Source organism: Phocaeicola plebeius (assembly GCF_003437535.1).
Classification (GTDB): Bacteria; Bacteroidota; Bacteroidia; order Bacteroidales; family Bacteroidaceae; genus Phocaeicola; species Phocaeicola plebeius_A.
In genome coordinates this window covers 1-115,343 of sequence record NZ_QSQT01000010.1, presented here as the reverse complement: position 1 = coordinate 115,343, position 115,343 = coordinate 1, and the positions used below count along the sequence as shown (strand labels likewise).

The following is a 115,343-nucleotide window of genomic DNA, read 5'->3' as shown; positions in this document are numbered from 1 at the left end:
CGCGTGCGGAATGGGAAAACACCGTCCTGAACGAGGGCGACAGTCTGGTCATCATCAAAGCAGCTTGTGGAGGATAAGACCATGGACATGAATCATTTCAAGCTGCAGTTCATCACACATTTCACCGACACGTATTCGTATCTCGACTCGGCCCGGATGGCCCTCGAAGGGGGATGCCGCTGGGTACAGTTGCGCATGAAGCATGCCTCGGACGAGGAGACGGAAGCGGTGGCCCTGGAGGTACAGAAACTGTGCCGCACGTACGGAGCCACTTTCCTCATCGACGACCGGGTGGAACTGGTGCGCAAGCTGAAGGCCGACGGAGTGCACCTGGGCAAGAACGACATGCCGATAGCCGAAGCACGGAAAATCCTCGGAAAGGATTTCCTCATCGGAGGTACGGCCAACACGTTCGATGACGTACGGGCACACTATGAAGCCGGAGCCGACTACATCGGTTGCGGACCGTTCCGCTTCACCACCACAAAAGAAAAGCTCAGCCCCATCCTCGGACTGGAAGGCTACCGTTCCATCGTACAGCAGATGAAGGCGGAAGGCATCCACCTGCCCATCGTAGCCATCGGCGGCATCACCCTGGAAGACATCCCTGCCATTATGCAGACCGGCGTGACGGGCATCGCCCTGAGCGGCACCATCCTGCGGGCAGCGAATCCGGTGGAAGAGACGAAGAAAATCGTAAGTCAATTAAAAATGAATAATGAATAACGAGAAACGAAAAATTTGTGGATGTGTTCATTTTTAGACAGAAGAACAAAAGAAACATATTTTTCAAATCCTCTGATTTTCAAGATTTCATCACAAACTCCAACTCACCTTTGCCGGTAAAGAAATTCCTACTTTACCACAAAGAATAACGAGTAAAGGAACCCAAAAAAGAACGAAGCTCCGAAGCGATTTCGCCCCAAAGGAAGCCCCAAAACAAAAAAAACGGATCAAAGAATAAAGAAGCAAAAACTCCCCACAGCGATTTCGCCAAAGGCGAAGAGCGACAGCCCCCAAAAAATCCCGTCCTCAGTTTCGGATCGAAAAGCGGAGAAGCAGAGCACGGCGAAAAGAAGCGCAGGCTGTTTGAGCAAAGCGAGTTCCTGCGCTTCCGACGAGCGAAACTTCGCAGCCGGTCCGAAACTGCAGACGGCGGTTTTTCTTTTTGTTACCTTTTTCTTTTTGCCGCCAAAAAGAAAAAGTAAGAGCAAGCAATAAACAAAATAGATAAAACAATGGAAAAACTAATCATTGCGGGAAAAGAATTCGAATCCCGCCTATTCTTAGGAACAGGAAAATTCAACTCCAACCAACTCATGGAAGAAGCCATTCTGGCTTCCGGCACAGAAATGGTGACCGTAGCCATGAAACGTATCGAACTTGACAACAAGGAAGACGACATGCTGAAACATATCATCCACCCCCATATCCAGTTGCTCCCGAATACCTCGGGCGTGCGCACCGCAGAAGAAGCCGTGTTCGCCGCACAGATGGCCCGCGAAGCCTTCGGCACCAACTGGCTGAAACTGGAAATCCATCCCGACCCGCGCTACCTGTTGCCGGATTCTACCGAGACCCTGAAGGCTACGGAAGAACTGGTGAAACTGGGATTCGTGGTATTGCCTTACTGCCAGGCCGACCCGACCCTGTGCAAGCGTCTGGAAGAAGCCGGAGCGGCTACCGTAATGCCGCTGGCTGCCCCCATCGGTACGAACAAGGGATTGCAGACACGCGACTTCCTGCGCATCATCATCGAGCAGAGCAACGTGCCGGTGGTAGTGGATGCCGGTATCGGTGCACCGAGCCATGCGGCTGAAGCCATGGAAATGGGTGCCGCTGCCTGCCTGGTAAATACCGCCATCGCTGTAGCTGGAAATCCGGTGGAAATGGCCGTAGCCTTCAAGGAAGCTGTCATTGCCGGACGCCGCGCCTACGAAGCCGGACTGGGTATTCAGGCCGATAACCTCGTGGCATCTGCCTCCTCTCCCCTCACTTCTTTCTTGAATGAATAAATCCTGATTTTCTCAACCGGTAGGGACTGTTCCCTACCCGCAAACAAACCCCGATTTATATGGAAAAAGAAAAAGACCAAAAAGCATACGCCCATGCAGAGAAAGCCTACATGCAGGGCACCCTTTTCCCCTTTGTAAAGGTAGGCATGCAGAAAGTGAACCTCACCCCGACGGTGACCGTAGTAGACGGCAAGAAGGTAATGACACCTAATGCACCGGTGTACGTGTACGACACGAGCGGTCCGTTCAGCGACCCGAACATTGAAATCGACCTGAAGAAAGGACTGCCGCGCATGCGTGAGAGCTGGATTACCTCACGCGGCGATGTGGAACAGTTGCCGTCCATCACTTCGGAATATGGCAAGATGCGCCGTGACGACCACTCGCTCGATCACCTGCGCTTTGAACACATCGCCCTGCCTTACCGTGCCAAGGAAGGCCACTGCTGTACGCAGATGTACTACGCCAAACAGGGCATCGTGACACCGGAAATGGAGTACGTAGCCATCCGTGAGAACATGAACTGCAAGGAACTGGGCATCGACACCTACATCACACCGGAATTCGTGCGCGACGAGATTGCTGCCGGACGTGCCGTACTGCCTGCCAACATCAACCACCCGGAATCGGAACCGATGGTTATCGGCCGCAACTTCCTGGTGAAAATCAATACCAACATCGGCAACTCGGCCACTACTTCAAGCATCGACGAGGAAGTGGACAAGGCGGTGTGGAGCTGCAAATGGGGCGGCGACACGCTGATGGACCTGTCGACGGGTGCCAACATCCACGAAACTCGTGAATGGATTGTGCGCAACTGTCCGGTGCCGGTGGGTACCGTGCCCATCTATCAGGCACTGGAGAAGGTAAACGGCAAGGTGGAAGACCTGACCTGGGAAATCTACCGCGACACCCTTATCGAGCAGTGCGAGCAGGGAGTGGACTACTTCACCATCCATGCCGGTATCCGTCGTCACAACGTACACCTGGCCGACAAGCGTCTGTGCGGTATCGTGAGCCGTGGCGGAAGTATCATGAGCAAGTGGTGCCTTATCCACGACCAGGAATCCTTCCTCTACGAGCACTTTGACGACATCTGCGACATTCTGGCTCAGTACGACGTGGCCGTATCATTGGGCGACGGATTGCGTCCGGGCTGTATCGCCGATGCCAACGACGAGGCTCAGTTTGCCGAACTCGACACGATGGGCGAGCTCGTACTCCGTGCCTGGGAAAAGAACGTGCAGGCCTTTATCGAAGGTCCGGGACACGTGCCCTTGCACAAGATTCGTGAGAACATGGAGCGTCAGATCAGCCACTGCCACAACGCGCCGTTCTATACCCTCGGCCCGCTGGTAACCGACATTGCTCCGGGTTACGACCACATCACTTCGGCCATCGGTGCCGCACAAATCGGCTGGCTGGGTACGGCCATGCTGTGCTACGTCACTCCGAAGGAACACCTGGGTCTGCCCAACCGCGAAGATGTACGTACGGGTGTGATCACCTACAAGATTGCCGCCCATGCAGCCGACCTGGCCAAAGGTCATCCGGGCGCACAGATCCGCGACAATGCCCTGAGCAAGGCCCGCTACGAGTTCCGCTGGCGCGACCAGTTCCACCTGAGTCTCGACCCCGACCGTGCGCTGGAATACTTCAACGAGGGACGTCACACCGACGGCGAGTACTGCACCATGTGTGGTCCGAACTTCTGTGCGATGAAACTCAGCCGCGACCTGAAAACAATTAATAATGAATAATGCATCAGGCCAGCATCTTTAACTTTTAATTTTTAACTATTAACTATAGAAATGTTTAGTGACGAATTAGAAAAAATAAGCTGGGAGGAGACGACCAAGGCCATCTACTCCAAAACCGAGGCCGACGTGATTCGGGCACTCGGAAAATCACGGTGCGACGTAGACGACTTCATGGCTCTCATCTCGCCGGCTGCCGAAAAATTCCTTGAACCCATGGCACGCCTCAGCAAGAAATATACCGAAGAGCGTTTCGGACGCACCATGTCGATGTTCATCCCGCTCTACATCACAAACTCGTGCACCAACTCGTGCGTGTACTGCGGCTTCCACATCAGCAACCCCATGGCGCGCACCATCCTGACACCCGAAGAAATTGAAAACGAATACAAGGCCATCAAGAAGCTCGGCCCGTTCGAAAACCTGCTGATTGTGACGGGTGAGAATCCGGCCAAGGCGGGTGTGCCCTACATTGCCAAAGCGCTCAACCTGGCCAAGCCGTACTTCTCGAACCTGAAAATCGAGGTGATGCCGCTCAAGACGGAAGAATATGCCGAACTGGTACACCACGGACTGAACGGCGTAATCTGTTTCCAGGAAACATACAACAAGGCCCGCTACAACGTGTACCATCCGCGCGGCATGAAGTCGAAGTTCGAATGGCGTGTCAACGGGTTCGACCGCATGGGGCAGGCCGGCGTACACTCCATCGGCATGGGCGTGCTCATCGGACTGGAGGACTGGCGTACGGACGTGACCATGATGGCTTACCACCTGCGCTACTTGCAGAAGCATTACTGGAAGACGAAATACAGCGTGAACTTCCCGCGCATGCGTCCGGCCGAAAACGAAGGTTTCCAGCCTAACGTCATCATGAGCGACAAGGAGCTGGCACAGGTCACTTTCGCCATGCGTATCTTCGACCACGACGTGGACATCTCCTACTCTACCCGCGAACCGGCCAATATCCGCGACCACATGGCTTCACTGGGTGTGACTACCATGAGTGCCGAGAGCAAGACGGAACCGGGCGGATATTACACCTACCCGCAGGCACTGGAGCAGTTCCATGTAAGCGACGAACGTACAGCCGTAGAAATCGAGAAGGCCCTCAAGGCATTGGGACGCGAACCGGTATGGAAGGACTGGGATGCTTCGTTCGACCACGTGGCACAGTCGCACGCCACTGCCGCTGCGGCCCGCTGAAAAACCCTCCGGAACACTCTCTGAAAAACGCCTTTACGTTTATCGGAAACCCCCGAAGCGTTTCTGCAAAAACGCCCTTACGTTTTCCCTGAAACGCAAGTACGTTTTACTTCAAACACAAGTGCGTTTTGATGGAAACACAAGGACGTTTGTTCAAGACAAGTATAACCCTCTTCAGAAGGCATCCTGAGGCCATTATCCCGACTTTCGGATGCCTTTCTGTCTTTACTCACTTTATTCCCCTTTTAACCTTATGAAACTGACCGAAAAAGAAGCGTCACGCTACAACCGACAGATTCTGCTCGACGAAATCGGCGAGACAGGACAACTCCTGCTGAAGCAGGCCCGCGTACTCATCGTGGGAGTGGGCGGACTGGGGTCGCCCATTGCCCTCTACCTGGCCGGTGCCGGAGTGGGCACCATCGGACTGATTGACGACGATACCGTGAGCGAGACCAACCTCCAGCGGCAGGTGCTCTACAGCGAACCTGAAATCGGACTCTCCAAGGCCGAACAGGCCAAACTGCGCCTGCAGGCCCTCAACTCCGACATCCGCATGGAAGCCTGGAACGAACGGCTCACCCCGCAGAATGCCGAATGCCTCATTGTCAACTACGACATTGTGGTGGACGGCTGCGACAATTTCCGCACGCGCTACCTCATTAACGACACCTGCGTGCGGCTGGACAAGGTGTACGTGTACGGTGCCATCCGCGAGTTCGACGGGCAAGTCTCCGTGTTCAACTACCAGGGCGGTCCCGACTACCGCACCCTCTTCCCCGACGAAGAAGAAATGCTCGCCATGCCCCACCCCTCCAAGGCCGTGCTGGGTGTCACTCCGGGCGTAGTAGGCTGCGTGGAAGCCAGCGAGACGATGAAAGTCATCCTGGGCAGTCCGTACGTGCTGAGCGGAAAACTCTGGCACATCGACCTGCGAAGTCTGGAAAGCTACGTCATTTCGCTGGTATAGCCCCACACGGTTCGCTGAAAATCACGGTTTTCGGTGATGTACAGCTCCTCAGATAGCCTTACTTTTGTATAAACGTAAATTATCCTATTATTCTTATCTTTAGTATGAACAAAAGTAAAGCAACGACAGCCCTGAAATCGCTGCTGGTTTCAGGCTGTGCCCTTTTTGTGTGGGGCATGACACCCGTATTTTTAGCCTCCACCCTTACCTCGTGCGAAAAATTAGAGGATATTTTAGGAGGTGGTGATGATGATGAAGACGACGGAGACGGAAGCAGCTCAGGCAATCTGAACGGAGTGGGTACTACCGACGGAGCGACTCCCTATTTCAACCTGGAAACGACCCGCATCGAATTGCCTGCCGTAAGAGACGGAGAAGGCATACAGGTGAAATGCCAGACCAACATCATGAGCATGCGCTATGTGCTGGAGAAATTCAAGAAATTCAGTGAAGGTGAACTGACCGAGCAGGAGGACTATTCGTTCATCCTGGAAAATCCGGATTATTCGTTCTACGGCGAAGAATACCTGCAGTATTACACCAACTACTCCAGCGAGAAACAGACTGACAACCTGCTGATTTATGCCACCGACAGAGACAGTCTGCTGGCCACCATCCCCATCGAACAGGCAGCTGCTCCCCATATCAGCGTGGCCAAGGCAGATGCAGGCATCAATGAAATCACGCTGACACTGGAAGGACAGAACGGCGCCAATCTCTACTCCACTTACATCTCAACAGACAGCATCCCCTTGTTCGAAGTCATTCAGGATTTGAAAAACGGAGGCTCAGGACTTCCTTTTGAATACCTCTTCGACCTTCAAAGCCAGCCTACCTGTACTTTCTCCGGGCTGACGGAAGCAACCAAATACTACATCTACCTGCAAGGCGGTACGGAACCGGGGCCCTTGTGCGGAGTTTCACTGTACACCGTCACTACTGCCATGCGCGGCAAGGAAGATGCCTTGATACTGGAATATGTGTTGAACAACCTGAACAACCGCACGGTGTATCTTCCGTTTGAAGGACGGGTGAAAGGTGTCATCGACTGGGGCGACGGGGTGACTGAGGTGCTCGACAAGTCATACGTATATTCGGCCGACTTGTCACACGTTTATGCCCAAGGTGCCGAATCGACGGTAGAAGTAGCCTTCAAAGGTACGGTAGAATCTCTGACAACCAACAGCACGACCAAAGGAGAAATCCTCAAGAGTTCACTCATCGGCATCACACAATGGGGTACGCCCGAACTGAAAACACTGAGACTGGAGGATGTTACTGCACTGACCCAGCTGGCTGCCGATACCAAGGGAGCACTGTCTGCCATCACGGACTTCACCTCCTGCTTTGAAGACTGTACGGGACTGACCAACCTCCCCGAAGACCTGTTTGCCATGGCAACCGGTGCCCAAACGTTCGACAGAGCCTTCCAAGGCTGTACGGGACTGACTTCACTTCCGCTCAATCTCTTCGCCCAGAATTCCAGTGCCCGCAACTTTAACGCTACCTTCTCCGGCTGCACAGGATTGCTCTATCTGCCCGAAGACCTCTTTGCAAGCAACAAAGACATCTATGTCATGAACGATGTGTTCAGCGGATGTGAAAACCTGAAAGAGATTCCGGCCGGACTGTTCCGTAACAATACCCGTTTAGGATACATACAATGTGCTTTCTCAGGATGCAGCTCGCTCACCAGTCTGCCCGAAGGACTGTTTGCCAACTGTCCGGGCATACAGAGTGTGTCAGAAATCAACTCCGTCATGGAAGCCTACGGCCTTTTCTCGAATTGCACCTCATTGACAGAAATCCCGGAAGACTTGTTCGCCAATATGACCAAGATTACCAGGTTAGATGGTATATTCAAGGGATGTACCTCCCTCCGCGAGATTCCGGAAAAGCTGTTTGCAAACAACACACAGGTGATTTCCATGTGGGAAGCCTTTGCCGGATGCAAGAGTCTGCAACGCATTCCTACCGGACTGTTCGACTCCATGCGCACCCTGCAAGCTGTCCGTCTCTTGTTCAAAAGCTGCAGTTCGCTCACCGGCGAATCGCCCTATACCCTGATAAACGGAAAAAAAGTGCACTTGTATGAACGCAAGGATTACCCGAATGAATTCCTTGAAATCACCAGTCACACCAGCGCGTTCAACAACTGTACGAACCTGACCGACTATGAATCTATTCCGAGCAACTGGAAATAAACGAGTCCCGATTTTTGCATAATTATCCTTCCCCTGCCAGAGCAAGATAAAAAACAAAGGCCCGGCAGGGATTTTTCATGCCTCAATTTCCGATTCTCTGTTTTTTATGCTAACTAAAGTACACCTTTTCGATATAGCATTAGGCAGATAGATTAATTTTATACCTTAAAGGGTATAATGAAAGAAAAATTCATTATATTTACACCCAAAAGGGTATAATCATGGAACAAACTACACTCTCTAAGTATGTAAAAGACATGCGTAAGCTATACAATCTGACGCAAGTAGAACTATCCGAAAAATCAGGAGTAGGCTTACGTTTTGTCCGTGAACTGGAACAAGGCAAGCAAACTCTCCGGCTGGATAAAGTAAATCAGATATTGAATCTTTTCGGAAACGAAGTCGGTGCAGTCCCCATTTCAAAAGAAGATGAACCATGAAACTTATCCACCTACTTCCCATATTGCTTGTCATCGGACTCTCCTGCCTGACGAGTTGCCAGAAAGAAGAAATTCCGTCTGCCAACAGCGAACGGACACTCTTCATGTACCTGCCGTGGTCCACCAACCTGACGAGTTATTTCTACCAGAATATCGAGGATATGGAAGACGCCATCTCCCGCAGAGGACTAGACAAGGAGCGGGTGATCGTCTTTCTGTCCACCAGTTCCACGGAAGCAGAATTGTTTGAAATCACGGTCAACAACGGTACCTGCACCCGGCAGATACTGAAAGAATATACCCGCCCCGCATTTACGACCGAAGAAGGACTCACGGGCATTCTGAACGACATGGAATCATTTGCTCCCGCCAAAACCTACTCCCTGATTGTGGGCTGCCACGGCATGGGATGGCTGCCCGTCGCCCAAAGCAAGGCACGTGCCACTACGAAACCCCGCTATCACTGGGAGTACTCACACACTCCACTGACCCGCTTTTTCGGGGGACTGACAGCGGAATACCAGACGGAGGTAACCACCCTCGCCGAGAGTCTCTCCAACTGCGGATTGAAAATGGAATACATCCTGTTTGACGACTGCTACATGTCTTCGCTGGAGGTGGCCTACGACCTGCGCCACGTGACCCGTCACCTGATAGCCTGCCCCACGGAAATCATGGTCTACGGTATGCCTTACTCCCACATCGGAGAATACCTGCTGGCCGAGAATCCCGACTACAGCGCCATCTGCCAGACTTTCTATCAATTCTATTCCAGTTACACATACCCCTACGGCACCATTGCGGTGACCGACTGCTCCCGACTGGACGAACTGGCTCTCCTGATGAAAGACATTCATTCCCGCTATTCGCTGGACGACTCACAAACGGCCTCCATTCAGCGTATGGACGGCTATTCTCCCGTAATTTTCTATGATTTCGGCGATTACGTTCGTGCCCTTTGCGGCGACGATGCAGAGCAGCTGACCCAGTTTGAGACTTTGCTGGAACAAGTCGTTCCCTACAAGGCACACACCGAGAAATATTTCACAGCAGCCCGTGGTCCGCTTCCCATAGAACGATATTCCGGCATTACCACCTCCGCACCCAGCACAAACAGCCTGGCAAGTTCCTACTCGCAGACTTCATGGTATCTGGCTACGCATTGACAAACAATTAAATTATATTTTAAGGACAACGATACTATTTCATTAGAAATCACATAAATTTGTATCGTCATATATTTAACACATAAAATATGAAAAACAAAACATGGATTGCATTTGCAAACAGAAAAAGGTGTCATCATGCCGAAGCATTTAAAGAATTAGGTTACATAAGTTGGACTATGCACCGAACTCATTTTAATATTGGGGATATTATATATTTCTTCATGTCTGATGAACGATGTATACGCTTCAAAGGTAAAGTCGTCAAACAAAATTGCAACCGTGAAGATTCTTCTTATTGGATAGAACAAGCACCCAATGACAAAACATATAGAATTCAACTCATAGAAGAATATCATGGAACAGAGCTACAAGAAAAACATCTCTTTACACATGGATTCAAAGGATATCTCCGACACCCTCTTTGTAATAATGAAGAACTTCTAAGTTATATCACATCTAAATTTTAAAAACATGCATAACATTATTTGTTTGGAAAATGAATGGTTATTTAACAGTCAGAAAAAAGATAATCAATTTAACCTTGAAACTAAACACCTTCTAAACTGTTTAAGCAACTTCCACGACTGCAACTTTATTCATCGTTCTGTTTTATCTAAAGAAGATTTAATCTATTACATGAATTTCTTTACGAAAGATAAACGTAGATTCAATAAATATGATATTATTTACTTCGCATGTCATGGATGGAATCACAGTCTATCATTTGAAGGACAAGATGGAAATCTTGATTTAAGTGAACTGGCTGATATTTCCGGTGACTTCTTCACCAATAAAATTGTACATTTCAGTGCATGCCGCACATTGGCTAATGAAGCTGCCGCCCTGGACTTTAAAAAGCAAACAGGAGCAAAGTTAGTTAGTGGATACAAATTATCTGTAGATGCTATGAAATCTGCCATAGCTGATTTAGCTTATTTCAACGATCTTATGCACATAAAGAATGTAGGTATCATGCTAAATGAGGATATCAGCAAATTTTGGAAAACATACAGATCTTTACTTGATGAACTTAAATTCATCACGGTATAAATCAAAATCCTATATAAAAATGCTGATGGAAGACTGAGTTCATTTTTACCTTCCTCCATCAGTCATAAACATTTCTATCATTCTTTCGAGCCATAAAAATAAGCTGCCGTAGCACCTCCGTCTACCAGAAAATCAGAGCCGGTGATAAAGGCCCCCCGGTTGCTCATCAACAGTTCAGCCACATTCGCCACCTCGTCGGCCGTGCCGGGACGATGCGCCGGACACTGGGCAAACATCTTTTTATAGAACTCCCCACGCACCCCGTTGAACTCGTCAAGTGCCAGTGGGGTGACGATAATACCTGGAGAAATGGAATTCAGACGGGCACCTCGTTCACCCCATCTCACTGCCTCCGCCATGACGCGCTTCACGTTGCAACGTTTCGCCAGCTGGTAGGCATGGAGCGTATCGCGGATGTGCGAGGGTTGCAGTACCTCCAGATTCAGCAATTCTTCCGTTGGTGTGCAAGCCAGCTGTGCATCGATTTCAGCACCAAGGGCCGGCAAGCGGTGTCCAGATTGACTGGCTATCGTAACACCCGTTCCACCCTGCCGGATAACTTTCCCAACTTCTTCCAGCAATACCGCCGTACCGTACAAGTCGACTTTCAGAATGGTCTCGACCGAGGCTTGCGAAGGAGACACTCCTGCCGCATTGACCAGCATGGCCATCTCTCCATATTGCTGCGCCGTCTCAATCAGTCCGAGAATGGAGGTGCGCGACGACAAGTCCATCTCCACCGGAAGCACATCAAATCCGGCACGGTTCATCGTATCGGCCACGGCCTGCGCATTCTCCATCCGCTTGTCACCGACCACAATCTTCATTCCATATCCCATCCGCCGAGCTATCGCCATACCGATTTGTCCGGCACCCGTAAGCAACATTACTTCTTTTTTCATCTTGTCTCCTTTTAATATTTCAATTTCTGAAGCCAGTGTTCCACACTCTTCCGTGCCTGTTCAGGCGAGTTCTGTGCCACAGACCCTCTCACGGCCAGCCCTTCCAATAGGGTAGCCCCCTGACAAGCCTGCTGCAACTTGCGCTCTGTCCCCGAAAGCCCGCTTCCTTCGTGCGTGCAGAAAGGGATGACCGTCTTGTTCTTCCAGCCATGCCGCTCAATGAACGTATAGACAGCCATCGGCATATCTCCCCACCAGTTAGGATAGCCAATAAAGATAACGTCATAGTCTTCTACCGCCACATCTCCCTTCACGGCCGGACGAGCCTGGTTGTGAAGCTCTGTTTTTGCCACCTTTATACACTCCGTATAATCTTCCGGATAAGGCCGTACCGGTTCAATATGGAAAAGAGTGCCACCCGTTTTGGCAGCTATCATTTCAGCAAGGATGTGAGTATTTCCCTTTTCAATGTATCCTACTTCATAGTTCTCTCCCGCCCGGGAAAAGAACGCCACAAGAATTTTCTTTGTATTCATAATCTGCTTTTTTTGAGAAGTCTGCGCACACGAAGTGAACTGCCACATGGCCAGCCACATCATGACAAGTATCCTTAATGTATGTTTCATATCCATTGTTTTATTGCAAGGTCCGTTTAAAGAAATCCGTCAGTTTCTGCACTGCCGGACCAACCGCTCCCGGCTTGTCATAAAGGTCGATATGAGAATAACCTGCAACGACAAACACCTCCTTGTCTTTTCCCGGCAAAGCCTGATAAAAACGTGTTGTCTGCCATTCGGAATCAGCCTTATCTCCTACCACCAGCAAGACAGGTTGTGTCAGCAGATAACTGTTTTCGATGGCAGAAAAAGCCATCTTGGTAGCCTGACTCCTGCGCAGGTAGAAGTTATCGGCCCGAGGATGCCAGGCACGGGAAGTACGGTAATACTCATATCCCTCACGGAAAGAAGGGGCCGTTTCTTCGGTCGGTTCAGGACACATATACACCTTCATCAGTTCCGCACCCCGTGCTTCACGGGTACGTTGTGCCGATACGTCTTCCAGCAACTTTATCTGTTCTTCCACCGTACGGCCACGCAACCAGCTTTCCCGGTTGGCTGCACCGATATCGGCCGCACTCACTCCGGCTACGGCACGAATACGACGCTCGGTAGGAGCCGTAGCAATGACATATCCTCCTCCAGCACACAAGCCCAACGCTCCGATACGATGCTCATCCACAAACGGAAGAGTCACCAGGTAATCCACGGCATAGCGAATATCTTCCACACGCTCATAAGGTGCTTCCGACCAATGAGGCGTTCCCCCGCTTTCACCGGCATAAGCCGCATCGAAAGCCAGAGTCACGAAACCGTTCTCCGCCAACCGATACGCATACAGTCCGGCCGATTGTTCCTTCACACTTCCCGCAGGATGAATACAGAGAATAGCCGGATAGCGCTGCGAACCATCGAAGTTCTTTGGCAAGAACAAATTGCCCACCAGCACAATCTGGTTACTGCGTAAAAAAGAGACCTTGCGGACGGTCACCCCGCTGGTCGTATCAACGGGTGTCACCACATATGCTTCTGTCTGCGGTACGCCGGGCAAGCCGTCATGCTGTTCCTGCGCCTGCACTCCCGCAATAGCACAAAGTCCCATCCAGACAAATAAAAAAATCTTTTTCATCTTTACTCCGTTTATATCAGTTAAACCAATGGAGGAACTGCTGCATACACAAAATGCTGTTCCCGTTCGGCAATCCACCAGCGGCCATCCACTTTCACATATTTATCATAATAACGTACGGCATACATCGTCAACCGGTCGTTTCCATCTGCTTCCGTCACAAGCGTTGCAATGGCATAACAGATACCCGTGGCATGCGTATCGTCCACAAAGTCAACTACCTGCTGACCGTTTTGATGAAACGAAGCCTTGGCAGCTCCGAATGCCTTGTATTGTGCAATCATATCTTCCACATTATGGATATCCATAATCTGTTTGTCTCCCATATACACTTTCAACTTCACATCAGGACGAAACAGGTTACGATAGTAATCCTGATTGTTTTTATCCGATTCCGTCGCATAACGGTCCACTAAATCTTTCAAAGCCATACGGCTCTCCATTTCCTGTGTCATAGTTCTATACTATTTATCTGTTAATGTTATGGCAAAAGTAATCCGTACCATTTTATCCGTTGTTATACAAAACACAGAATCCCTGCATGAAAACACGGATTTCAGGAACAACGAAAACCAAAAACCGGAATCCTTTCGTACTTTTGTCGTCAGAAACAGTAGAAACGATGAAAACATCCTTATTAAACATCGAAACCGTTACGGAGTACGACGACATGCTCGGCGTAGAAACTCTGCATCCGCTGGTCAGCGTGATTGATCTTTCACAGGCCAAACCGATGCACCACATGCGGCATACGTTCAGCTTTTACGTGATTTTTCTGAAAGACGAAAAGAACTGCGACCTGATTTACGGCCGCCAGCGATACGATTACCAGAAAGGCTCGGTGGTCTGTCTGGCACCCGGACAAGTGATCGGCATAGAAGATACGGGCGAAACGTTCCAGCCGCAAGGCTATGCGCTGTGCTTTCATCCCGACCTGATTCGCGGCACCAACCTCGGACGCACTATCAAGGAATACACGTTCTTCTCGTATGAAGTAAACGAAGCCTTGCACCTCTCGGAACGGGAACGACATACCTTCATCGACTGCCTGCAGAACATTCAGGAGGAATTGCAACACAGTGTGGACAGGATGAGCAAACGGCTGATTGCCAACCATATCGAGTTGTTGCTCAACTATTGCCTGCGCTTCTACGAAAGACAGTTCATCACCCGCCAGGATGCCCACCGCGACATTCTAACCCGTTTCGAAACATTCCTGGACCAATATTTCACGGGAGACAATGCCGCACAAAAGGGATTGCCCAGTGTGAAACACTGCGCAAGCGAACTTTGCCTGTCAACCAACTATTTTGGCGACCTTATCAAAAAAGAAACAGGCAGAACCGCCCTGGAATATATACAAGACAAAATTATCAGCATCGCCAAAGAACAGCTGCTTCTCCCCTCGGAGTCCATCAGTCAGATAGCCTATCAACTCGGTTTCCAGTACCCGCAGCACTTCACTCGTGTATTCAAGAAAGCCACCGGAATGACTCCAAATGAATACCGGAGCAAAACGGAGTATAAATAATACAATATTTTTCATCCGCCATAAGAAAGAGGAAGCACAGAATTCATTACATTTGCAGAAACCAAACCCGATATTTATGAATCGCAGACTACTATCCGTCACCGTGTTTCTGGCGCTGATGCTGACTTCCCTGCTAGCCGGACGCCATAACTACCACGTGACACGAAACGAAATAACAGCCGACCTGAATCAGGCACTGGCACTGACTTTACTGGAAAAGAAGGAGTCCATTGTGACACAAGATACGATACGGGCATACAAGCAGCTCCGGCGTACTTCGCGCGGACAGGTACTGATTGCCGTGTCCGATGAACGGTTCTGCCGACACCTGAAGAACCGGCGACTGAAGGAAACCTCTTTCCTCACGTTCGACGTGGTGGACAAGGAATATCAGGGCGGTTCGACGGATGAACAGGCCATCTACAGCGATACACTGATGATAAGAAACGAACACGCAGGCGAGACACTGGCCCTGAAAGGCTATACCCGTCTGTCGGCAGCGGCCGTATTCGGCATGTCCGACCAGCGCTTGCCTGCCGGACTGATGGCAGCGGCTATCCTCTGGGCCATCGGCTCGATGCTGTACTTACGGAGAAGAGAGAAAGAGAATCTGGTGCTGCAACCCGTAGAAGGATGCGGACAACCGGCTGAAGATGGTACACAATCTGCCGAAGATTTCGGGGGATTGACGTATTCGGATGCAGACGACCGTTTCTACGGCGCCGACCACACGCCTATCCGCTTCACCCCCATGCAACAGCAACTGATGCGGCTGTTCTGGCAGTCACCTTCCCACTCCATTTCGAAAGAGGAAATCTGTGCGACACTCTGGCCCAAGAAAGACGATGCCAACGATACGCTCTACACCCTTATCCGCCGGTTGAAACCCATTGTGGAGGAGCATACGCAGCTGAAAATCGTGGCCGACAGAGGACGAAACTATTCACTGGAAATCAACGAATTGAAAAGCTGACAGCGAATTGTCAGGCAAATGTCAGCGTCGGTTTTTGACGCCTTCGTGACAGCCTCCTACTTTTGTTCCTGAAATTTACACACAGGAACAAATGAACACACTCAGATTACTTTTCCAGCAGGAGACCGAAAGTCGGCTTCTGCTGACCATCTCCCGATTTCTGGCCAGCATCTTTCTTCTTTTATTGCTGGCCCTCCCCACTCTCGCGCAGGAAGTAGAACCCACCGTGGAACTAGGCGAAGTGGAAGTCAAAGCCGACCGGATTATCCACAAGACCGACGGTCTGCTACTCTACCCCTCCGAACAGCAGAAAGCTTCTTCCCGCTCAGGCTACAGTCTGCTCCAGCAACTCACCTTACCGAATATCCGTGTGGACGAGGTGGGCCACAGCATCTCGGCCATCGACCAGCGGGGAGGCGTACAGATTCGTATCAACGGCATCATTGCAGACAAGGCAGAGATGCTGTCGCTCGACCCGAAAAGCATCCGCAAGATTGACTTCATCGACAACCCCGGCGTGCGCTATGGCGACGGCATTGCCTACGTCATTGACATCACTACCCGACGGGCGGACAACGGATATACTTTAGGAACCTCGCTCACCCAGGCACTGACTACCCGCGACGGCGATTACACGGTGTACGGCAAATGGAACACAGGAAAGAGTGAGCTGTCGCTGAACTACAGCTTCGGCTACCGGGATTTTAAAGGAATACGGACGGAGGAAACCGCATACTATCATCTGAACGACGGCTCCATTTATACCATCCAGCGCAACGACCTCGCTTCGCGCAACCGGAGTCTGAGCAACCAGATGAAACTGACCTACAACCTGGCCGACTCCAGCCGCTACGTGTTTCAGGCTTCACTGAGCGGCGACTTCAGTCACGTGCCGGGCGATTTCAGTCAGAAACAGATTGTAGACGGGGCACAGACATACACCGCCCTCGAACAGCAACAAAGCCAGAGCAGCAGTCCGGTGCTCGACCTCTACTACTTCCAGCAGTTCACCCCCCGGCAGTCGCTTACCCTCAATGCCGTGGGCACATACATCGGCACCCAATCCTCCGACAGTTACGACGAAGGTTCGCCTTACCGTTACAATGTGGACGGACGCACCTACTCCCTGCTGAGCGAAGCCATCTATGAAAACCGGTTGAAGCCCTTTACCCTTTCTGCCGGCCTCAACTACAACCAGAAATACACGAACAATGAATACACGGGCGATGTTTCTTCCGTCACCCCCATGCACCACAACCGCGTGTATCTGTTCTCCGAAATCAAGGGAACGTGGGACAAGCTCCGCTACTCGGCAGGCATCGGAGGCAGCTACCTGCACTACCGTCAGCAAGCCCATTCGTACGATTACTGGAGTTTCTGTCCGAAAGCAGCCCTGAACTACAACTTCACCCACTCCCTGCAACTGAGTTACAATTTCCAGCTGAACGAACGCACCTCACGGGTGGCCATGATCAGCGATGCCGCCATTCGCACCAACCGCATGGAATGGACCGTAGGTAGTCCAGACCTCAAGCCCAACCGGGAGACGTATCACACCCTCCGGCTGTCGTACAACAACACCCGCCTGCAAGCCTATGCGCAAGGCTTCTACAAGAAATGTCCTCACCCCAACATGGCGGTGTACGAACGCACGTCCGACGACCGGTTCATCTATACCCAGCGCAACCAGAAAGAGATTGACGCCCTGCACGCCATGGCCTATGCAAGCTACTGGCTGATGCCGGAAAAGCTCTCCGTCACGGCCTACGGGGGACTGTTCCGCTGCTTCAACTTCGGCCAGGACTACACGCACTGCTACACGTCCTACTTCTTCACAGGGGCCGTCAACGCCTACCTGGGCAACCTCTCCCTCCATGCCTACGCCGACAACGGCTCCCGCTTCCTGGAAGGGGAAACCAAAGGCTACAGCGGAGGCGACATCGCCATGAAGGCCGCCTACAGCTACAAAGACTGGCAGTTTGCCCTTATCTGGCAACAGCCCTTTCAACACAAATACAAAATGTTCGAATCGGAAGTCCTGAACCGGAACCTCCAGAAAACCACTGCCCTCTACAGTCGCGACGCCTGTAACCTCGTCAACCTGACCGTAACGTGGCGACTGACTAAAGGACGCAAGTTCCGCGCTGTCAACCGCTCCATCCAGCTGAAGGACAGTGACACGGGGATTATCCGATGAAAAAAGAAATTCTCAGGTAAGTATTCCGCTTGCCTGAGAATTTTTCAATGAGCTGCACGCTGCAACCACCGGTTACAACCGTTTCCCAACAGTACCCCCAAGAATACGCTCACAAAGATGCGCCAATCATCGGCAAGGCCCATCCATTGTGTGACGAACAGACAGAGACTGCACACTACGGCTGTGACCACCAAGCTCCATAACAACGGTTTCATTTTCATAGGCATTTGTTTTGATTACAAGCGTAAAGATACAAAAACTTACCTAAAAACGACTTTTTGAGAAAGAAATAATTATTTCTGACAGACTTATTTGTCTAAACCACCCCGATAAAATCAAGAAACTTTGGCGGCACGCTCGAAAGTAACCGGAATGGCATACCTCACTTTCTCCGGTTTTCCGCTTTGCCGTCCCGGTTTCCATTTCGGCATCAGCTTTACTACCCGAAGAGCCTCTTCGTCCAATGCCGGATTCACTCCCCGCAGCACCACCGGATGAATAATGTTTCCTTCCTCATCTATCACAAACTGCACGATGACTCGAGGAATTACAACCGTTTCAGGCACAAGCGATTTGTCATAGTTCAGATTCTTCCGAATAAAATCCATCAAGGCCGACATGCCCCCGGGAAACTCCGGCATCTCCTCTACCTCGTCATACGCAATATCCAGATCCTTTTCCTCTGCCACTTCCTGCAAAGGCTTTGAAGAAGGCTCCTTGTCCGAAGCATCCCGTTCTTCCACCTTGTGGCCAATCCGGAATTCCGCCGCAAAATACCAGTCGTGATAATTATCCCCAATATCCATTTTCTTCACCACACGATAGATGCCCGGCGTAAGCATACGGAGTGACGTATACAAACTGGCAGAAAAGGGATAAATCTTATTGGATGGAAGAATACGTTCTTCAAGTGTCCAAACTGTTGCTCTCGGTAAAGACAGCCATTTTTCTCCCTCCTTCCGAAGCACTCGGTACGGCGACCCCATTGAGATGCTCCGCCCGCTCCGGTTTACGATTCTCACCGCCACAGATTCCGTATTCAGCGGATACACCGCCTTCTCCGTGTACATCTTGATGCCGAAAGTATCCGTACACATCGGTTGAGTAAAATAAGTAGCTACATCCTCTTTTCCGTCGTTCACTACGATTGCCGCATAATTCAGCACCTTCTGCCGGAACTCTTTCTGCAATGCCTCCGAGTTCACCATCCACGACATATACAACGTGTCATTGTCCCGAAAAAACGAAGTATTCAAGTTTTCTATGACACGGTCCTTGGGATGTTCCTTCCCATACTGGCTAATTTTGTCAAGCAGTTTCCGATGCTGAGCCTTGGATACGAGTTCAAACTCCGCGTATGCCGTACATGTATTACGGTTGAATGATTTGTAAATGCGATACCTGCCGGGACGGTTCTTGTCCGTATAAAATTGAATAGTCTGCCGGTCTGTAGGATAATCGGGCGTAAACACCCACAATACATCGTTGATTATCGGATTGGTAGGCTGAGGTTCCCATTGCTTTAGTGCTTCATTGTAATATACCAGACTGTACCCTTCTCCACTGTCATATTCCCGGTTCGCACGACTGGTAATGAAGACCTTGACTTTGGAAGTCGCTACAGGATAATAATCATATTCTGTATGCATATAAAGCGAATCCGCAGAAAGAGGACGGCCGACAGGAATATCCCGTACCACCGGTTCCAGCACCATCGCCACCGGTTGAGGCGGAGTGTCTGTAGAAGTTTCCGTATCCGGCTCCTCTGCTGCAAGCGTATCATCCGTTACTTCCGGACTCTGTACTGCTGGAGGAGTCTCCTTTGCCAGAACATCTACCGGTTGTGCCTTACGCTTGCCTGTACAACCAACACACATCACACAGACCACCGCCACAAACAATTGAAAAAATGCATTTGTTTTCATACGCTATTGGGATAATTAATTTGTATTCTGCACAGAAGGTTTAAACGCAACAGGAAAAGCAAACTTTACATTCCGGTTCTTCCCGGCTTGTCTGCCCGGTTTCCATTTCGGCATCAGACTGACGATACGCAAGGCTTCTTCATCCAACGCCGGATTTGTACTCCGCAACACCACAGGGTTAGTGGCATTTCCCTTCTTATCTACTACTATTTGAATGATGACACGCTCCCTCTTTTCAGCCTTGTCATGCCGCAGGTTTTTCCGGATAAACTCCATTAAAGCAGACATACCACCGAGAAACTCCGGCATCTCCTCCACTACCTGATAAACTGTTTGCTCATCTTCCTTTCATTGTATTATCGATTTTTCCGTGAAACAATTGTCCGTTATTTATCTATCCAGAACTCGGCACTTACTGTAATTTCTTCCCTCCCGTCATGGAATGATTGAATAATCCGATATTTTCCGGATGTAATTCTATAGCAACAGACAGGATAACTAAAACAATAATAATCAGGAGCAAAGTTTAACTGCATACCTACATCTCCAAAGCCATACATTCCATTCATCTTTGCACCCATCCACGAACCGTTTTCCCATTTCTGCAATGTCCAGTCACCACCAAAAATCAGCGACTTACGCTTAGGATTCAATAGGATAGCATACACATTCTTCGTATCAAGCGGATAATGGTTCTGTATCATATTCATCCTCACAGTAGTCCCCAGCGTATCACAGTTCAGGCATTGTGCATCGGCAGGCCCAATCTGCATAACCTGTTTTTTTGATGCCGTGCGATTGCATCCCAAACTGCATATTGCCATCATCACCACGAAATAAATATACCAGCTTTTCATACTCCACACATTTTTATTTAACCTCAAAACTGTCTGTCAAAAGAATGCGTTCATCACCTCTACTAAATGATTTCTGAACACGGTATTTCCCTTTTGGAATGCAATATTCATTCAGTTTATAACGGAAGCAATACAGCAAAGGAGCCTTCTCTATCATAAACGCATCACTATTCCATACAATCGTATAGGAGGTATCCTTTTGCTCCGGCGGACACCATTTATCATTTTTCCACAAATAGAAACGCATATCCCGTCCGAACTCCAACAGAATGTCCGTCGGATTGCTTACAAATATATTAATCACGGGCACATTTTCTGTATATACTTCATATTCTGTCCACAGACGGGTTTCTCCGTTATATGCTTCAGGTAAATCTTTTGTATACCAAAGTTGACACTGACGTAATTCGTATGTTACTGTATCTTGAAATGAAGCACAGGTATCAGCAACCACAATGGATGTCATGCTGTCCGCACCTCCGATAACAGCTGTAGAGGTAGCCTCCTGTACAGGCTGTCCAGGCTTATTTACACAGGCCGCCAGCAAAATCAATATAACACATGCAATCTCTTTTCTCATATTCATTCCATTTTAATGAAAACAATTATTCCTTTTATCTATTTCATCAGTATCGGTTTATCACACGGTGTATAGCCGATAACCAGCACATCAGTATCCGGATTAACAGTAGCAGAAGAATTCAGTTTATATTGAACTACAAGTGTATCTTTACCTGCCTTCAATAAAGTAGGGACATTCATCACCTTTCTAAAAGTGTCCAATGCTGCTTTCCGAAACGAACGGTTGCTGCAAGAAATGATTTTCGGTTGCACGACATATCCGTTACTGTCCACTGCATATTCAATGCGTAGCAGACACTCTTTTCCTTTGGCCAGCAACTTTACCGGATATTTGCTTTCCTTATGTAAAGTCTTGATAAACCATTTATAATCACGAAATTCATCTAAAGATTTATCCAGACCAAATATTCCTTTCGGAGCCTCCTTGCGCCATGAAGTGCCAAACTTCTTATCCAGATAATCAAAAACCACCTGATTATAAGCTGTCAGCATATGATTGGGAACACCCAGATAACAGTCCAGTGTTCCATCTTTTTTCAATGGATAAAAAACGTCATAACTCACGCCGTACTTTATCCAGAAAAAGTGTGTGCGGATTTTTTGTTCCTGTTCTTCCGGTATTACCAGGCGCAGCTTGGGATGTCCCTTGAGGATATTTTCTTTCGACAACTCCGGCGAACAGTCATATTTCAAAATATAATCATACCATAAAGGAAGCACCATACGCAGCGTGTCATTATGCTGCGAAGGGAGGGTTACTACCGTATCACAAGGAGCGAGTCCCACATATTCAGCTTTCAGATGATAAGTTCCGGCCTCCAGTCCCGTCATCCGGAAGCAGCCGGTGGAATCTGTCAGCCATCCTTGAAACGGTTGTTCAACCATGCTCAAATTGGAGCCAACAAGCACAGCATGTACCACATCATAAGGAGGACGTTGACGGACGGATTCACCATACACCCGACCCACAATCGTGTATTTTGCAGAATCACCCTTATTATGCGTTATATCTCCCCTCAAAGTTATAGTAAGATTCCGATATTCGCTCGTGTACTTTCCGTTGATGAAGAGCACCTCCCACGGATAAATGGATTTCAGCGTTTCTTTGAGGGCAAGAGCCAGCGGATGATTCCCGTCGTTTATCATTTCCTGCGAAGAACGCAGATAAATGAAACGTACGTCACAGTCTATAAAGTGACCGTCGGCTGTCAACTGGAAATCACTTAGCGAAAAACGAATTCGTTCTCCACGGTATTCAGGAAACCGCTTCCAAGGAAACCGATGCACGATTTCCCCTTGTGCCTTCGTCAGATTCAATCCGGCTCTCCGGTAATTGTGGTAAGTCTGCGTTTCCAGCACTTTACCGCTCCGAACGGTCAGCACCCGTTCTGTTTCCATGTTGCGGTCGAACCCATCATGCACGTATCTCACCACATCTCCTTTCCCGGCCCGAAGTTCCCCACTGAACCAGCGGGCTTGAATTGTCCCCGCCAGACAATAGGCCGCAAAAATCGGCCGCAAGTCTTTCACCTCATACATTCGTGTATATTCTTTCTTGCTGACCTCATCGTAGACATCCGCTTCTACCCGTTGCAGGCAAAGATACCCATCACGCACCTCCCAGAAAGCGGTATAGCCGCTATAATTGCCCGTAGACCGAGTAACATTTTCCGGAAGAAAATCTCCCATCCGCCTGCACAGCAGGGAATCGTATCCTATCGGCTTTGCCATCAAAACCCATTCTTCTCCTTCCAGACGAATCACATCGCCCGATTGCCCTGTGGCTTTAAGCGTCAGCATCACACCACACAGCAGAATAAGCAGCATCATTTTCTTCATACGTATCTGATTGTTAGGTAAATCTAGTTTTTAAAGATACGGAAAAGAAACGGCATTTCAAAGTTGTGGAAAGGATTAGAAAAACGAAGCTCCGTTTTCCGAGAAATATTGGTTTTATTTTTACGTTTCCCAACCCCGAACCGTATGTTTTCAAAAGCAGAAACGTATAGTTCCGCACCGAAGAACATACGGTTCTCTTACGGGAAACATAGAAAACGCCTTGAAGAAACGATTATGTCCTCAAGGCGTTTTCCAATATGTAAAGTTAGCAAGCTATTCGGCGTCTTCCTATTCCGCAAAAGCCGGAACAGGCAAATGCATACCTGCCATTACCACTCCGTTTTCACGGGCATATTGCAGGTAGTATTTGCGGCTTTTTATGGCTCCGGTCTTATCCATGTCATACTGCGCACAGATTTCCGGATGATCTTTCTGCAAGGCAAACCCGTGAAACAAGTCACCAATTACCAGCAGTTTGCCCGCCTTATAAACGGTATGTCCCGGTGTATGTCCTATGGCCTCCATAGGGAGCACATTTCCGGGAAGCGTATCTCCAAAAGCAAAGAGATGCAGACGGTCTTTATAGGCATTCATCGTGGTCTCTACCTGTGCCCTTTTATCAGCCGGCATTTTCATCCAGGCATCATATTCCGCCTTTGAAGCATATACCTCAGCCTTCGGGAAGACAACCTTACCGTCCTTCATCATTCCGCCGATATGGTCGCCATGAAAATGGGTAATAAACAAGCAGTCAATATCTTCAGGCTTTACATTCAACGATTTCAAGCCCTCCATCATCCGGCTATCAGGAGCACCGACACCGGTATCAAAAAGCATCCGCTTGCCATCACATTCAATCAAAAACGTGCTGACGGAAGCTGGTATACCCTCTTGAAGAGAAAGGCTGTTCATCAGCGCATCTGTCGCATCCGGAAAGAGAGTACGCGGCATCAACCGTGAGCTGGCATTGTCACGAATCCATGTCACCTTCATACTGTCCAGCGTCAACGTGGCCAACAAACTATCTTTCTGTAATGTTACCCGAGTACATACGGTCTTTATCGTATCTGCATTCATTTCTTTCTCTGTTTTCTGTTTATTCTGCCCTCCGCAACCAAAAAACAAGAAGGCTGACAACACGACGGCACCCGCCATCACATAATTTTTCATACGTATTTGTTTTGTAGTTTCTTCTTATTGTCCCATCTCTACCTTCACTTCCTGAATGTTACAAAGCTCATCGCTGAAGTTGACACCAATCTTGTAGACCGTACGGCTGTCCTTGGCAAAGGGTGCGGCATAGCCTTTCTCCCGAATCTGAGCCAAAGCTTCGTCCGCGCTGCCGTTCAACTTGAATTCCATGATGTACACATAGTCCTGCGTCTGGAGCACCAGGTCAATCCGACCACGGTTGGTTCGGTATTCCACCTGCACGTAGAAGCCCATCAGCTTGAAGATGATGTAGAGGATATTCTGATAGTGCACTTCGCGGTCGCGTGCCAGTTCGTATGGAATGTCGGCAAACATGGTCTTCAACCGTTCGAAGAAATCATCTACTTTGCCCGCCATTACTTCCTCCACAAAGCACTGAATCTGGTAGGGTGACTTGCTTACGCTCACCGATGCGTAGTTGGGCAGCAGGAACTTGAAGAACCCTTGTTCCACTTCGCGGTTGGGGAAGCCTAACGTGTAGTTCTCGAACATCTTGTTGTAACCCTTGATGGTGAGGTAGCCACTCTGGTAGATAACCGGAATCGGGTCGGTTGAGGCCGTATCAATGCTGTCCAGCACCGGCTGGCTGGTGACGATATGTTCCAGTTCTTCTATCGGATAGTGATGGAGCTTGAGTAGTTCGACGAGGTAGGTCGGTGTTCCAGTCTCAAACCAGTAGCTGCCGAACCGTCGGTTGGCAAAGGTATTCAGCAGGCTGAACGGATTGTACATACCGATGGCATTTTCCGTGAAATGATACCCGTCGTAGTTTGTTTTCAGTTCTGCACAAGCTTCTTCATAGCTCATGCCTGTAGCTGCGGCTAATTCGTGAATATCCTCTTCAAAATAGGTATAAATTTCTTTCTCACTGATACCACAGATTTCGGCATACTGGTCAATCATGGAAATGTCACGCAGGTTGTTCAAATCGCTGAACACGCTGACCTTGCCGAACTTGGTCACTCCCGTGAGCAGAGCAAAGCGGATGCACCCGTCCATGGATTTCAAAGCTCCGTAGAAGGCTTTCAGGGTACCGCGGTATTCGTTCTGCAAGGCTTCATTGCCGATGGCCTGTAGCATGGGCTTGTCATATTCGTCGATGAGAATCACCACGCGGCGGCCTGTCTGCTCGCAGGCACGGCGGATGATCCCCTGAAAACGCCGGGCCACACCGATTTCACTGGAAGATGCTCCATAAAGTACTTCCCAATTCTGTACGTTTTCCTCCAACACGTTGGTCAGTGATTCCGGCGTATCGTATTTCTGCGTATTCAAATCCAGGTGTAGTACCGGATATACCGTCCAGTCCTTCTCCAGTTTCTCCAGTGCCAGTCCCTTGAAAAGCTCTTTCTTTCCCTGTGCGTAGGCTTCAAGGGTTGACAACAGCAGGCTTTTTCCGAAGCGTCGCGGACGGCTCAGAAAATAGTATTTATTTGTATTAAACAATTCATATATCTGTGCAGTTTTGTCCACATACACATAACCATCATGTATCAGACCTTCAAAGTTCTGTACTCCTACCGGATATAGCTTGCTCATAACCACTGGATTTAGATTCTACTGCGAATGTAGTAATTTTCAGCGAACATTCAAACAGACAAAGAATAGGAATCTGAAAATTAGATGGATAATCACTCGTCCTTTACAGTCATAATTACTATCTTTGTATAGAGTCATATTGCGACTTCGATTCAATAACTATTCAGAAAACCGAGCAATGGAAGTACACAGAATAATAAACAACATTTTTAAGGTTCTTCTTAATCTACTGCTCTTCATGATGGCTGGGGTAGCAATCATGAATGTATTTATGAGCAACTGCACGACAGGAGAAATCTGCTATCAGCTACTAATAGCCATTCTATGTATCGCAACGATTTTCTGCAAGAAATACAGATATATCGGTTTGTCCATCATCTTGGTATTGATGTTTATTGCTTATCTTGTCACTAAATAATAACCGTAATGGGAACATTAGGATGCATCCACGACATGATGCGGAGGGACAAAGAAAACAGGGAACTCCGTCAACGCGACCGGGAACGTATGAAGGAAACGCGCCGGCGAATGACCGAATGCCGGCACACGGAGATACCTCCTACACTTTCCGTGGAAAAGCTGGAGAAGATAAAGAAACAGACACAAGAGAAAGAACAAGCGGATCAAAGCCGAGCCTTTAAAATCAAACTGATTCTAGGGTTAGTCATACTTGTCCTTCTGCTGTTATGCGGATTCTTGCTCTGAAGCTTCGTACACGTGTTTTTCAAATCTGCCTAACACAAAAGTTTTTTCAGGCTTTCAGCCGAAGCGTAAAGCAACTACCCTTACCTATCTCGCTTTCCACGGTCAACGTACCGCCATGTGCTTCTACAAAATCGCGTGAGATGGAAAGTCCAAGTCCGCTGCCCTGCACCTTAGTACCCGGCACACGGAAATAATGTTCAAAAATGCTGTTGTGATAGCGCGGGTCAATACCCTTTCCGAAATCGCGTACATACATCTCAATTTCCTTGTTTCCATTCACCTGTCGTGCGCCAATGATAACCCGGCTGTTTTCTGAAGAATAACGAATGGCATTGCTCAGCAAGTTGGTCAGCACCCATGCAATCTTTTCACTGTCTACAAAGAGTTTTCCAATCTTGTCTTCCGGATATTCCACCTCAATCTGAATACCAAACTTCTCTGCCTGCACCCGATTAGCCTTGATAGCATATTCTATCAGTTCAATTGGCTTGGTTATCTTCGGTTTCAGTTGCAGTTTACCGCTTTCCACCTGTGTCATGTTCAGTAATTCACCCGTAATGCTCAGCAAACGTTCGCTGTTTTCCCTGATACTGTTCGAAAGCTCCTCCTGCTCCGGATTCAGATGTCCCACACGTTTGTCTTCCAGCAATTGCAGACTCATCATGATGGCGGAAATCGGTGTTTTCAGTTCATGCGAGATAGTAGAGATAAACGTGGTTTTTGCCGTATCCAGTTCTTGAAACTCTGTGATGTTTTTCAACAGCACCACATTGCCCCTCTTCTCCATTGTCACCCCATCTTTTCCCGGCATCGTGATGTCCATGTACTTCACCTGAAAATAACTTTCCTTATTGTCGGCATAGATTTTCAGCGGCTCCTTCTTCACCTTTCCACCCTCTTCTATCAACCCTCTTACCAGACGGCGCAGCAAGTCGTTGCTCATGGCTATTTCCTGAGCCGACTTCCGGATGACGTTTTCCCGCTTCAGGTTCAGCACATTCAGTGCCTCATGATTGATAAAAAGGATATTCATTTCATTGTCCAGTCCGATAATCGGTTCATTAATGGAGTTGATGATAGTTTCCATGTAGCGTTTGGAAGCCATCAGGTCGGACAAGGTACTGTTATGATACTCGTTCAGTCGTCTGGCCATCCGGTTAAAGTTTTTCGAAACTTCCACCAGTTCTTCGCCTCCTTTCAAATTCAGAGTCACATCGTAATTATGGTTGGCTATTTCCAGAATGCCATCGGCCAGCTGTTTGATTGGCGAGTTAATGGATGCAGGCAACTTGATGAGCATACCGATACCTATCAAGATGCAAATGCCTCCGATTACCGTAATCCATATCAAGGCCCGGTTCAATCCCGGACCGGCAGCCGGGCTATCCGGTTCCGTAGCCGTAAGAATCTGCAGATTAGCCACAGAGAGTGCTACCAGCAGCACAATCATAGATACCAGCACGCCTATCGTAAGCGCGATTTTTGCTTTAATATTCATACCATTCATTTTCATTGAATTTTATGCAATTATAATCAAATCTATTTTCATCTCGGCCAAAGCCTGCAAAAACTTTTTGTATTTCCCTATCTGAAAGATGGTCTGAGGCATTTTAAAGGCAGGATGCCCCATACAGATGGTCGTAATCTGTTTTTCTCTGCAGGTTTCTATGATGGCTTCAGTTATACTCTCCGAAAATACTTGCAGCACGTCTCCCCCCAGTTCCGTCACCAGTTTGAAGTGATTCAGCAGGTAGCGTTGTGAAGCCAGACTGATACGCTCTGTACTCTCACGGGGAGTCTGCACATAAAGTACCGTAAAAGACGTGCTGTAGCGGGAAGCCAGACGGTAAGCCTTGCGGATAATGTGACGCGGAGTATGTTCATTGCTGCTGATACATGCCAGAATACGCTCCCGCCGGGCCGGCTGTGACACTACCGGAAGCACTTCGCTTTCCACTTTTTTCTCCACGCGGAAAGCCACTTCCTTCAAGGCCAGTTCACGAAGTTGCAGAATATTCTCGGTCTTGAAAAAGTGGTGCAGGGCCGTCTGAATTTTCTCCGGACGATATATCTTTCCCGATTTGAGCCGCGCAATCAGCTCCTCGGCCGTGAGGTCAATGTTGACCACCTCATCGGCTTCCTGCAGTACACTGTCGGGCACCCGTTCCTTGACTTCGATGCCGGCAATTTCCTTTACTTCATCGTTCAGGCTCTCAATATGCTGAATGTTAATGGCCGACACCACATTGATGCCCGCATCCAGCAGTTCCATCACATCTTGCCAGCGTTTTTTATTGCGGCATCCTTCCACATTCGTATGGGCCAGTTCATCTACCACAACCAGTTCCGGATGAAGCTGAAGAATCGTCTCCAGATCCATTTCCTCCAGTTCCTTTCCTTTGTAGAAAATCTTCTTGCGAGGAATTACCGGCAATCCTTCCAACTGCGCCTCTGTGCCGGCACGCCCGTGAGTTTCCACATATCCTATCTGTACGTCAATGCCATTGTCCATCATCTCGTGTGCTTCCTGCAACATCCGGTAGGTTTTTCCCACACCGGCTATCATGCCAATGTATACCTTGAATTTACCACGGCGAGAACGACGGATTAAATCCAGAAAATGTGGTACGTTATGCTCTCTTTCTTCCATTTTTCGTCAAACTTTTATACAATATAATTCCCAGCCTCATAACCTGTCTATCAATTATCTTCCCAGAATCCACGATAGAACAACAGCAGAATACCAAAAATCTCCAGACGACCGATAAACATCAGTACTGACAATATCCATTTGGCCGCATCGGGTAAGGCAGCCCATGAGAACACGGGACCAAAAGCACCCAACCCCGGACCTACGTTACCAATAGCCGACACAACCGTACTCATTGCTTCCGTCAGTCCCACTCCAAAGCACATCAGCAGCGTCCAGCCCACAAAAATACAAACCAGATACGTAGCAAAGAAAGTATATACCGTAGCCGATACCTGCGAGGATATTGCTTCTTTATTGACACGCACCGGCAATACGGCACGCGGATGAAGCATCTGCTTGAACTGGTTACGGATGTTCTGGGCAATGATGAGCAAACGCAGGTTCTTGACTCCTCCGCTTGTGGAACCCGTACAACCTCCCGACAGCATGGCAAACAGGAGCAGCATCCAGGTGAATTGAGGCCATAGGTTGTAGTCATCCGTTGCAAACCCGCAAGAGGTATGCGTAGTAGCTACCTGAAACAAGGCTTTGCGGAATGCAGTTTCCAGGTCATAATAATCTGTCACAAACAAGGCTATGGTAATGATTCCCGTCAGTATGCCCACTGATTTGAGGAACCAGTGCAGCTCTCTATCCCTCAACAGGTTTTGATACTTTCCCTTTAGCGCCATATAATACAACGAGAAATTTACACCGGAAAGAATCATGAAAATAGAAATCACATATTCAATAAACGGAGAATGCCAGTAAGACACACTATCCTGCTTGGTAGAGAATCCGCCGGTAGCCGTGGTGGCAAAAGAGTGGCATATTGCATCAAACAGGTTCATCCCTCCACACATCAGCAGAATCGTTTCCACCAGCGTCAGGCCTATATAAATCAGCCACAGATAACGGGCCATAATCTTCGCTTTGGGATGAATCTTGTCATGCGTCACGCCGGTAGCCTCCGAAAGGAAAAGCTGCTGGCTGCTACCACTGAAAAGTGGAAGCAACGCGATGGTAAACAACACAATACCCAGTCCTCCAATCCACTGCGTCAGGCTGCGCCAGAACAGCAACCCATAGGGTAATGACTCGATGTCGTCCAGGATGGTCGCTCCTGTAGTGGTGAAACCAGACATGGTCTCAAAAAAAGCATCTGCCACAGAAGGAATGTATCCGCTAAAGTAAAAAGGCAACATCCCCAATGCCGTAAACAACAGCCACGACACACTGACAATGCAGTACCCGTCGCGGCGACTAATCAGGTTATCGGTTCGTTTGCCCACCAGCACCATACTTCCTCCAAGAGCAATATTGATACCCATGGTTTGTACAAAATAAATATAATCAGGTTCTTCATACAAAAGTGAAACCCCGGCACACAAAGCAAACAGTCCAGCTTCGACCAATACCAGCACTCCCAAAATATAAATAATAAGCCGGGTATTTATCAGTCCCTGTTTCCGGCCTTTGCTACGAGGTACATCGTATTCAAAAATATTATCCATAATCTTTTTTTGTTTTTTCCCTTGAGCAAACAAATGTCATGCCGTGAAATCAGCCATAATCATAACCCTCTAAAAATCAAGAAAATAAATTCGCACAAAGAGAAAATGCTCTCCAAGCAACCTTCTCATTTTGAGAAAAGCCCATCTCATTTCGATAGAGCTCATATCAAAGTCCCCCGAATAAAAATCCCCGACACTCCATGTCCGGAATGTCAAGGATACGAACGGACTCATCCGTTTATTTCACCGTGGGGTTTGCTTCCTCCAAAGCCACATTCAGTTTCAATACATTGACTTTTTCTGTTCCAAACAAGCCGAGGAATGGTTTCTCAACCATCTTGTCGACAAGCGCCTTCACGGTCTCCTCATTCATGCCACGTGCTTCGGCCACGCGCTTCACCTGCACGTATGCACAAGCTGGTGTAATGTGCGGATCTAAGCCGGAACCGCTGGCAGTTACCATCTCGGCCGGCACATCCTTACGATCCAGATAAGGATGATGTACCAAGAAAGAATCTACCCGTGCCTCCACTTCTGCCAGATATGCTTCGTTGGTAGGTCCTTTATTGGAGCCAGCTGACGAATCTGCCTTATAATCGGCAGCCGAAGGGCGCCCCCAGAAATAAATATCCTTGGTAAAGGCCTGGCCCACATTGGCCGCGCCTACTACTTTCCCGTTCAGGGTAATCGTTTCTGCGTTTCCTTTTCCCGGGCCGAAGAACTGCCCGAAAACCCATAGTATCAGCACATAACATACAGAGAAAAGAATACAGAATGCAATGGTAATGCGAATTGATTTTATAAAGTTTTTCATAACTGTCCGTTTTATTAGAAAAATAATCCTACAAATAAGTCAATTAGTTTAATTCCGATGAAAGGCGCGATAAGCCCCCCCACTCCATAAATCAGCAGGTTGCGGCGCAGCAAGGCACTCGCGCCAATCGGTTTATAAGCCACTCCCTTCAGAGCCAGCGGAATCAGAATCGGAATGATGAGGGCGTTGAATATAATGGCAGAAAGGATGGCACTTTCAGGACTGTGCAGCCCCATGATATTCAGTGGAGCCAGCTGTGGAACGGTCACCATGAACAAAGCCGGGATGATGGCAAAATATTTGGCCACGTCGTTGGCGATAGAGAAGGTAGTAAGTGTGCCACGAGTCATCAGCAACTGCTTGCCGATTTCCACAATTTCAATCAGCTTGGTAGGGTCATTGTCCAAATCGACCATGTTGCCGGCTTCTTTGGCAGCCTGCGTGCCGCTGTTCATGGCCACACCCACATTGGCCTGTGCCAGTGCCGGCGCATCGTTCGTGCCGTCGCCCATCATAGCTACCAGCTTACCGGCAGCCTGCTCCTTCTTGATGTAGTTCATCTTGTCTTCCGGTTTGGCCTCAGCAATGAAATCGTCCACTCCGGCTTTTTCGGCAATGTACTTTGCAGTCAGCGGGTTATCACCGGTCACCATTACCGTTTTCACCCCCATCTTGCGCAGGCGTTCGAAGCGTTCTTCAATGCCCGGCTTGATGATGTCCTGCAATTCTATGACACCGGCAATCTGCCCGTTGATACTGACCACCAAAGGGGTTCCGCCATTGCCAGAAATCTTCCGGATGATATCTTCCGTCTCTTCCGGAAATTCATTACCGGCCTCCAGTGCTATGCGACGAATGGCATCGAAGGCACCTTTGCGGATTTCGGTTCCATCTTTCAGGTCGATACCGGAACATTTGGTTTCGGCGGTAAACTGAATCATGCGGGCTCCTTCGGTAGGCAACGTACGCATACGTACTCCCAGTTCACGTCCCAGTTCGATAATGGATTTTCCTTCAGGGGTATCATCGGAAACAGAAGAAAGCAGACAAGCTTCTACGAACGCATGCTTATCCAGACCTGCCACCGGATAGAAGGCAGTAGCCTTACGATTGCCGATGGTGATGGTACCGGTTTTATCGAGCAGCAATGTATCTACGTCGCCGGCCGTTTCTACCGCTTTACCCGACTTGGTGATTACATTGGCACGCAGAGCACGATCCATCCCGGCAATACCGATGGCCGACAGCAACCCTCCGATGGTAGTTGGAATCAGACACACAAATAAAGAAAGGAAAGCAGCAATCGTAATCACGGTGTGAGAATAGTCGGCCATCGGCTTCAGTGTAATGCACACAATCAGGAATACCAGCGTAAATACAGCCAGCAATATGGTCAGGGCTATTTCATTCGGTGTTTTCTGACGGCTTGCTCCTTCTACCAGCGCAATCATCTTGTCCAGAAAACTTTCGCCCGGCTGTGTAGTCACGGTCACTTTGATACGGTCTGACAACACTTTGGTACCTCCGGTAACGGAGCTCTTGTCGCCTCCGGCTTCGCGGATAACCGGAGCAGACTCACCGGTAATGGCACTCTCATCAATGGAAGCCAGTCCCTCGATAATCTCACCGTCTGCCGGAATCACATCGCCCGCCTCACATTCAAAAACATCTCCTTTCTTCAACTGCGAACTGCTCACGGTCTTTACCTTACCGTCGACAATCAGTTTGGCCGGAGTTTCCTCACGGGTTTTTCGCAGACTGTCGGCCTGCGCCTTACCACGAGCTTCGGCTATGGCTTCAGCAAAATTGGCAAACAGCAAAGTGAGAAACAGAATGACAAACACCCAGAGATTGTATACAAATGAACCTTGTGAGGTATGAGTGGCCGAATAGAGTGTAACAACCAGCATGATTAAGGTAGCAACTTCTACCGTAAACATGATGGGATTCTTCACCATGATTCTGGGATTCAGCTTGACGAACGACTGCTTCAAGCTTTCCATGACTTGTTCCCTCTGAAACAGGGAAGTATGATTCTTATTTTTCATATCTTTTTTCTTTCGTTGTTATCGTATCTTCTTCAATGATACGTTTCAGTATTTTTCTCTTATAAACTAAAGTGTTCTGCAATTGTACTCAAGGCATGTGCCGGAAAGAATGACAAGGCGGCTACTATGAAAATCACTGCAAATGTCATGACACCGAAAGTCACGGTATCTGTTTTCAGTGTGCCGGCACTTTCCGGAATGTATGTCTTCTGCGCCAGCAAACCGGCGATGGCTACCTGACCCACAATCGGAATGAAGCGGCTCAGGATAAGCACGATGCCACAAGAGATGTTCCAGAACCAGGTATTGTCGCCCAGACCTTCAAAGCCAGAACCGTTATTAGCTGCCACTGAAGTAAATTCATACAGCATTTCGCTCAGGCCATGGAATCCGGGATTGTTCAGCCATCCCCCTTCGCTTTCCACCCATTCAGGTGCATGTACATACAGGTAAGCAGCCAGTGCCGTACCCACCAGAATCACAAACGGATGAAGAAGGGCCACCATGGAAGCCACTTTCATTTCACGGGCTTCTACCTTATGGCAGAGAAATTCAGGCGTACGCCCTACCATCAGGCCGCTGATGAACACTGCGATGATGATAAAGGTGAAATAGTTCATCCAACCTACGCCTACCCCGCCAAACCACGTGTTAATCTGCATATTCAGCATTTCAATCATACCGGAAACCGGCATGGTAGAATCATGCATGCCATTTACCGATCCGTTGGAAGTCACCGTGGTAGCCACACTCCACAAACCGGTGGCTCCGGCTCCCAGACGTACTTCCTTGCCCTCCATGGCTCCGTTATCCTGTGCAATACCCATGGCATCCATGCGCGGATTTCCTTTCATCTCTGCAGGCACGTTAACACATACCCCGATGAGGAATGCGGCCAGCATGACACAATAAATACTGTATCCCAGTCTCCTGCGCTTCACATAGAAGCCAAAGGCAAATACCATGGCCATCGGCAGAATCAGGATAGAGCAACATTCCACCATATTAGAAAGATATGTAGGGTTTTCCAGCGGATGCGAAGAGTTCACCCCATAATATCCGCCTCCGTTCGTACCCAGCTGCTTAATAGGAATGATAGCGGCAGCAGGCCCCTGCGACACATGCTGTGTAACCCCTTCGAGCGTCGTTATCTCCATCTTTCCGTCGAATCCCATCGGAGTGCCTTGCGTTATCAGTATAAAGCCCACTACCAGTGAAAGCGGCAGCAAGATACGTGTACAGCTCAGCACAAGGTAATTCCAGAAGTTTCCGATAGTTTTGGTCGTCTTTTCACCCAGCGCTTTCATAATGCCTGCCATGGCCGCCATACCGGTGGCAGCTGTAATAAACTGAAAAAGCATAATGACAAACAACTGCGTGAAATAAGTCAGGTTGCTTTCTCCGCTATAATGCTGCTCGTTACAGTTCACCATGAAAGAGATGCAGGTGTTGAAAGCCTGATGCACCGTCTGTCCGCCATTTCCATCTGGATTAAGCGGAAGACTGCCCTGAATCACCAGCAGTATCATACCCCAGATAAACCAGAACAGGTTCACCACCAGCAAAGCTTTCAAGAACTGCTTCCAGTTCATTTCTTCTTGCGGATGGATACCTGAGAATCGGAAAATCAGGTTTTCTACCGGCTGCATGAAATCCGACCAGACTTTTTCACCCTTATACACTCTCGCCATATATTTTCCAAGCGGATAGCTTAGCACTATCATCAGAACAATTTGCGCTACAACACCTAAAATTTCTGTATTCATAATACCCAGAATTAATCAATATCTACTTTATCAGAATTTCTCCGGCTTCACAAGCACATACATCAAATAGCCGAACATGATGACACTCACAATAAATAATGCGGTATACATAAAAGTTTCTCCTTTCAAATTCGTTCAAACCAGTCAATACATTTATAAAACAACCAGAAGCAGGCGAGGCCGCCTAACAAACAGATTAAAAATCCCACTGTAAATAGTTCCATAGTTTTTTCTTTTTTTCGATAAACAATCAGTTAAATTCACGGCATACGTAGGGCAAATGGTATGCCACAATTTAAAGGAGATTCATAATCAACTGATAATCTAATTGTTATAAAAATAGTAAAAGAAAAAGGCACAAAAAAAGCCTTCTCAAATTGAGAAGGCTCACTATTATTTTGAAATATCAAAATGATAAAAACATTCCTATACGGAAATATGATAAGCTTCTATTTTACGGTAAAGCGTGGCCAGGCCGATTTTCAGCAGACGCGCCGCTTCTGTTTTGTTTCCCCTGGTATATTGCAGCACTTTCGTGATATGTTTCTGTTCAATCACTGCCAATTCAAACTCTTCCTTACCCTGCTCTTCGTCCATTCCGGCACATTGCAAGTCAATCGGCAAGTCCTGCACGGTCACTTCTTCATCGCAGACAATGGCACTGCGCTCCATCACGTTCTTCAGTTCGCGGATATTCCCCCGCCACTCAGCTCCTTTCAGTATGTCCACCACCTCGGAAGTCATCCCCTTGATTTCTTTCTTCAACTTTGTAGAGAAGCGTTTCAGGAAAGTCTCTGCCAGCATTTCAATATCTTCTTTCCGCTCACGCAACGGAGGCAGATGAATCTGGAACACCGACAAGCGGAAATAAAGGTCCTCACGAAAATGCCCGTTCTCAATTTCCTTTTTCAAATCGCGGTTAGTGGCCGAGATGATACGTACATCCACCTTCGTTGGCTTGGTATCTCCCACCTTAATATATTCTCCGGTTTCGAGCACACGCAGCAAACGCGCTTGCAGGTCGAAGGCCATTTCACCGATTTCATCCAGAAAAACCGTACCGTGATTTGCCACTTCAAACAGGCCGGGCTTGTCTTTCATGGCTCCGGTAAAGGCTCCGGCCTTGTAACCAAAGAGCTCACTCTCCAGCAAGTCTTTGCTGAAAGCCGAACAGTTGATGGCCATAATAGGATACTGACTGCGAGGGCTCGCGTAATGGATAGCGTGGGAGAACACTTCCTTTCCGGTACCGGTTTCACCCGTGAGCAGCACCGGCACATCCGTATCGGCCACTTTCCGGGCCAGCGCAACCGCCTGCTTCAGTCCGTTGGAACTTCCGATAATCGAATCAAACGAATAGGATACGGGAGGAGCGACCTTTCCTTTCTTTTTTTCTACCTCATCCACCGCACGACTGATTGTCGGAATAATCTTGCGGTTGTCATCTCCCTTAGTTATGTAATCAAATGCCCCGTTCTTAATGGCCTGCACCCCATCCGGAATATTGCCGTGAGCGGTAAGCAGAATCACCTCCGCTTCCGGACGATGTTTTTTTATCTCCCGAATGAAATCGACTCCGTTTCCATCGGGGAGAAACACGTCACAAAGCACCACATCAAACGGTTGTGCTTTCAGCAGTTTCAATGCACTCTGGCAGTCACTCGCTTTCCACACCTTGTAGCCTTCCAGCTCAATCATGCGCGCCAGCAGGTTGCGGATGGGATCTTCATCATCAATCACTAAAATCTGGATCATATCAGTACAAATAAATCAGGAGGAGCCGAAAAATAAGCCCTCACCTATTAAATTATTGCAAAAATACGAAAATATCGACATCCGGTCCAAACATTCACGTTTTAGAGTGATAGATGTCCGAACTTTTGCAGAAGTAAGCCGTAATTTGTTGAATGATAAAAAATGAGACATACATTTTTTAAATAGCCCATAAATCATTAATTATCAAATACATAAAAAGCATTTATAATCTCTTTTCAAGATACCTTGACGTTTTAAGCAGAACACCGAAGCGTTTTGCATGAAACACCAAGGCATTTCAGATAAAACGCTCCGGCATTTCACTTAAAATGTCAAAGCGCTTCAGTCCCCTCAAAAATAAATATTCACAGGCATTAGGAATATTACAAAGACGTTACTAACTTTGCGCCACAATTTGTGTAACCGCATGAAGTTAATATTGATAACAACCCCTACTTATTTTGTAGAGGAAGACAAGATCATTACTACTCTGTTCGACGAGGGACTGGACATACTCCATCTGCGTAAACCCGACACGGCTCCGGTTTATGCGGAGCGTCTGCTAACCCTCATTCCCGAGAAATACCACAAGCGTATTGTCGTACACGACCATTTTTATTTAAAAGAAGAATACAAACTTAAGGGCATTCACCTGAGCCATCGCAATCCGCTGATTCCGGATAATTATACCGGACACGTAAGTGCATCCTGCCATACCTTCGACGAGGTGATGGCCGACAAGAAAATGTGCGACTACGTATTCCTCAGCCCGATATTCGACAGCATTTCCAAAGAAGGCTATGCATCGGCCTTCACATCGGAATCCATCCGTGAAGCTGCCGAGAAAGGCATAATCGACAAACGGGTCATTGCCCTGGGAGGTGTAGACGAAAACAACCTGCTTCAGGTGAAGGATTTCGGCTTCGGGGGAGCCGCTATCTTAGGAGGACTGTGGAACAAGTTTGACCCCGCTTCAGACTACAATTATCAAGAACTTATCGCTCATTTCAGAAAATTGAAGCGACTGGCCGACTGAGTCATTCGCTAAAATTCTGCCGGAAACGTTTGTCCGGCTTAAAGAAATGGCGTACTTTTGCAGAAAATAAGGCAATATTATCTATTTTTACAATGAGCGCAACATCACCTTTTAAGGTATTCTCTGGTACAAACTCGAGATACCTTGCAGAAAAAATCTGTAACAGCCTGGGCTGTGAACTTGGTAACATGAACATTACTCATTTCGCAGACGGCGAATTTGCAGTTTCCTATGAAGAATCAATCCGTGGACAGCATGTATTCCTGGTACAGTCCACTTTCCCTAACTCAGACAACCTGATGGAACTCCTCCTGATGATTGACGCTGCCAAGCGTGCATCAGCCAAGAGTATCATTGCCGTAGTTCCTTACTTCGGATGGGCTCGTCAGGACCGCAAGGACAAACCGCGTGTGTCTATCGGTGCGAAACTGGTAGCCGACTTGCTGAGCGTAGCAGGTATCGACCGTCTGATTACCATGGACCTTCACGCTGACCAGATTCAGGGATTCTTTGATATTCCGGTTGACCACTTGTATGCGTCTACCATCTTCGCTCCTTACATCCAGTCACTGAACCTGGAAGACCTGGTTATCGCTACTCCTGACGTGGGTGGTTCAAAACGTGCCAGCACATACGCTAAATACCTGGATGTGCCTTTGGTATTGTGCCACAAGACACGCGAAAAAGCAAACGTAGTAGCTTCCATGCAGATTATCGGTGACGTAAAAGACAAGAACGTAATTCTGATTGACGACATGGTGGATACAGCTGGTACCATCACCAAGGCTGCCGACATCATGAAAGAAGCAGGTGCACGCTCTGTACGCGCTATCGCTTCTCACTGTGTAATGTCTGGCCTGGCTTCTGAACGTGTACAGAACTCTCAGCTGGAAGAAATTGTATTCACTGACAGTATTCCTTACTCACAGCGCTGCGCTAAGGTAAAACAGTTGTCTATCGCCGACATGTTTGCTGAAACTATCCGCCGCGTGATGTCGAACGAATCTATCAGTTCACAGTACGTAATCTAAAAAACAGTACCGGGCATTTTCCGTAAAGGAAGGGTCCCGTCACCATAAAGGATTTGCAGTCCGGTTTCTCATCGGCTTGCAAATCCTTTTCCTTTGTCCTATTCATTCATCACTTGATTCCCGTTTACCCATGAAAATTCTCTGGCTCGACCTGAACAGCTCGTACGCTCACGCCTCACTGGCCCTTCCGGCCTTGCACGCACAAGTCATGCACGACCCGTCCCTGGAATGGGGAGTGGTGTCGGCTACTATCAACGAAAATCCGGGCATGACAGCCGGAGAAGTCGTACGTCAGGCACCGGATATTCTGGCAGCTACCTGCTGGCTGTTCAACCACGAAGTGCTCATGCACGTCATCAGTCGGGTGAAAGCCATGCTGCCCCGTTGCGTGGTGGCACTGGGCGGTCCGGAGTTTCTGGGACACAACGAAGACTTCCTGCGCACCAACCGCTTTGTAGACTGCGTATTCCGGGGAGAAGGTGAAGAGACTTTTCCGCAATGGCTCGCCTGCTGGCAGCAACCGAAGGAATGGACCCGTATCACGGGACTCTGCTTTCTGGATGCGGAAGGACAATACCATGACAACGGCCTTTCACGTGTAATGGCTTTCGACAAGCTGGTGAATCCCGAACAAAGTCCGTTCTTCAACTGGAGCAAGCCGTTCGTGCAACTGGAAACTACCCGCGGCTGTTTCAACACCTGCGCATTCTGTGTGAGCGGAGGAGAAAAGCCAGTCCGTACGCTTTCCGTCGAGGCTATCCGCGAACGTGTCCGATTGATTCACGAGAAAGGCATCCGTAACATCCGGGTACTCGACCGTACATTCAACTACCAGAGCCACCGGGCCAAAGCCCTGTTCGACCTCTTCCGTGAGTTCCCCGACATGCGTTTCCACCTGGAAATCCATCCGGCTTTGCTTTCAGAAGAACTGAAAAAGGAACTGGCTTCCATGCCTAAGGGACTGCTTCACCTGGAAGCAGGTATCCAAAGCCTGCACGAAGAAGTGCTTACCGTCAGCCGGAGAGCCGGCAAACTGGCCGATGCACTGGAGGGTCTGCGTTACCTCTGCGCACTGGACAACATGGAAACGCACGCCGATTTGATTGCAGGACTGCCGCTGTATCACCTTTCACAGATTTTCGACGACGTACGCACGCTGGCCGAATACCGTGCGGGAGAAATCCAGCTGGAATCTCTGAAACTGCTGCCGGGTACGGAGATGCGGCGCCGGGCCGAAGAGCTTGGCATCTGCTATTCTCCCCTTCCCCCTTACGAAGTGCTCCAGACCCGTGAAATCACCCCCGACGAATTACAGACAGCCCGCCAGCTATCGCGTCTGCTCGACGGATTCTACAACGCACCGGCCTGGCAGGAAATCACCCGCCGTCTGATTGTGGAAGAGCCCGGCTTTCTGACACGTTTCCTGGATCACCTGATTCAAATCGGGATCATCGACCAGCCCATGGGACTGGAGCGACGGGGTATCCTGCTCTACCATTTCTGCAAGGAGCACTACCCTCATTTCCTGACCGCCATGAGCCGGGCATGGATTGAAGCCGGCATGTCACTCAAGAAGGAGCCGGCCGAACGGGTACGCACAAAGCACGTCACTCCGCCCGAAGCGTGGACGGTGTGCACGGGTACGTACCGCGACAACCTCCGCCTGTGCAAGCTTCCTGCTTCCGAAGAAGGCCGCTGCTACTGGTACGGCTTCGAAACCGAAAGCCAGCAACTCCGCCCCGTATTTGCTGCTGTAAGTCAGGAATAAGCCTCCCGTTCCATCAAACAAGCACCATCATCTTTCATCCAGCCAGTACTGCCAAGGGAGTACTGCAGTACTTTCAGGGAAGTACTCAAGTACTGCCTAAGAAGTACTGAAGTACTGACAGGGAAGTACTGGAACCTGCTCTTTCCTCCCTGAAAAGCACTCCGCAAGAGGGGGAAAATCGCTTCGGAACATTAGGAAAATTGGCGGGCAAATTATAACTTTGCCTGAATTTTCAACTAGACTATGTATATATTCCGATCGATTCACGAAATTATCAATACCATTGCGGCGGCCAGGGGACTGCTCACGGAAATGTTCGAGAAACGAAAGATGCTGAGTTTCCGCTATTCCGACGCACTGGCACTGCTCAAGGACGATGAAAACCGGTTGAAACTGCTCATAGAGAAAGAAGTCATCCGCCAGAACGGCAACTTCGTGGAACTGGATGCCCGCTTCCTCGACTTTTTCGAACTGCTCCTCGAAGCGAACGAGGAAATCAACACGGCCATCATCGACGAGAACATTGCCTTCCTGCACGAACTGATGGACTACTACGAGAAGGAGCAGATTGCCTCGCGCAAGGAGAGCTATGTGCGCAACATCAAGATTACCTTCCAGAAGATTGCGCGTACCACCATCCGCAACATCATGAACCTGCAGAGCAGCATCGACAATGCGTTCAAGCACGAACCGACTTACCAGATAAAGATTGCCAAGCTGGAGAACCTGGACAAGAAGCGGATTCACATCCAGCAGCTGATTGATACCACCGAAAACCTCATCCTGCACGAGGAACGGCGGTTTTTCCAGCAGGCTACCGACGAGGAACTGAACCGCATCCTGCTGGAACTGCGTAGCGAACTCCAGCTCTCGGCCCACAGCCTCATCCGTGCCCAGCAGGACATCATCAACTACCTGAACCAGATTAAGAGCCAGGTGATTCTGGTAGAGAAAATCCGGAAGGTGAAGTACCTGCAAGACCAGTTTGAGCTGCGTTCGCGAAGCAACCTCTCGGAAGTGCTTGAAAGAGAACATTCCGTACTGGTGGAAGGCAACGTGCCGTCTTCGTTCAAGCTGTCACTGCCCTACCTGAGTACCGACGAGGCACGTCCTGTCATCCTGAAAGTGCTGCGCAACCTACAGTACCGCGAGATTATCCGCAGCAACGAGGCGGGCGCCTTCAGCGAGGAGGACATGGAATCGCAGGCCATGTACCAGGAGGTCATCGACCTGGAAGAAACCCTGAGCGACTACATACAGGCGCAGGCACAGGCCCGCTGGAACGATGCGTCGGCTCCGGAAGAAGACCTCTTCCACTACCTGATGCACTACACCTTCGCCCGCGAAGTGGACGAGCAGGAACGCACCACCTTGTTCTGCCAGATGGTGTCGCTCTACGAAAACCGTCTCCGTATCAGCGAGGAATTCGGCCTGTATCACCAGTACGAATATGCCAAGGTGTATCCGGCTAACTCGTAACCCACTCATCCCTATACATTTGACTTATGGAACTGAACATACATATACCTGACAATACTGCGGCCTTGTTCGACTGCCTCCAGAAGGGACAGTTCATCAGTTCGAACAGCTGCAACGAAGCCGTGCGCGACATGTACGACCAGATAGACGACCACTTCGAAGCGCTCTCGGTCTACTTCGCCCAAATCGGCTACACCCTGGAACGGGGCAACGAATACTTTTACTTTTCGCGCGTGGAACCGCGTACCACACTGGAACAGAAAATCATGCGTGCCTACTACTGGATTGACGTGCTCGACCTGTTCAAGACCTACGACGAGACTTTCGGCGCAGGATTCCGCTTCCAGCCCGAACAGATTCTGGTGGAGGCCAACATCAACGTGATGCTGCAAAACAAGCTCGACGGGCTGCGCAAGCATTTCTCCGACAAGGACGTGCGCAAGGACGTGCTCGACAACCTGATTCGCCAGCTCACCAAGGAATCTTTCCTGGAACTGGAGAACGAGAAGACCAACACCTACAAGGTGATGAGTTCCTGGCACTACCTGGAACGCCTGATTGAAAGTATCCAAATTTACGACGACACTGAAACGGAAGACAATGAGAAACCTGAATAGAATCATCTTTATCAACAGCGCCAACATTCCCTATGCCGACGACATTTACCTGGACGGGAATGTGCACTTCATCGGCACGCAGGGAGTGGGAAAAAGTACCGTATTGCGCGCCATCCTGTTTTTCTACAACGCCGACACCCAGAAGCTGGGTATCCCCGTAGAGAAGCAGAGCTACACGGAATATTACTTCCCCTACTCCAACTCCTACATCATCTACGAGGTAACCACCGAACAGGGAGCGTTCTGCATCCTGAGCTTCAAGTCGATGGGCCGCGTGTGCTACCGTTTCATCGACTCGCCCTACCGCATGGAATTCTTTGTCGACGAGAACCGCACGGCCTACAGCGGAAACGACCGTATCCGTGCCGCCCTCGACCAGTACGGAGTGGACTACTCACGCATCATCTATACCTACGACGAATACCGTAACATTCTCTACGGCAACGGGGCAGGTCCCGAAATGAGCCGCTACTCGCTCATGGAGAGCAAGCAGTACCAGAATATTCCGCGTACCATACAGAATGTGCTCCTCAACTCAAAACTCGATGCGGAGTTCATCAAGAAGACCATCATCTCGTCCATCAACGAAGACGAGACCGCCATCGACCTGAACACCTACAAGGAGCACCTGAAGAACTTCGAAACCCGCCTACGCGACATCGAAGAGTTCCAGAAACGCGAAACACAGAAACAGGCCAAGGAAATCACCTCCCTCTCGGCACAGGTATCACGCCAGCAGACCGCTCTCGTGCAGGGTTGCCGCGAACTGGCCGCCACCTACCGCCTTACCGAAAGCCAGTTGCCCAAGGCCGAGGAACAGAAGCACCAGGCTGAGAAGGCACGTACCGCCCTCCTCGCCCGCCGTCAGGAGTTGCAGGAACAGTCGCGCCAGCGATGCGACAAGATGCAGGAGGCACTGGCCATCCTGAACAATGAGTTGCAAAAGGCACAGCAGAAGGAAAAGGAATATGCCCGCCGCCAGATAGAAGAAATCATGGAGCGTTCGGCCCGCAAGGAGGAGTGGAAGAACAAGCAGCAGGGATTGCAGGAAGAGCAGCGCATCCTTACCTCGCACTACACGGAAATCTCTACCAAGTACAAGTCGCTCATCCAGAGCCTCGACGAACAGTGGAACCGCATCCATGAGGCCAAAATCAAGCAGCTAGAGGGACTGAACAACACGTTCAATGCCCGCATCGAAGAAGCCCGCCGTCAGCACGAAGCGGCTACCGAAGCGCTTTACCAGGAATACGAACAGCTCTCGCAGCAACTGCATCCGGAACGCAGCAGCAAGCAGAACGAACTGACCGCCCTCGACTACCAGATGCAGCTGTGCCGCAAGGAGACTTTCTTCGAAGCCGAGCAGGAGGAGCTGAAACACCGCATCCAGTCGTACACCGGTCTGCACATGAGCAAGAAGAACCGCATCAACAACGCCCAGCTCATCATCAAGGAACTCACGCTGAAGTGGGAAGAAGAGTTGCAGAAGGGACTGAAGGAGAAAGACGAGGCACTGATGCAGTTGCAAGCCGAGCACTTGCAACTCCGCCCGCGTATGGACGAACTGGAGACCTTCCTGAAAAACAGCAAGAGCACCCTGCAAGGCTGGCTCAAAGAGCACAAGAAAGGATGGGAAGAAAACATCGGTAAGCTGTGCGACGAGTCCATCCTCTGGCAGACCAACCTCTCGCCGAAGATTGTAGACGAGGGTACGTCGTTCTACGGCATCTCCATCTCCCTGCAAGACATCGAGCGCCACATCCGCTCCATCGACGACTATCAGGCGGAACATGACAAGGGCATCAAGCGACTGGCGGAAATTCAGGCTGAAACCCTCCGTCTGCAACAGGAGAAAGAGGCCCTGGAAGAGCAGTTGAAAGCCAAATACCAGCCGCGCATCAAGGAACAGAAAGACGTGATAGCCGTGCAGGAATACGAGCTGGAGAAACTGGAACAGCAGTACCAGAAGGATATGCTCGACCTGGACGACTGGAAGAAGAAGGCGGAAGCCGAACGTACTGCCAAACTCCGGAAACTGGAAGAGGAAAAGCAACGCATCGCCGCAGAACTGAAGGAAATTGACGGCAAACTGAACAACCTGAACCGCAAAAAGAGCGAGAAGCTGAACCAGCTGAAGCAGGAATGGAACCGAGTGCAGCAGGACATCGCGCACGAGAAGGATACACAGGCCGGCAGCATCCGCCTGGAGGATAAGGAAGAACAGCAGCGCATCGCCACGGAGAAAGCCGAATACGAGCGCCAGATGAAGCAGGAACTGCACTCGCAGGGGGCCGACACCGAACGTCTGCAACAGATTAGCAGTCAGTTGCGCGATATCGACCGGGAACTGCAGTTCATCAAGGAGCACGCCACCCTGCTCATCGAGTACCAGAAGGACAAGCGCGACCTCATCGACCACATTCCGGAATGGAAGCGTGAACAGGAGGAACAGAAACGCCAGCTCAGCCAGGAAAAGGACAACCTGCGACGGGAAACCTCGGGTTTGCAGGAGCAGATTGATGCCCTGAACAAGGAACTGCAGCAGGCAGAGAAGGAAGTGACACAGCTTCAGGCCAACCTGGAGGCGTACAGCAAGATTTCGGCCTACGACTGGTACAAGCCGCATCGGGATATTTTCAATCCCGAGAACCCCGTCACGCTGGAAATCCACACGCCGCGCACCTGCCTGGAACTGATTGACGAACTGGGCCGCACGGACAGCCAGTACATGACGCTGCAAAACCGTCTGCGCAAGGAGGTGAATCTCTTTACCGGCCACTTCGACGAGGAGAATACCTTCAAGTTCAAGACCAAGTTTACCGAGGACTGGGAGTACATCCGCTTTGCCGAGGAACTGCACGACTTTGTGGAAGAGAACAAAATCAGCGAATTCGTCCGCCGCATCAACAACGAGCACTCCGACATCTTCAAGCGCATCAGCATGGATACCTCAATGCTCACGGCTTCGGAAGACGATATTCAGGACCTCATCGGTCAGGTGAACAAGGGATTCCAGACGTGCAACTTCGTGGGCGTTATCCAGTGCATCGAAATGAAGGTGGAAGAAAGCAGCAACCGTGTGGTAAACTGTCTGCGTGCCATCCAGAAGTACTACAACGAGCATGCCTATGACCTCACACCGGGCACCAACCTCTTCTCGTCGGAAAACGAGCAGCTGGTAAAGCAGGAGGCCATCGCCCTGCTCCGCGACTTCATCAAGGAGATTCACGCCTACCGCTACGACAGCATCCGCCTGTACGACTCATTCGAGCTGCGTTTCCGCATCATCGAGAACAACAACGACACGGGCTTCGTAGAGAAGCTGTCGAACGTGGGTTCGGAAGGTACGGACATCCTGGTGAAAGCCATGATCAACATCATGTTGCTGAACGTGTTCAAGGAAGGGGCTTCGCGCAAGTTCAAGGACTTCAAGCTGCACTGTATGATGGACGAAATCGGTAAGCTCCATCCGAACAACGTGAACGGTATCCTGAAGTTTGCCAACGACCGGAACATCATCCTCATCAACGGATCGCCTACCGAACTGAACCGCGATGCCTACAAGCATGTGTACCTGCTTACCAAAGGAGCGCAGAGCAAGACACGCATCGCCCGACTTATTTCGGACCAGAAATTATAGGCTTTTCAACCTTTAAAACAGGGTTGAAAAAACGCCTTTGTGTTTTAACTTAAACGCCTTTACGTTTTAGGTAAAACGCAAGGGCGTTTTACTTTAAATGCACTTGCGTTTGAAAGCAAACGCTTAGGCGTTTTAGAAGTGCTTACCATGATTCCAAATAATAGAATTTTATTTTACAAATCAGAATTTTATTCTTATCTTTGCCACATGACAATCGAGTGAATCTAATGAGAATATTTACAGAACAAGCTATAAAAGAATATGCAGAAGCGCATCCTGATGCAAAAGTAGCTTTGCAAGAATGGACTACCATAGTTAAAAGAAGCGAATGGACTTGCTTTGCAGACGTAAAAAAGACCTTTAATAGCGTAGATAATATAGGTAATCAACATTATGTATTCAATATCAAAGGCAATAGCTACAGACTGATTGTAGTGATAAAATTCACTATAAAGTTCGTTTATATTCGTTTTATAGGCACTCATGCCGAGTATGATAAGATAGCTGATTGTTCAGTTTTATAATTAAACAGAATCGGCAATTACCGATCAACCAAGAGCCATGACAAAGATAGAAACAAAAGCTCAATACGATTGGGCAGTAAAAAGAGTTGAGGAATTACTTCCACTGGTTACAGATGAAACCCCTCTGGATAATCCTCACAGTATAGAGTTAGAATTACTTTCTAATCTCGTTGCAGATTATTCTGAGGAGCATTTCGCACTGGGAGAACCAACGCTGGTTGATGTCCTCAAACTTCGTATGTATGAGATGGGACTTAATCAGAAATCTTTAGCAAAATTAATCGGAGTCAGTCCTTCACGCTTGAGTGATTATATTTCCGGTAAATGTGAACCGACCTTGAAAGTAGCCCGCGAAATCAGCCAGAAATTGAATATTGACGCCAATATAGTACTGGGTGTTTAATATGAGTATAGAAAACAGAAAAACCGCTTAATTCACCATGGAATAAGCGGTTTTAAGTCGGAGCCGAAAGCGGGACTCGAACCCGCGACTTACTCATTACGAATGATTATCCAAGAATTATATAAAGCCCCTTTTTATCAGTTGTTTATAATTTAATTTAAGCTGAATAAGGATACTCATTAGAACATTTTTTCTACTTGAATGCCTTCCCTATCCTGTCACCGGATACCCAGCCATCGCCGAACTGGCAATTCTTGATGTCTACAATATAGACTCCTTTTATCTCCAGCCCTTTACCTTGTGCTTCTTCCAGATATGTACGTGCATAAGCATCAAAGTTTGCTCCAGAATAAGCGTCTACGGCAAGGATGAGAAAGTTCGCGTCGGTCAGTTCGCCTTTGTAGATTCCTATATCGGCATCCACAAGACTCTGAACGTATCTGTCTGCTTTATCCTTCTGTTCCTGGGACGGCTTGTTCCCTCCGCAGCCAAACAATGATATTGCCAGTATAATCAGCAGTATTTTCTTCATGGATTTAGATAGTTAGTTTGTTCTTTAATTCGTTATATAAATCGGGATTTCTCATGTCTTCCCAATAATACTTCTTGTATTTGCTCCTGCTGAATCCTTCCTTACTCTCATAGACAAGAATACATTCTTTATCACACAAAACAATCACCGAAGATAGCAGTAACTTGGCATAAGAGAATGCCTGAAGAAAGGCTGATTCTATCTCATGGTTGTTCTTCATGTGGTATTTTGCTTCAATCAACACCTTTGCTTTTTCTTCTTCTGGCTTATTGTCATAATGAAGTGCATAATCCGGGAATATACGATGTCCTCTCCCTGCATGGATTGGCAACTGTTGGATGTAGTCTTTATGCTCATACCACCCCATTTCATTCAACAATGGCTCCAGTAGTTTTTTCTCTACATCCTTTTCCTCCTTAATGACTATTCCTTCCGGCAATGAAGGTGCGTATATTTGTGGAAGTACGGAGGTGTCAAATCCTTTTGCTTCTATCATCCTCATGAATTCTGCATAATCCTTTCCCGTAACCGGCCATCCATTGACTCCCTGAAAATTTTTTCTGACAAGTGGATGATTTGAAAAGTATTCGTCCGCTTTCAACTCCTTTAAAGAAATATTAGGTATGACTATCCTATCTCCAATGTATGTATTACTATAATAATGAAAAAACGGATCTATGACCCCGTCAGTCTGTGCTATCCATAAACAGGTTATGGCACTCACAGGAGAAGTTTCATAATGAATAAGAATGTCTCCCCTCTTAGTGTCCATGTTTGATTGCCAGAAGCCAGTAGTCCAATGAGTACCATATCCTTCAATCAATCCACCAATGAACCATGCAGCCGACGGTTGGGGCATTTTGCTTTTTTCTTCTATGCCAATAACATTAGGAGCATAATCATACATGAAAGCACTAAGCTCGTCAGGAGACAATTCGTTTTCCGTCCTGAATCGATAGAATACTTTGCACAATTCCCAATAATACATACACCTGGCTTTGTAGTCAGCTTTCTTTGGAATCGGAGGAAGTTCTATTTCAAAGTAATCAGCTAATTTTTCAAGATGGAAAAGTTCGTTGATATATAAATAGGGAAAAAAGTATTCACCAAACATATAGTTCAGTTCCATTGAAAGTAATGGAATGTAGCCAAGCATTTGGTCAAAATCTCCAATCCTTAAAACTTCTTCCGTTTCTATCATCAGCCCGGTAGATATGATTTCCTCATACAGCTTTCCGGCATCATCCAGGGATTTTAATATTGTACCTTCATATTCTGATACTTTGTAACACCAGAAATCTTCTAGTATTCCGCAAATCATTTCGGAATTGAAACCGTCCTTGATTTTTGGATTGTACTTCTCGAATAGGCGTTCCTCTTCCATCCACTCTTTTCTGTCTGAAAAGCTGGATATGGTAGACTTCCCGCCTGGAGAGTTCTTGTACAGATTCCAAAGGTATTGATTGAATTTCATGATCTAAAGCCTTAAACTTCCAACGACTAAATTATATGAACGAATATTCTCTTTAGGTATTGAGAAATCAGGAAATTCGGAATTGTATGAACGACATAGAATAGATTCTCCAGCATCATAAATACGTTTAATAACTATCCCTTGTGTTGTGTCAAGTACATGAACTCTTCCCCATTGTAAAAATTGTTTCTCATTCACTCTAAGGCAGGCAACCTCATCTCCGGCAAAATACTCAGGTTCCATACTTTTGCCAGTAATTCTAATTGTAAAATCATATTTTGGGAAAGCACTTATAACAGGAAGCTGCTCACATTGATATTCTGTAATGCCCTCTACTGCCTCTGTAAGTGTTCCTGCCGCTGCATCATAAGGAATACGAGGCCTTGTTTCTATTTGCTTTAATTTATCACATAAATATTTTTGAATATTAGGATGCAAACTAGTTTCTGCTTCATCAATAAGAAGAATTGGGCGTTCTGTCGTTTTATATTTCATTATCTTATCGCCATATTGCTTATATAGCAAAGTGAATTTCTCATCATTTAAAGGTCTTTTACCATTTTCTATAGCAGATAAATAAGGTTGTTTTATACCCAATACTGTACAAATCTCTAATTGAGAGATATTATTGTCAGTTCTAAATTTCTTAATATCAATCATATAACACTATTTAACTTTAGAAAGAGATAAATTATTGTATAATCATATTGACAATATAATCATTATGATTATATTTGCATATCGAAACTTTGATACGAAACAAATATAGTAAAAACAACTAACCCTCACACGATTATGAAAAAGAATTTATTACACGAGATTATGAGCCTTGCTTGGCAGTTGGTAAAGAGAAACGGTTTCTCTATGAGTGAAGCAATGAAATGCGCCTGGGCAAACATGAAGCTGAAAGCTGCAATGAAGCAAAGAATCGTAAAGTTCTACTTCAAAAAGGTAGACGGCAGCATCAGAGAGGCCTACGGCACGCTGAAAGAAAACCTGATACCTACCACATCAGGTGAAATCAGAAAGAAGAATGACACTGTTCAGGTGTACTTCGATACTGAGAGACAAGAATACAGATGCTTCAAGAAAGCTAACCTTTTAAACATCGCATGACTATGACACGCCACGAAATCGAAGAAGAACTTGACGGGCTGTACAAAGACCTGAACTTCGCCTACAACGCAGATGAAGAAACTTTATGCAGGGCTTTCAATGCTGACAGCAAGCAAGAATACATCAAAGCACTTACTGAAGAGGTGAACAAATACGAAGCCCTTCTTGAAGAATACAACCTGCCTGAAGATGATGGCATGGACTACATCAACCTTCAGTTATCACAAGGCATGGCTGTGACGCACTGGTAACTCACCTACCCTGCTGACGGACTGAACGGCAACCGATAGCGAGAATCGGACAGGGTTCTACTTGATTGGTTCTTTGACATGATGGAAATTTTAGGCTTACCGTTAAGCCTGACGTGAAACGGACGACTGAGTAGCGATAACGGCTGTGTGAAAAGAGTATGAGTAAAGGGCTGCACTAAGCAAACGCAGCATACGAATCACACAGATAACAAAAACGACTTATACGATTGCAGGTGGGCGTAGGTCGCCTATAAAGACAATCTTCACTGATTAGACACCAGCATGAACTATATATACCCGTGGCTTACCAGACCTTTGATAAGCAGTAAGGCAACCACCGGAACGCCCACGGGAGCGATATTTAATACACACGGTTATGAAAATACTACTTTTTCTCTGTGCATTGTCCGTTCTGGTAATGCACTTCAATCAAGACCTGTCTGCTATGTACTGGATAGGATTTGTCGGGTTTATAATCACTGGTTTTTCAATCGCAAACAGACTGGACAATGAACGAGCTGCAAGAAACAATAAAAAGCATCTGTGATGAATTTGCGGACATCAGTGCCATTCTGGCGGCACGCTCAAGGGAACTGGACAGACGGGAGCTGTTCGATAAGGAGATAGAAACAGAAATCAAGAACATTAAAAAGAATAGACATGAAAACAAATGAGGAATTACAGGGTATGACGCATGATGAACTCGTGGCATACACACAGAATCTGCAACGCGAATCGGAGGAATACAAAAAATCAATGCTGTATTACATGGAAGAAAAGAAAAAGATTGAATCGAAGTTTGACAACTTCAAGAACATGGTCAAATCGCTGGTTGTACTAGTCGATTAGTTTTTATGGGTTATAGAAAATGGGTAGATGCCGGGCCATAAAGTCCGGCATTTTCATTGGCAGATAGTTCAGGCGGTAGAACGCCATGTAAGGGTTAGCATGGAAGTCACGGGTTCAAGTCCCGTTCTGCCAGCAAACAATCAAATACTTAAACTATGGTTAGAGAAATTACAGTAGACGAAAACTACCAGACAGTACGTCTTTTTGACGAAATGAAGAAAGGGGACATCTACAAGGTTCCCTATGACAAGAAACGGCATAACGGAATCAAGCTGGAAGCATCACGCCGCAATCGTGACCTCCGCTTGATCGGGACACTTAAAAACAAAATGGACGTGAAATACCGGGTATCAGCAACAGAGTATCCGGGTTTTTCGGCAATTATCTGCTTAAAATAAAATGCTTATGATAAACGAAGATGTATTGAAAATCGTCTTAAACAACAAGTCTTTCGGGAAATACGAAGCAGCTTCGATAGTAGGCGGTCTCAAAAGGCTGAAAGAGTTGTGCGAATCCGGAAGGATAAGATACAAGACCAAAGAAGGCGTGCCACACAGCCGATGGGCTTGCAATGCCTGGGATGTGATAAAACATGCAAAATTGATTTATTAAAATACACGATTATGGAAGGACAACTTATTTACGGGAAGATGGCCAGCATTCTCAGAGAGACGAAAGCCATTACAAAATCAGAGAAGAACCAGCAGCAGGGATTCAAGTTCAGGGGCATAGACAATGTGATGAACGAACTTCACGAGCTGTTTGCCAAGAACGAAGTGTTCATCCTGCAGGAAGTTCAGGGGTTTACTACAGAGAACAGGCCGACGAAATCCGGCGGTACAAATACATTCACAAGGGCGACAGTCAAGTTCAGGTATATAACTACAGACGGCAGTTGTGTTGAGACGGTGAATGTCGGAGAAGCGATGGATTCAGGGGACAAGGGTATGAACAAGGCAATGAGCATCGCGCTGAAATATTCGTTGCTGCAAATGTTCCTTATCCCCACCGAAGAGCCGAAAGACCCGGATGTCACCACACCTGAAGAAACTGACTATTTCGCGATGGCGGAGCAGGAGGTGAACGCCGCGCAGACCGTGGAAACCCTGCAAAGTATATGGCAGAACTATACCGTATTGCAAGGTGACAGAAGATTCATTGATATTGTAAACAAGAAAAAAAAACTCGTTAAAAAATGGATTTAATTAAATCAAGTATCCTTTTCGACAAGGACACACATACCTACACCACCCCCGAAGGCGTGTGCCTGCAAGGCATTACCGGGATAATTGAGAGGCAACTGTTCCCGGACAAGTATTCGGGCGTTCCCAAATTTGTAATGAAAAGGGCAGCCGAAAGGGGTTCTTTCGTGCATGAGGTCTGCGAACTCGTGGATGATTTGGGTATTGACCACGAAAGCGAGGAAGCCCGCAACTATCAAAAAATAAAAGAAAGTTACGGGCTTCAATATGAAGCGAGCGAATACCTTGTATCGGACAACGAGCACTTCGCTTCCTGTATTGACAAGGTATATCGGGAAAGTGACAGCGAATTTTCATTGGGTGACATCAAGACAACATACAAGCTCGACAAGGAGTATGTAAGGTGGCAGCTGTCCATTTACGCTTATTTGTTTGAAAGGCAGAACCCCGGATGCAAAGCCGTAAGGCTGTTCGCCATCTGGCTGAGGGGAAGCATTTCAGAACTTTTGGAAGTGGAACGCATACATGACGGTATCATCCTTGAACTGCTCTCAGCCGAAATAGAGGGACGCAAGTTCATAAACCCTTATGCCGTACCTTCGGTTAAGACTGACATGCCTTTGAAGTACCGTGAAATGGAGGATTCAATCATAGAGATAACCGAGCAGGCGAAATATTGGTCGGAACGCAAGAAGGAGCTTACGGACGGTGTGATGAAGGAAATGGTCAAGGCGGGTGCTTATTCATGGAAAGGTGAAAGCGTCTCTTTCATCCGCAAGAAAGATTCCATCAGAAGGACATTTGACCGTGAAGCCTTTGAGAGAGATTATCCAGGTGTCTATGACAAGTATCTTGTAGATACGCCTGTATGTGGAAGTATAACATTAAAAGTATCATAAATGAGTAATCAGATAACCGGGCGGCTGGTCTATATCGGCCAGCCCCAAGAAATCCCATCCAAGAGCGGTGGCAACCCGTTTTTGAAACGTGAGTTTCTACTCGATGCTACGACCCATGACCCATACACAGGTGAACGGAGCCAGTACGAGAACGTCCTGCCACTTGAAGTAAGTGGTGACAAATGTGCCGAACTTGACCAGTTCAGAACCGGTGACGTAATAACGGTTTCCTTTGCCTTGCAAGGTCGGGAATGGACAAATCAGGACGGACAACTAAAACGTATGGTGTCCATCCGCTGCTATAAACTGGAAGGCCGTCAGCCAATGCACCAGCCAGCATCCGTGCCAGCACAGCAACCGTCACCGACACAAACGCCAACCATGGCACAGGCGTTTCCACCTGATGTAGATGCGAATGGAAATCCCAAAGATGACTTACCGTTCTAGCCTATGAGCATATTCAATCTGAAGAATGAATACGATATACCCAAGTTCAAGGCTTATGTAAACAAACTGTTCCAGGAGCGGGCGGTTGTGGAAGTGAGAAAGAAGCTGCCCAACCGCACGCTCGCCCAGAACAGATACTTCTATTTGCTTCTAAATTGGTTCGCAAGTGAAACAGGTTATAGTGTAGAGGAAGTTAAAATCGATATTTTCAAGAGGTTATGTAATAGGGATATATTCGAGAAAGAAAAGACGAACAAAAAAGGAAAGATTATAAAAACTTTGAGAAGCTCGTCTGAACTGAGTACGGGAGAAATGACTCTCGCTATTGAAAGATTTCGGAATTATTCTAGTGCTAAAGCAGGAATATATTTACCAAGTCCTAACGAGAATGAGTTTCTATTACATATTCAACAAGAGATAGAAAAAGATAAAGAATTTCTAAGCTATGGGGATGGGTGAGAATTGGAAAGATATATCCGGATATGAAGGTTTATATCAAGTATCAGATATGGGACGGGTTAAATCTATATGCAGTCATGTAAGGCTTCAAAATGGCGAGTTAATGAAAAAGAAACCACATATTTTGAAACCACAAAACAGATGTGGATATAGATGCGTAAATCTATTCAAAGATGGAAGTATTCATACAGTAAACATTCATCGTTTAGTGGCTGAATCTTTCTTGCCTAATCCTCATAATTATCCAGTTGTAAATCATAAAGATGAAAACAAAACAAACAACAATGTAGGAAATCTTGAATGGTGTAGCCATGCTTACAATCTTAATTACGGTACAGCTAAAAGACGTAGAGCTATATCGCAAGGAAAGGTGGTTCTTCAATTGGATAAAAATGGAGTTTTGATAAAACGCCATTTAACATTGATGGATGCTTATAGAGATACTGGTGTAGATTACCGAAATATTTCACTTTGCTGTTATCATAAAAGAAAAACTGCTGGTGGATATTGTTGGAAGTTTGAATAATAAATTAAATCGAACGTAACAAAGAGTTTATTTGACTATGGACAAATTTTTAGGACAAGACATCCCTGAACAGGAACGATGGCAGTTCCTTCAGGACAACGCCGATGCGGTAGAGAAAATCGGATATACTCACCGATTCACCCCCGAAGAACTGGCTCAGAAGAAAGAGACTTTGGCCGAGGTATCAATCACCATCAACGATGTTGAGTTGGAGAAGAAAGAGGCTATGGAAAGCTTCAAAGAACGATTGAAGCCTTTGAATGAAGAAAAGCAGGAACTTTTGGACCACATCAAAAGAGGTTCGGAGTTCGTCGAGAATGAAGAATGTGCAAAATTCCTATACCATAAAGAAAAGATGGTAGGATTCTACAACAAGTTAGGTGAACTGGTTTATAGCCGCCCAATCATGCCACAAGAAATGCAGAAGACAGTATTTAGTATTAACCGTAAAACTGGAACAGAATCATGAGTGAAAACAAAATCAATTTGGTAGTACCGAAAGAGTACAATGGTACCCCCATCGAAGTAGTATTGAGAGAAGGTAAAGCATCCGTAGCCCTTGACCCGAAAGAACCGGAGAGAGTAGTTATCAATGGAACGATAGAAGCACCCTTCAGATGGCTGGAAAAGCGTGTCGAACTGATTAATCAGAAATCGGCCAATATCATTGTGAACCGTGATAAGATGTGTCTGGCTTTGACTATTGATGAAACCAATTATTACCAGACAGTAATTAGTGGAGTTTTACAGGCTTCAAAGGAAATGCAGGAGTTCGGTATCAATGCGGAAAGGAAATGGGAACCTATCAAATTGTCCCAGTTCTTCAAGATGCACCGTGCCTTCTTCAAGGATAAGTCTGAGAACATGATGCTGGTTTCCACTTTGAAGAACTTCAAGGCGAAAGTGAATCAGGATATAGAACGTAGCAAAGAGGAAAACGGGAACAAGACGGATAACTATTCTCAAGTGGTTGATTCCAATCTGCCAAAATCGTTCAAACTGAATATCCCTCTTTTCAAAGGTTTTGCCTGTGAAGAAATCGAAGTTGAAATCTACGCCGATGTGGATGGGCGGGAAGTTTCCCTTTCTTTGGTTTCTGCCGGTGCGAATGAGGCCATTGAAGAATACAAGAATAAGGTGATTGACAAACAGGTTGAAGCAATCAAAGGTGTTGCACCTGACATCGTAATCATTGAGGTGTAACAATGAGAAAGCAAATTTATTTAATTCTGTTTCTGGTAGTCGGAGTATCTATCGGAAACAGAATATTCAATCACCTCAACGCTTGGCTGGGCGTGGTAATAATATCAGCCACAGTGATTTATTTCGTTTATAAACTAATTAAAAATTTGAAGAATGAAAAGATTGATTAATCTAATGTTGGTCTGTATGACCTTAGTGGTATTTGCTTCATGCGAAAGAGTAGCCCCTAATTATGCCGGTGTTCTAATGGAGAACTATGGGAAGCAAGGAAAAGAGGATTTTAAGGTAGTGTCCGGTAAAGTTTCCACTTGGGAATGGGGCACTGAATTGTTTCAAGTTCCATTGTTTGACCAAAGAGGGGAATTTGCTGAACCTGTCACATTGAAGGCTGCTGATAACACTGAATTTAACGCACGTCCTACTTATTCTTATAAAGTTATCAAGAATAGAGCTATAGATGTTGTATTCGATAACAAACATATAGATAAAGCTGATACAGAATCAGGAAAAGACGGGTTTATGCAAAGCCTTGAAGATAATATACTTGAACCTCGTATTTATGATTTAATCAAAGAAGAAAGCCGTAAGCACAAGACAGACAGTTTAATGGCTGACGGTGGTTCTCTTCTTTTTGAAAAGCGGTTGGAGCAGATTGTGGATAAAGAATTTGAGAAAAGAGGGCTTCAATTGCTGACTTTTTCTGCACAGCTTGAATTTTCAAAGGCTGTGCGTGAGAAGATTGATAGTCGTAATGAGGTGAATACCAATATATCTGTATTAGACCAGCAGATTGCAGAGCAGAAGAAACGCAACGAATTGGAGCAATTAAAAACAGAACAGGCTATCATTCAATCACGTGGGTTGACTAAAGAAATACTCTATAAGCAATTCATAGATAAATGGGATGGCCGTACACCACTTTATGGAATTGCCCCTGAGTTTTTAAAAATAACGAAATAGCATGAATAAACGCCCGGAAAGACGGGCATACGGGCGCAAGCACAGGACGTGCTTTAGTATGGAGTAATTGCGCAATATCTCCATACACTTGTCCCATTGAATTAGCTAATATATGAGCAAGTAAAACCGTGATGGTTGGGCGGGTTCGATTCCCGTTGCGTCCACAACCAATAATGGAATTATTATGAAAGAAGAACGGAAATTAACATTTGGGAAATACAAAGGACAAGAGATAAAGTATATCATACTTACTCATATTGGTTATATCATGTGGTGCTTTGAGAATATCAACTGGTTTAAGCTGACAGATCAAGAACAGGCTTTATATGATGCGATAGCCATAATGATTAAGAAGGAACGCTTGCCAATGACTTTTCCGGTTGAAATGATGTATAAGCATATAAAAGACAGAGAGTCATATGAAAAGTTAAATACTCCATTTACATTCAATTATGGATATATATCTTTAAGAATGTCTGAAAAGGATAATCCAATATTCAACAGTATTGAAAAATACATTACACACAAAATACGCAGAAATAGTACGAAAGAATGTTCGTCATTCGAAAGTCTTTCAGGAGATTTGACTGGTCTTTCACATAGCATGAATAAAGAAATAGAAAAAGCTCGGCTTAATGGTGAGAGTGATGAAGAAATATATGGTTATTGGGGTAGTATGAATGATTATAAGGCTTTATAAATATGTATTACATCAAGAAACCTAAAAAGAAGAAAGAAAAGCCTTTGCCGTTATTCGATAAGGCAGGTATCAAGATTAAAAAGAAGCCGGATTTAGTGGCCAAACTCGACAAAGTTTTCAGCCGCTATATCCGGCTTCGTGATTGTATGCCGAACGGGTATTTCCGTTGTATCTCATGCGCCCAGATAAAGCCATACGAACAGGCAGATTGCGGACACTTCCATTCGCGCCGCCACATGGCTACACGCTTTGACGAGGACAATGCCCACGCAGAGTGCCGGGCGTGCAACCGTTTCAGCGCAGACCATCTGATACATTACGAGAAAAACTTGAAATCAAAAATCGGTCAGCAACGCTTCGACAAGCTGGCATGGAGAGCAAGCCAGGCGAAGAAATGGACTGATTTTGAATTAATAGAACTCACCAAGTATTACAAGGCTTTGGGAGACAAACTGAGTAAGGAGAAAGGATTATGAGTTATGTTTTACGGGATTACCAGCAGAAGGCCAGTAATGCTGCAGTCAGCTTCTTTGCTAACAGGGCCAAGAAGAACAATGCCATCATGGTACTGCCTACCGGAGCCGGCAAGAGTCTTGTGATAGCCGACATCGCCAGCCGTCTTGAAGGGCACACGCTAGTATTTCAGCCCAGTAAGGAGATACTAGAACAGAACTATCTGAAGCTCTGTTCGTATGGTGTTCTGGATTGTTCCATCTACTCTGCCTCATTCGGGCGAAAGGAGATTTCAAGAATAACTTTCGCCACTATCGGAAGCGTAGTCAACCATCCGGAACTTTTCCAGCATTTTCAGAATATCATCATCGACGAGTGCCATCTGGTTAACCCGAAAGACGGAATGTACAAGAGATTTCTTTCGATGCTGAAATGTAAAGTTCTTGGATTGACGGCTACGCCCTACCGTCTTTCATCAAGCAGGGATTTCGGCAGCATGTTGAAGTTCATCACACGCACACGCCCGTGTGTGTTCTCTGAGGTAATCTATCAGGTTCAAATCTCTACTCTATTGGATATGGGGTATCTTTCGAAGCTGAACTATTATCCGATGAATCCTTTGGGATGGAACGAACTTAACCTGAAGGTGAACACGACCGGAGCCGACTACACGGACAAGTCTGTAGTAAAAGAGTATGAGCGTATCGACTTCTACGGGTTTCTGGTGAGTATCGTCCAAAGGCTCATGAATCCCAAGAGCGGTGTAAAACGAAAAGGTATATTGGTTTTCACCCGTTTTCTGAAAGAGGCTGAACGCCTAACCTGGTCTATTCCCGGAACAGCAATCGTCTCGGGAGAAACACCGAAGAAGGAACGCGAACATATCCTTGAAGCGTTCAAGGCTGGAGAAATTCCGGTGGTGGCCAACGTTGGTGTACTTACTACCGGATTTGACTATCCTGAACTGGATACGATTGTCATGGCCCGTCCAACAATGTCGCTGGCTCTTTGGTATCAGATAGTCGGTCGTGCTATCCGTCCGCATCCTAACAAGGAGGCTGGCTGGATCGTTGACCTTTGCGGGAATTTGAAACGATTTGGCGAAGTCAAGGATTTACGCCTGGTGGATAGCGGAAACGGCAAATGGGCCGTGTACTCCAATAGCAGACAGTTGACTAACGTAAGATTCTGAAACTATGGAAGAAGGATTTTTGAGGCTAAGCCGCAGGTTTTTCTCGAATGAAATGTGGAAAGTAGCCCGTGAGTTTTCGGAATGCGAAGCGTGGCTTGACTTGATTCAGTCAGCACGATTTGATGCAACCGGCGAGGCGTACAGCGAACTCATCGGAGGTCGGGAAATCTCTTATTCAAGAGGTCAATATCCAGCATCCATATCGTTTCTGATGAAGCGTTGGAAATGGTCTGAGAAGAAGGTCAGATATTTCCTGTCCAAACTGAAGAAGAAGGGGATGATTACAACCTGTAACCAACAGGGCATGACTGTCATAACCTTATGCAATTACGATGACTACAATCCTATCAAGGACAAGCCCAAGGACAAAGATAAGGGCATAGACAACAGTAAAGAAATCAGCGATTTAAAGGTGTCTATGGGCGAACTAAGGGCAGAGCTAAGGGCAATGTCGCAAAAAATGGCCGAAAAAATTGAAGATTTGGGGCAAGGTAAGGGCAATAAGAAAAAGAAAGATAAAGAAACTGTTAATGATAATATTCCCCCCACACCCCCCAAGGGGGAGGGTATTAATTATAAAGCCCGTTCCCTTTTTGAAACCTATTACAGACAGTTGTTCGGAAGTGATTATTACTGGACGGCCAAGGATGCAGGAGCAATGTCCCAGCTGCTTCAAAAACTGAAGTTCCAACGGGAACAGAAGCAGATGGATGTCGCCGATGAATCAATCCTGTATGCACTTCAATATTTGCTTTTATCCATAAAAGAAGGTTGGATATTCGAGAATTTTAGCGTGACAAACATCAACTCAAAATTTAATGAGATAGTTTCTCAGGCCAAGAAAAAAGCTCTTTCAAAAACAGATGTAGGTATAGTTCTGAAGGATAATTCACCGGAAAAATACAAGAAAGGCTGGTAAACATGGAACAGATAAATTTTCAACAGACAATCGAACGGCTCAAAGATACGGGCTTCTCCCCTATTCCTAACGTCGTACAGGTAACCGTTCCGGATGCCAAAAGAGTTCTCTGGGCCGGTATCAGGTACTTCACTGGAGAAAATGCCAGATGGCTTCCTGAGTACGAAGAAGTGGCAGGCTGGCTGGCCGGCAATGAAAGTCGCGGACTTCTGTGTTTCGGCAACTGCGGACGCGGAAAGACCCTTATCTGCGGAAAGATTCTCCCTTTGGTTCTTAACCATTACTGCCGCAAGGTGGTAAGCTGCTACGATGCACAGCAGATGAACGCTGATTTGGACGCCGTGAAGCAAAAACACATCATCTACGTTGACGATATAGGGACAGAGAATCTTAGCGTCAAATACGGCGAAAAAAGGCTTGCATTCGCTGAACTGGCAGACGAAGCAGAGAAGAAAGGAAAGCTTCTTATCCTGACTACCAACCTCACGATAGACGAGCTGAGAGAGAAGTATGGGGAAAGAACCATTGACCGGCTGAGAGCTATAACAAAAACCGTCCTCTTCAGCGGTGAAAGCCTGAGAAAATGATATGAAAATCACAATCAACTGGGTAACTCGTGACTGGAACCTGATCAGGAGACTACGTGAGAAATACCGTCTCCCACAATACATGAACGTGAACGGACTCACAGAAGCAGAGGTTGACGAAGAGACATTAAGCAATCTCCGCAAGGGTGAGCCAAAGTATTTAATCATCAGAAAAGTAGAGAAATGACAAGACAAGAATCAGAAAGAAAGCTCAATGAGCTGAGAAAGAAGTATATCGCCTTGATTTCATCCATGAACTTTGCCAAAGCACAGAAAATCAAGAGCAAGATTGACTCCCTTGAAAGAGAGCTGGAACCGCATTCCTTGGGAGAGCTTCTTCAGGACTATACACCGGAGTTCAAGGTAGAAATGCTTCGCAAGATGCACAAGCTGTTCATCTACTCAGACTTACTTGAGGGTGCGGCACTGGAGTTCCAGTCTGAACTTGAATCAAACGGAATAGATGCTCAGGTAGTTTTTCAGGTAAAGCGCGTACTGAAAGAACTGAGAAGCATAGTACGAATACCGGATGAAGAGAAAAACGCTTCACTGTCTGACAACTTTGCCGGGATGTGTGATGAAGCCGGACTTGTAGTGAGTAACATAATCAACAAATATCTTGCAAAATGATAACGGAAAATGACCCAATGCTTCCACGTAAAGTGGATTTGGAGAAGAACCCTTCTGGAACCGAACTGAAAATCGCCCAGCATCGGGAACTGGAGAAACATGGAAAGTATGTAGCTATCCCAGGCGACAAGACACGGACGCGAATTTTCGTCCGTAACGGTGAGGATGCTGAGAAGAAGATAGCTGCTTACTTGGAGAGAATCAACAACCGACCTCAAAGATGGAACTAAAATAATACTATTATGTCAAGTTCAAATTTTGAAACAACAATCCAGGCGTATTTGGAGAATCGTGCAAAGACTGATTCTCTCTTTGCCGAAACCTACAGGAAAGCGGACAAGAGTATCGAGGAATGTATCAAGTATATCTACTCGAAAGCCAGAAAGCTGGCAAAGGGAGGAAACGCAGTCGGTGTCGATGAAGCAACCGTATACGGATGGGCAGTCCATTATTACGACGAGGATAACATCAAGGTGGACAAGGTGCAGGAACGTGTGGAAGTAGTGGCTCCGGCTTCTGAACCTGCGAAAGCAGAGCAACCAAAACCACAATTAAAGCCGCAGCCGAAACGCAAGAGAGGTGATGATAACAGTCTGCAACTTTCATTATTCGGAGAACTATGAGACCAAGGACAAAACGTGAAAGGCTGGTAGCTGAATTGAGCAGTAAGCTGCCAGAAATAACAGATGCCCAAATACGGTGGGGAAAGAAGCATTGTTTTCCGCATAATGCTTACCGCTGTAAGGATGAAATGTGGTGCAGTGAATGTGGAAAGATGTGGGTAGACACAACCGGACAGAAGGAAGGATACATACGGTGTCCTTACTGCGGTGAACGCCTGGAAATAAAATCCAGCAGGAAGAAAAAGCTGTGTCAGTATGAGTACATGACTATCGTCACGGCAGTAGACAAGTTTCAGGTGCTCAGACATGTGGAAATAGGAAAGCACAAAGGGATGAAAATGGGGGAAATATTCTACCATAGCATGGAAGTTTGCCAGCAGTGGATAACTGAGGACAGGAAAGAAACAGTAATGGCCAGGCCAATGAATATGGGTAAGAATGCCTGGATATACGCACAGCCTATAAGCATCAAAAATTCTGTTGATTATTACGGATATAATTGCTATGACATAAACGGATATGTATATCCAAAAGTAAAGTTGCTGCCTATACTCCGAAGGAACGGACTTCGTACTTCGTTCCATGGTATTACTCCGGCCAGGCTGATACATGCCATTTTAGGAGAAAGCAAGTATGCGGAAATGCTATTGAAGACGAAACAGTATGGTATGCTGAGTTTTTACATGCATCGTGGTTGTATTTATCATCCGTGGGTAGTGAATATCTGCAACCGTAACGGCTATATCATCAAGGATGGTTCCATGTATGATGATTATCTTCGTTTGCTTGACTATTTCCACCTTGACACACATAACGCTCACTATGTATGCCCTAAGAACCTGAAGAAAGAGCATGACAAGCTGGTTGAGAAGAAGAGAAAGATAGAAGCGAAGATTCGGGCTGAACAGAAACGAAAGGAAAGGATTGAACGCATGTTCAGAATGAAACAGGATATTCTGTCATTCATCAAAAGAATCCAGCCGTTTCTGGGAATGGAAATCAAGGATAAGGGTATCGTAATCCGTCCGTTGGAAAGTGTTACCCAGTTCTACCTGGAAGGAAAGGCAATGCACCATTGTGTATATCAAAATGAATATTACAGGCGTAAAGATTGCCTTATTCTCACAGCACAGAAGAATGGGAAACGATTAGAGACAATAGAAGTAAACTTGAAAACTTTCAAGATAATCCAAAGCCGTGCAGTTTGCAATAAAACGAGTGATTACCATGATAAGATTATCGAACTGGTAAACCGTAACATGGGACTGATAAGGAGGTCTGCATCATGAAAGTTTGTATCGAATGTGGCCGGAACCTTTCGGAAAGGAAGTTCCGTGCCTATGAAACGAAATCTGGCACCCATTACACCAGCAGGTGCCGGTTATGTGAGAGCAGACACACGTCTGAAAGAAGAAAGCAGGACAGGCTTCATGGACGGCTGGCCAGATACACCAACGAGCAGTTGGTGGCCGAACTCCGGAAACGTGGAGCCTATATCATGTATGGGAAAGACTTTGATAGTGTAACGACGATATAATATGGAAAAGCAGGAAAGTATAGATGACTTGTTCCAGATGGCTAAGGATTTGGCCGGATTGAGAGGATATGATTTAGATAGCTTCGACTACGAAGGAAGCGATACGGAAGATTACTCTGATATGACCTTCACGGAGTCCATGTTTAGAATCTGTGTCTATGTCACCGACAACTTCTACAGGGATGAACCATTTATCCTCCTGAATGAGATATTCGCTTTCTGCCGGGACAGAAATATCGACATCTTCTGGCACATCAAGCAGAAAATGAAATACAATGAACTTCGTCCGTATAAGCACGGAGATAAAAGCTACTGACCATGAAACACGCATTCTACGCCTTAATCATCATACAAGCCCTGTACGAGCTTGTGAAGCTGTTCAGATGTAAATCCCTATATCAACATGCAAAAGTCTTTCAGGACCTAGATAAGACAGCAAAAAGATGGTATCTGATGGCGCATCCATGGCTTCATGTTGCATTATTCATGGATACCATCGGACTTTTATTGCTGGGGATGGGATTGTTTTCAAGCCAGTGGGTGTGTTTCCTTGTTGTCCTGGTCATGAGCTTCAGCCAGATCCAAAAGCTAGGAGCATGGGCGGTGTTCCTGGACAGTCTGGTAACGATCATCGTCTACGCTTTCGCCATCCTGAATGCATATCACTTGGCATAAAATAAAAAAGGGAGCCAGCCCACACGATTAGAAGCCAACTCCCCCACACGATTATGATGCAAATATAAGAATTTCCAACTAAATAAATCGTGCTATGACAAAAGAATTTTCATCAATCGTGGAGTTGAAATCAATACGTGAACAGAAATCAAGGTTATCTGAACGTGAGCAGGAGTTATCCTCCCCCATCCTTACCGATTTTTCTCTCATTCCGGAAATTTATGAATGGTTTAAGGAGATTCTCTCTGGAATGGCCTGTCCTCCCAATCCAGATAGCGTCACCCAGCGAAAGAAGTTCCTCTTTATCGTGTTGTTCTTATTCGCCCCTAGTGTGCTTGCCGGCGGACGGCTGCCGAACGGTATCCGCGCAGAGATTTCCGGTGTGTTCCCAGATGTCTCCCCATGTGTAATATCAAACAATATCGCTGATGTTTCCTTTATCTACCAGCAGTATAAGGATTTCCGACAGGATATAGAGTATCTTTACAATCAGATATTGGAAAGGTTGAAGGTCAAAGGACTAATCAAGTAACAGAATGTTTCTAATGGGGATAAAGTCCCTATGCTTAAATTTTTATGTCTAACAAATTTAAATTTTAAAGCCGAGTCAGAAGAAGAACAAAATCAGGTTGGGAAATAGTTCGACAAGCCGACAGATTAGCTCAACAGCGTTATGGAAGTAACTCTGACAATCCTAATAATCTTGTAAATAGGATTGCAGGCAGGTATCTTGGGAGCTTTAATAGAAGTGGAACCAGTTGGAATACACAAGTTTCAAAACGTACTTACATGGGACTTAATGATGGGTAATTAGTAAAAGAACTAATCAAGTAAAAAAGCCGGAGCGTTATGCTTCCGGCTTTTACTTATTTTTTTGTTCGGCGAATTATATCAACATCTTTAATTATTACAGGAATACCATTTGCTGTTCCAATTTCTGCGGAGTACCTTTTTTCATCAGTAGAGAAATCCGAATTATTTTTAATATCTTTCACATTTAAATTCCAAGCATTTGCAATTATTTCTATCACTAATCCTCTAAGACTTGCTGAGTCAAATTCATTGAAATGAGGCCAAAATATAGGATTTATAAAGTCATGACATTGTAATATTCCGGGAATTCCCATTTCTGTGTATATAACGTTTTCATTTAATTGAATTTTACATTTATTTTTTGATTCATAATGATATATTGCTGCGTCTTGAACTATTATATATTCATCAAATTTCCCATGACTTATCATTTCTCTAAGTTCGTCATTATTAATCCAACCATCTTTATTTGTAGCATATTTTAATCCGATAGGATTTCCTTTTACAGCTCTAATTAAAGAAGCGCAATCAGCTTCAATAGAAGATGGAAGTTTGTCATTTGATAATAATACAGCTTGCTCTTCCGCCCATTCTTTTAATATTTTATCAGATACAATAGGAATACCAACGTGCCTTGACGCTCTATCACTTTCTCCAATTAAAATACCAAACAAGCCGGATAACCCTGAAGCATATAGTCCACCTATTGTTACAGCTCCTTCAATGCATTCATGTCTAAAATTTTTATATCCTATAGGATGTAAGAATAATCTTCCTACGATACTTCCATCTTCTTCTTTTAAAAGTCGCATATTCTTACTTAGTGCAGTTATAGAATCTTGCGATTCTTTATCTAAAGATTTGAATTTAGATTCTCCAATAATTCTTCTGATAAGTTTTAACGGTGGAATTGTTTTCCAGTCATTAGCTTTTATTAATTTATTCGGCTTATCTTCAAAGAAAAGATTACAATCTAGACTTGGACATAATGATAGTATTACTTCTTTAAGATTAGATAAATGATGTCTCAAGAGTAATGTTTGTATATTCTTTCCATCTGAAAACCATACTCTAATTTTAGTTCCGCCATCTTTTATACATTCATCAACTACAGCATTTCTGAGTATTGGTCTAGAATAAACCCCATTATTAAACTCTAAGACAGTTGTTTGTTCTCTTCCTTGATCAAATCTTTTTGTATATACAGAAACTTTCTTTCCCCACATAAATACAGAATAAAATCCAATTCCATATTTCCCTGTAGAAAGAAATCCCTTACTCTCTAAACCAGGTAATTCTTCATGCATTAAAGAAGACCCCCAAAATGATTCGCCAAAGTCAAGAAAAGGTCCCGTTAAGACTTTGGGAGACATACCAACTCCGTTATCTTCAACTTCTATATAAAATCCATTCTCATCTTTACCTGTTCGAACCCGTATGTCTCCGAAATCTTGTTTTTCATTTTCTAATAATCTTCTTGCTCTTATTGCATCTGAAGCATTTTGAATCAACTCTCTTAAAGGAACTGTAGCGTTGTCTCCATATAAATATTTTCCACCCAGGCTATTTACTAGCTTCGCAACATTTGTTACTTTTATTTGTGTATCAACAGGGCTCCACCCGTCAACTTTTATTAATTTTGAAATTCTATTTGGAGACTCAATGGAAGCAACTCCTATTGGATTTAATCTTGGTCTATTTGTATCAGCCAATAAGGAATCCACTTCTTTCAACTCTTTATCAATCATTCTTAATGTGTCATAACATACCCACCAGCTATCTATTTCATTTATACTAAATGGCGATTTGGATGTGTACACTAATCTATTACGCTCCAATCGAGGTTGGTATAGTTTCTGCTGAAAGTTCCAATGCAAATCCGAATACCCTTTTGGTTTTCTAATTGCTCTTAAGAACTTTGGTGCTCGTCTATCATCTATTTGAATTGCATCAGCGATTCTCAAAATGCAAGCTAATTTTATGACATCTATCGTCCAATTTATAGGGAAATTTCCAGGAGCTCCTAATGTAGTTCCTAATCTATTTTCTAATTCATCTACTGGCCACCAATGGCTATAAGCTATTAATCCTATAATCTGCCCATAAGAACTTCTTAATTCAGGATTATTTATTAGAAATATTTCGCTTCCGTTGTCATCTGTCCAAGAAATCTGCGCTAATTTCCCAGCCTGTTGTGCGTGTAGCTGTCTTAAAACTTGTTCAGTTGCTATTTTTTCTATTCGAGAATCTAAATTTTTAATTTCATCAGGTTTTGCAGGACGATCTAATTCCTTTCTTAGTAATGATGATACAACATCTTTCCAAAGATTACTGCTCTTTAATTCCTCAATTCCATTAGGGAATGCAGCTAATCCCATTCCTAAATCATGTATTAAAAATGCTCCACCTAGAACAAACGCTTCTGCAGGATTTAAGTCCGTATAGTCTTTTGTAACCAATTCTGCAGTATCCCATAAAGCATCAATGTGTGAAATATCATGTACGGTAAATTCTGGTAAAGTTCTATTTATTTCGGAAGCAAGTATTTTTGCACGTTCTCTGAAATGTTCAAACTCTACTCTTAGGATTTCTCTTTCTTTATCGTTTACATCTGGTTCTAATTGTCTGGCTAATGTCTTTTGCCAAAGAGTTGTACTTTCATAATTCATAGTAATACTTTTTTAAGACTTTACTTTAATTCCAAGAATTTGCTCAAATCTCCAAACGAATAAGTCTATAGAGAATTATCACTCAGCTTACACATGTTTTTCGAAATGATACCTATTATATCTTCTACTTATAGATAGAACTTATATCGGAGAAATTAACGTATTTACTTTTTTAAAAGAATCGAATTTTTCCTTATCCAGAGTTCCACCTATTTTACTTAATCTTTCTTCAAAATAGCGGACTATATTTTTATACTTGTTTTCATAGAATTCATTCTTCATATCTTTTTGTGTTTCATATTCTTTCTGTGCTTTTTCATAGAGTTCAATAACACTGAGATAAAACGCTCTAAAATATCTGAGCCTCGCTTCTTCTATCTCTCCTTTCAAAGTCAAAATTTGAGCCTCCCTTATCAGCAAATCTTCAACCGTCTGTTTTTGAACAATACAGCTTTTGATCGCATTTACATTATTCGTCATAACCCAAACCTTGAAAAAAAGAATAATCTGTAGGATACTAAAAATCAGTATTATAATGGATAAAACATCTATCATAGAATTACATTTAAAAATTAGACTTCTGGATTTAACTTGATTTCCTTTCCACAATGAGGACAACGTATCACTCCCTCTTTGGGCTTATCAAATAGGTCCGTTACAGGCACATCTAAAGCAGTTGCAATCTCTTCTAGTCGGCTTATATTAGGGTTTCCATTCAGAGATTTAGATAGTCCAACCTCTGTAATACCTATCATGCTTGCAAGGTCTTTAAGCATTATACCTTTTTCTCTGCAAATTTCTTTTATTCTAAAATTCATAATTAAACGGTTTGTTTATTTCGCAAATATAGTCAAAATTCATTAATAGTATAAGAAAGTCAGTAAAATAATACTGATAGTTTAAATATTAGTATTTATTAACCATATTCTTGTAGATTATAATTATACTATCTGTATATTTGTGTCGTAATAATTAAACAGATAGTATAATTTTAATACACACGATTATGAAGACATTAAAAGAACAAGTAGAAGAGATTAAGAGCATGAAAGGTTCTAAGGCAGCAAAGAAAGCAGCTTTCGTCAAATTGGGTTTGAGAAAGTATGAAGTTGAGTTGCTTATGTCTGAATTGCCTAAAACAGTCAGAGAAACACACAAGTTCACTTTTGGTGTTGAGATTGAATGCCTGGTAGCCGCAAGCCTTATGAGAGAAAGTGCAACAAGAAACGAAATGCCTTTTCAGTATGAGGGTTATAATCACGTTGACAACAACCACTACTACAAGTTCGTATCTGATTCTTCTATCAGAGGTGAGAACCCTATCGAATGTGTTTCACCGGTTCTTACTGGTAAAGAGGGTATGAAAAGCCTAGAAACATGCTGCAAAGCTTTAAATGAAGCAAATGCACAAGTGAATATCTCTACAGGCTTACATGTGCATATCGGGGCTGCAACTCTGTCCGGCGAAGCCTATGTAAATGTATTCAAGAACTATCAGAAACTAGAGAAGGTGATTGATACTTTTATGGCTCGTTCAAGACGTGCAAACAACAGCCAGTGGTGCAAAACTCTTCAAGGTATAAGTTTTGAATGTTGCAGAACGAGATATGACGTTCTAAACGTAATGAGAGACAACAGATATTTTAAGGTGAATGCCTGTTCTTATGCCCGTCACAAGACTATAGAGTTCAGACAGCATCAGGGTTCTACAGACTTCGAAAAGATTTCTAACTGGGTAAATTTCTGTGCAAAGCTGGTTGCATGGTCAAAGAAGAACGTGCTGAGTTCAGAGATTAATTCAATTGACGAGATACCTTTCTTGACAAAGAAAGAAAAGTCATTTTTCAAATCACGTGCTGAGGTTCTTGCATGAGCCTCGCACGATTAAAATCAGAGAATATGTGCTGTATTATCTATAAGCCAAAGGGTGTTCAGATGCCAACTCTGGACACCTTGAATAAAGTTCAGAGAATCAATCATCATGGTTACGGATTTGTTTCTTCAAAGCATAGATACAAGACAATGGATTATCAGAAGTTTTTGGTTCACCTTTCAAAGGTGGGTATTGAAGAAGAATGTATCATTCACATGAGGTGGGCAACGCATGGTTCTAAGTGTAGAAAGAACTGTCACCCGTTTGTCGAGAATGGCGTTTTGCCTATTCAGTCAGTAAATGATATGACAGACAGCGAAATCTTCTTTAGAAGCCAAGTTTACCCCCTTGTAATGAAATACGGGTATGAATCGAAAGTGACAGAATCCGTAATGATGGCTGCCGCTGGCAGTTCTAAGTTCGCCATGATGTATAAAGGAAAAGTAAAGCTGTATGGTGATTACACGAAATTAAACGGTGTGTATTATTCTAATTTGAGATGGCTATGAAATCAATAAACGTAAATGGTTGCAGCGTATGCCAGCCTGGTAGTGAAAACTATTGTACCTATACTACCAGATTAAGAGGCAAAAAAGTAAAAATGTATCAGTATGATTACAAAACAGATTCAGGTGAGTTGTTTACTTGTTGTGCCCCAACACTGGAAAAGTGCAGGGAGAAACGTGACGCATGGCTAAAAAGCAAACATTTGGCTTAATGTTTCGTATGCGTTGAATTGTTATTCAAAATTGTCTTCATAATTGGGTATCTTTGTATAGATACCATCGCGGGTTAGAGCAGTGGTCAGCTCGTCACTTTGACTTGGTGAAGGCCGGTGGTTCGAATCCATCACCCGCAACTAACATTTAAACTTTACACGATTATGGAAATACTTACGCTTATCATCAAACAGAAGTTCTTTGACGAAATCTTGTCAGGCAAGAAAACACAAGAATTCAGAGAAATCAGGCCTACAACACAGAAGAAATACTGCCAGCTTGACGCTGATGGCTATTGTGTCGAGAAAGACGGTGTGTTACAGCCTAAGCATTACGATGCTATCCAGTTCTTTGTAGGCTACAATAAAGACAGAGCCAGCGCACTGGTAGAAGTCAAGGATGCAAAGATAGAGCTGTTTGAAGATGAAAATCACAATCTGATTGAATACACCTATCAGGGTGAGATATATCTGGCTGCACAGGTCGTTTATGACCTTGGCCGAATTATTGAAAAGCATGTTTAACCCTTTAAATTTTCGTTGAGTCAGAACAAACAGAAGCACATTTTCAACTGGTGGCTACCGTGGTGGCCGTAGAGGTTTGACTACAGAGAATGGTGGTCTCTCTCAGGGTGGCAGATTTATCACCCGAAGACAACAGTATTATAATGTCCGCACAGGACTTGGCATGAGTGGCGGATAATGACACTGCAAGAAAGGACATACAGCCATATTGACCTCGTCAGACAGAAGACTGACGGGGTTTTGCTGTTTCTGTCGCTGGGTAAGGATTCTTTGGTATTGCTGGACATGATCTACCCGAAGTTTGATAGAATAGTCTGCGTGTTCATGTACTTTGTCAAAGGTTTAGAGCACATCGAAAGATGGATTGGATGGGTAAAAGCCAAATATCCTAAGATAGAATTTGTTCAGGTACCCCACTGGAACCTTACCTACATTCTTCGCGGTGGCCTGTATTGTGTGCCAAACCACAAAGTGAAGCTTTTGAAGTTGGCCGATGTGGTGAAAGCCATGCAGCTCAGATACGGACTTTACTACACTTTCCTAGGCATGAAGAAGGCTGACGGCATGAACCGCCGTTTAATGCTGAAAGGTTATGAAGCCAATGGGTATGAGAACAACGGAATGTGCTATCCTCTGGCCGATTGGACACAGAAAGACATTCTATCTTACATGAAACAGAACAGCCTTCCGGGGCCTGTCAGATATTCACTGAAGGCCAGTTCGGGCGTAGGCTTTAATTTGGATTGTATGCTATGGCTGGAGAAGAACTATCCGCAGGATTTACAGAGGATTTATAAAGTATTCCCGATGGCTGAGAGAATCCTTTGGGAACATAAACAAAAGCAATAGGTATGGAACTGAGCAAATACATAAAGAGTGAATCGGTAGAACTTAACCGTTCCGCCATCCACTTCGCAGATTATAACCCCCGCAAATTGTCTGATGAATCTCGTAAGACATTGAAGCGGGGCATTAAGAAGTTTGGTCTGGTTGGAGGAATCGTAGTCAACAAGCGGACTGGCCTTACTGTCGTATCCGGTCACCAGCGTCTGAGCGTGATGGATGAACTGCAGAAGTTTCCGGAAAACGACTACAGAATCCGCGTCGATGTCATTGATGTAGACGAAAAGCAGGAAAAGGAATTGAACATCCTGATGAACAATCCTAACGCGCAAGGAGCATGGGACTATGACGCATTGGCCCGGATGGTTCCGGATATAGATTACCAGGATGCCGGATTAACGGCCGCTGATTTGAATATGATAGGCTGTGATTTCCTTCTCCAGACAGAAGAAGAAAGTTCTGTTGCTGATGCCCTAGAGGATATGATGGCACCTGTCACAGAGCAGAAAGAAGCTGAAAAGGCCGCAAAGCAGATGGAAAGAGCTGAAAAGGTAGCTCACATGAAAGAAGTAAAGCAGCAGGTGAAGAATGCAGCCCAGAAACAGGCACAGGATATGGATGCTTATCTGATGCTTTCCTTTGACACGTTCGAAGCTAAGGCAGCTTTCTGTGAAAGGTTCGGTTACGACCCCTACTCCAAGTTTATCAAGGGTGAGGTATTCGATGAACAGATAGAAAGAATTGAATGACAACATGAAATTTTAGGAGGAAAGCCGAGTTAGAAGAAAAACATATAGTCAGTTGTATCAACAGTCAAGACGAATAATGTACAACGCCGGAAGGCAATACGGGCTTGGTACAGACAGACAAAGAAGTATAAGAGACAGAACGAAGTCTATAATGGAAAGATATGCGGCCAGGATAGATAGCTATTTCTCAAAGAGAGGAATTGATATTTATGGTGATAAGCCTGTTTCTCGCCGCATTTATATGGGCAACAATAATGGATGAAATATGGTAGGGGATTTTATTCTTTGGCTAAAGACGTTTTTTGGGCAGAATCTTTTTTGTATCCATCATTATGTTTGGAAAGGACCATTAGATTTCCGCTATGAAATTTGTGATAAGTGTGGAAAATTGAAAAAGAATTGAATAATTATGAAAGCATCAGAAGAATTTGGTGAGGTTATTGATAGAATAGACAACTTGATAGGAGCATTGGAGTTACCTATGCCTGCAGAGTTTCATGTAAATCAGATGAAGCATGAACTCAGTGAAATATTGGATAAATTGAAACGAGTATACGTCGAAGAAGAGGGTGAAAACCCTTGGGAGGAATAAATGATGAAAAGTGAATCTCAACATAAGAAACATCCAGGAGGAAGAAAGCCAAAATTCGATTACAGGGGTGAGGAATTTCTTTCTCAGGTAGAAACGTATGCCAAAAAGGGATTCACTGACCGGGAAATAGCATTCGCGCTCGGGCTGAATCCGACCTACTTCTACGAAATGAAGTCAAAATATTCGGAGATAACTGACGTATTAGCGCGCGGGCGTGCGACAATCACCGCCGCTGTACGTGCCAAGTTCCTTGCTGTAGCTTTGGGCGGTATCAAGACCAAGAGTACTGTAGTAAGGAAGCTGAAAGACCAGGACGGAAACCTGACCGGCGAAGAAGAGCTTCAGGTAAGTGAAAGCGAACTGGCTCCCAACCTTCAGGCAATGTCTGTCTGGCTGTATCATCACGACGATGAATGGAGGAAGGTTGAACGCTGTCAGGACGAAGACGCAGATATTCCAAAGGATATTGACCACGGAATTTCTATTGACTCATGGATTAAAGACAAACTGAAATGATTGTACCCCAAGCGATATATCATCCGTTATACACCGACAGCGAGAAGTTTATCATTCTCATTACCGGTGGCCGTGGATCGGGGAAGTCTTTCAATGCTTCCACCTTCATTGAGCGTCTGACATTCGAAATGACTCCCACAGAGAAGATAGTCCACCAGATTCTATACACCCGTTACACGATGGTATCTGCCGGGATGTCTATCATTCCAGAGATGATGGAAAAGATAGATTTGGATGGAACCACAAAGTATTTCAAGACCACCAAAACCGATATTGTAAACCAGATGACCGGCAGTCGTATCATGTTTCGTGGTATCAAAACTTCTTCCGGGAATCAGACCGCTAAACTAAAATCTATTCAGGGTATCACCACCTTTGTCTGTGATGAAGCAGAGGAATGGACCAGTGAGGAAGAGTTTGACAAGATTATGCTCTCCATCCGTAAGAAGGGAATTCAGAACCGGATTATCATTATCATGAATCCATGTGATTCGAACCACTTCATCTACAAGAAATACATAGAGAATACTCACCGGCTGGTGGAGATTGACGGCGTTCAGGTGCAAATTTCCACCCATCCGAATGTACTTCATATCCATACGACTTACTTCGACAATATAGAGAACCTTTCTCCTGAGTTCCTGAGAGAAGTCAAGGAAATGAAAGAGAAGAATCCGGAGAAGTACGCTCATGTGGTTATCGGTCGATGGGCGGACGTGGCCGAAGGTGCCGTGTTCAAGAAATGGGGTATTGTGGACGAGTTCCCCATGTGGTGCAAGAAAGTGGCTATTGGACAGGACTTTGGTTATACCAATGACCCATCGGCTTCTATCCGGTGTGGAATCATTGACAATGCGCTTTATCTGGATGAAGTGGATTATAGAACTGGATTACTTTCTGGGGATATTATAAAGACGCTACGCCCGTGGAATTTGAGAGTGATTGCCGACAGTGCGGACCCGCGACTCATCCAGGAGATTCATAACGGAGGGATTAAAATATACGCGGTAGAGAAAGGGCAAGGTTCTGTCAATGCCGGTATTGACAAGATGCAGGGAATGGAAATATTCATTACCAAGCGTTCTTATAACCTGCAAAGGGAGTTCAGAAATTATGTCTGGGCAAAAGATAAGGATGGAAACTACATCAACGAGCCGGAAGACCACGATAACCACGGTATTGACGCTGCACGCTACTATGTGCTGGGAGAACTTCTCGGTAGAATTATGAAACCCAAAGACGTTTCAGGAATATTTGGACATTAAACTTTAGAATATGATACGCTTTATACAAACCTCAGAAGAGTCTGGAGACTGTTCAGCTTATTACGATGTAAAACTGGATAGACCTCATACAGTTGGTGAGTTCATAAACTTAGTTCTCATTGAAAGAAAAGGAGAATGGGGTAAGTTTGAAATTTATAGTCCAAACGTGAGTTGGTTGGATTATGAAAAATACGAATACCGCTATGGAGTTTTGAACGATGCAATTCCAAAAAACTTGTTAGAAAAGAAAATAATTAGCATAAAGGCTAATGGCGGCTGGACTAATATGGATTACCTTTTAAAGTTGGAACAATAAATGTAATAATATGAGAACCTTAGAAGAAATTTTAGCTATACCTGAAATAGAGAGAAAAATCTACTATCTGAAGAAAGGACGAAAGACCGAGCAACCAAACGCTCACGCTCTTTACAACGACTGGAATCCGAACAAGCACGAGATAGTGATAGATGAAGAGAAATACCCGAAAATCAAAATTACGACCCAGCCTGAGAAACGGATTACAGACCCTACAACCGGGAAAGAATATGTTGAGCCGGCGGTAAGGAAAGAAGTTGACCCGAACAGGATTGCTCTTCCTATCGAGCAGGACATCGTGAACATTCAGACTGCCTTCACCGTGGGAACAGAACCGGTCCTTGATTGCCAGCCGGACCAGTCGGAAGAAAGCCTTCTTTCCACATTGAAGCAGGTGTTCAAGAAGAACAAGTTGAAATACCAGAACAAGAAAGTAGTCCGGGCATGGCTGGCCGAGCAGGAAGTGGCCGAATACTGGTATGTGGTGAAGGATGACGGCTTCTGGGCAAAGCTCAAACGAAAGATTTCAGGAATCTTCGGCAAATCAAAACCTGAATACCGTCTGAAGAGTGCCATCTGGTCTCCGTTCCGTGGCGACAAGCTCTACCCTTTCTTCAATGACCAGGGGGATTTGGTGGCCCTGTCCCGTGAATACAAGAAGAAAGATCTGAATGACGTGGAGATTACCTGCTTCATGACCATTACCAAGGACATGGTTTATCAATGGGAACTGACAAGCAACTGGACTGACAAAGGCTCATTTGCACATGGATTCAAGAAGATGCCGGTGATTTATATGTACCGTCCGGAAGCGTACTGTGAAAAGATAAAGAGCCTCCGTGTAAGACTGGAGAAGCTTCTCTCAAACTATGCAGACTGTATCGACTACCACTTCTTCCCTATCCTCATGCTTTTTGGTAACGTGGAGAATTTCTCAGGTGAGTTCAAGAACCGTGTTGTCGAGCTGACCGGCCAGGGAGCAAATGCCCAGTATCTTACCTGGTCACAGGTACCTGATACTGTCAAGTTCGAGGTAGAAACCTTGCTGAGCCAGATATATGGACTGACCAATACACCCAGAATCTCTTTTGACTCCCTGAAAGGTACAGGAAACGCCGTTTCCGGTGTGACTTTCGATTATGTGTTTATGTCCACCCACCTTAACGTAGAAAATCTGAACGAGATCGTCGGCGAGTTCATGCAACGACGTGTAAATTTCCTTGTCTCCGCGTTGGGTTCCGTGAATTCCACCCTTGAAGAAGCCTCCGAAACCATCGATGTGGATGTGCAGATGCAGCCGTATAAGCTGGAGGACATCAAAGACAAGATAGACACAGCTATCAAGGCCAAGGACGGTGAAATCTGGTCTCAACAGCGGGCCATTACCTTTGTGGGGAACGTGGATGCAGTTCTGGATGAGATTGAAGCCATCAAGGAAGAGCAATCTGAGAAACAGAAGAACGACATCGAGAAGCAGAAACAGCTTTCCTCTCTTAAAAGTTCCAGCAGTAAATCTGAAGAATAGAACAACCCAGTCAGAATATTTACGGGGATAATACAAAACAGAATGATATAAATCTAAAATATTGACTATTTGAGTAGCGGTATCTTTCGAGGTATCGCTATTTTCTTTATCATAGTAAAAACATGAATACTTCTTTGTGATTATTCGTTATTTTACTATATTTGCATCGTAATTAAGTCTTAAACGCTATGAGCTACAAATCAGTTAAAGACGTTGTAACGCTGCTTACTGAAAATGGCTTTTGGTTCGTGAGGCAGAAAGGCAGTCACATGGTTTACACTGATGGTAGCCATGTAGTGATTGTCCCCGACCACGGCAAGAAAGGCGTTGAGAAAGGCACTTATTACAACATTCTGAGGCAAGCGGGGCTAAAATAGCCCCCGCCTCTTTTGTTTAACGATAAAAAGGAGGTCAGTATGAAAACCGTAGAAGTGATTGTAGAACATGCTGGTAATAATCTTAGTGCCTATATTGAAGGTGCTCCGGTGATTACTGTCGGTAACGACGTAAAGGAAATCGAGAAGAACATGAAGGAAGCTGTTGAACTTTACCTGGAGTCATGCAAGGAGATGAACATCGCTCCAGTGGAAATTTTGCAGGGAGAGTTCACATTGAAGTTCAAGATAGATGCTGCCACTTTCATCAACTATTACAGCAGTATCTTTACTAAAGCTGCTTTGAGCCGGATAACTGGAATTAATGAGCGTCAGTTGTGGCATTATGCGGCTGGAGTACACAAACCCCGTAAACAGCAGTTGGAGAAGATTCAGAAAGGTATTAACGCGCTGACAGAGGAACTGGCAGCTATAAATTTGTTATGATTATTAATTAAATATAATGGAGGATAGTACAATGAAAGCAAAAGATGTAAATCCAAGTAATTTTAAGGTTGAGAATGTTGTATTTGAAAATGATGATTTTTCTATAGCGATAGGTATTTGGGAAAATGGGGAAAGAAGAATGGCAATGAGATGGAATGGCTATGGAGATGATCCCGGATACCCAAAATTATTTAAAAATCCAGTCTGGTTCATGGTTGATGACTCTTTAATTTTACCTTTCCTGAATGCTTTGAGGAACGTAAAAGATTCTGACAAAAAAGAAATAGAAGCAGCTATATTGAAATTTTAAAAGTATAATTGAATGATGTTCCAGCGTGATTACCCTAGTAGTCACGCTTTCTTTTTGTCTAAAAACGAACATTCCCCTAATTGTTTCGTATCGTTAGCCTTAAAATTTCCCCTTCCCTTTCTCTATAAGTAAATTTACCGTATGAAATTATTAATCAAACTCATACGGTATGACAATCTTTGAACAAATCTTGGCAGGACTGCAACAGAAATTCGCTGGGGTGGACACTGCCACACTCACCCGTATCGCCACAAAGAAGGCAGAGGGTGTAACGGACGAAACGAAGGTGACCTCCATCGTTGAGGGTATCTCATTTCAGGACGTGATGCAAAACTATGGTGATTTCCGTGCAGGACAGGCGCAGACTTCCGCTGTTTCAAACTACGAGAAGAAGCATGGACTGAAAGACGGAAAACCAATCGAGAATCCGAAACCAGAACCACCGAAACCAAACGACCCTCCAAAGCCGCAGGAGACAGACATCGCAAAGATGATTGCCGATGGCATCGCCGCCGGTATCAAGCCGTTTGCCGACAAGCTGGCCAAAATGGAGAAAAATGAAGCGCAGGCGCAGCGCAATTCTCAGATTTCAGTAGTGGCGAAGAAGTACGGTATTCCCGAATTTATGCTGAAAGACCGCAACATTCCCGAAAACACCGACTTGGACACTTATTTCAAGGACATGAAGCAGGATATGTCTAACAACGGTTTTCAGTTCTCCAAAGCTCCTGAAACTGCCGAACAGAAGCAGGAGAAGGAAGCGAGCGAGTTCGCCAAAATGATTGAGGCGGACACAAAATCTATTGTCGAACAACAAAACAAGTAATTTATGTCAGCAGGATACAAGTATTACATGGAGCCTGAACCGTCCATCGAGGAACGCTATGATGTTTCTACCGGAGTAAGACGCAGAGGGCCTTACAAGCTGGATACGACCAACCTTGTTGCTGGTTCATTTCTTCCATCCTTCACTCCCATTGCCGCCGACTTAGTAAAGAAAACCGCTCAGGTGGCCATCCGTGTAGAAGTCTATGAAAAGTTTACCACCGGTTCCAATACCACTTTGAAGATCAAGAAAAACTCTTTGGCTTATGTGGGTATGCATCTGGGTAATGGTTCTCATGGAGCTACCATCAACAGTATTGACAAATCAGACAAAGCTTTCGATAAGTTGACACTGGCTGCCGACTTTGGCGAAACAGTGGAAGTTGGTACTGTACTCTATGAAGCTACAGCTGTAAGCGGTACTACTCCAAAGGTAGTTGCTAACTCTGCTTTGTACGGAAGAGTACAAGTAGAAGAAGGCGTTGTATTAGTTGCTCTTTTGATGCGAGCATTTGAAATTGAGCCTACCAAATTGGCTATGCCTTTCTCTGACATTGATAAGGCTAACATGCCGCATTTCCAGTTCAACGCTGCAGGCGTGCAATCCCCGGCTGGTGTTTCGTATGAACTGCCAGAAGCTTCTGATTCTGTGATGGGAGGTATTCAGTTGGGATTCTCTCAAAGCGGAAAGAAATATCCAGTAGCATTGGAAGGTGGAAAGGCGTATGTAGAAGTACCTTGGACGGACAATAACACTACCTATCAGGCAGCTAACTCAAGTACCTTGGGATTGGTAAAGCAGGGTGCAAAAGTTGATGATGCAGCAGGTGGTGATGAGAAAGATAAAATTAATGCTCTTCTAGCATCGTTGAGAGCAGCAGGTATAATTGCAAGCAAATAAAGAAAGGAGGACTAATATATGATGCTAACTATTCATACTCTGTTTAACGACCCCAACATCGTTAACGCCGTTATTCAGCGTGTCCTTCAGACTCGTAAGGATACAATCTACTGGCAGCAGTACCTCGATTTCCGTAGAACGACTACTCGTGTGTTCAAGGACTACATCGGACAAGTTACGGGCGTGATGGCCGGTTCTATCAACTCTCGTTATGGTGAGAAGCCTATCCGTGAACGCCGGAATATCGGCTCAGGATATGGTGAAATCGCTTATCTTGGCGATGCTTACCAGATTTCCATTGACCGCTTGTCTGAGCTTCAGGACTTGATTGACAAGTTCAATGCAGCTAAACCTGCCGACCAGGTAGCAGCCATGCAGGAAATCGTGAACTTCATCTATGATGATTACCGTCAGGTACTTTTGGCAGCCCACAAGCGCATGGATATTATTGTAGGTTCACTTCTGATGACCGGAGAAGCAACAGTCAAGAATAAGGATGACAATGCCGGAGGCGTTGACCTTCTCGACATTGAATTGCCGTTCAAGTTCATCAAGCCTGATACTGGTGCGAAGACGAACTTCATCACCTATTTGCAGCAGCAGATTAATGCTCTGAAAGCTGATTATGGAAACTTCCAGAAGATGATTATGTCCCGAGGAACTTTCGTGAAGAATATCATCGGGTCGGCTGAGTTTGGTGACAAGTTCAAGATGCAGCTTACAGGAAATGAAATGTACCTTTCAACCGGTTTGATTACATCTCAACTGGCTTCCCAAGTGTTCACTGGCATCGGGCTTCCGGCCATTGAAATCAAGGAAGATTACGTAAAAGACCAGACCGGAAAGAACGTGCAGATTTACGCCGACGACCGTATCACCTTGCTTCCGCAGGATAAGGTCGGTTATATGCGTTTCCACACTCCATACGAAGCAGTGGACGGCGTACCGGGACGTAACTACACCCAGGCAGACGGTGATATGCTTATTTCCGGTTACAAGGACAAGAACGGTCGTTATCTGGAATACACCGCAGAGTGGATTCCTCAGATTACGAACCCGAATCTGATTGTGAACTTTGATTTGTCAACCATGAACGCATGACAGTAAATGACTACATATCACAGAAGTTTCAGACCTTCGGCATCAACTTGTCGGAGGCTGACCTTTTGGAGATAAGTTTTTCTTCAGAAGTAAGCGGAGAGGATGAGATGGGCCCGTCAAACATCGGACTTGTTTCAGTGGCTATGGCGAAGTTCATCCCCTCTCTATTACTCCGTGCCACTTCCATCAGTGAGAACGGTTTCTCTATGTCATGGGATACAAAAGGCGTAAAGGAATACTATTCTTTCTTGTGCAAGAAGTATGGTCTTGAAGATACGTTAAGCGATAAACCTAAAGTCAGATTCCTATGATATTTGCTCCACATACATTACAGGTTAAGGTCTTTACTCCGATGGAAACAGACGAGTTTGGCCGACCTATCCCCGGAACCGGTGGTGAAAGCTGGCAGGACGTGTGTAAATGCCGTTGTGATGATAACTCGACCAAGGAGTTTACTTCGGAGAACGGTGAGGTGTTCCGACCGAATTATCACGTAGTCTGTGAGAAGAAAATCTCACTGAGTGCTGGTGATGAAGTCAGATGTATGGACGGTGAGAATGTCCGTGGAACTGGCAAAGTTTACATGGTGAAGAATACAAACTATTTTGGTTACTCAGAGATATGGATGTGAAGTTTGATTTTTCGGACGTGGATAGCTTTTTCGAACAAGGTTATGCCGAGGTGAAAGCCGTTGAGGAGAAGGTTGGTAAAGAGGCTGTCGATTACGCTGTAAAGAATGGCAACTATCAGAACCGGACTGGAAGACTCCGTAAGTCAAATAAGTATTCAGTTGAGGATGACGGATTGGTGATTAGAAACGATGCTGAGTATGCCTCGCACGTCGAATCTAAAGGCTATGAAGTATCAACTGGTGCGGCTCTATACGCTGAGAAACGATTGAAGGAGGAAGTCAAATGATAGTAACTACCGACATCGCGAACATACTCTACCGTGATTGCCAGCCTTTCGGTATTCCCATCGTTCCTCACGGCAAGAAGCTGACGGGCGAATTGAAATCCGAAAGGATTGTCATTCATGCCAAGAAACAACAGCCAAGCAAATATTGGAAGAAATCTTTCGTAGAAGTGAACCTTTGTGTTCCCGACCTGAAAGACGGTGAAGCCAACACCATCCGTCTGAACGAGCTGGAGAAACAGGCGCAAGAATTGTTTGACGGAATAACCGGACGCTATGATGGTACCACCTATCATTATTCCATCGAGTCAATCGGAACTGAGGAGGACACATCCTTAAAGTGTCACTATGTGAATGTAAGAATTTTGTTTGAAGTTTTAAATGTGAAATAATATGGCAGAATCAAAGAAAATCACCGCCGTGAATATCAAGAAACTTTGGTATGGCGAGACAAATGCTATCACAGCAGATTTGACTGGGCAGGCTTTATATACTCTTTTACAAGGTGAAACCTTAAAAGAGGTTAAGAATATCCATCAGGATACATGGACACTTGAAGAAGCGGAAGCAAGCCGCACTAACTACAAGAACCAGCTTACCGGTCAGACTTATCGTAGTGATAAGGAAATGGGCGATGTAACCGTGAACTTCACCATTGGTGAGTACGACTATCCGACCAAGAAAGACCTCATGGGTGGTGATGTAATTAACACTGATAAGGGTTGGAAACGAGCAAGAGGCAAGGTAAACATTGAGAAGTTACTTGTCGCTTTGACTGACGATGACCAGTATTGTGTGATTCCCCGTGCTGACATCGGTGCACGTGAAGCCACAACAGACAAGGCTGTCGGTATTCCTGTAAGTGCGGTGGAACTGGAACCACAAAATGCAGAAGTTGCACCGGAATACTGGTTTGACTCATCTGAAGTAAAAGCAGGTGCTTAATGCCTATCCAATAGGTAGAGATTGAATTCCATAACAGGGGTGGGCTTTATGGCTTCACCCCTTAATTTTTATCTTTTATCAGAATGAATCAAGGAGCAAAAATAGTAACTGAATCCATTATCGGAAGTGATTTCAGAACGGTGTTTGTCGCTGGGAAAGCCTACACGGTCTACCCTCCTACTATCCACAAGCTGGCCGGGGCAATCTCCCATTTGTCAGGCGTACAAGAAGCAGACAATTTGAAAGAAGTGCTTCTCTCCCTTGGAGAAAGCGAGGCTTACAGCAAGGCTCTCTCCTGGCTGATAGCTGGTGACGAAAACTTGAGTGAAGAACTGGCAAAAGGAACATACGAAGAAAACGTAAATGCTTTAGATGAAGCACTCTCTATGATTGACTCAAAGGTTTTTCTCAAAGCTGTCAGCTTGGCGAGGAACGTAAGTCTGCTGGCAGCGAAACCGAGGTCGTAGGAAATGATACTCTCTTGGGACAGATTGCATCGTTCATGGAAAATCTGCATCTGTCATACCGGGAAGTGGTCTATGAGATACCATACAGGAATTTAGTATTAATGCAGCGTGACAAGCTCCATACAGTTACCGGTACCAAGGTTACAAAGGTGAAGGGTAAGGACATGGCTTCGCGCAGAAGAAGAAACAAGAAATAGATATGGCTACACTATACTTTAAAGTCAGTTCTGACTGGGAGCAGGTTGTCAAACTGAGACAGGAATGTGAGAGACTGGAAGCCCAGCTCAAAAAAATGGACGTAAACAAATCCCCTACAGCTGCAAAGGCTTTAGAAACGCAACTGGCATCCACCCGTCAGCAGATGATGGGGCTGGTAACTGAGGCGGCTAAGGCTGGTGCTATGATGGAGAATGATTTGAAGAAAAAACTCAATTCCGCGTCAAAGGCCTCCGATGAACTAACAGAGGAAATAATCAAACAGAGGAAAATCATCCGTGATACGCAGGATGATGTCAGACGGCTGTCTGATGAATATTCAAAGATGAGTAAGTATTCTCCTAATTCAAAAGCTAAATTAGCTGAACTGAATGCAGCTAAAGCAGCCTTGAACGAGCAGAGATATTCCATTGGTGAATTGCAGGACCAGCAGGCCAGAAACAGGCTCGAAGTAAGGAAACTTACAAGAGAGTACAAAGAGTTTGCCAGTGGAACAAACAATGCTGATGAGATAGTAAAATCCCTGACGGATTCCTTGAAGCGTACTGCTTTAGAGATAGGAGGATTGGCAGCAATAAAGAAGTTCGGTTCTGATGTGATTGAAGCAACTGGAAAGATGCAACAGTTACAGGTAGCTCTTTCAACAATCCTTCAGGACAAATCGAAAGCAGAACAACTCATCGCCGATATTGTTCAGTTCGCAGCCAAAACGCAGTTCAATCTTGATGATGTAGCGACCGGAGCAAAACAGCTTTTGGCATACGGTTCCTCTGCCGATAATGTAGTAAATGAACTTTCTATGCTTGGAGATGTGGCTTCCGGATTGCAGATACCTATCGGTCAACTTATTTATCTGTATGGAACACTAAGAACGCAAGGAAGAGCCATGACAGTAGACATTCGTCAATTCGCCGGACGAGGTATTCCAATCTACGAAGAACTGGCCAAGGTATTAGGAGTTTCCAAAGACCAGGTAGGTGAACTTGTGAAGGAAGGTAAGGTCGGCTTTAAGGAAGTTGAACAGGCTTTCAAAAACATGACATCCGAAGGAGGGAAATTTGCCAACCTTATGGAAAGTTCCGCCGGGACGTGGCCCCAACGATTATCGAATATCGAAGATACCCTCTTCCAGAAAATGAATGAGTTCGGGAACAAGTATAAGGAGGTTTTCGAGTTTGGAATCGGTACAGCAGAGGACTTGGTGGAAAGTCTTGATGATGTGTTGTCTATCATGGGCGGACTGATTGCAGCTTACGGAACATACAAGGCCGCGTTGATTACCGCAGCCGTAGCACAGAAGGCGGTCGGATTCGTTGAAAGCATCCAACTGATTGGAATGTACAGAAAGGAATTGGGACTGGCCACCGCCGCGCAACAGGCTTTCAATGTCGCTTCGAAATCCAATGTGTATGTCACTCTGTTGGCAGCTCTTGTTGGAATAGGTACGGCGGTTTACATGTTCACAAAGAGAACCAATGAAGCCACTGTAGCGCAGGAGACACTTAATTCGGTAAACAAAAAGGCCGATGAGGAATTTTCCAAGCAGGCAGCAACAGTTGACAGGTTGTCCGGCGTATTGAAAAGTGAAACTTCATCCATTGACCAGAAGAAGAAAGCCTTGTCAGATTTGCAAACCATCATTCCTTCTTACAATGCCAGTCTTGATGAAGAGGGCCGACTGATAAACAACAACACAGAGGCCATTAAATCCTATCTGACACAACTGGAAAAGCAGATACGGATGAAGGCTGCTCAAGAAGAACTGGAGGAGCTGTATCGCAAAAAACGGACTCAAGAAAAGCAGCAGAAAGTCGCTACGGAGAATTACAATGAGGCTAAATCTTTGTACAATTCATCCGTGACAATGACTGGAAGCGCATTACAAAACAGAGGAGTCAATACAGGTGTGGCCGTATTCTCTCAAAATAGTGCAGTAAACAATCAGCTCAAAGATAGTGCGAATAAGGCCAAGAAAGAATTAGATTCCGTAAACAAGGAATTAGGCGAAACGGTTTCTGCTATCAAAGAATTGGAAAAAGAGATTGAGAAATCTTCTTTATCCGATAAAAAAGAAGCCCAACATTCTACAATATCTGAAGAAGTAGAAAATGCCACCATACGTATCAAGACACTCAAACAAGAGATTGCCGACCTTCGTAGCGGAAAATTACAAGCAGAAGCTGGTAAAACCGTAGAATCTGCTATCAAGGCAAAGGAAAAAGAGTTGCAGAGCGCAGAAAAAACCTTGGAAACACTTACTGGTGTCAGCCACAAATCAGAAAACAAGAAGGTCGTAGATAATCAGCAAAATCTTTCTGATGAACTTCTACAACTCATAAGAGCTAATCAGCAGGAAGAAATCAACCTGATGGAAGAAGGTTCTGAAAAGAAGCGCAGACAAATTGAGCTGGATTACCAGCGAGAAATCGATGAAATTAGGAAACAGCGCAAAAAATGGGAAGATGCGCAAGGAGGAAAGCTTACGTCTGAACAGCGGGAAGTATTAGGAAGTCGTGCGTCTAATGCCATGACGTCGCGTGAAAAAGGTCTGGCCGAAATTACAGAAACTGAAAATCAAGCTGCAATCGAGGCCAACGAACGTTACCTGAAAAGCTATGGTACATTTTTGCAGAAACGTGATGCTATCATAGCCGAGTACACCCGTAAAATCTCGGAAGCTACTACTCAGGGAGACAAGGACATACTCCAGAAAGAAATGGATAAGGCCCTCTCCTCTCTTGACCTTGAAAAGCTGAAACAGGGAATCAACTGGGAACTTGTCTTCGGTGACTTGGACAAGGTATCCAAAGAATCCTTGAACAAGGTAAAGCAGCAGCTTAGGGACTTCAAGAACTCCGAAGAATACAAGAACATGGCCGTTGACCAGAAGAAGGTTATTGACGAGGCGTTGAACAAAATCCAGTCAACCCTTATCGACAAAGGAGGATTGCTGGCCGACCTACCCGAACAGTTAAGCGAATTGGCCAAGGCACAGGAAGAACTGTCACAAGCTCAGGAGGAATACAACGAAGCCATGAGAAGCGGAACAGATGAACAGAAGGAAGCGGCCACGAAGAAACTGAATGATGCCCAGAAAAGACAGCAGAACGCTCAGGTCAATGTACAAAAGTCAACAGATAAAACGACAAGCAGCCTTGTCACATTGTCGAACGTCATTACCCAGCTTGGTTCAAATTCTGAAATTTCACTCTCTCAGGTCGGTGATTTGGCCGGAAATATAGTAGACATATTTGCAGAAGAGAGCGAGAAACTTGGAGGTATAATTGGAGCTGCATTTTCTCTTTTAGATGCCATCGGGACACAGGGGTTGGATGGTTTCGTAGGTAACATATTCAGTAGTGTCTTTAAGTCTGTAGGTGGAATATGGGATACCCTGACTTTCGGCGGATTCAGCAAACTCTTCGGTATTGGAGGAAACGAAAAAGAGGTGCAGGATACCATCAACAGACTCACGGACAGAAACGAAAAGTTGCAGTCTGCCATCGAATCCCTTACAGAAGAAATGAAGTCCAGCAAGGGAAGCGAGAAATCCGTAGCAGAGTACAATAAAGCCATCAAGTATCAGGAGGAATACAACAAGAATGTCCTTTCAAAAGCGCAGGCCAATGCTGGCTATCACAGTAAACATCATAGCTGGGCCTATTACATGGGCTGGTCGGAAAGTGACATACAATGGATTCGGGAAAATGTCATGGCAGAGTTCACAGGTACAGATTCCTTGTGGCAGATGTCTCCGGAGCAGATGGACTTATTACGTCAGAATGTAGACTTGTGGCAGAAAATGGCTGATTCAGGGAAAGGAGGCTATGGAAATAGTGTCGTTGATGCACTAGGTGAATATGCAGATCTGGCCGGAAACCTCGAAGAACTGAAAGAGGGCCTTTTCGAACAGCTTACCGGAATAAGTTTTGATTCCATGTATGATAGTTTCATCGATACCCTTATGGATATGGATGCATCGGCGGAAGATTTTGCGGATAACCTATCCGAATACTTTATGCGTGCCATGCTTTCAGATAAAATCGGTAACATGTACAGCCAGAAGCTGGAAGACTGGTGGAACAGATTCGGTGAAAGTATGAAGGACGGAAACCTGAGTGAGAGTGAACGTAATTCACTCCAAAACGAATATATGGGGTACGTGAATGAAGCATTGAAACTACGGGATGAACTTGCCGCAGCTACCGGATACGACAAGGCTGGCAGCAGTTCCAAGCAGTCGGCCTCCAGCCGCGGATTCGGTACAGAAATGACGCACGAGGATACCGGGGAACTGAGTGGGCGGTTTACAGCCGTGTATGAGTCCAATCTTCGTGTTGAGACGGCAGAACAGCAGCAAACGGTAGCTATTACCGAACTGCGAGGTTCCATCGGCTCCCTGACATCACAAGTAACCGGTCTGTACAACATTGCCGACGAGACACGTACCATCCTGGCCAATTCCTATCTGGAGTTACAGCAAATCAGAGAGAACACAGGCGAAATTGTCAAACCTATCAAACAGATGCAGGCCGACATTGCCGAAGTGAAACGTAATACAGCAAGATTATGACAGGAGATTTATTTATTAACGGGAAGGATGCCTGGAGCACATGGGGTGTCCGCATGGGTGACGGTTTTCTCGATGCTATCGACGGATTCAATCAGATGAAAGACTACATTGAAGATGAGAGCCGTCTGGAGCACGGGAAGCGAATAATAACCGAAAATGCAAAAGTAGCATCGCGTGAAATCACTCTCCAGTTCACAATAGAAGGAGGCTCAGAAGGTGACTATCGGACAAAGAAGAAAGCCTTTCAGTCAGAACTGGAGAAGGGAGCCGTAAACATCAAAATCCCCGCTCTTGGGAGCGAAGTCTTCAAGCTGGTTTACCTGGGGAAAAGCATCTCTTACGGGTTAAGTATTGACAGGTGTTTCGGTAAGGTTTCAAGTAAGTTTTGCGAACCGAATCCCATGGACAGAAGCGAATAACAAACATTTCCTTTATTGTTTCAAATGGAAGTCCGGATTTTTAGGGCTTCCATTTGTTATTTATGAACTTTGGGGATATGATTGAAATTAAGGACATATCCGGAAAAACAAGGTTCTCTACCCCTATCAACAAAGGGGCGAAGGGAAAGTTTACACTGATGAAAGAGGACTACATCGTTCTCCCCTTTTCCGTGCCTGAACCTATATATTTTAAACTTGGTGACTATGTAGACCTTTCTGGGGTTCTGGATGATTCTCTGGGCGGATTACTTTCAAAAGTATATGAGGTAACTGACTTGCAGAAACCTTCTTTCAATGCTTCTACCGCTGGATATGATTATGAGCTGAAACTGGATGCTTACTACTGGAAGTGGAAAAACAAAATTTTCAAATACACTCCTGAACATGCTGGATATGAAGCGTCATGGTCTCTCACCGCAGCCCTTGATGTACAGCTTGGTGTGTTCTTACGTAACCTGAAAGCTTTGGGATATACCTATAAGGGAAAAGAATTCGTATTTGAAATAGATTCAACAGTAGAGAATAAGGCAGTTGCAATCACGTATGACAATATGAACCTGCTGGATGCCTTATTCTCAATGGCGGGTGAGGATAAGTGGAACTGTGATTGCTGGATAACGGACAACGTAATTCATTTTGGGCGAAACGAATTCGGTGATGCCGTCAAAATCGAGTTAGGGGTTGAAGCGTCTGCCATGACTCGCAGTGAGAGCAAAGGCACTTATGCCACCCGCATTTATGCATTCGGATCTACAAGAAACATACCTGAGAACTACCGTCCCATTGAAGAGCAGACGGTAGTAAACGGAGTTGTGCAAAGACGACTTATGCTTCCCGCTGGTACGCCATACATAGATGTGTATCCTGACATGAGCCAGGAAGAAGCAATTGAAGACATCGTGGTATTTGACGAGGTATATCCCCGACTTGAAAATACGATGTCAAGTGTATCTACGAGGACGGAAACCGTTACAAATGAAGACGGAGGTCAGGAAACCGTGACTTACTATCGCTATCGTGATACTGGCCTGAATTTCTCCAAGGACTACATACTTCCGGGACAAGAGCTGACAATTATCTTTCAGTCCGGCAAAATGAATGGATTGGAGTTCGGTGTTATTTTTGACCCGGACAACAACGGAAGCCAGCTTTGGGAAATTGTCCGCAGCGAAGACTACGGACGTCCATTGCCGGATGATACCATATATCCTGAAAATGATGACAAGTATATCCTTTCCGGTTTTGATCCAAAGTTTGTTTCTGTACAAATGATTCCGGACGCGGAGCAGGAACTGAAAGAGAAGGCACAGAAGATAGCAGACCAGCGAAAAAAGGACGATGGTACATACTACACTACCCTCCGGTCAGAATGGGTTAATGAAGACAAGCTGAAACGCTTTTTCGAGTTCGGGCAAAAGATAAACCTGGTCAATAAAGCCTTTTTTGAGAATGGCCGTGAAAGCCGTGTTCTCGGATGGGAGTTTAACCTTGACATTCCATGGGATTCTCCGGTATATACTATTGGGGAAAGTATGCCCTACTCTCGCCTTAATGATGTGGAAGAGAAACTGGAGTCGATTACGTATAAAGGGCATACTTATGTTGGAGGCGGAGGAAGTAGCATATATGTGATTAAGACCAATGATTCTACTGCCCCATCGGACAGTAACGTATTTTCGGCAAAACGGTCACTTGCAACATTATTGAGAAAGGACAAGGAAGACCAGACAAACTATCTCATTAAGCTTCTTGGCGGTATCATATCTCCTTTCCTGGAATCAATTGACTTCGTGACTGGTATGATGGGTGCTGGTATGTCATTCTCTTCAGAAAAGGGCGGCGAGTCTGTCGGATGGATTGACAAACTGTACGTGCGCAAGAAAGCTATCTTCCAGTTACTTTCAATAATGGAGACCGAGCTGGCCGGAGCTTCCTTCATGTTCAACGCCAGCGGGGCCAGAGCAACGATTACTAAGGTCGAGTTTATAGAAAAAAAGGGAATTCGTTTCAAGGATGGTAAAGGAGTCAAGTTCTCAGACGGGAAAAGAGGTTACTCATCTCCTGGAACTTATGGTTCTGTTTATCGCTGTTACTTCCTTGCAGATGATGGTGAGAAAGCCATAGAAAATCGTTTTAAGCCAGGGAATTTAGTACGCTCACAGTCCTTTAATATTAAGGAAGGCGCGTATGACGGCGTATCCAATCACTATTGGTGGCGTCTGGTGGAAAATGTTGGTGATAACTGGATAGATGTATCCGTGAATCATTGTGACGAAGGAAGCGATATACCCAAAGTGGGTGACGTGATGGTACAACTTGGAGACATAGCCGACCCGGACTATCAGGCTGCAATCGTGTTGTCTGCATACGGAGACGGTGCGCCTTCTCTTACCTTCTATCAGGGGATAAATTCTTATTCATTAAGCGAGAGAGACATACTTACGGCAAGGTATGACCAAGTTACGAAAGAATGCCGATTCCAAATCGGCCATGAAGGAAAGAATGGCTGTTTCCTTTATTCACCATCAAAGGGATTGCGTGTTGAAGGAATGATTGAAGTACTGGGCGGTAACGGTATGTCAAACTTTGACGATGCTTTGGACTTCGCCGAACAGGTGAATGACCGTATGGCCCAGTATATCGGATATGATGGATGGGAAAGCCTGGTTGGTGAAGCGCTGGCAGGTAGGACTATAATAAAAGGCGGGGTTATCAATACGGACTTGATAAATGCGGCTGTCATCATCACATCGAAATTGATTGCCGGTGCCATCAAAGCCAAGAAACTTGAAATTGGTGATGGGAAAAAAATCTATTCAACGATAGATACGGATGGAAGAGCAACATTTGTTGATGTTACAGCTATTAATGGATATTTTGAGGACGTGCTTATGCGCGGCTCCCTTAGAAGTCCATTTTCCAAGGTATCCGATTCATTTAACACGAACTACAATGATAACATCATTATTGAAGGTGGAGGTTCCTGGACAAAGGTATATTCAATACCAACAGGAAAAGAACAGATAGGAAGAAAGATTACCGTATGCTGCATTGGTACAGGAGAGGCGTCAATCTCATCAAGTAATGCAAAGTTCTACGAATATGGAAGAAGTTACAATGAGTTGATATTGAACAAGGAGATAGTTCAGCTGATTGGCTATGGTCTTGGTGATATATTCTACGGTTGGATTGTCACATGCCGGGAGGACTTGGATGTCAACTACGCAATGGGGCGTCCTGATAAGGTATTGGCCAGAGGTTATGTTGATTTAAGAGATGATTCAAAAAAGTATTACACATTCGATGGCAGTACATTGTCATTTACCAAAGTATCCAGCAAAGAATATAGAGTAACCATGCCAACCCAGTGGGGCACAGTTAAAGATGAATATATGGTAATGGTCACTCCGATGATGAGAGTCGGACTTTCATCCGGGACATATTACGTAAGCATCGAAAGTGATACGGAATTCTCCCTGAATTACATGGCATATGGTACCGGTCAGGGAGGTGCTTTCTTCTTTGAAGTAAAAAGAATGGGATTTTATTAGTTATAGACAAGGCAATTATAATCTATACAGCGTTGGAAACATCATTAATAACTATAAATTAAAAACAATTATGGCAGCAGAAGAAGATTTTGTATTAAGCTTTACAGGTGAAGAAACTGACAATCTATTGAAACATACAGAAAGTATGAAGAATCAGACAACGGAAGAAGATGGTGAAACGGTACAGGTGTACGATACAAACGGCGTTCCGCATAAAGTGTCGAAAACGGAGCTACTGAAGAAGTCTACACTGGCTCTTCCAGCTTTGGAAGACATCTCCAGTTTTGTGGCCGTGAATGCCGCCGGAAATGCAATCGGATTGATGACAAAAGAACAGGTTGCGTCAGTTCTGGCGGGACTTATTGGGATTAACAATACTTGGTTCAGGGATGGTGGTATTGTCATAAATCCGGATAATTGTTTGAATAATAGGGTATATATGATTAATATATCTCTAGGAACTATTAACTTCGATTTATTCACTTATGGGAATTTATTATATTTCAGTCAAGGTGAATATCACACGCAAATAGCAATGTCCATATATGACAATAAACGGTTTACCCGTATGTCTTCTAATGGTGGTAATTCATGGGGAGAGTGGAGAGAATTTTAATCATAGTTTAAATGGACTCGATTATAATATTAGGCCCTATTGATTTTAATAAGCCCGTTGCCATCTTGTCCTTTAACAATAGATAGAGTAAACGAAGAGCTAATAATATATGCATATAAGTTATAACTAGCTGTATATAGATAATATCCTCCATCCTCTTTCCTGTATACAGCTAATTCATCATCTCTATGTTCATCATGTAACATTATCACCCTGGCTGAATTTAGCAGCGGGGTGAAGCCCCGATTTTTCTAATGTTGCAATCCCAATAAGTTCCGCCAGGACTTATGGGTATGAATGAAAACAACTGAAATAAAGAAAGCTGTATTGAAAATTATTTGACTGGTAGAAATTGGGTAGAAAATAGTAACTAGCTTGCTTATTCTACCCGGCTTCTACCAACTTACTGACAAGGCGTGTCAGTCGATTTGAAACCTTTTATTCTTTGTTCGTTTTTATATCATTTACCTTCGCTGAAAAAGGATGGTAAATGAGTAGTTTTGTGTGTGAAATAGTAGTTACGCCCATGAGCGTGTTCCATTAAGTTGGGATGCGCTTGTGGGCATTTTTTGTTTAATCTAAAACCTTAGTAAGATGAAAAGATTCGTTTTCATGATGGTCGCACTGCTGATGTGCGTAGTGAGTGTTTTCGCGGAGACTTCCGTTAGTGTAGAACCTTCCGTTCCGGAGTTCCTGACCGGATTTGCCAGCTTCACCGGGCTTGTTACGGTCGTGGTTCCTGCTGTAGTAGGATTTATCGCTTCGAAGCTATCCAATCCTATGAATAAGTGGGTGACTATGTGGGTAACTGCTGTAGTTGGTGTAATCGTTACCTTCTTCAGTTGGTGGATGCATCTCGGTTTCCCTCCTGCAGATGCAAGCGTATGGGTTGTGGTGATTGATGCGTTATTTGTCGCCCTGGCATCTACTGGTATCGTGTCGGTTGTAACAAGTGAATGGCTGTCCAGGTTGTTCGGTGGTAAGGTAAATAAGGAGTGATGCAGAACCTTATAACCGTCATAGCCCCGCAGATTCTTGTTGCCGGGGCTTACTCCTTTGTAGGAGAGATAAGAAGCGTTGTCTTTGAGCTTCGCTGGATGCTGGTCTTCATTGTAGCCATGATTATAGCGGATTTTGTCCTTGGTATCATTGACAGCGTGGTCAAGCGAGGAGAGGATTTCCGCTTTTCCAGAGCAGGCCGCCGAACGATGTGCAAGTTCATCGAATATAATTCGTATTTAGTGTTGGGATTCGGTTTTGGTGTTGCTATTCTCCAGCCTGTAGGTATTTGTTCCTATACGACATCGTCAATGTGCGGACTGGGGATAGCTATTGTATTTGAATTTGATTCAATCATGGAACATGTATGTGAAATTCACGGAATCAAGAACAAGGTTTCCATTAAGCGCCTGCTGGTGGGCTACATTAAAAAGAAGTACACAACGGCTGGCGAAATTATCGAAAAAGTTACAAAGGATGAAGAAGGCAGATAGACGCCTGATAGCGGAAATCATCTACTCCGTAATCATAATATTACTTATGACAATAAGTTTCATGACCTAGTTGATATGAGAAAGATAAGGATAGGGAAAGATATATACTTCACCTGGCAGATACTCACGAACAAGGAGCCTGTTCCACTGGAAGGAAGGGACTTGAAACTCATGCTGAAGAATCCTCTAGGCAGATTTCTCGATTTCCATTTTGAGATATACCAGGGAAACAAGCTGAAATTTACTTTTCATGGAACGGACCACAAACACCTTGGTACGTATTCGCTGACTTTGTGGGAGAACTATGGTAAGGAAGGACAGACTGCCGTTGACATGTGTGAGGCTTTCAGGCTTGTTGCAACAACTTGTGAAGAGGACAGCATAAGTGTCCCTAACCTTGAAATGGCCACCGTCAACCTTGGTGCTTCTTCCATTGACATATCAACCGGTGGAAGCATTCCCATTCCTGATGCGCCAAAAGACGGGAAGATATACGGCCGGAAGGATGGAGAATGGGAGGAGATAACAGAAGCAGTATGGAATGAAGAAACAAACAGTTAAAATCAGACTTTTATGGCAACAACAAAATTAAAATTCTACAGGGGCTTAAAGGCCCGTTATGATGCAGCGTCAAAACATCTGGATGCTATCTATTTTGCAACCGACACCAAAGAACTGTTGATGAACGGTGTGAATTATGGAGGAAGCGGTGTCACAGATGTCAGTTTTGACAAAGGCAGCAATAAACTTATCGTTACCAAATCATTAGGCAAGACCGAATATGATCTGACGGAACTCATCAGGTTCAAGACATCATTGCCAGACAGCCTTGCCACTCCTTCGAAACTGGGAGGTCTTCCGGCTGGGACAAAGGTCGAGACCTTGAAGACAAAGACGCTGAGCCAGATTTTCGAGGATATTCTCTTTGAGGAAATCCAGCCGACGGTACAGGCACCAAGTGCAACAATATCATTCAAGTCTCCTTTTACCGCCAACAAGATTCTGGAGGTTGGTGAAAGCGCACCTACCTCAGAACAGATTCAGACAGGATTTAACCGTGGTAATTGTACGGTTGTTGGCCAGGCAAACAAGAACCGTGCAGGAGAACTTATCTCCGATGACCAGTCTTTCATCTATGTAGGAAACAGTACAAGCAACAAGACATTGCCGACGAAAGTTACACTCGGTACGATGCAGTACAATTACCAGGCTCATCATGGCGCAGGTGACACCTTGCTCACTTCAAAAGGAAACAAGGCGACCGTGTCCCCTAATCCGCTTCCTGAAGGTACTGTGAAATCAGGTGCTGTCTACCTTTATGGTACCTATCCGTTTTACTGTAATGGTTCTTCAGCTTCTACCTCTGCCGGAGATACCAATTTCCCGTCTGCCGCAGCTCCAGATACAAAGCTTCCGCTGCAGAAATGGACTGATACATTAATTGGAGCGAAGTTTGCTTCTGAAGCAGCAACCGGAACCCGCCTTGAATTCTACTTCCCTTCAGAAAAGAATGTATCAAAAGTCGAGTTCTATAATACGGTGTCCGGAAAGTGGGAAGTCTTCGGAACGGACAAGTACACCGTATCTGATGCAGGAAACAAGACCGTACAAAGTGTTCAGATTGCATACAAGAAGCTGACAACGACAGGTGCCATGTCCGGTGCATTACAACTTCGCTTCACAGTTTCCGATGCCGGAAAAAAACTTGTAGACGAGCCGGACACATATAATGGCGAGGAAATTACGGATGAAGTGATAGCCATGCTTGCACGAAACAGCCGTGAAGTTCCCTTTGCCATGCCGATGAACAATGTCATGCCGATGGCTTCGACAACAGGAAACCGTCCTGCGGGTATTGCTTCCTTTGCCGTGAACTTTGAGCCTGGAGGACAGGCGCCACTGGATGCCCGTCAGCTTGTTCCAAACAAGACAGACCTTATTGCCGCAGCTACCTATTCAGGAAAGAATACTTATAACGGCATGTTGGTCGTTGTTGGAGATAACGGGGACGGCAAACCGGCTCTGTATGTCCTGAAGGACATGACAAAGATTACCCAGGCTGATTATGGCGGATGGATTCGTCTTGACGTTGGTGCACAGACACTCATCCAGATTATCAATGACCTCACAACGGGCGGGACTAATAAGGCACTTTCCGCCGAGCAGGGTAAAGTTCTGAAAGGTCTGGTTGACACACTGACAAACAAGGTCAACGCGCTTGGTGCCGTATATGTGCCAAAGGGTACTCTGGCAGACCTTAGTGCCCTGAAAGGGGTGGCTTCTGTATCGAAAGGCCACGTATATAACGTTACGGCAGAAGTTACCCTGAACGGCAAGAAATATCCGGCTGAAACGAACTTCGTCTACATCGGAGAAACGGCCAATCAGGCAAGTGTGGAAACCAACTGGGATTCCTTGGGTGGTACGGTCGATTTGACAGCGTATGCAAAGAAAGCTGACCTCGAAGGATTTCTTACCGAAGAGGATTTGGCTGGATATGCCAAGGCTGTAGATGTGGCGAACACCTATGCCACAAAAGCCGCACTGAGTGAGGCTATCGAAGGGCTTTCCTCCACTTATGCGACCAAGGCTGAACTGACCAGCTATGCAACGAACGAGACTCTGAAGCAGTATGCCACTAAACAGGATCTTGACGATGCGTTTGCATGGAATGAGGAAACCGAGTAATAACATGTGGGGGGCTTTGTATCGGAGCCCCCCATAAATCCCAATGACATGGCGAAAAAGAGATTCAACAATTATTTGAAATATGCCACCTTCAAGAAAGAACTGGAAGCCGGTAACATATTGCCTGATTCCGTTTCCTACATCAAGGAGATACGGGCTATCTATACCCATGGGGAATATTATGGCAATGGCTGCATATCCAGCGTGAATGCTGGTACGGGCGAGGTCAGTGCCGAGCTTCTTCCGAACGTGTTCCATGTGTTCGGAGAAGTATCCGTACTTAACGTCACATTTGGAAAAGGCTTTCCAGGCATTGCCAATGAGTACATGTTCCAGTTTTCAAGTGGTGTTACGCCTACCGTCCTGAATCTTCCTGAAGGTGTGAAATGGATAGGAAGCAGTGTTGTCAGGGCCAACAGGACGTATCAGGTAAGTATTCTTAATAATATAGCTGTGATGGGAGGTGCTTTATGAGTTTGTTAAGACGCAGATTGCTTATACTGGCGGCCATGAATAATGGACTGCCTAATATGCCGGTTCGCTTTAAGACCGGCGAAAGGGCGGTATTCAGTGACGGGAAGCATGGATATTTTTCGATGGACAGAAGATTTGTTCGTGATAAGAACATGTCACGAATGTATTTCAAAGACGGGAAACGGATTAGCGTGCTGAAGAAAAGAAACTGAACTAAAATAAAATAGGAGTGCCACTGCACTCCTTGTAATAAATTTTTTATTAACCATCCTACCATTGGCAGAACTCCACAAATATAGATGTAATTTTATTATGAACAAAATAGATTCAATAATAATTCACTGCTCAGCCACACGTGCCGGGCTGGACATAGGTAAAAAGGAGATTAATCAGATGCACGTATCCCGTGGCTTTCAGTGTATTGGGTACAACTACGTTATCCGGCTGGATGGTACGGTAGAAGTTGGCCGTTCGCTCACTATTGACGGGGCGCACTGTAATAGCAAGGGATTCTCAGGTGTGTCGTACAACAAACATTCAATTGGTATCTGCTATGTGGGCGGTCTGGACGCGCACGGTAAGGCAGCTGACACCCGAACACCGGAACAGAAGAAAGCGTTAGCCAAACTGATTAAGGAGCTTTGCGGAAAGTACCAGATTGTCGAGGTGCTGGGGCATCGTGACACATCGCCTGACCTGGACGGTGATGGTATCGTGGAACCTGAAGAGTGGACGAAGATGTGTCCTTGCTTCGATGTGCGGAGCGAATATCCTTTTGTCCCTGAAATCGTTGTGAAGCCATGAAGTTATACGAATACATAATGGATAAGGTGAGCTGGTGTATTACGCTGGCTCCATTTATGTGCCTCGTTCTCATTTATTCCTGCCAGACAGTGAAGTATGTTCCGGTTGAAACCAAAGCTGATAGCGTGGTAATAGAGAAATTGGTTGAAGTACAGATCCCTCCTGACAGTGCCACCATCCGGGCGTTGTTAGAGTGCGACGAGAACGGGAAGGTCGTACTGAAATGGTTGGACATCGCAAACAGTAAGAACGCTCAGGCGCAGCTTACCATTGATAGCCTAGGTAATCTACTGGCGAAGATGAAAACTCAGCCGGATACGGTTTACCTTCCAGCGAAGGAAGTGGTTGTTTCCAAAAAGGAAAAAGTTCCTTACCCAGTAGAAAAGGAACTTACTTTATATCAAAAGATAAAAATTAGACTTGGTGAACTCTCATTTATTGTAATTATAGTGATAATAGGATTATTGGTGCTTAAAATATTCAAGAAGTAGTATATTTGTAGTTAATGCGGAAAATACATTAAACTACAAATTATGAGAAGATTGAAGAAGTATATAAAAAATGAAAGATCATGGATAATTACCATATCAATAATAGCATTCTCTATTTTATGCTGTTTTTTTATTTCAGAAAGGAGTAAATTTCATTGGGGTGATTTTGGAAGTATCCTTGGAGCTATTACAGGGTTAATAGCATTTATCGGAGTATTATACACATCAAAACAAAATAAACAGCAGTTTTTGAATAGTGAGGAAAGATCTACATTCTTTGAAATGCTTAAAATATTCATTTCTTATCGTGATTCATTACGTGTAAAAAAAATAGATTGGAAATATGATAAAACACTTCATGATTGGAACATTATTCAATATGAGGAATTTTGTACTACTGAAAAGACTTATCAACAAATAACTTTTGAATTATGTTGTATATTTTACGTAGAAATAAGAAATAATATACCAAACTATTTATCCAAAGAGGAATTCGCAAAAGAAATCATTCCATCAAATAGATCTACAATACAATGGTATTCTTCATACAATTATTTAGCAATTGCTATAAATAATATTTATAACGGATATAATTGGAGTAAATCTGGAGGCGTTGTTAATCAAATACCTATTAATTTAAATACATACGATTATATTTGCTTAATAGCTATAAGAACTTATCTTAAACAGAATAACTTTAAACCAATAATAGAAGCTATATCGAAAACTGCTGACTTTTGTTTTTCTAAATATATAAATCAACTTGGTACATATTTTAGAAACGCTTATTATATTCTGGAAATGGTCTCAGGATTCAACTATCCTAAAAAGTATTCAGATATATTCCGTGCTCAATTATCAAAAGATGAACTCGTACTTTTATTCTTTAACTCTTTTAGTTCTTTGTCAAACAACAAAACCCGACAATTATATTTAGATGCAGATTTATTCAATAACCTTGAACTAAAAGATATAAGATTGAAAGAAAATATAAATAATATATCACGTATGGAATACATAAGTTTCCCTTCAACTTTACAACAAAATCCAGTTAAGAACGAATATGTATCTTATGAGTTTCTAAGCAGATTATATAAATCCATAGATATAAAAAATGATTAGTGCTTACATATAAATACTTACATTGTAATTACTATGTTTTAAATTTAAGATTGTAGCCATTCTGATATACAATATTTTCCAATAATTATATACAACTTTTCTGGGAAATTATATACATCTTTGCAGTGTAGAAGTTTGCTTTTATTGCAAACGAAAGCCCCAACCAGATTAATATCCGGAAGGGGCTTTTATTGACTTATACTTTAGGCTATTTTACATTAAAAGATACAAGCACTTCACGCGGTTTACCCTTGTAAAATTGATATACATAGCACTCCACCATTTCGCCTTTGTACTTTTGGAGTCTCTTGTATAAATACTCCTTCACTTCAACCTTACGAGAGAAGTAAAGATTCTGTTCGCTAAAGACAGGTTCATCTGCCCCAACCCAAGCTTCTAACGAGCATGGGCATTTGTTGATAATTCTTTTCATATTACAATAAATATTATGTAGTGGCTCCATTGCCTCATACATAACATAACAGATAAAGTGTCAGACAAATTACCCTCTCATCATCATAATATCAGACCTCAGTTCGATATATTCTTTGTACTTTTCCGGGTTGTTCACGTAATCAATCACACGAGATATGGCCATATCAGCCTGTTTCTGCCGGACTTTGGTGTAGTATCGTATAACTCCTTTTGATTTGTCTGAGTGGCCTAAGCAGTAGTCTATTATCCCGTCAGGAATACCTATTTCAGAGGCGTACTGAGCGAAAGACTTGCGGGCCGAATAAAATGTAACACGTTCATCAATATTTAACTCTTCAGCCAAATCTCCAAGAGAATACGTAACATACTGAGAAAAGTTGTGATATGTGAATTTATACCCAAAATCAAGTTTCCCCGTCCTTTTATCCATCCACCTGCATATTATCTCTCTTGCTTGAGACGGTATTGTAAATGTGATTACACTATCCGACTGCATTCGCCCTTTAGTCTTTGAGCGTGAATATTCCAATACATCTTTTCTAAAGTCTGTTTGCATAATGTCTATAAGATTCATCCCTCCCAAGTAAAAGGAAAGGCAAAAAAGGTCACGTGCCATAATCAGCTTTCTCTTTTCTGGTGAAGATTCACGAATCTTGTTAAAATTCTGTACTGTCAGATCAAGCTTCCTGATAGGGGCTGCAGATATTCTAGTCGTTACAAAAGGATGTATATCGTAAGATATATTCCACTCTCTTATCGCTCTATTGACGACAGATTTCATTTGGGCAAGCATTGTGTTTACTGTAGTTTCAGTCACTTTCCGCTTCCGTATGAATGCGGCAAAATTCTGGACTAGTGACGGGGTTAAATCAGAGAGAAGTATGTCACCTCTTGCAAAGTCACGAAAATATCTCCCCACCCTTTCAATAGATAATGCGTATGAATCTCTTCCCTCAGACTTGAGATAGTCTACAAAATTGCTACATGCTGATGAAAAGGTTTGCTCATCGGAAAGATTGTCTGTAGAAATGATTTCTTTAATTTGCCGGCAGGAATAAAGTTCAAGATGTTTTATTGAGTCCAGTTTCTCTTGAAGGTCATCAAGGATGTTCCTAAGTTTCCGGTTTATCGCAGATGCCTCTGGATGCTTCACGACCTGACCGTTCTTAAACTGGTTCTCTGAAATAATGAATCGTGTGACGATATATGTTGTTTCATGCTTGTGACGGAGTGCAATTCTTATCTTATGTCTTCCGTCTTTTAATGCTTTTGCCTTGAAAATGGTAAGTGATAGAGTTGCCATAATGATTAAAAAATTTAAGGATACTCCAGGGATACTCACAGAATTGTAAATTTACAATTCAAATCCTTTTTTTAATCATCGTAATAAGCTGTAGAAAATAGAAAAACCGCCTAATTCACAATGTAATAAGCGGTTTTAAGTCGGAGCCGAAAGCGGGACTCGAACCCGCGACTTACTCATTACGAATGAGTTACTCTACCAACTGAGTTATTTCGGCAACGTGTTTCGTTGAAAACGGTTGCAAAATTACTGTTTTCTTGAAAACAGCCAAATAAAAAAGAGATTTTTTTCCGAGAAACTACATTTTTCCAGCCCGTACAACCCGTTTCCGTTACATCGCAGGAGCATTTGACACATTATTACGTGTAATTTGTACAATAGTCCCTTGTCTGCCTTCTGCCGATTTTCTACTTTTACCCGCAAAATGAAACATTACACTACCATGAAAAAGAAACTGATAATTTCACTGCTGGCACTGGCTTCGCTGGGAGCCGGAGCACAAAACTTGCAAAAGGGAGACTACGGATACTTGTACTGCCACATGAGCGGACGAGGAGAATGGACGGCCTACGCCCTGAGCCGTGATGGCGTACACTTTCACGACCTGATTGATGGCGACCCCGTATACAATGTAGAAGAAATGTCAAAAATAGAGGGAGGAGCACGCGATGCCTTTATCTGCCGCACGTCCGACGGAAAAGGCTATCTGATGGTGACTACCGACATGAGCAACGCCAAGAGCCGCTCGTGGTTCAACTACGGCATCAACCTGCTGAAAAGTGACGACCTGATTCACTGGACTTCTACCACCTTCGACTTCCGCCGGGGACCGGACATTTTCTGTGACCCTCAGTCGCCCGACGTCTATAAGGACTACAGCACCATCAAACGCGTATGGGCACCGCAAATTTTCTGGGACCCTTCGTACGTATGGACTGATGGCACGAAGGGCGGATACATGATATACTATTCACTGCTTAATCCGGCAGAAGACCAGTACGACCGCGTGTTCTATTCCTATGCCGACGCCACCTTTACACGTCTCACTAAACCCCGCCTGCTGGTGGACTGGGGATATGCTACCATCGATGCCGACATTAACTATGTGCCGGCCGACGGACTCTATCACATGCTCATCAAGAAAGAAGGAGGTACACCCGGCATCTTTGCCGCTACAGCTACAAAACTGACCGGTCTTTATAAAATAAAAGATGAAAACGATTATGTGAAGTTTGAAGGCAACAAAAAGTGTGAGGGCTGCTCTGCCTTCCAGTTGGTGGGCGACTCTACCTGGCGCGTGGCCTACATCGAATACTCCTCCAAACCCAAAAGATACCGCATCTGTCAGGCCGACGAGAAACTCTCCAACTTCCACTCCCCCGTCACCATGGAGGGCGTGAAACATCCGCAGCACGGCTCGTTCATGCGGCTCACCGAAGAAGAATACAAGCGCCTGCAGGAGTGGTCGGACAGCATCATGCGCGAAAGAGCCGCCCGCCACAGCGGAGAAAAGAAGTAAAAAGAGGAAAATGAAATATTTTTGTAAAAACTTTTGGCAAACATCCTTTCATTTGAGCAGAAAACATTATCTTTGCACTCCGAATTATGACGTGACAAAAGAGTTTGATGTATTACTGTTCAGCACATAGTAAAAAGAATAAGCGCACATTCGGAGTTCCGGCGAAATGGACAAATGCCGGAAGCTATTTCTTTTTTCTTTTATGTCACTTATTTCCTGAATATTTAAGATTTCCTATTTTTTCAAACACCCGGAACTGCTTTTCGGCAAGTCCGGGCGTTTTTTCGTATATACGAGAGTAGAATAGAAAAAAAATACAAGATATAAAGATTATTAGTAACAAGGTAATGAGAAATGTAACATTGATCCTCGACGACGGGAGCCGCTTTCATGGCAAGTCGTTCGGCTATGAGAAACCGGTAGCCGGTGAAGTAGTTTTCAATACGGCAATGACCGGATACCCCGAAAGCTTGACCGACCCTTCGTATGCCGGTCAGTTGATGACACTGACTTACCCGCTGGTAGGTAACTATGGTGTGCCTCCCTTCACATTCGAAGCAAACGGACTGCCCACTTTCATGGAAAGCGAGAAAATCCATGCCGAAGCGATTATCGTAAGCGATTACAGTGAAAAATACTCTCACTGGAATGCAGTGGAAAGTCTGGGCGACTGGTTGAAACGCGAACAGATTCCGGGCATCACGGGCATCGACACACGCGAACTGACAAAGGTATTGCGCGAACATGGAGTGATGATGGGAAAAATCGTGTTCGACGATGAACCAAATAACATTCCCGAAGCTACCTATGCAGGTGTGAACTACGTAGACAAGGTTTCTTGCAAGGAAGTGATTCGCTACAACGAAGGCGAAGGCAAGAAAAAAGTTGTGCTGGTAGACTGTGGCGTGAAATCAAACATTATCCGTTGCCTGCTCAAGCGCGACGTGGAAATCATCCGCGTGCCCTGGAACTACGACTTCAACTCTCTGCAGTTCGACGGTCTGTTCATCTCCAACGGTCCGGGCGACCCCGACACTTGTGATGCAGCCGTACAGAACATCCGCAAGGCCATGCAGAACGAAAAACTTCCTATCTTCGGTATCTGTATGGGTAACCAGCTGCTTTCAAAGGCAGGAGGTGCCAAAATCTATAAGCTGAAATACGGTCACCGCAGCCATAACCAGCCGGTACGCATGGTGGGCACAGATAAGTGCTTCATCACCTCACAGAACCACGGTTATGCCGTAGACAACAATACACTGGGAGCCGACTGGGAACCGCTCTTCATCAACATGAACGACGGTTCGAACGAAGGTATCCGTCACAAAAAGAACCCCTGGTTCTCGGCTCAGTTCCATCCGGAAGCTTCCAGCGGTCCTACCGACACGGAATTCCTGTTCGATGAGTTTGTAAAGTTGCTGTAATCTACTAAAAAACAAAGAAGACAATGAAAGAAAACATAAAGAAAGTATTGCTGTTAGGTTCAGGAGCCCTGAAAATCGGTGAAGCTGGTGAATTCGACTACTCGGGTTCGCAGGCTCTGAAAGCGCTGAAGGAAGAAGGTATCGAAACCATCCTGATTAACCCGAACATCGCCACCGTGCAGACTTCGGAAGGTGTGGCAGACAAAATCTACTTCCTGCCCGTTACTCCATATTTCGTAGAAAAGGTCATCGACAAGGAACGTCCCGACGGCGTGCTGCTGTCATTCGGTGGACAGACTGCCTTGAACTGCGGTGTGGCTCTCTACAAAGCCGGTGTGTTCGAGAAATACAACACCCGCGTACTGGGTACTCCGGTACAGGCCATCATGGATACAGAAGACCGTGAGCTCTTCGTACAGAAACTGGACGAAATCAACGTGAAGACCATCAAGAGTGAGGCAGTAGAAAACATTGAAGATGCCCGCCGCGCAGCGAAGGAACTGGGTTATCCGGTCATCATCCGTGCAGCTTACGCATTAGGAGGTCTGGGTTCAGGTTTCTGCGACAACGAAGAAGAACTGAACGTGCTGGCCGAAAAAGCGTTCTCTTTCTCTCCGCAGGTGCTGGTAGAAAAGAGTCTGAAAGGCTGGAAGGAAGTGGAATACGAAGTAGTGCGCGACCGTTTCGACAACTGTATCACGGTCTGCAACATGGAAAACTTCGACCCGCTGGGTATCCACACCGGTGAGTCTATCGTTATCGCTCCGTCACAGACGCTGACCAACAGCGAATACCACAAACTGCGCGAACTGGCCATCCGTATCATCCGTCACATCGGTATCGTGGGTGAATGTAACGTACAGTACGCGTTCGACCCTGAATCAGAAGACTACCGCGTAATCGAGGTAAATGCCCGTCTGAGCCGTTCTTCTGCACTGGCATCTAAGGCTACAGGTTATCCTCTGGCTTTCGTTGCAGCTAAGTTGGGATTGGGTTACGGACTGTTCGACCTGAAGAACTCGGTAACAAAAACAACTTCTGCCTTCTTCGAGCCGGCACTGGACTACTGCGTATGTAAAATTCCTCGCTGGGACTTGGGTAAGTTCCACGGCGTAGACCGCGAACTGGGCTCCAGCATGAAGTCGGTAGGTGAAGTCATGGCCATCGGACGTACCTTCGAAGAAGCCATCCAGAAAGGCCTTCGTATGATTGGTCAGGGCATGCACGGTTTCGTGGAAAACAAGGAGCTGGTTATCGAAGACATCGACAAAGCACTGCGCGAACCGACCGACAAGCGTATCTTCGTCATCTCAAAGGCTATGCGTGCAGGCTACACAGTAGACCAAATTCACGACCTCACCAAGATTGACAAGTGGTTCCTCGACAAGCTGATGAACATCATGCAGACTTCTAAGGAACTCCACGAGTGGGGCAACAACCATACACAGCTTTCACAGCTTCCGAACGAGCTGCTCTACAAGGCAAAACGTCAGGGATTCTCCGACTTCCAGGTGGCACGTGCCATCGGCTACGAAGGCGATATGGAAGACGGTATCCTGGAAATCCGTAACCACCGTAAGAGTGTAGGCATCGTGCCGGTAGTAAAACAGATTGACACGCTGGCAGCCGAATATCCGGCACAGACCAACTACCTATACCTGACTTACAGCGGCGTGGCCAACGATGTACACTACCTGGGCGACCACAAGAGTATCGTTGTACTGGGTTCAGGTGCTTACCGTATCGGTTCATCCGTAGAGTTCGACTGGTGCGGCGTACAGGCACTGAACACCATCCGTAAGGAAGGCTACCGCTCAGTAATGATCAACTACAACCCTGAAACCGTATCGACCGACTACGATATGTGCGACCGTCTGTACTTCGACGAACTGACTTTCGAACGTGTGATGGATATCCTCGACCTGGAAAACCCGCACGGAGTCATCGTATCTACTGGCGGACAGATTCCGAACAACCTAGCATTGCGCCTGGACGCACAGAAGGTAAACATCCTGGGAACTTCTGCCAAGAGCATCGACAACGCTGAAGACCGCGACAAGTTCTCGGCTATGCTCGACCGTATCGGCGTAGACCAGCCTGAATGGAGCGCACTGACTTCTATGGAAGATATCAACGCATTTATCGAAAAAGTAGGCTTTCCTGTATTGGTTCGCCCGTCATACGTGCTTTCTGGTGCAGCCATGAACGTATGTTCTAATCAGGAAGAGCTGGAACGCTTCCTGCAGCTGGCCGCTAACGTGTCGAAGAAGCATCCGGTAGTAGTAAGCCAGTTCATCGAACACGCTAAGGAAGTAGAAATGGATGCCGTGGCACAGAACGGTGAAATCGTAGCTTACGCCATCTCTGAGCACATCGAGTTTGCCGGTGTACACTCAGGCGACGCTACCATCCAGTTCCCGCCGCAGAAACTGTACGTAGAAACCGTACGCCGCATCAAGCGTATCTCTCGTCAGATTGCGAAAGAGTTGAACATCTCTGGTCCGTTCAACATCCAGTTCCTGGCTCGTGAAAACGACATCAAGGTAATTGAATGTAACCTGCGTGCCAGCCGTTCATTCCCGTTCGTCAGCAAGGTGCTGAAGATTAACTTCATCGAGCTGGCAACCAAAGTCATGTTAGGCTTGCCGGTAGAAAAGCCTGAAAAGAACCTCTTCGACCTCGACTACGTAGGTATCAAGGCCAGCCAGTTCTCGTTCAACCGTTTGCAGAAGGCCGACCCTGTACTGGGTGTAGACATGGCTTCTACAGGTGAAGTTGGCTGTATCGGCGACGACACTTCATGTGCCGTACTGAAAGCCATGCTGTCTGTAGGCTACCGCATTCCGGAAAAGAACGTCCTGATGTCTACCGGTACACTGAAACAGAAAGTAGATTTGCTTCAGGCAGCGCGCGCCCTCAAGGCCAAAGGTTACAACATCTTCGCTACCGGCGGTTCTTCTAAGTTCCTGGCAGAAAACGGAGTGGAAAACACCCGCGTATACTGGCCAAGCGAAGAAGGTCAGCCTCAGGCACTGGAAATGCTGCACAAGAAAGAAATCGACATGGTGGTAAACATTCCGCGTGACCTCACTCCTACCGAGCTGGAAAACGGATACAAGATTCGTCGTGCCGCAGTCGACCTGAACATTCCTCTGGTAACCAATGCCCGTCTGGCAAGTGCATTCATCAATGCCTTCTGCTCTATGAGCATTGACGACATCGCTATCAAGAGCTGGGACGAATACAAATAATCCGTACCGCTTAAAAATATAGATAAAATTAATCCCCTCCGGAACTATTTGTAATGAATGAGTTCTGGAGGGGATTTTTATTTATAGAAAATACAAAACAATAAAAAAGCCCACCGATAAAGGACGATGGGCAAGCGCCTAAATGTTTTCACAACGGAATAATCCTTATTGTGATTTGCTTCATTTTAGTTTTACAAAAGTAAAAAGAAACAATACAAAAGACAAGTTTTTTTCATAAAAAATTAGTAGTTTTGAAAAAATTGAAAAAATACAACTATGAAACACATTTTAGGTTTAGACTTAGGCACAAACAGTATAGGATGGGCAGTTATCAGTTCAAGCTTTGACGAAACAACCCAAAAAGAACAACTAAAAGGTATAGAGGCTGCAGGAAGCAGAATAATTCCTATGGATGCCGCCCAATTAGGAGACTTCAATAAAGGAAATACAGTTTCACAAACAGCCAACCGTACTCAATTTCGTGGAGTACGCCGATTATATGAACGCAAAAAACTCAGAAGAGAAAGACTGCATCGCATCCTACAATTATTAGGATTTCTTCCCAAGCATTATGCCAACCAATTAGACAGGTATGGAAAATTTATTGCCAATTCTGAGCCAAAACTCGCTTGGACAACAAATACGCATGGACTTCCTTACTTTATCTTTCAAAGTTCATTTCAGGAGATGCTCAATGACTTTTTACAAAACAACAGCCAAATAAAAAAAGTTCCATACGACTGGACTTTGTTTTATTTGCGCAAAAAGGCATTGATACAGAAAATTGAAAAAGAAGAATTAGCTTGGGTTTTATTAAATTTCAATCAGAAAAGAGGATACTATCAGCTGCGCGAAGAGGAAACAGAAAAAGCATCTTCTAAAACACGGCAATATTTTGACAGCCAGATTGTAACAGATATTACTGACACAGGGCAAGTTTATAAAGGATTAAAAATATTCACAATAACACTTGAAAACGGAGAGAAAGGAAAGTTTTTCAGTAAAAACATGCCCGACTGGAAAAGTCAGAAAAAAGATATTATTGCAATCATAGACCTTGATAAAAACGGAAATGACAAATATGATGAAAATGGAGAGTTAAGCCGTCGTTTCAAAATTCCTACCGAACAAGAATGGGAAGAACAGTGGGAGCTTATTAAAACAAAAACTCAAAAAGATCTTGACACATCTCATAAAACAGTAGGCGCATACATCTATGATACACTATTACAAACTCCTAGCCAAAAGATTCGGGGAAAATTGATTCGCACCATTGAACGCAAGTATTATAAAGACGAATTAAATCAGATATTAAAGAAACAAGAAGAATTTCACCCAGAATTGCGAGACTCCAATTTATTAGAAGCCTGCATTGAAGAACTGTATCCTAATAACGAAGCCCATCGTAATGCTATTGCAAAATATAGCATTGCCCAATTGCTTATTGAGGATATTTTATTCTATCAACGTCCACTTAAAAGCAAAAAATCGCTTATTAGTAATTGTCCTTACGAAGAATACACATACATCAATAAAGAAACAGGAGAAATATGCACTTCTCCGTTAAAGTGTATAGCCAAATCACATCCTCTTTTTCAAGAGTTTCGTCTATGGCAATTTATATCAAACTTGCGAATTTATCAAAAGGAAGGAACCATAAACGGAAAATTCACTACTGACATAGATGTAACAAGTCAATTTCTGAAAACCGAAGATGCCTACGCAAACTTGTTCGACTGGCTCAATCAGAAAAAAGAAATCAGACAAGACACATTTCTTAAAAACCCAGCATTTGGATTAAAAAAGAATACAGCAAATTATCGCTGGAATTATGTAGAAGACAAGACATATCCTTGTAATGAGACTCACTACAAGATACTTTCATATTGGGAAAAAGCAGGAATAGAGCAATCAGCCTTAACATCAGAAATAGAAGAGAAACTATGGCATATTCTATACTCTATTTCTGACAAGAATGAACTCAGAAAAGCTTTACAGCATTTCGCTGATAAAAACTATTTAAGCGATAAATTTGCAGATACTTTTCAGCAAATTCCTCCTTTCGAGAAAGATTACGGTTCCTATTCTGCCAAAGCTATCAAAAAACTATTGCCACTTATGCGTATAGGAAGATATTGGAAAGCAGAAAATTTCGACAGTACAACTCTTGACCGTATAGAAAAAATATTAACTGGAGAGTTTGAAGAAAACATAAAGAACCGAACCAGAGAAAAAACAATCCATTTGGACAATTTATACTCATTTCAGGGACTTCCAACCTGGCTGGCATGCTATATCGTATATAACCGCCATTCAGAGATAAAGGACGTTACTAAATGGCAACAACCTTCAGATATTGATGCTTTTCTAAACGCATTCAAGCAACATTCTTTACACAATCCTATTGTGGAACAAATCATCATGGAAACCTTACGCACTGTACGAGATATTTGGAAACAGACAGGGCATATTGATGAAATTCATGTCGAATTAGGACGTGAAATGAAGAATCCTGCCGAGAAACGCAGAAAACTCACCCAACAAATACAAGAAAACGAAAACACCAATCTGCGTATCAAGGCACTTCTTGCTGAATTTGCCAATCCAGAATTGGGAATTGAGAACGTACGCCCGCACTCTCCAAGCCAGCAAGATTTATTGCGTATATATGAAGAAGAAGCTCTAAACGAAACTAAAGATATACCAGAAGATATTGCTGTTATTTTAAAGAAATTCAATGAAGTTGATACCAAAAAACGCCCGTCTACATCCGATGTCTTACGTTATAAATGCTGGCTGGAACAAAAATATCGTTCTCCTTATACTGGAGCTATGATTCCTTTAGGAAAACTTTTCACCCCTGCATACGAAATTGAACATGTAATTCCTCAATCTCGTTATTTTGATGATTCATTCACAAATAAAGTTATTTGTGAAGCAGAAGTTAATAAGCTAAAAGGCAATATGTTAGGCTATGAATTCATCAAAAACAATCAAGAAAGAATAGTAGAACTAGGATTCGGACAAAACGTTAAAATACAGACGGTTGAAGCTTATGAGCTATTTGTGAAAGAACATTATTCCTACAACCGCACTAAAATGCAAAAGCTATTGATGGAAGATATTCCAGATCAGTTTATTGAACGTCAATTAAACGACAGCCGTTATATTAGTAAGCTAATAAAATCATTATTATCTAATATTGTACGTGATGAAGGAGAAGAAGAAGCTACATCTAAGAATGTTATTGTTTGTACTGGAAGTATCACAGACCGACTAAAAAAAGACTGGGGGATCAACGACGTATGGAATAAACTCATTTTACCTCGTTTCATACGCTTGAACGAAATTACGGAAAGCAATCGCTTTACGACAACCAATGCATGCAACAAGACAATTCCTGCTATGCCATTAGATTTACAAAAAGGATTCAACAAAAAACGTATTGACCACCGCCATCATGCCATGGATGCCATTGTCATAGCCTGCGCCAATCGGAATATAGTCAATTATTTAAATAATGAATCAGCCAGCAAGAATGCAAAGATTTCACGTCAAGACCTGCGACAAATATTATGCAAGAAAACAAAAACCGACAATTTGGGAAACTATCAATGGCTCATTGACAAACCTTGGGATACATTTACCCAAGATGTGTATTCCATTTTAGGCAACATCATTGTAAGCTTCAAACAAAATCTGCGTATTATCAATAAAACAACTAACCATTATATCCACTATGAAAACGGGAAAAAAGTAAGTTGCTCACAAAAACAAGGTGATAGCTGGGCTATCCGTAAGCCCATGCATAAAGAAACCGTATATGGAGAAATCAACCTGCGCAGAACAACCACTGCTACATTGAAAGCCGTTCTTGAGAATCCTCAAAGAATTATTGAAAAAGACTTAAAGAAAAAAATAAAAGAGCTTTTAACGCAAGGACTCAATGAAAAACAAATCAAAAAATACTTTGAAGACAATAAAGATATTTGGCAAGAAATAAATCTAAAGAAGATACCAGTATACTATTTCACCAAAGAAACTGCCAACAGATTCTTTGCTTGCCGTGAATCAATAAATACAACTTTCAATAAAAAGAAAATAGAAGAAAAAGTTGCAGATACAGGAATCCAACAAATTTTACTGCGCCATTTGGAGCAGAATGGCAATAATCCGGAACAAGCCTTCTCACCTGAAGGTATTGAACAAATGAATAAAAATATTATGTCCCTAAATAATAATGGAAAATTTCATCAACCAATTTATAAAGTCAGAACATACGAACAAGCCGATAAATTCGCTGTTGGACAAACAGGAAATAAATCCACTAAGTTTGTAGAGGCAGCAAAAGGTACTAACCTGTTCTTTGCAATATATGAAACTGCCCATAAACGCAGTTTCGCCTCTATTCCATTAAACGTAGTCATTGAACGACTAAAAAAAGGCTTGTCACCAGCACCCGAAAACGAAAAGGGTAATCTACCTAAATTTATATTATCACCCAATGATTTAGTATATGTACCAACAAAAGAAGAAATAGAAAATGGACATATTAATCAACCAATACAAAAAGATAGAATTTATAAGATGGTGAGTTGTACTGAAGGGGAATGTCATTTCATTCCATATTTCGTTGCAAAGCCCATAATTCAAACTATTGAGTTAGGAAGTAATAACAAAGCACAAAAAACTTGGCAAGATGAAATGATAAAAGAAATATGCATCCCCATCAAAACAGACAGACTAGGAAACATTATAACGTCAATTAGCCTATGATAAAGAAAACATTATATTTTGGTAACCCAGCATACCTATCATTACGTAATGCCCAACTTGTCATAAAACTTCCGGAAGTAGAAAAATGTCCTTCACTTCCGGAAGCGATGAAACGTCAATCTGAAATAACCAAACCTATTGAAGATATAGGCGTTGTTATTTTGGATAATAAACAAATCACCATTACTTCCGGAGCTATTGAAGCATTGCTTGAAAATAATTGTGCACTTATTACTTGTGACAGTAAAAGTATGCCTGTAGGATTAATGCTCCCTCTCTATGGAAACACTACCCAAAATGAGCGTTTTCGGAAACAACTGGATGCTTCTTTGCCTTTAAAGAAACAACTATGGCAACAAACCATTCAAGCAAAAATCAACAATCAAGCATCTTCCTTATCCATATGTATAAACGAAGATATAAAATGCATGCGTATATGGGCTAACGATGTACGAAGTGGAGACCCCGACAATCTGGAAGCACGTGCTGCAGCTTTCTACTGGAAAACACTTTTTCATGACATCGAAAACTTTACAAGGGACCGAGATGGCATACCCCCTAACAATCTTTTAAATTATGGTTATGCCATTCTCCGTGCAGTTATCGCACGTTCTCTTGTAACAAGCGGATTATTACCCACATTAGGCATTCACCATCATAACCGATACAATGCCTATTGCTTAGCAGACGATATTATGGAACCATATCGCCCCTTCATAGACCGGCTAGTCTATCAACTATACTCTGAAAACAAAATGGAACTTACAAAAGAAGTAAAAGCCAGTTTATTATCCATCCCCACAATAGATGTCAGAATCAGTGGGAAAAGAAGTCCTCTTATGATAGCAGCAAGCCAAACAACGGCATCACTATATAAATGCTTTTCTGGAGAATCACGAAAAATCATTTATCCTGAATTCTAATGGAACGTTTCAGCGAATATAGAGTTATGTGGATTTTAGTTCTTTTTGACCTACCAACAGAAACAAAGAAAGACAAAAAAGCTTATACTGATTTTCGCAAAAATCTACAAAAAGATGGATTCACAATGTTTCAATTCTCTATCTATGTACGCCATTGTGCAAGCAGTGAAAATGCAGCAGTGCATATAAAAAGAGTAAAATCCTTTCTACCTGAATATGGTCAAGTTGGAATTATATGTATCACAGACAAACAGTTTGGAGAAATTGAGCTATTTTATGGCAAGAAAGCAAGTGGGGTAAAAACACCAGGACAACAATTAGAACTCTTTTAAAATAATAAATCCCATGGTTAATATGGGATTTATTATTTCAAGAAACAACTTTTTCTTTTTCTAAATTTACTTATAACCTACTGATAGACAACAAGAAACAATCAACAAGTTGTTTCTAATGGTTCAAAGATACTAAAATGAAAGCAAATCACAACCAGATAATTGTTGGCAAAATTCAGTGTCCCGTTGTTTCTAATGGTTCAAAGATACTAAAATGAAAGCAAATCACAACATGAAACAACAACAGCCGCGCCCATCGATAGTTGTTTCTAATGGTTCAAAGATACTAAAATGAAAGCAAATCACAACTCTTGGCCGCTTGTGCTCTGGTTAGTTCGGTTGTTTCTAATGGTTCAAAGATACTAAAATGAAAGCAAATCACAACCTCTTATTACTATATAACAAGCGCATAGAGTTGTTTCTAATGGTTCAAAGATACTAAAATGAAAGCAAATCACAACTCGCAATCATCCTGATTGTATCGAGTTCAGTTGTTTCTAATGGTTCAAAGATACTAAAATGAAAGCAAATCACAACTAAGTATGAATTTGTTCGATTATAGCTGAGGTTGTTTCTAATGGTTCAAAGATACTAAAATGAAAGCAAATCACAACTGTTAGAATGGTTAGCATCTAGTGCATTTAGTTGTTTCTAATGGTTCAAAGATACTAAAATGAAAGCAAATCACAACATATAAGAAAATATATATTTTAGTTTAAGGTTGTTTCTAATGGTTCAAAGATACTAAAATGAAAGCAAATCACAACTTATTATAACGTATATCTTTTGTAGGTTGTGTTGTTTCTAATGGTTCAAAGATACTAAAATGAAAGCAAATCACAACTGCTGAAGGTACTACTACTACTGTTAAAAGTTGTTTCTAATGGTTCAAAGATACTAAAATGAAAGCAAATCACAACTTAATAGCAATGTATATGCGATTTTATTTGTTGTTTCTAATGGTTCAAAGATACTAAAATGAAAGCAAATCACAACTATTTTTGAATAATGTAAATAATTATTTTGTTGTTTCTAATGGTTCAAAGATACTAAAATGAAAGCAAATCACAACTAGTTTGTATGATTTAAGTACATATTCCGAAGCATACCCGTTCACTTTCCGGCAGCTTATTAGGGTATAAA

At 44.8% G+C, this 115,343-nt stretch carries 123 protein-coding genes, 2 tRNA genes, 1 pseudogene and 1 CRISPR repeat array (1 of these 127 running past the window's edge); of the genes and pseudogenes, 97 read left to right on the top strand and 29 right to left on the bottom strand.

What is annotated here, in order from left to right:
* The 11 genes from thiS to DXD04_RS06860 all read left to right on the top strand — a co-directional run.
* Window positions 1–77, top strand: the end of a protein-coding gene (thiS, locus tag DXD04_RS06915) for a sulfur carrier protein ThiS (RefSeq protein ID WP_117672052.1). It extends 124 nt beyond the left edge of the window; the window shows 77 of its 201 coding nt (coding positions 125–201); its start codon lies off the left edge, out of view; its stop codon occupies window positions 75–77.
* Entirely contained in the window at window positions 67–726 is a 660-nt protein-coding gene (locus DXD04_RS06910) for a thiamine phosphate synthase (RefSeq protein ID WP_117672050.1), read from the top strand. Before thiS ends, DXD04_RS06910 begins: the two co-directional genes overlap by 11 nt.
* A gap of 512 nt (window positions 727–1,238) precedes the next feature.
* Window positions 1,239–2,015, top strand: a complete 777-nt coding sequence (locus tag DXD04_RS06900) for a thiazole synthase (protein WP_007563920.1) — start codon at window positions 1,239–1,241, stop codon at window positions 2,013–2,015.
* A 59-nt stretch (window positions 2,016–2,074) separates the two neighbouring features.
* Window positions 2,075–3,775 carry a phosphomethylpyrimidine synthase ThiC gene (gene thiC / locus DXD04_RS06895; RefSeq protein ID WP_117672046.1) on the top strand — a complete coding sequence of 567 codons (1,701 nt, stop codon included), beginning with the start codon at window positions 2,075–2,077 and terminating at the stop codon, window positions 3,773–3,775.
* Between the two features lie 51 nt (window positions 3,776–3,826).
* Window positions 3,827–4,978 (top strand): 2-iminoacetate synthase ThiH, encoded by a 1,152-nt coding sequence (gene thiH, locus DXD04_RS06890; RefSeq protein WP_117672044.1) that lies wholly within the window; start codon window positions 3,827–3,829, stop codon window positions 4,976–4,978.
* A 253-nt stretch (window positions 4,979–5,231) separates the two neighbouring features.
* Window positions 5,232–5,948 (top strand): HesA/MoeB/ThiF family protein, encoded by a 717-nt coding sequence (locus DXD04_RS06885; protein WP_117672042.1) that lies wholly within the window; start codon window positions 5,232–5,234, stop codon window positions 5,946–5,948.
* Between the two features lie 104 nt (window positions 5,949–6,052).
* Window positions 6,053–8,152 (top strand): leucine-rich repeat protein, encoded by a 2,100-nt coding sequence (locus tag DXD04_RS06880; protein WP_117672040.1) that lies wholly within the window; start codon window positions 6,053–6,055, stop codon window positions 8,150–8,152.
* 221 nt (window positions 8,153–8,373) lie between these two features.
* Window positions 8,374–8,592, top strand: a complete 219-nt coding sequence (locus DXD04_RS06875; RefSeq protein WP_117672038.1) for a helix-turn-helix transcriptional regulator — start codon at window positions 8,374–8,376, stop codon at window positions 8,590–8,592.
* A complete protein-coding gene (locus DXD04_RS06870) occupies window positions 8,589–9,758 on the top strand; it encodes a clostripain-related cysteine peptidase (RefSeq protein WP_117672036.1) in 1,170 nt (389 codons plus the stop codon). The genes DXD04_RS06875 and DXD04_RS06870 overlap by 4 nt, the downstream gene beginning before the upstream one ends.
* 89 nt (window positions 9,759–9,847) lie before the next feature.
* Entirely contained in the window at window positions 9,848–10,228 is a 381-nt protein-coding gene (locus DXD04_RS06865) for a hypothetical protein (RefSeq protein WP_117672035.1), read from the top strand.
* Between the two features lie 4 nt (window positions 10,229–10,232).
* The gene (locus DXD04_RS06860) at window positions 10,233–10,811 is read left to right on the top strand and encodes a DUF6642 family protein (protein ID WP_147330750.1); all 579 of its coding nucleotides are present in this window, start codon (window positions 10,233–10,235) and stop codon (window positions 10,809–10,811) included.
* Between the two features lie 77 nt (window positions 10,812–10,888).
* Here the strand turns inward: DXD04_RS06860 and DXD04_RS06855 are convergent, their stop codons facing one another.
* Genes DXD04_RS06855 through DXD04_RS06840 form a run of 4 tightly spaced genes read right to left on the bottom strand, consistent with a single transcriptional unit; the run spans window position 10,889 to window position 13,854 of the window.
* Window positions 10,889–11,713 (bottom strand): SDR family oxidoreductase, encoded by an 825-nt coding sequence (locus tag DXD04_RS06855; protein ID WP_117672031.1) that lies wholly within the window; start codon window positions 11,711–11,713, stop codon window positions 10,889–10,891.
* A gap of 11 nt (window positions 11,714–11,724) precedes the next feature.
* Entirely contained in the window at window positions 11,725–12,339 is a 615-nt protein-coding gene (locus DXD04_RS06850; protein WP_259299528.1) for a flavodoxin, read from the bottom strand.
* A 10-nt stretch (window positions 12,340–12,349) separates the two neighbouring features.
* The gene (locus DXD04_RS06845; protein WP_117672026.1) at window positions 12,350–13,399 is read right to left on the bottom strand and encodes an alpha/beta hydrolase; all 1,050 of its coding nucleotides are present in this window, start codon (window positions 13,397–13,399) and stop codon (window positions 12,350–12,352) included.
* A 20-nt stretch (window positions 13,400–13,419) separates the two neighbouring features.
* The gene (locus tag DXD04_RS06840) at window positions 13,420–13,854 is read right to left on the bottom strand and encodes a nuclear transport factor 2 family protein (protein WP_117672024.1); all 435 of its coding nucleotides are present in this window, start codon (window positions 13,852–13,854) and stop codon (window positions 13,420–13,422) included.
* A 167-nt stretch (window positions 13,855–14,021) separates the two neighbouring features.
* On the opposite strand from DXD04_RS06840, the gene DXD04_RS06835 reads away from it, so the two are divergent.
* The 3 genes from DXD04_RS06835 to DXD04_RS06825 all read left to right on the top strand — a co-directional run bounded on the left by DXD04_RS06835 (window position 14,022) and on the right by DXD04_RS06825 (window position 18,100).
* Window positions 14,022–14,930 carry a helix-turn-helix domain-containing protein gene (locus DXD04_RS06835; RefSeq protein ID WP_117672087.1) on the top strand — a complete coding sequence of 303 codons (909 nt, stop codon included), beginning with the start codon at window positions 14,022–14,024 and terminating at the stop codon, window positions 14,928–14,930.
* Window positions 14,931–15,006: 76 nt separating this feature from the next.
* Window positions 15,007–15,903, top strand: coding sequence for a helix-turn-helix domain-containing protein (locus DXD04_RS06830; RefSeq protein ID WP_181977458.1), 897 nt, complete (start codon window positions 15,007–15,009; stop codon window positions 15,901–15,903).
* Between the two features lie 91 nt (window positions 15,904–15,994).
* Window positions 15,995–18,100, top strand: a complete 2,106-nt coding sequence (locus DXD04_RS06825; protein WP_117672020.1) for a porin family protein — start codon at window positions 15,995–15,997, stop codon at window positions 18,098–18,100.
* Window positions 18,101–18,144: 44 nt separating this feature from the next.
* Here the strand turns inward: DXD04_RS06825 and DXD04_RS16665 are convergent, their stop codons facing one another.
* The 8 genes from DXD04_RS16665 to DXD04_RS06785 form a co-directional block, all read right to left on the bottom strand.
* Complete coding sequence (locus DXD04_RS16665; RefSeq protein ID WP_177298469.1) at window positions 18,145–18,321, bottom strand: hypothetical protein; 177 nt, start codon at window positions 18,319–18,321, stop codon at window positions 18,145–18,147.
* Between the two features lie 114 nt (window positions 18,322–18,435).
* Complete coding sequence (locus DXD04_RS06815) at window positions 18,436–20,025, bottom strand: energy transducer TonB (RefSeq protein ID WP_117672015.1); 1,590 nt, start codon at window positions 20,023–20,025, stop codon at window positions 18,436–18,438.
* 15 nt (window positions 20,026–20,040) lie between these two features.
* Window positions 20,041–20,334, bottom strand: a complete 294-nt coding sequence (locus tag DXD04_RS06810) for an energy transducer TonB (protein ID WP_229035393.1) — start codon at window positions 20,332–20,334, stop codon at window positions 20,041–20,043.
* A gap of 77 nt (window positions 20,335–20,411) precedes the next feature.
* Complete coding sequence (locus DXD04_RS06805; RefSeq protein WP_117672013.1) at window positions 20,412–20,882, bottom strand: immunoglobulin-like domain-containing protein; 471 nt, start codon at window positions 20,880–20,882, stop codon at window positions 20,412–20,414.
* A gap of 13 nt (window positions 20,883–20,895) precedes the next feature.
* Window positions 20,896–21,462, bottom strand: a complete 567-nt coding sequence (locus DXD04_RS06800; RefSeq protein WP_229035392.1) for an immunoglobulin-like domain-containing protein — start codon at window positions 21,460–21,462, stop codon at window positions 20,896–20,898.
* 38 nt (window positions 21,463–21,500) lie between these two features.
* Window positions 21,501–23,303 carry an FEKKY domain-containing protein gene (locus DXD04_RS06795; protein WP_117672009.1) on the bottom strand — a complete coding sequence of 601 codons (1,803 nt, stop codon included), beginning with the start codon at window positions 23,301–23,303 and terminating at the stop codon, window positions 21,501–21,503.
* A gap of 288 nt (window positions 23,304–23,591) precedes the next feature.
* Window positions 23,592–24,473, bottom strand: coding sequence for an MBL fold metallo-hydrolase (locus DXD04_RS06790; RefSeq protein ID WP_117672007.1), 882 nt, complete (start codon window positions 24,471–24,473; stop codon window positions 23,592–23,594).
* Window positions 24,474–24,497: 24 nt separating this feature from the next.
* Window positions 24,498–26,054, bottom strand: a complete 1,557-nt coding sequence (locus tag DXD04_RS06785; RefSeq protein WP_117672005.1) for an ATP-binding protein — start codon at window positions 26,052–26,054, stop codon at window positions 24,498–24,500.
* A 178-nt stretch (window positions 26,055–26,232) separates the two neighbouring features.
* Here DXD04_RS06785 and DXD04_RS06780 point away from each other — a divergent pair, with 178 nt between their 5' ends.
* Both DXD04_RS06780 and DXD04_RS06775 read left to right on the top strand, forming a co-directional pair.
* Entirely contained in the window at window positions 26,233–26,472 is a 240-nt protein-coding gene (locus DXD04_RS06780) for a hypothetical protein (RefSeq protein ID WP_117701962.1), read from the top strand.
* An 8-nt stretch (window positions 26,473–26,480) separates the two neighbouring features.
* Window positions 26,481–26,759, top strand: coding sequence for a hypothetical protein (locus DXD04_RS06775; RefSeq protein ID WP_117672001.1), 279 nt, complete (start codon window positions 26,481–26,483; stop codon window positions 26,757–26,759).
* A gap of 46 nt (window positions 26,760–26,805) precedes the next feature.
* Here DXD04_RS06775 and DXD04_RS06770 read toward each other — a convergent pair whose 3' ends face one another.
* The 8 genes from DXD04_RS06770 to DXD04_RS06735 form a co-directional block, all read right to left on the bottom strand.
* Window positions 26,806–28,257 carry a HAMP domain-containing sensor histidine kinase gene (locus tag DXD04_RS06770; protein WP_178287966.1) on the bottom strand — a complete coding sequence of 484 codons (1,452 nt, stop codon included), beginning with the start codon at window positions 28,255–28,257 and terminating at the stop codon, window positions 26,806–26,808.
* 21 nt (window positions 28,258–28,278) lie between these two features.
* Window positions 28,279–29,409 (bottom strand): sensor protein KdpD, encoded by a 1,131-nt coding sequence (locus tag DXD04_RS06765; RefSeq protein WP_117671997.1) that lies wholly within the window; start codon window positions 29,407–29,409, stop codon window positions 28,279–28,281.
* 50 nt (window positions 29,410–29,459) lie between these two features.
* Window positions 29,460–30,965: a TrkH family potassium uptake protein gene (locus DXD04_RS06760; RefSeq protein WP_117671995.1), complete on the bottom strand. Its 1,506-nt coding sequence runs from the start codon at window positions 30,963–30,965 to the stop codon at window positions 29,460–29,462.
* A gap of 238 nt (window positions 30,966–31,203) precedes the next feature.
* Window positions 31,204–31,779, bottom strand: a complete 576-nt coding sequence (locus tag DXD04_RS06755) for a K(+)-transporting ATPase subunit C (RefSeq protein ID WP_117671993.1) — start codon at window positions 31,777–31,779, stop codon at window positions 31,204–31,206.
* 14 nt (window positions 31,780–31,793) lie between these two features.
* Window positions 31,794–33,827 (bottom strand): potassium-transporting ATPase subunit KdpB, encoded by a 2,034-nt coding sequence (gene kdpB / locus DXD04_RS06750; RefSeq protein WP_117671991.1) that lies wholly within the window; start codon window positions 33,825–33,827, stop codon window positions 31,794–31,796.
* Between the two features lie 59 nt (window positions 33,828–33,886).
* Window positions 33,887–35,593 (bottom strand): potassium-transporting ATPase subunit KdpA, encoded by a 1,707-nt coding sequence (kdpA, locus tag DXD04_RS06745; protein ID WP_117671989.1) that lies wholly within the window; start codon window positions 35,591–35,593, stop codon window positions 33,887–33,889.
* Window positions 35,594–35,623: 30 nt separating this feature from the next.
* The gene (gene kdpF, locus DXD04_RS06740) at window positions 35,624–35,704 is read right to left on the bottom strand and encodes a K(+)-transporting ATPase subunit F (RefSeq protein WP_117672085.1); all 81 of its coding nucleotides are present in this window, start codon (window positions 35,702–35,704) and stop codon (window positions 35,624–35,626) included.
* A 315-nt stretch (window positions 35,705–36,019) separates the two neighbouring features.
* Window positions 36,020–37,348: a sigma-54-dependent transcriptional regulator gene (locus DXD04_RS06735; protein WP_117671987.1), complete on the bottom strand. Its 1,329-nt coding sequence runs from the start codon at window positions 37,346–37,348 to the stop codon at window positions 36,020–36,022.
* 427 nt (window positions 37,349–37,775) lie between these two features.
* Here DXD04_RS06735 and DXD04_RS06730 point away from each other — a divergent pair, with 427 nt between their 5' ends.
* The 8 genes from DXD04_RS06730 to DXD04_RS06695 all read left to right on the top strand — a co-directional run bounded on the left by DXD04_RS06730 (window position 37,776) and on the right by DXD04_RS06695 (window position 47,846).
* Complete coding sequence (locus DXD04_RS06730) at window positions 37,776–38,384, top strand: thiamine phosphate synthase (protein ID WP_007563828.1); 609 nt, start codon at window positions 37,776–37,778, stop codon at window positions 38,382–38,384.
* 92 nt (window positions 38,385–38,476) lie between these two features.
* Entirely contained in the window at window positions 38,477–39,415 is a 939-nt protein-coding gene (locus tag DXD04_RS06725; protein WP_117671985.1) for a ribose-phosphate pyrophosphokinase, read from the top strand.
* A 130-nt stretch (window positions 39,416–39,545) separates the two neighbouring features.
* On the top strand, window positions 39,546–41,183 hold the full coding sequence (locus DXD04_RS06720; RefSeq protein WP_117671983.1) for a B12-binding domain-containing radical SAM protein: 1,638 nt from the start codon (window positions 39,546–39,548) through the stop codon (window positions 41,181–41,183).
* A 243-nt stretch (window positions 41,184–41,426) separates the two neighbouring features.
* Window positions 41,427–42,662: a hypothetical protein gene (locus DXD04_RS06715; protein WP_117671981.1), complete on the top strand. Its 1,236-nt coding sequence runs from the start codon at window positions 41,427–41,429 to the stop codon at window positions 42,660–42,662.
* A 26-nt stretch (window positions 42,663–42,688) separates the two neighbouring features.
* Window positions 42,689–43,279, top strand: a complete 591-nt coding sequence (locus DXD04_RS06710) for a condensin complex protein MksE (RefSeq protein ID WP_117671979.1) — start codon at window positions 42,689–42,691, stop codon at window positions 43,277–43,279.
* The gene (locus DXD04_RS06705; RefSeq protein ID WP_117671977.1) at window positions 43,263–46,919 is read left to right on the top strand and encodes an ATP-binding protein; all 3,657 of its coding nucleotides are present in this window, start codon (window positions 43,263–43,265) and stop codon (window positions 46,917–46,919) included. The genes DXD04_RS06710 and DXD04_RS06705 overlap by 17 nt, the downstream gene beginning before the upstream one ends.
* Before the next feature lie 227 nt (window positions 46,920–47,146).
* A complete protein-coding gene (locus DXD04_RS06700; protein WP_117671975.1) occupies window positions 47,147–47,443 on the top strand; it encodes a type II toxin-antitoxin system HigB family toxin in 297 nt (98 codons plus the stop codon).
* 37 nt (window positions 47,444–47,480) lie between these two features.
* Window positions 47,481–47,846, top strand: a complete 366-nt coding sequence (locus DXD04_RS06695; RefSeq protein ID WP_117671973.1) for a helix-turn-helix domain-containing protein — start codon at window positions 47,481–47,483, stop codon at window positions 47,844–47,846.
* Between the two features lie 193 nt (window positions 47,847–48,039).
* Here DXD04_RS06695 and DXD04_RS06690 read toward each other — a convergent pair whose 3' ends face one another.
* The 3 genes from DXD04_RS06690 to DXD04_RS06680 are packed head-to-tail and all read right to left on the bottom strand — an operon-like array spanning window position 48,040 to window position 50,512.
* A complete protein-coding gene (locus tag DXD04_RS06690) occupies window positions 48,040–48,378 on the bottom strand; it encodes a hypothetical protein (protein ID WP_117671971.1) in 339 nt (112 codons plus the stop codon).
* Window positions 48,379–48,382: 4 nt separating this feature from the next.
* Window positions 48,383–49,852, bottom strand: coding sequence for a type I restriction endonuclease subunit R (locus DXD04_RS06685; RefSeq protein ID WP_117671969.1), 1,470 nt, complete (start codon window positions 49,850–49,852; stop codon window positions 48,383–48,385).
* A 3-nt stretch (window positions 49,853–49,855) separates the two neighbouring features.
* The gene (locus tag DXD04_RS06680) at window positions 49,856–50,512 is read right to left on the bottom strand and encodes a LexA family transcriptional regulator (protein ID WP_072542805.1); all 657 of its coding nucleotides are present in this window, start codon (window positions 50,510–50,512) and stop codon (window positions 49,856–49,858) included.
* Between the two features lie 135 nt (window positions 50,513–50,647).
* On the opposite strand from DXD04_RS06680, the gene DXD04_RS06675 reads away from it, so the two are divergent.
* From DXD04_RS06675 to DXD04_RS06540, 29 genes and pseudogenes are all read left to right on the top strand, one after another.
* On the top strand, window positions 50,648–50,968 hold the full coding sequence (locus DXD04_RS06675; protein ID WP_117671967.1) for an SH3 beta-barrel fold-containing protein: 321 nt from the start codon (window positions 50,648–50,650) through the stop codon (window positions 50,966–50,968).
* 2 nt (window positions 50,969–50,970) lie between these two features.
* On the top strand, window positions 50,971–51,219 hold the full coding sequence (locus tag DXD04_RS06670) for a hypothetical protein (protein ID WP_117671965.1): 249 nt from the start codon (window positions 50,971–50,973) through the stop codon (window positions 51,217–51,219).
* 509 nt (window positions 51,220–51,728) lie between these two features.
* Window positions 51,729–51,893, top strand: a complete 165-nt coding sequence (locus DXD04_RS16660; RefSeq protein ID WP_181977457.1) for a hypothetical protein — start codon at window positions 51,729–51,731, stop codon at window positions 51,891–51,893.
* Window positions 51,880–52,068: a hypothetical protein gene (locus DXD04_RS06665; protein ID WP_117671963.1), complete on the top strand. Its 189-nt coding sequence runs from the start codon at window positions 51,880–51,882 to the stop codon at window positions 52,066–52,068. Before DXD04_RS16660 ends, DXD04_RS06665 begins: the two co-directional genes overlap by 14 nt.
* 57 nt (window positions 52,069–52,125) lie before the next feature.
* Window positions 52,126–52,201 (top strand): annotated as a pseudogene (locus tag DXD04_RS06660).
* 22 nt (window positions 52,202–52,223) lie between these two features.
* The gene (locus DXD04_RS06655; protein ID WP_117671961.1) at window positions 52,224–52,466 is read left to right on the top strand and encodes a hypothetical protein; all 243 of its coding nucleotides are present in this window, start codon (window positions 52,224–52,226) and stop codon (window positions 52,464–52,466) included.
* A gap of 7 nt (window positions 52,467–52,473) precedes the next feature.
* Window positions 52,474–52,680 carry a hypothetical protein gene (locus tag DXD04_RS06650; protein WP_117672082.1) on the top strand — a complete coding sequence of 69 codons (207 nt, stop codon included), beginning with the start codon at window positions 52,474–52,476 and terminating at the stop codon, window positions 52,678–52,680.
* Between the two features lie 11 nt (window positions 52,681–52,691).
* Window positions 52,692–53,273 (top strand): ERF family protein, encoded by a 582-nt coding sequence (locus DXD04_RS06645; RefSeq protein WP_181977456.1) that lies wholly within the window; start codon window positions 52,692–52,694, stop codon window positions 53,271–53,273.
* A complete protein-coding gene (locus DXD04_RS06640; RefSeq protein WP_117671957.1) occupies window positions 53,264–54,169 on the top strand; it encodes a hypothetical protein in 906 nt (301 codons plus the stop codon). The genes DXD04_RS06645 and DXD04_RS06640 overlap by 10 nt, the downstream gene beginning before the upstream one ends.
* Window positions 54,170–54,616, top strand: coding sequence for a DUF3127 domain-containing protein (locus DXD04_RS06635; RefSeq protein WP_117671955.1), 447 nt, complete (start codon window positions 54,170–54,172; stop codon window positions 54,614–54,616).
* 3 nt (window positions 54,617–54,619) lie between these two features.
* Window positions 54,620–55,075, top strand: a complete 456-nt coding sequence (locus DXD04_RS06630; RefSeq protein WP_117671953.1) for a hypothetical protein — start codon at window positions 54,620–54,622, stop codon at window positions 55,073–55,075.
* Window positions 55,068–55,601, top strand: a complete 534-nt coding sequence (locus DXD04_RS06625) for an NUMOD4 domain-containing protein (protein WP_220444610.1) — start codon at window positions 55,068–55,070, stop codon at window positions 55,599–55,601. The genes DXD04_RS06630 and DXD04_RS06625 overlap by 8 nt, the downstream gene beginning before the upstream one ends.
* A 37-nt stretch (window positions 55,602–55,638) precedes the next feature.
* Window positions 55,639–56,070 carry a hypothetical protein gene (locus DXD04_RS06620; RefSeq protein ID WP_117671951.1) on the top strand — a complete coding sequence of 144 codons (432 nt, stop codon included), beginning with the start codon at window positions 55,639–55,641 and terminating at the stop codon, window positions 56,068–56,070.
* Window positions 56,067–56,804 carry a hypothetical protein gene (locus DXD04_RS06615; RefSeq protein ID WP_117671949.1) on the top strand — a complete coding sequence of 246 codons (738 nt, stop codon included), beginning with the start codon at window positions 56,067–56,069 and terminating at the stop codon, window positions 56,802–56,804. The genes DXD04_RS06620 and DXD04_RS06615 overlap by 4 nt, the downstream gene beginning before the upstream one ends.
* 153 nt (window positions 56,805–56,957) lie before the next feature.
* The gene (locus DXD04_RS06610; protein ID WP_117671947.1) at window positions 56,958–57,764 is read left to right on the top strand and encodes an SPFH domain-containing protein; all 807 of its coding nucleotides are present in this window, start codon (window positions 56,958–56,960) and stop codon (window positions 57,762–57,764) included.
* A 184-nt stretch (window positions 57,765–57,948) separates the two neighbouring features.
* Window positions 57,949–58,464, top strand: coding sequence for an exodeoxyribonuclease X C-terminal domain-containing protein (locus DXD04_RS06605; protein WP_117671945.1), 516 nt, complete (start codon window positions 57,949–57,951; stop codon window positions 58,462–58,464).
* A gap of 2 nt (window positions 58,465–58,466) precedes the next feature.
* Window positions 58,467–58,940: a recombination protein NinG gene (locus DXD04_RS06600; protein WP_117671943.1), complete on the top strand. Its 474-nt coding sequence runs from the start codon at window positions 58,467–58,469 to the stop codon at window positions 58,938–58,940.
* Window positions 58,937–60,109 (top strand): DEAD/DEAH box helicase, encoded by a 1,173-nt coding sequence (locus tag DXD04_RS06595; RefSeq protein WP_117671941.1) that lies wholly within the window; start codon window positions 58,937–58,939, stop codon window positions 60,107–60,109. Before DXD04_RS06600 ends, DXD04_RS06595 begins: the two co-directional genes overlap by 4 nt.
* Window positions 60,110–60,113: 4 nt before the next feature.
* Window positions 60,114–61,028 (top strand): hypothetical protein, encoded by a 915-nt coding sequence (locus DXD04_RS16870; protein WP_259299527.1) that lies wholly within the window; start codon window positions 60,114–60,116, stop codon window positions 61,026–61,028.
* 2 nt (window positions 61,029–61,030) lie between these two features.
* Entirely contained in the window at window positions 61,031–61,615 is a 585-nt protein-coding gene (locus tag DXD04_RS06585) for an nSTAND3 domain-containing NTPase (RefSeq protein ID WP_117671939.1), read from the top strand.
* A gap of 1 nt (window position 61,616) precedes the next feature.
* Window positions 61,617–61,802 carry a hypothetical protein gene (locus DXD04_RS06580; protein ID WP_022385258.1) on the top strand — a complete coding sequence of 62 codons (186 nt, stop codon included), beginning with the start codon at window positions 61,617–61,619 and terminating at the stop codon, window positions 61,800–61,802.
* Window positions 61,799–62,245 carry a hypothetical protein gene (locus DXD04_RS06575; RefSeq protein ID WP_117671937.1) on the top strand — a complete coding sequence of 149 codons (447 nt, stop codon included), beginning with the start codon at window positions 61,799–61,801 and terminating at the stop codon, window positions 62,243–62,245. The genes DXD04_RS06580 and DXD04_RS06575 overlap by 4 nt, the downstream gene beginning before the upstream one ends.
* Window positions 62,242–62,475 (top strand): hypothetical protein, encoded by a 234-nt coding sequence (locus DXD04_RS06570; RefSeq protein WP_117671935.1) that lies wholly within the window; start codon window positions 62,242–62,244, stop codon window positions 62,473–62,475. Before DXD04_RS06575 ends, DXD04_RS06570 begins: the two co-directional genes overlap by 4 nt.
* Before the next feature lie 12 nt (window positions 62,476–62,487).
* Window positions 62,488–62,868, top strand: coding sequence for a PcfK-like family protein (locus tag DXD04_RS06565; protein WP_117671933.1), 381 nt, complete (start codon window positions 62,488–62,490; stop codon window positions 62,866–62,868).
* A complete protein-coding gene (locus tag DXD04_RS06560) occupies window positions 62,865–64,157 on the top strand; it encodes a PcfJ domain-containing protein (RefSeq protein WP_117671930.1) in 1,293 nt (430 codons plus the stop codon). Before DXD04_RS06565 ends, DXD04_RS06560 begins: the two co-directional genes overlap by 4 nt.
* A gap of 51 nt (window positions 64,158–64,208) precedes the next feature.
* The gene (locus DXD04_RS06555; protein ID WP_147330749.1) at window positions 64,209–64,394 is read left to right on the top strand and encodes a hypothetical protein; all 186 of its coding nucleotides are present in this window, start codon (window positions 64,209–64,211) and stop codon (window positions 64,392–64,394) included.
* 12 nt (window positions 64,395–64,406) lie between these two features.
* Window positions 64,407–64,721, top strand: coding sequence for a nucleoside triphosphate pyrophosphohydrolase family protein (locus tag DXD04_RS06550; RefSeq protein ID WP_117671926.1), 315 nt, complete (start codon window positions 64,407–64,409; stop codon window positions 64,719–64,721).
* A 2-nt stretch (window positions 64,722–64,723) separates the two neighbouring features.
* Entirely contained in the window at window positions 64,724–65,080 is a 357-nt protein-coding gene (locus tag DXD04_RS06545; protein ID WP_117671924.1) for a hypothetical protein, read from the top strand.
* Window positions 65,081–65,174: 94 nt separating this feature from the next.
* Window positions 65,175–65,612, top strand: a complete 438-nt coding sequence (locus DXD04_RS06540; protein WP_117671922.1) for a hypothetical protein — start codon at window positions 65,175–65,177, stop codon at window positions 65,610–65,612.
* Window positions 65,613–65,946: 334 nt separating this feature from the next.
* On the opposite strand, the gene DXD04_RS06535 is transcribed toward DXD04_RS06540, so the two are convergent.
* From DXD04_RS06535 to DXD04_RS06525, 3 genes are all read right to left on the bottom strand, one after another.
* Window positions 65,947–68,562, bottom strand: coding sequence for an HD domain-containing protein (locus DXD04_RS06535; protein WP_117671920.1), 2,616 nt, complete (start codon window positions 68,560–68,562; stop codon window positions 65,947–65,949).
* Window positions 68,563–68,703: 141 nt separating this feature from the next.
* A complete protein-coding gene (locus DXD04_RS06530; protein WP_181977460.1) occupies window positions 68,704–69,042 on the bottom strand; it encodes a hypothetical protein in 339 nt (112 codons plus the stop codon).
* Window positions 69,043–69,134: 92 nt separating this feature from the next.
* Window positions 69,135–69,380: a helix-turn-helix domain-containing protein gene (locus tag DXD04_RS06525; RefSeq protein ID WP_117671916.1), complete on the bottom strand. Its 246-nt coding sequence runs from the start codon at window positions 69,378–69,380 to the stop codon at window positions 69,135–69,137.
* A gap of 188 nt (window positions 69,381–69,568) precedes the next feature.
* Between DXD04_RS06525 and DXD04_RS06520 the strand changes: the two genes are divergently transcribed.
* From DXD04_RS06520 to DXD04_RS06340, 38 genes are all read left to right on the top strand, one after another.
* Window positions 69,569–70,435 (top strand): amidoligase family protein, encoded by an 867-nt coding sequence (locus DXD04_RS06520; protein ID WP_117671914.1) that lies wholly within the window; start codon window positions 69,569–69,571, stop codon window positions 70,433–70,435.
* Window positions 70,436–70,461: 26 nt separating this feature from the next.
* Window positions 70,462–70,944, top strand: coding sequence for a class II glutamine amidotransferase domain-containing protein (locus DXD04_RS06515; protein ID WP_147330748.1), 483 nt, complete (start codon window positions 70,462–70,464; stop codon window positions 70,942–70,944).
* Entirely contained in the window at window positions 70,941–71,153 is a 213-nt protein-coding gene (locus tag DXD04_RS06510; RefSeq protein WP_117672080.1) for a DUF3873 family protein, read from the top strand. The genes DXD04_RS06515 and DXD04_RS06510 overlap by 4 nt, the downstream gene beginning before the upstream one ends.
* 68 nt (window positions 71,154–71,221) lie before the next feature.
* Window positions 71,222–71,294: transfer RNA gene (locus DXD04_RS06505), tRNA-Val, on the top strand.
* A 24-nt stretch (window positions 71,295–71,318) separates the two neighbouring features.
* Window positions 71,319–71,678 (top strand): ASCH domain-containing protein, encoded by a 360-nt coding sequence (locus DXD04_RS06500; RefSeq protein WP_117671910.1) that lies wholly within the window; start codon window positions 71,319–71,321, stop codon window positions 71,676–71,678.
* Between the two features lie 177 nt (window positions 71,679–71,855).
* The gene (locus DXD04_RS06495) at window positions 71,856–72,527 is read left to right on the top strand and encodes a phosphoadenosine phosphosulfate reductase domain-containing protein (protein WP_117671908.1); all 672 of its coding nucleotides are present in this window, start codon (window positions 71,856–71,858) and stop codon (window positions 72,525–72,527) included.
* Between the two features lie 2 nt (window positions 72,528–72,529).
* Entirely contained in the window at window positions 72,530–73,270 is a 741-nt protein-coding gene (locus tag DXD04_RS06490; RefSeq protein ID WP_117671906.1) for a ParB N-terminal domain-containing protein, read from the top strand.
* 409 nt (window positions 73,271–73,679) lie between these two features.
* On the top strand, window positions 73,680–73,862 hold the full coding sequence (locus tag DXD04_RS06480; protein WP_117671902.1) for a hypothetical protein: 183 nt from the start codon (window positions 73,680–73,682) through the stop codon (window positions 73,860–73,862).
* Window positions 73,863–74,378, top strand: coding sequence for a hypothetical protein (locus DXD04_RS06475; RefSeq protein ID WP_117671900.1), 516 nt, complete (start codon window positions 73,863–73,865; stop codon window positions 74,376–74,378). It abuts the gene before it with no gap.
* Window positions 74,375–75,643, top strand: a complete 1,269-nt coding sequence (locus DXD04_RS06470) for a PBSX family phage terminase large subunit (protein WP_117671898.1) — start codon at window positions 74,375–74,377, stop codon at window positions 75,641–75,643. Before DXD04_RS06475 ends, DXD04_RS06470 begins: the two co-directional genes overlap by 4 nt.
* A gap of 10 nt (window positions 75,644–75,653) precedes the next feature.
* The gene (locus DXD04_RS06465) at window positions 75,654–75,959 is read left to right on the top strand and encodes a hypothetical protein (protein ID WP_117671896.1); all 306 of its coding nucleotides are present in this window, start codon (window positions 75,654–75,656) and stop codon (window positions 75,957–75,959) included.
* A 10-nt stretch (window positions 75,960–75,969) separates the two neighbouring features.
* Window positions 75,970–77,484 (top strand): phage portal protein, encoded by a 1,515-nt coding sequence (locus DXD04_RS06460; RefSeq protein WP_117671894.1) that lies wholly within the window; start codon window positions 75,970–75,972, stop codon window positions 77,482–77,484.
* A gap of 188 nt (window positions 77,485–77,672) precedes the next feature.
* Window positions 77,673–77,861, top strand: coding sequence for a type II toxin-antitoxin system HicA family toxin (locus DXD04_RS06455; protein WP_117671892.1), 189 nt, complete (start codon window positions 77,673–77,675; stop codon window positions 77,859–77,861).
* A 39-nt stretch (window positions 77,862–77,900) separates the two neighbouring features.
* Entirely contained in the window at window positions 77,901–78,305 is a 405-nt protein-coding gene (locus tag DXD04_RS06450) for an antitoxin HicB (protein ID WP_117671890.1), read from the top strand.
* 31 nt (window positions 78,306–78,336) lie between these two features.
* Entirely contained in the window at window positions 78,337–78,615 is a 279-nt protein-coding gene (locus DXD04_RS06445) for a hypothetical protein (protein WP_130076459.1), read from the top strand.
* A gap of 169 nt (window positions 78,616–78,784) precedes the next feature.
* Window positions 78,785–79,441 carry a hypothetical protein gene (locus DXD04_RS06440; RefSeq protein ID WP_117671886.1) on the top strand — a complete coding sequence of 219 codons (657 nt, stop codon included), beginning with the start codon at window positions 78,785–78,787 and terminating at the stop codon, window positions 79,439–79,441.
* A 3-nt stretch (window positions 79,442–79,444) separates the two neighbouring features.
* Window positions 79,445–80,341, top strand: coding sequence for a head fiber protein (locus DXD04_RS06435; RefSeq protein WP_117671884.1), 897 nt, complete (start codon window positions 79,445–79,447; stop codon window positions 80,339–80,341).
* 18 nt (window positions 80,342–80,359) lie between these two features.
* Window positions 80,360–81,442, top strand: a complete 1,083-nt coding sequence (locus tag DXD04_RS06430) for a major capsid protein (RefSeq protein ID WP_117671882.1) — start codon at window positions 80,360–80,362, stop codon at window positions 81,440–81,442.
* Window positions 81,439–81,753 carry a DUF6706 family protein gene (locus tag DXD04_RS06425; protein WP_117671880.1) on the top strand — a complete coding sequence of 105 codons (315 nt, stop codon included), beginning with the start codon at window positions 81,439–81,441 and terminating at the stop codon, window positions 81,751–81,753. Before DXD04_RS06430 ends, DXD04_RS06425 begins: the two co-directional genes overlap by 4 nt.
* Window positions 81,750–82,073: a hypothetical protein gene (locus tag DXD04_RS06420; RefSeq protein WP_117671878.1), complete on the top strand. Its 324-nt coding sequence runs from the start codon at window positions 81,750–81,752 to the stop codon at window positions 82,071–82,073. The genes DXD04_RS06425 and DXD04_RS06420 overlap by 4 nt, the downstream gene beginning before the upstream one ends.
* Window positions 82,064–82,360, top strand: coding sequence for a hypothetical protein (locus DXD04_RS06415; RefSeq protein WP_117671876.1), 297 nt, complete (start codon window positions 82,064–82,066; stop codon window positions 82,358–82,360). The genes DXD04_RS06420 and DXD04_RS06415 overlap by 10 nt, the downstream gene beginning before the upstream one ends.
* Window positions 82,357–82,749 (top strand): hypothetical protein, encoded by a 393-nt coding sequence (locus DXD04_RS06410; RefSeq protein WP_117671874.1) that lies wholly within the window; start codon window positions 82,357–82,359, stop codon window positions 82,747–82,749. The genes DXD04_RS06415 and DXD04_RS06410 overlap by 4 nt, the downstream gene beginning before the upstream one ends.
* Window position 82,750: 1 nt before the next feature.
* On the top strand, window positions 82,751–83,302 hold the full coding sequence (locus DXD04_RS06405) for a hypothetical protein (RefSeq protein ID WP_117671872.1): 552 nt from the start codon (window positions 82,751–82,753) through the stop codon (window positions 83,300–83,302).
* An 83-nt stretch (window positions 83,303–83,385) separates the two neighbouring features.
* Window positions 83,386–83,769 carry a hypothetical protein gene (locus tag DXD04_RS06400; protein ID WP_117671870.1) on the top strand — a complete coding sequence of 128 codons (384 nt, stop codon included), beginning with the start codon at window positions 83,386–83,388 and terminating at the stop codon, window positions 83,767–83,769.
* Window positions 83,770–83,783: 14 nt separating this feature from the next.
* Complete coding sequence (locus tag DXD04_RS16605) at window positions 83,784–83,966, top strand: hypothetical protein (RefSeq protein ID WP_147330747.1); 183 nt, start codon at window positions 83,784–83,786, stop codon at window positions 83,964–83,966.
* Between the two features lie 2 nt (window positions 83,967–83,968).
* On the top strand, window positions 83,969–88,558 hold the full coding sequence (locus DXD04_RS06395; RefSeq protein ID WP_117671868.1) for a tape measure protein: 4,590 nt from the start codon (window positions 83,969–83,971) through the stop codon (window positions 88,556–88,558).
* Window positions 88,555–88,977 carry a hypothetical protein gene (locus DXD04_RS06390; RefSeq protein WP_117671866.1) on the top strand — a complete coding sequence of 141 codons (423 nt, stop codon included), beginning with the start codon at window positions 88,555–88,557 and terminating at the stop codon, window positions 88,975–88,977. Before DXD04_RS06395 ends, DXD04_RS06390 begins: the two co-directional genes overlap by 4 nt.
* A 77-nt stretch (window positions 88,978–89,054) precedes the next feature.
* On the top strand, window positions 89,055–92,549 hold the full coding sequence (locus DXD04_RS06385; RefSeq protein ID WP_117671864.1) for a hypothetical protein: 3,495 nt from the start codon (window positions 89,055–89,057) through the stop codon (window positions 92,547–92,549).
* 70 nt (window positions 92,550–92,619) lie between these two features.
* On the top strand, window positions 92,620–93,165 hold the full coding sequence (locus tag DXD04_RS06380; protein ID WP_117671862.1) for a hypothetical protein: 546 nt from the start codon (window positions 92,620–92,622) through the stop codon (window positions 93,163–93,165).
* A gap of 594 nt (window positions 93,166–93,759) precedes the next feature.
* Complete coding sequence (locus DXD04_RS06375; protein WP_117671860.1) at window positions 93,760–94,164, top strand: hypothetical protein; 405 nt, start codon at window positions 93,760–93,762, stop codon at window positions 94,162–94,164.
* The gene (locus DXD04_RS06370) at window positions 94,164–94,658 is read left to right on the top strand and encodes a hypothetical protein (RefSeq protein ID WP_117671858.1); all 495 of its coding nucleotides are present in this window, start codon (window positions 94,164–94,166) and stop codon (window positions 94,656–94,658) included. The genes DXD04_RS06375 and DXD04_RS06370 overlap by 1 nt, the downstream gene beginning before the upstream one ends.
* Window positions 94,659–94,733: 75 nt before the next feature.
* A complete protein-coding gene (locus DXD04_RS06365; RefSeq protein WP_022052817.1) occupies window positions 94,734–95,219 on the top strand; it encodes a hypothetical protein in 486 nt (161 codons plus the stop codon).
* Between the two features lie 12 nt (window positions 95,220–95,231).
* A complete protein-coding gene (locus tag DXD04_RS06360) occupies window positions 95,232–97,346 on the top strand; it encodes a hypothetical protein (RefSeq protein WP_117671856.1) in 2,115 nt (704 codons plus the stop codon).
* A gap of 48 nt (window positions 97,347–97,394) precedes the next feature.
* Window positions 97,395–97,820, top strand: a complete 426-nt coding sequence (locus DXD04_RS06355) for a hypothetical protein (RefSeq protein WP_117671854.1) — start codon at window positions 97,395–97,397, stop codon at window positions 97,818–97,820.
* Between the two features lie 35 nt (window positions 97,821–97,855).
* Complete coding sequence (locus tag DXD04_RS16655) at window positions 97,856–98,032, top strand: hypothetical protein (RefSeq protein ID WP_181977455.1); 177 nt, start codon at window positions 97,856–97,858, stop codon at window positions 98,030–98,032.
* A gap of 100 nt (window positions 98,033–98,132) precedes the next feature.
* Entirely contained in the window at window positions 98,133–98,624 is a 492-nt protein-coding gene (locus tag DXD04_RS06350) for an N-acetylmuramoyl-L-alanine amidase (protein WP_117671852.1), read from the top strand.
* Window positions 98,621–99,115, top strand: coding sequence for a hypothetical protein (locus tag DXD04_RS06345; protein WP_229035425.1), 495 nt, complete (start codon window positions 98,621–98,623; stop codon window positions 99,113–99,115). The genes DXD04_RS06350 and DXD04_RS06345 overlap by 4 nt, the downstream gene beginning before the upstream one ends.
* Window positions 99,116–99,157: 42 nt before the next feature.
* Entirely contained in the window at window positions 99,158–100,237 is a 1,080-nt protein-coding gene (locus tag DXD04_RS06340; RefSeq protein WP_117671850.1) for a putative phage abortive infection protein, read from the top strand.
* Window positions 100,238–100,445: 208 nt separating this feature from the next.
* Here the strand turns inward: DXD04_RS06340 and DXD04_RS06335 are convergent, their stop codons facing one another.
* From DXD04_RS06335 to DXD04_RS06325, 3 genes are all read right to left on the bottom strand, one after another.
* Window positions 100,446–100,670 (bottom strand): hypothetical protein, encoded by a 225-nt coding sequence (locus tag DXD04_RS06335; protein ID WP_147330746.1) that lies wholly within the window; start codon window positions 100,668–100,670, stop codon window positions 100,446–100,448.
* A 69-nt stretch (window positions 100,671–100,739) separates the two neighbouring features.
* The gene (locus DXD04_RS06330) at window positions 100,740–101,975 is read right to left on the bottom strand and encodes a site-specific integrase (RefSeq protein WP_117671846.1); all 1,236 of its coding nucleotides are present in this window, start codon (window positions 101,973–101,975) and stop codon (window positions 100,740–100,742) included.
* 144 nt (window positions 101,976–102,119) lie between these two features.
* Window positions 102,120–102,192: transfer RNA gene (locus DXD04_RS06325), tRNA-Thr, on the bottom strand.
* Window positions 102,193–102,417: 225 nt separating this feature from the next.
* Between DXD04_RS06325 and DXD04_RS06320 the strand changes: the two genes are divergently transcribed.
* From DXD04_RS06320 to cas2, 6 genes are all read left to right on the top strand, one after another.
* On the top strand, window positions 102,418–103,494 hold the full coding sequence (locus tag DXD04_RS06320; RefSeq protein ID WP_117672075.1) for a glycoside hydrolase family 43 protein: 1,077 nt from the start codon (window positions 102,418–102,420) through the stop codon (window positions 103,492–103,494).
* A 347-nt stretch (window positions 103,495–103,841) separates the two neighbouring features.
* Window positions 103,842–104,918, top strand: a complete 1,077-nt coding sequence (gene carA, locus DXD04_RS06315; RefSeq protein WP_117671844.1) for a glutamine-hydrolyzing carbamoyl-phosphate synthase small subunit — start codon at window positions 103,842–103,844, stop codon at window positions 104,916–104,918.
* A 23-nt stretch (window positions 104,919–104,941) separates the two neighbouring features.
* Entirely contained in the window at window positions 104,942–108,169 is a 3,228-nt protein-coding gene (carB, locus tag DXD04_RS06310; RefSeq protein WP_007563805.1) for a carbamoyl-phosphate synthase (glutamine-hydrolyzing) large subunit, read from the top strand.
* Window positions 108,170–108,445: 276 nt separating this feature from the next.
* Entirely contained in the window at window positions 108,446–112,945 is a 4,500-nt protein-coding gene (gene cas9 / locus DXD04_RS06305) for a type II CRISPR RNA-guided endonuclease Cas9 (protein ID WP_117671842.1), read from the top strand.
* Window positions 112,942–113,868: a type II CRISPR-associated endonuclease Cas1 gene (gene cas1 / locus DXD04_RS06300; RefSeq protein WP_117671840.1), complete on the top strand. Its 927-nt coding sequence runs from the start codon at window positions 112,942–112,944 to the stop codon at window positions 113,866–113,868. The genes cas9 and cas1 overlap by 4 nt, the downstream gene beginning before the upstream one ends.
* The gene (gene cas2 / locus DXD04_RS06295) at window positions 113,868–114,200 is read left to right on the top strand and encodes a CRISPR-associated endonuclease Cas2 (protein WP_117671837.1); all 333 of its coding nucleotides are present in this window, start codon (window positions 113,868–113,870) and stop codon (window positions 114,198–114,200) included. Before cas1 ends, cas2 begins: the two co-directional genes overlap by 1 nt.
* A gap of 108 nt (window positions 114,201–114,308) precedes the next feature.
* Window positions 114,309–115,272: direct repeats of the CRISPR family, unit length 47 nt; unit sequence GTTGTTTCTAATGGTTCAAAGATACTAAAATGAAAGCAAATCACAAC.
* Window positions 115,273–115,343 lie beyond the last annotated feature (71 nt).

Coding starts and splice junctions, on each gene's coding strand:
- DXD04_RS06900 (WP_007563920.1), top strand. CDS start 1,239: ATGGAAAAACTAATCATTGCGGGAAAAGAATTCGAATCCCGCCTATTC.
- thiC (WP_117672046.1), top strand. CDS start 2,075: ATGGAAAAAGAAAAAGACCAAAAAGCATACGCCCATGCAGAGAAAGCC.
- thiH (WP_117672044.1), top strand. CDS start 3,827: ATGTTTAGTGACGAATTAGAAAAAATAAGCTGGGAGGAGACGACCAAG.
- DXD04_RS06885 (WP_117672042.1), top strand. CDS start 5,232: ATGAAACTGACCGAAAAAGAAGCGTCACGCTACAACCGACAGATTCTG.
- DXD04_RS06880 (WP_117672040.1), top strand. CDS start 6,053: ATGAACAAAAGTAAAGCAACGACAGCCCTGAAATCGCTGCTGGTTTCA.
- DXD04_RS06875 (WP_117672038.1), top strand. CDS start 8,374: ATGGAACAAACTACACTCTCTAAGTATGTAAAAGACATGCGTAAGCTA.
- DXD04_RS06870 (WP_117672036.1), top strand. CDS start 8,589: ATGAAACTTATCCACCTACTTCCCATATTGCTTGTCATCGGACTCTCC.
- DXD04_RS06865 (WP_117672035.1), top strand. CDS start 9,848: ATGAAAAACAAAACATGGATTGCATTTGCAAACAGAAAAAGGTGTCAT.
- DXD04_RS06860 (WP_147330750.1), top strand. CDS start 10,233: ATGCATAACATTATTTGTTTGGAAAATGAATGGTTATTTAACAGTCAG.
- DXD04_RS06855 (WP_117672031.1), bottom strand. CDS start 11,713: ATGAAAAAAGAAGTAATGTTGCTTACGGGTGCCGGACAAATCGGTATG.
- DXD04_RS06850 (WP_259299528.1), bottom strand. CDS start 12,339: ATGAAACATACATTAAGGATACTTGTCATGATGTGGCTGGCCATGTGG.
- DXD04_RS06845 (WP_117672026.1), bottom strand. CDS start 13,399: ATGAAAAAGATTTTTTTATTTGTCTGGATGGGACTTTGTGCTATTGCG.
- DXD04_RS06840 (WP_117672024.1), bottom strand. CDS start 13,854: ATGACACAGGAAATGGAGAGCCGTATGGCTTTGAAAGATTTAGTGGAC.
- DXD04_RS06835 (WP_117672087.1), top strand. CDS start 14,022: ATGAAAACATCCTTATTAAACATCGAAACCGTTACGGAGTACGACGAC.
- DXD04_RS06830 (WP_181977458.1), top strand. CDS start 15,007: ATGAATCGCAGACTACTATCCGTCACCGTGTTTCTGGCGCTGATGCTG.
- DXD04_RS06825 (WP_117672020.1), top strand. CDS start 15,995: ATGAACACACTCAGATTACTTTTCCAGCAGGAGACCGAAAGTCGGCTT.
- DXD04_RS16665 (WP_177298469.1), bottom strand. CDS start 18,321: ATGAAAATGAAACCGTTGTTATGGAGCTTGGTGGTCACAGCCGTAGTG.
- DXD04_RS06815 (WP_117672015.1), bottom strand. CDS start 20,025: ATGAAAACAAATGCATTTTTTCAATTGTTTGTGGCGGTGGTCTGTGTG.
- DXD04_RS06810 (WP_229035393.1), bottom strand. CDS start 20,334: ATGCCGGAGTTTCTCGGTGGTATGTCTGCTTTAATGGAGTTTATCCGG.
- DXD04_RS06805 (WP_117672013.1), bottom strand. CDS start 20,882: ATGAAAAGCTGGTATATTTATTTCGTGGTGATGATGGCAATATGCAGT.
- DXD04_RS06800 (WP_229035392.1), bottom strand. CDS start 21,462: ATGAGAAAAGAGATTGCATGTGTTATATTGATTTTGCTGGCGGCCTGT.
- DXD04_RS06795 (WP_117672009.1), bottom strand. CDS start 23,303: ATGAAGAAAATGATGCTGCTTATTCTGCTGTGTGGTGTGATGCTGACG.
- DXD04_RS06790 (WP_117672007.1), bottom strand. CDS start 24,473: ATGAAAAATTATGTGATGGCGGGTGCCGTCGTGTTGTCAGCCTTCTTG.
- DXD04_RS06785 (WP_117672005.1), bottom strand. CDS start 26,054: ATGAGCAAGCTATATCCGGTAGGAGTACAGAACTTTGAAGGTCTGATA.
- DXD04_RS06780 (WP_117701962.1), top strand. CDS start 26,233: ATGGAAGTACACAGAATAATAAACAACATTTTTAAGGTTCTTCTTAAT.
- DXD04_RS06775 (WP_117672001.1), top strand. CDS start 26,481: ATGGGAACATTAGGATGCATCCACGACATGATGCGGAGGGACAAAGAA.
- DXD04_RS06770 (WP_178287966.1), bottom strand. CDS start 28,257: ATGAATATTAAAGCAAAAATCGCGCTTACGATAGGCGTGCTGGTATCT.
- DXD04_RS06765 (WP_117671997.1), bottom strand. CDS start 29,409: ATGGAAGAAAGAGAGCATAACGTACCACATTTTCTGGATTTAATCCGT.
- DXD04_RS06760 (WP_117671995.1), bottom strand. CDS start 30,965: ATGGATAATATTTTTGAATACGATGTACCTCGTAGCAAAGGCCGGAAA.
- DXD04_RS06755 (WP_117671993.1), bottom strand. CDS start 31,779: ATGAAAAACTTTATAAAATCAATTCGCATTACCATTGCATTCTGTATT.
- kdpB (WP_117671991.1), bottom strand. CDS start 33,827: ATGAAAAATAAGAATCATACTTCCCTGTTTCAGAGGGAACAAGTCATG.
- kdpA (WP_117671989.1), bottom strand. CDS start 35,593: ATGAATACAGAAATTTTAGGTGTTGTAGCGCAAATTGTTCTGATGATA.
- kdpF (WP_117672085.1), bottom strand. CDS start 35,704: ATGTATACCGCATTATTTATTGTGAGTGTCATCATGTTCGGCTATTTG.
- DXD04_RS06735 (WP_117671987.1), bottom strand. CDS start 37,348: ATGATCCAGATTTTAGTGATTGATGATGAAGATCCCATCCGCAACCTG.
- DXD04_RS06730 (WP_007563828.1), top strand. CDS start 37,776: ATGAAGTTAATATTGATAACAACCCCTACTTATTTTGTAGAGGAAGAC.
- DXD04_RS06725 (WP_117671985.1), top strand. CDS start 38,477: ATGAGCGCAACATCACCTTTTAAGGTATTCTCTGGTACAAACTCGAGA.
- DXD04_RS06720 (WP_117671983.1), top strand. CDS start 39,546: ATGAAAATTCTCTGGCTCGACCTGAACAGCTCGTACGCTCACGCCTCA.
- DXD04_RS06715 (WP_117671981.1), top strand. CDS start 41,427: ATGTATATATTCCGATCGATTCACGAAATTATCAATACCATTGCGGCG.
- DXD04_RS06710 (WP_117671979.1), top strand. CDS start 42,689: ATGGAACTGAACATACATATACCTGACAATACTGCGGCCTTGTTCGAC.
- DXD04_RS06705 (WP_117671977.1), top strand. CDS start 43,263: ATGAGAAACCTGAATAGAATCATCTTTATCAACAGCGCCAACATTCCC.
- DXD04_RS06700 (WP_117671975.1), top strand. CDS start 47,147: ATGAGAATATTTACAGAACAAGCTATAAAAGAATATGCAGAAGCGCAT.
- DXD04_RS06695 (WP_117671973.1), top strand. CDS start 47,481: ATGACAAAGATAGAAACAAAAGCTCAATACGATTGGGCAGTAAAAAGA.
- DXD04_RS06690 (WP_117671971.1), bottom strand. CDS start 48,378: ATGAAGAAAATACTGCTGATTATACTGGCAATATCATTGTTTGGCTGC.
- DXD04_RS06685 (WP_117671969.1), bottom strand. CDS start 49,852: ATGAAATTCAATCAATACCTTTGGAATCTGTACAAGAACTCTCCAGGC.
- DXD04_RS06680 (WP_072542805.1), bottom strand. CDS start 50,512: ATGATTGATATTAAGAAATTTAGAACTGACAATAATATCTCTCAATTA.
- DXD04_RS06675 (WP_117671967.1), top strand. CDS start 50,648: ATGAAAAAGAATTTATTACACGAGATTATGAGCCTTGCTTGGCAGTTG.
- DXD04_RS06670 (WP_117671965.1), top strand. CDS start 50,971: ATGACACGCCACGAAATCGAAGAAGAACTTGACGGGCTGTACAAAGAC.
- DXD04_RS16660 (WP_181977457.1), top strand. CDS start 51,729: ATGAACGAGCTGCAAGAAACAATAAAAAGCATCTGTGATGAATTTGCG.
- DXD04_RS06665 (WP_117671963.1), top strand. CDS start 51,880: ATGAAAACAAATGAGGAATTACAGGGTATGACGCATGATGAACTCGTG.
- DXD04_RS06655 (WP_117671961.1), top strand. CDS start 52,224: ATGGTTAGAGAAATTACAGTAGACGAAAACTACCAGACAGTACGTCTT.
- DXD04_RS06650 (WP_117672082.1), top strand. CDS start 52,474: ATGATAAACGAAGATGTATTGAAAATCGTCTTAAACAACAAGTCTTTC.
- DXD04_RS06645 (WP_181977456.1), top strand. CDS start 52,692: ATGGAAGGACAACTTATTTACGGGAAGATGGCCAGCATTCTCAGAGAG.
- DXD04_RS06640 (WP_117671957.1), top strand. CDS start 53,264: ATGGATTTAATTAAATCAAGTATCCTTTTCGACAAGGACACACATACC.
- DXD04_RS06635 (WP_117671955.1), top strand. CDS start 54,170: ATGAGTAATCAGATAACCGGGCGGCTGGTCTATATCGGCCAGCCCCAA.
- DXD04_RS06630 (WP_117671953.1), top strand. CDS start 54,620: ATGAGCATATTCAATCTGAAGAATGAATACGATATACCCAAGTTCAAG.
- DXD04_RS06625 (WP_220444610.1), top strand. CDS start 55,068: ATGGGTGAGAATTGGAAAGATATATCCGGATATGAAGGTTTATATCAA.
- DXD04_RS06620 (WP_117671951.1), top strand. CDS start 55,639: ATGGACAAATTTTTAGGACAAGACATCCCTGAACAGGAACGATGGCAG.
- DXD04_RS06615 (WP_117671949.1), top strand. CDS start 56,067: ATGAGTGAAAACAAAATCAATTTGGTAGTACCGAAAGAGTACAATGGT.
- DXD04_RS06610 (WP_117671947.1), top strand. CDS start 56,958: ATGAAAAGATTGATTAATCTAATGTTGGTCTGTATGACCTTAGTGGTA.
- DXD04_RS06605 (WP_117671945.1), top strand. CDS start 57,949: ATGAAAGAAGAACGGAAATTAACATTTGGGAAATACAAAGGACAAGAG.
- DXD04_RS06600 (WP_117671943.1), top strand. CDS start 58,467: ATGTATTACATCAAGAAACCTAAAAAGAAGAAAGAAAAGCCTTTGCCG.
- DXD04_RS06595 (WP_117671941.1), top strand. CDS start 58,937: ATGAGTTATGTTTTACGGGATTACCAGCAGAAGGCCAGTAATGCTGCA.
- DXD04_RS16870 (WP_259299527.1), top strand. CDS start 60,114: ATGGAAGAAGGATTTTTGAGGCTAAGCCGCAGGTTTTTCTCGAATGAA.
- DXD04_RS06585 (WP_117671939.1), top strand. CDS start 61,031: ATGGAACAGATAAATTTTCAACAGACAATCGAACGGCTCAAAGATACG.
- DXD04_RS06580 (WP_022385258.1), top strand. CDS start 61,617: ATGAAAATCACAATCAACTGGGTAACTCGTGACTGGAACCTGATCAGG.
- DXD04_RS06575 (WP_117671937.1), top strand. CDS start 61,799: ATGACAAGACAAGAATCAGAAAGAAAGCTCAATGAGCTGAGAAAGAAG.
- DXD04_RS06570 (WP_117671935.1), top strand. CDS start 62,242: ATGATAACGGAAAATGACCCAATGCTTCCACGTAAAGTGGATTTGGAG.
- DXD04_RS06565 (WP_117671933.1), top strand. CDS start 62,488: ATGTCAAGTTCAAATTTTGAAACAACAATCCAGGCGTATTTGGAGAAT.
- DXD04_RS06560 (WP_117671930.1), top strand. CDS start 62,865: ATGAGACCAAGGACAAAACGTGAAAGGCTGGTAGCTGAATTGAGCAGT.
- DXD04_RS06555 (WP_147330749.1), top strand. CDS start 64,209: ATGAAACGAAATCTGGCACCCATTACACCAGCAGGTGCCGGTTATGTG.
- DXD04_RS06550 (WP_117671926.1), top strand. CDS start 64,407: ATGGAAAAGCAGGAAAGTATAGATGACTTGTTCCAGATGGCTAAGGAT.
- DXD04_RS06545 (WP_117671924.1), top strand. CDS start 64,724: ATGAAACACGCATTCTACGCCTTAATCATCATACAAGCCCTGTACGAG.
- DXD04_RS06540 (WP_117671922.1), top strand. CDS start 65,175: ATGACAAAAGAATTTTCATCAATCGTGGAGTTGAAATCAATACGTGAA.
- DXD04_RS06535 (WP_117671920.1), bottom strand. CDS start 68,562: ATGAATTATGAAAGTACAACTCTTTGGCAAAAGACATTAGCCAGACAA.
- DXD04_RS06530 (WP_181977460.1), bottom strand. CDS start 69,042: ATGACGAATAATGTAAATGCGATCAAAAGCTGTATTGTTCAAAAACAG.
- DXD04_RS06525 (WP_117671916.1), bottom strand. CDS start 69,380: ATGAATTTTAGAATAAAAGAAATTTGCAGAGAAAAAGGTATAATGCTT.
- DXD04_RS06520 (WP_117671914.1), top strand. CDS start 69,569: ATGAAGACATTAAAAGAACAAGTAGAAGAGATTAAGAGCATGAAAGGT.
- DXD04_RS06515 (WP_147330748.1), top strand. CDS start 70,462: ATGTGCTGTATTATCTATAAGCCAAAGGGTGTTCAGATGCCAACTCTG.
- DXD04_RS06510 (WP_117672080.1), top strand. CDS start 70,941: ATGAAATCAATAAACGTAAATGGTTGCAGCGTATGCCAGCCTGGTAGT.
- DXD04_RS06500 (WP_117671910.1), top strand. CDS start 71,319: ATGGAAATACTTACGCTTATCATCAAACAGAAGTTCTTTGACGAAATC.
- DXD04_RS06495 (WP_117671908.1), top strand. CDS start 71,856: ATGACACTGCAAGAAAGGACATACAGCCATATTGACCTCGTCAGACAG.
- DXD04_RS06490 (WP_117671906.1), top strand. CDS start 72,530: ATGGAACTGAGCAAATACATAAAGAGTGAATCGGTAGAACTTAACCGT.
- DXD04_RS06480 (WP_117671902.1), top strand. CDS start 73,680: ATGAAAGCATCAGAAGAATTTGGTGAGGTTATTGATAGAATAGACAAC.
- DXD04_RS06475 (WP_117671900.1), top strand. CDS start 73,863: ATGATGAAAAGTGAATCTCAACATAAGAAACATCCAGGAGGAAGAAAG.
- DXD04_RS06470 (WP_117671898.1), top strand. CDS start 74,375: ATGATTGTACCCCAAGCGATATATCATCCGTTATACACCGACAGCGAG.
- DXD04_RS06465 (WP_117671896.1), top strand. CDS start 75,654: ATGATACGCTTTATACAAACCTCAGAAGAGTCTGGAGACTGTTCAGCT.
- DXD04_RS06460 (WP_117671894.1), top strand. CDS start 75,970: ATGAGAACCTTAGAAGAAATTTTAGCTATACCTGAAATAGAGAGAAAA.
- DXD04_RS06455 (WP_117671892.1), top strand. CDS start 77,673: ATGAGCTACAAATCAGTTAAAGACGTTGTAACGCTGCTTACTGAAAAT.
- DXD04_RS06450 (WP_117671890.1), top strand. CDS start 77,901: ATGAAAACCGTAGAAGTGATTGTAGAACATGCTGGTAATAATCTTAGT.
- DXD04_RS06445 (WP_130076459.1), top strand. CDS start 78,337: ATGAAAGCAAAAGATGTAAATCCAAGTAATTTTAAGGTTGAGAATGTT.
- DXD04_RS06440 (WP_117671886.1), top strand. CDS start 78,785: ATGACAATCTTTGAACAAATCTTGGCAGGACTGCAACAGAAATTCGCT.
- DXD04_RS06435 (WP_117671884.1), top strand. CDS start 79,445: ATGTCAGCAGGATACAAGTATTACATGGAGCCTGAACCGTCCATCGAG.
- DXD04_RS06430 (WP_117671882.1), top strand. CDS start 80,360: ATGATGCTAACTATTCATACTCTGTTTAACGACCCCAACATCGTTAAC.
- DXD04_RS06425 (WP_117671880.1), top strand. CDS start 81,439: ATGACAGTAAATGACTACATATCACAGAAGTTTCAGACCTTCGGCATC.
- DXD04_RS06420 (WP_117671878.1), top strand. CDS start 81,750: ATGATATTTGCTCCACATACATTACAGGTTAAGGTCTTTACTCCGATG.
- DXD04_RS06415 (WP_117671876.1), top strand. CDS start 82,064: ATGGATGTGAAGTTTGATTTTTCGGACGTGGATAGCTTTTTCGAACAA.
- DXD04_RS06410 (WP_117671874.1), top strand. CDS start 82,357: ATGATAGTAACTACCGACATCGCGAACATACTCTACCGTGATTGCCAG.
- DXD04_RS06405 (WP_117671872.1), top strand. CDS start 82,751: ATGGCAGAATCAAAGAAAATCACCGCCGTGAATATCAAGAAACTTTGG.
- DXD04_RS06400 (WP_117671870.1), top strand. CDS start 83,386: ATGAATCAAGGAGCAAAAATAGTAACTGAATCCATTATCGGAAGTGAT.
- DXD04_RS06395 (WP_117671868.1), top strand. CDS start 83,969: ATGGCTACACTATACTTTAAAGTCAGTTCTGACTGGGAGCAGGTTGTC.
- DXD04_RS06390 (WP_117671866.1), top strand. CDS start 88,555: ATGACAGGAGATTTATTTATTAACGGGAAGGATGCCTGGAGCACATGG.
- DXD04_RS06385 (WP_117671864.1), top strand. CDS start 89,055: ATGATTGAAATTAAGGACATATCCGGAAAAACAAGGTTCTCTACCCCT.
- DXD04_RS06380 (WP_117671862.1), top strand. CDS start 92,620: ATGGCAGCAGAAGAAGATTTTGTATTAAGCTTTACAGGTGAAGAAACT.
- DXD04_RS06375 (WP_117671860.1), top strand. CDS start 93,760: ATGAAAAGATTCGTTTTCATGATGGTCGCACTGCTGATGTGCGTAGTG.
- DXD04_RS06370 (WP_117671858.1), top strand. CDS start 94,164: ATGCAGAACCTTATAACCGTCATAGCCCCGCAGATTCTTGTTGCCGGG.
- DXD04_RS06365 (WP_022052817.1), top strand. CDS start 94,734: ATGAGAAAGATAAGGATAGGGAAAGATATATACTTCACCTGGCAGATA.
- DXD04_RS06360 (WP_117671856.1), top strand. CDS start 95,232: ATGGCAACAACAAAATTAAAATTCTACAGGGGCTTAAAGGCCCGTTAT.
- DXD04_RS06355 (WP_117671854.1), top strand. CDS start 97,395: ATGGCGAAAAAGAGATTCAACAATTATTTGAAATATGCCACCTTCAAG.
- DXD04_RS16655 (WP_181977455.1), top strand. CDS start 97,856: ATGAATAATGGACTGCCTAATATGCCGGTTCGCTTTAAGACCGGCGAA.
- DXD04_RS06350 (WP_117671852.1), top strand. CDS start 98,133: ATGAACAAAATAGATTCAATAATAATTCACTGCTCAGCCACACGTGCC.
- DXD04_RS06345 (WP_229035425.1), top strand. CDS start 98,621: ATGAAGTTATACGAATACATAATGGATAAGGTGAGCTGGTGTATTACG.
- DXD04_RS06340 (WP_117671850.1), top strand. CDS start 99,158: ATGAGAAGATTGAAGAAGTATATAAAAAATGAAAGATCATGGATAATT.
- DXD04_RS06335 (WP_147330746.1), bottom strand. CDS start 100,670: ATGAAAAGAATTATCAACAAATGCCCATGCTCGTTAGAAGCTTGGGTT.
- DXD04_RS06330 (WP_117671846.1), bottom strand. CDS start 101,975: ATGGCAACTCTATCACTTACCATTTTCAAGGCAAAAGCATTAAAAGAC.
- DXD04_RS06320 (WP_117672075.1), top strand. CDS start 102,418: ATGAAAAAGAAACTGATAATTTCACTGCTGGCACTGGCTTCGCTGGGA.
- carA (WP_117671844.1), top strand. CDS start 103,842: ATGAGAAATGTAACATTGATCCTCGACGACGGGAGCCGCTTTCATGGC.
- carB (WP_007563805.1), top strand. CDS start 104,942: ATGAAAGAAAACATAAAGAAAGTATTGCTGTTAGGTTCAGGAGCCCTG.
- cas9 (WP_117671842.1), top strand. CDS start 108,446: ATGAAACACATTTTAGGTTTAGACTTAGGCACAAACAGTATAGGATGG.
- cas1 (WP_117671840.1), top strand. CDS start 112,942: ATGATAAAGAAAACATTATATTTTGGTAACCCAGCATACCTATCATTA.
- cas2 (WP_117671837.1), top strand. CDS start 113,868: ATGGAACGTTTCAGCGAATATAGAGTTATGTGGATTTTAGTTCTTTTT.